85 protein-coding genes, 1 tRNA gene, 3 pseudogenes and 1 riboswitch are annotated in these 83,585 nt (G+C 70.7%); of the genes and pseudogenes, 55 read left to right on the forward strand and 34 right to left on the reverse strand.

Features of this window, described 5'->3' with window-relative positions; translation table 11 throughout:
* The first annotated feature begins 214 nt into the window (after positions 1-214).
* Positions 215-303 (forward strand) — tRNA-Thr (locus AB0J42_RS26335).
* A 317-nt stretch (positions 304-620) separates the two neighbouring features.
* Here the strand turns inward: AB0J42_RS26335 and AB0J42_RS26340 are convergent.
* From AB0J42_RS26340 to AB0J42_RS26350, 3 genes are all read right to left on the reverse strand, one after another.
* Positions 621-878 (reverse strand): hypothetical protein, encoded by a 258-nt coding sequence (locus AB0J42_RS26340; RefSeq protein WP_364298872.1) that lies wholly within the window; start codon positions 876-878, stop codon positions 621-623.
* Positions 875-1,174, reverse strand: coding sequence for a DUF6247 family protein (locus tag AB0J42_RS26345; RefSeq protein WP_364298874.1), 300 nt, complete (start codon positions 1,172-1,174; stop codon positions 875-877). The genes AB0J42_RS26340 and AB0J42_RS26345 overlap by 4 nt, the downstream gene beginning before the upstream one ends.
* A 337-nt stretch (positions 1,175-1,511) precedes the next feature.
* On the reverse strand, positions 1,512-2,339 hold the full coding sequence (locus AB0J42_RS26350; RefSeq protein WP_364298876.1) for a hypothetical protein: 828 nt from the start codon (positions 2,337-2,339) through the stop codon (positions 1,512-1,514).
* A gap of 319 nt (positions 2,340-2,658) precedes the next feature.
* On the opposite strand from AB0J42_RS26350, the gene AB0J42_RS26355 reads away from it, so the two are divergent.
* The gene (locus AB0J42_RS26355) at positions 2,659-3,183 is read left to right on the forward strand and encodes an AAA family ATPase (RefSeq protein ID WP_364298878.1); all 525 of its coding nucleotides are present in this window, start codon (positions 2,659-2,661) and stop codon (positions 3,181-3,183) included.
* Between the two features lie 188 nt (positions 3,184-3,371).
* On the opposite strand, the gene AB0J42_RS26360 is transcribed toward AB0J42_RS26355, so the two are convergent.
* The 5 genes from AB0J42_RS26360 to AB0J42_RS26380 all read right to left on the reverse strand — a co-directional run bounded on the left by AB0J42_RS26360 (position 3,372) and on the right by AB0J42_RS26380 (position 7,623).
* The gene (locus tag AB0J42_RS26360; RefSeq protein WP_364298880.1) at positions 3,372-3,962 is read right to left on the reverse strand and encodes a TetR/AcrR family transcriptional regulator; all 591 of its coding nucleotides are present in this window, start codon (positions 3,960-3,962) and stop codon (positions 3,372-3,374) included.
* A 24-nt stretch (positions 3,963-3,986) separates the two neighbouring features.
* Positions 3,987-4,712: an ABC transporter ATP-binding protein gene (locus AB0J42_RS26365; RefSeq protein WP_364298882.1), complete on the reverse strand. Its 726-nt coding sequence runs from the start codon at positions 4,710-4,712 to the stop codon at positions 3,987-3,989.
* Entirely contained in the window at positions 4,709-5,851 is a 1,143-nt protein-coding gene (locus AB0J42_RS26370) for an ABC transporter permease (protein ID WP_364298884.1), read from the reverse strand. The genes AB0J42_RS26365 and AB0J42_RS26370 overlap by 4 nt, the downstream gene beginning before the upstream one ends.
* A 450-nt stretch (positions 5,852-6,301) precedes the next feature.
* Positions 6,302-6,757: a hypothetical protein gene (locus AB0J42_RS26375; protein WP_364298886.1), complete on the reverse strand. Its 456-nt coding sequence runs from the start codon at positions 6,755-6,757 to the stop codon at positions 6,302-6,304.
* Complete coding sequence (locus AB0J42_RS26380) at positions 6,754-7,623, reverse strand: GNAT family N-acetyltransferase (RefSeq protein WP_364298888.1); 870 nt, start codon at positions 7,621-7,623, stop codon at positions 6,754-6,756. Before AB0J42_RS26380 ends, AB0J42_RS26375 begins: the two co-directional genes overlap by 4 nt.
* Before the next feature lie 214 nt (positions 7,624-7,837).
* Here AB0J42_RS26380 and AB0J42_RS26385 point away from each other — a divergent pair.
* The 3 genes and pseudogenes from AB0J42_RS26385 to AB0J42_RS26395 all read left to right on the forward strand — a co-directional run.
* A pseudogene (locus tag AB0J42_RS26385) lies at positions 7,838-8,395 on the forward strand (epoxide hydrolase); the annotation flags it as partial.
* Positions 8,396-8,600: 205 nt separating this feature from the next.
* A complete protein-coding gene (locus tag AB0J42_RS26390) occupies positions 8,601-8,975 on the forward strand; it encodes a hypothetical protein (protein WP_364299037.1) in 375 nt (124 codons plus the stop codon).
* A 22-nt stretch (positions 8,976-8,997) separates the two neighbouring features.
* Positions 8,998-9,318: a hypothetical protein gene (locus AB0J42_RS26395; RefSeq protein WP_364299039.1), complete on the forward strand. Its 321-nt coding sequence runs from the start codon at positions 8,998-9,000 to the stop codon at positions 9,316-9,318.
* Positions 9,319-9,359: 41 nt separating this feature from the next.
* Here the strand turns inward: AB0J42_RS26395 and katG are convergent, their stop codons facing one another.
* The 4 genes and pseudogenes from katG to AB0J42_RS26415 form a co-directional block, all read right to left on the reverse strand.
* A complete protein-coding gene (katG, locus tag AB0J42_RS26400) occupies positions 9,360-11,588 on the reverse strand; it encodes a catalase/peroxidase HPI (RefSeq protein WP_364298890.1) in 2,229 nt (742 codons plus the stop codon).
* Positions 11,589-11,602: 14 nt separating this feature from the next.
* The gene (locus AB0J42_RS26405) at positions 11,603-12,025 is read right to left on the reverse strand and encodes a Fur family transcriptional regulator (protein WP_364298892.1); all 423 of its coding nucleotides are present in this window, start codon (positions 12,023-12,025) and stop codon (positions 11,603-11,605) included.
* A gap of 62 nt (positions 12,026-12,087) precedes the next feature.
* A complete protein-coding gene (locus tag AB0J42_RS26410; RefSeq protein WP_364299033.1) occupies positions 12,088-12,291 on the reverse strand; it encodes a hypothetical protein in 204 nt (67 codons plus the stop codon).
* A gap of 70 nt (positions 12,292-12,361) precedes the next feature.
* Positions 12,362-12,796, reverse strand: a pseudogene (locus AB0J42_RS26415) (NAD(P)-binding domain-containing protein); the annotation flags it as partial.
* 29 nt (positions 12,797-12,825) lie between these two features.
* Here AB0J42_RS26415 and AB0J42_RS26420 point away from each other — a divergent pair.
* A complete protein-coding gene (locus AB0J42_RS26420; RefSeq protein WP_364298894.1) occupies positions 12,826-13,188 on the forward strand; it encodes a MerR family transcriptional regulator in 363 nt (120 codons plus the stop codon).
* Here AB0J42_RS26420 and AB0J42_RS26425 read toward each other — a convergent pair.
* Positions 13,174-13,902 (reverse strand): hypothetical protein, encoded by a 729-nt coding sequence (locus tag AB0J42_RS26425; RefSeq protein WP_364298896.1) that lies wholly within the window; start codon positions 13,900-13,902, stop codon positions 13,174-13,176. The genes AB0J42_RS26420 and AB0J42_RS26425 overlap by 15 nt on opposite strands.
* Positions 13,903-14,042: 140 nt before the next feature.
* Here AB0J42_RS26425 and AB0J42_RS26430 point away from each other — a divergent pair, with 140 nt between their 5' ends.
* Together AB0J42_RS26430 and AB0J42_RS26435 are read left to right on the forward strand one after the other, a co-directional pair.
* Positions 14,043-14,528, forward strand: a complete 486-nt coding sequence (locus tag AB0J42_RS26430; protein WP_364298898.1) for a hypothetical protein — start codon at positions 14,043-14,045, stop codon at positions 14,526-14,528.
* Complete coding sequence (locus AB0J42_RS26435; RefSeq protein ID WP_364298900.1) at positions 14,519-15,166, forward strand: hypothetical protein; 648 nt, start codon at positions 14,519-14,521, stop codon at positions 15,164-15,166. Before AB0J42_RS26430 ends, AB0J42_RS26435 begins: the two co-directional genes overlap by 10 nt.
* Here the strand turns inward: AB0J42_RS26435 and AB0J42_RS26440 are convergent.
* On the reverse strand, positions 15,049-15,789 hold the full coding sequence (locus AB0J42_RS26440) for a class I SAM-dependent methyltransferase (protein WP_364298902.1): 741 nt from the start codon (positions 15,787-15,789) through the stop codon (positions 15,049-15,051). The two genes, AB0J42_RS26435 and AB0J42_RS26440, sit on opposite strands and share 118 nt — an antisense overlap.
* A 38-nt stretch (positions 15,790-15,827) precedes the next feature.
* Positions 15,828-16,520: an SRPBCC domain-containing protein gene (locus tag AB0J42_RS26445; RefSeq protein ID WP_364298904.1), complete on the reverse strand. Its 693-nt coding sequence runs from the start codon at positions 16,518-16,520 to the stop codon at positions 15,828-15,830.
* A 137-nt stretch (positions 16,521-16,657) separates the two neighbouring features.
* Between AB0J42_RS26445 and AB0J42_RS26450 the strand changes: the two genes are divergently transcribed.
* Entirely contained in the window at positions 16,658-16,801 is a 144-nt protein-coding gene (locus tag AB0J42_RS26450) for a hypothetical protein (protein WP_364298906.1), read from the forward strand.
* Between the two features lie 19 nt (positions 16,802-16,820).
* Positions 16,821-18,062 carry a DUF1266 domain-containing protein gene (locus tag AB0J42_RS26455; protein ID WP_364298908.1) on the forward strand — a complete coding sequence of 414 codons (1,242 nt, stop codon included), beginning with the start codon at positions 16,821-16,823 and terminating at the stop codon, positions 18,060-18,062.
* Here the strand turns inward: AB0J42_RS26455 and AB0J42_RS26460 are convergent.
* Complete coding sequence (locus tag AB0J42_RS26460; protein ID WP_364298910.1) at positions 18,059-18,541, reverse strand: hypothetical protein; 483 nt, start codon at positions 18,539-18,541, stop codon at positions 18,059-18,061. The genes AB0J42_RS26455 and AB0J42_RS26460 overlap by 4 nt on opposite strands.
* A gap of 193 nt (positions 18,542-18,734) precedes the next feature.
* Here AB0J42_RS26460 and AB0J42_RS26465 point away from each other — a divergent pair, with 193 nt between their 5' ends.
* Together AB0J42_RS26465 and AB0J42_RS26470 are read left to right on the forward strand one after the other, a co-directional pair.
* Complete coding sequence (locus tag AB0J42_RS26465) at positions 18,735-19,841, forward strand: helix-turn-helix transcriptional regulator (protein WP_364298912.1); 1,107 nt, start codon at positions 18,735-18,737, stop codon at positions 19,839-19,841.
* A gap of 71 nt (positions 19,842-19,912) precedes the next feature.
* A complete protein-coding gene (locus AB0J42_RS26470) occupies positions 19,913-20,470 on the forward strand; it encodes a DUF305 domain-containing protein (protein ID WP_364298914.1) in 558 nt (185 codons plus the stop codon).
* A gap of 190 nt (positions 20,471-20,660) precedes the next feature.
* Here AB0J42_RS26470 and AB0J42_RS26475 read toward each other — a convergent pair whose 3' ends face one another.
* A complete protein-coding gene (locus AB0J42_RS26475; protein ID WP_364298916.1) occupies positions 20,661-21,533 on the reverse strand; it encodes a hypothetical protein in 873 nt (290 codons plus the stop codon).
* Entirely contained in the window at positions 21,530-21,931 is a 402-nt protein-coding gene (locus tag AB0J42_RS26480) for a peptidase inhibitor family I36 protein (RefSeq protein WP_364298918.1), read from the reverse strand. Before AB0J42_RS26480 ends, AB0J42_RS26475 begins: the two co-directional genes overlap by 4 nt.
* Before the next feature lie 160 nt (positions 21,932-22,091).
* Here AB0J42_RS26480 and AB0J42_RS26485 point away from each other — a divergent pair, with 160 nt between their 5' ends.
* The 11 genes from AB0J42_RS26485 to AB0J42_RS26535 all read left to right on the forward strand — a co-directional run bounded on the left by AB0J42_RS26485 (position 22,092) and on the right by AB0J42_RS26535 (position 34,125).
* Positions 22,092-23,054 (forward strand): DJ-1/PfpI family protein, encoded by a 963-nt coding sequence (locus tag AB0J42_RS26485; protein WP_364298920.1) that lies wholly within the window; start codon positions 22,092-22,094, stop codon positions 23,052-23,054.
* Entirely contained in the window at positions 23,054-23,677 is a 624-nt protein-coding gene (locus AB0J42_RS26490; protein ID WP_364298922.1) for a DJ-1/PfpI family protein, read from the forward strand. Before AB0J42_RS26485 ends, AB0J42_RS26490 begins: the two co-directional genes overlap by 1 nt.
* A gap of 80 nt (positions 23,678-23,757) precedes the next feature.
* The gene (locus AB0J42_RS26495; protein ID WP_364298924.1) at positions 23,758-25,311 is read left to right on the forward strand and encodes an ABC transporter substrate-binding protein; all 1,554 of its coding nucleotides are present in this window, start codon (positions 23,758-23,760) and stop codon (positions 25,309-25,311) included.
* Positions 25,308-26,285 (forward strand): ABC transporter permease, encoded by a 978-nt coding sequence (locus tag AB0J42_RS26500; protein WP_364298926.1) that lies wholly within the window; start codon positions 25,308-25,310, stop codon positions 26,283-26,285. The genes AB0J42_RS26495 and AB0J42_RS26500 overlap by 4 nt, the downstream gene beginning before the upstream one ends.
* The gene (locus tag AB0J42_RS26505) at positions 26,285-27,136 is read left to right on the forward strand and encodes an ABC transporter permease (RefSeq protein ID WP_364298928.1); all 852 of its coding nucleotides are present in this window, start codon (positions 26,285-26,287) and stop codon (positions 27,134-27,136) included. The genes AB0J42_RS26500 and AB0J42_RS26505 overlap by 1 nt, the downstream gene beginning before the upstream one ends.
* Entirely contained in the window at positions 27,133-28,056 is a 924-nt protein-coding gene (locus AB0J42_RS26510) for an ABC transporter ATP-binding protein (protein WP_364298930.1), read from the forward strand. Before AB0J42_RS26505 ends, AB0J42_RS26510 begins: the two co-directional genes overlap by 4 nt.
* Complete coding sequence (locus AB0J42_RS26515) at positions 28,049-28,750, forward strand: ATP-binding cassette domain-containing protein (RefSeq protein WP_364298931.1); 702 nt, start codon at positions 28,049-28,051, stop codon at positions 28,748-28,750. The genes AB0J42_RS26510 and AB0J42_RS26515 overlap by 8 nt, the downstream gene beginning before the upstream one ends.
* Positions 28,751-28,830: 80 nt before the next feature.
* Positions 28,831-30,441, forward strand: a complete 1,611-nt coding sequence (locus tag AB0J42_RS26520; RefSeq protein ID WP_364298933.1) for an ATP-binding cassette domain-containing protein — start codon at positions 28,831-28,833, stop codon at positions 30,439-30,441.
* 85 nt (positions 30,442-30,526) lie between these two features.
* Complete coding sequence (locus AB0J42_RS26525; RefSeq protein ID WP_364298935.1) at positions 30,527-31,327, forward strand: hypothetical protein; 801 nt, start codon at positions 30,527-30,529, stop codon at positions 31,325-31,327.
* Positions 31,328-31,444: 117 nt separating this feature from the next.
* Positions 31,445-32,908: a hypothetical protein gene (locus AB0J42_RS26530; protein ID WP_364298937.1), complete on the forward strand. Its 1,464-nt coding sequence runs from the start codon at positions 31,445-31,447 to the stop codon at positions 32,906-32,908.
* Positions 32,909-33,024: 116 nt separating this feature from the next.
* Positions 33,025-34,125 (forward strand): C40 family peptidase, encoded by a 1,101-nt coding sequence (locus tag AB0J42_RS26535; RefSeq protein ID WP_364298939.1) that lies wholly within the window; start codon positions 33,025-33,027, stop codon positions 34,123-34,125.
* 1 nt (position 34,126) lies between these two features.
* Here AB0J42_RS26535 and AB0J42_RS26540 read toward each other — a convergent pair whose 3' ends face one another.
* A complete protein-coding gene (locus AB0J42_RS26540) occupies positions 34,127-34,606 on the reverse strand; it encodes an inorganic diphosphatase (protein ID WP_364298941.1) in 480 nt (159 codons plus the stop codon).
* 69 nt (positions 34,607-34,675) lie between these two features.
* On the opposite strand from AB0J42_RS26540, the gene dacB reads away from it, so the two are divergent.
* From dacB to AB0J42_RS26595, 11 genes are all read left to right on the forward strand, one after another.
* Complete coding sequence (dacB, locus tag AB0J42_RS26545; RefSeq protein ID WP_364298943.1) at positions 34,676-36,100, forward strand: D-alanyl-D-alanine carboxypeptidase/D-alanyl-D-alanine-endopeptidase; 1,425 nt, start codon at positions 34,676-34,678, stop codon at positions 36,098-36,100.
* Positions 36,101-36,294: 194 nt separating this feature from the next.
* A complete protein-coding gene (locus tag AB0J42_RS26550) occupies positions 36,295-37,371 on the forward strand; it encodes a zinc-dependent metalloprotease (RefSeq protein ID WP_364298945.1) in 1,077 nt (358 codons plus the stop codon).
* A gap of 161 nt (positions 37,372-37,532) precedes the next feature.
* Entirely contained in the window at positions 37,533-38,525 is a 993-nt protein-coding gene (gene tilS, locus AB0J42_RS26555) for a tRNA lysidine(34) synthetase TilS (RefSeq protein WP_364298947.1), read from the forward strand.
* Between the two features lie 10 nt (positions 38,526-38,535).
* Entirely contained in the window at positions 38,536-39,087 is a 552-nt protein-coding gene (hpt, locus tag AB0J42_RS26560; RefSeq protein ID WP_364298949.1) for a hypoxanthine phosphoribosyltransferase, read from the forward strand.
* Between the two features lie 252 nt (positions 39,088-39,339).
* Complete coding sequence (gene ftsH, locus AB0J42_RS26565; RefSeq protein WP_364298951.1) at positions 39,340-41,334, forward strand: ATP-dependent zinc metalloprotease FtsH; 1,995 nt, start codon at positions 39,340-39,342, stop codon at positions 41,332-41,334.
* A complete protein-coding gene (folE, locus tag AB0J42_RS26570) occupies positions 41,331-41,909 on the forward strand; it encodes a GTP cyclohydrolase I FolE (RefSeq protein ID WP_364298953.1) in 579 nt (192 codons plus the stop codon). Before ftsH ends, folE begins: the two co-directional genes overlap by 4 nt.
* 113 nt (positions 41,910-42,022) lie before the next feature.
* On the forward strand, positions 42,023-42,874 hold the full coding sequence (gene folP / locus AB0J42_RS26575; RefSeq protein ID WP_364298955.1) for a dihydropteroate synthase: 852 nt from the start codon (positions 42,023-42,025) through the stop codon (positions 42,872-42,874).
* Positions 42,871-43,317 carry a nuclear transport factor 2 family protein gene (locus tag AB0J42_RS26580; RefSeq protein WP_364298957.1) on the forward strand — a complete coding sequence of 149 codons (447 nt, stop codon included), beginning with the start codon at positions 42,871-42,873 and terminating at the stop codon, positions 43,315-43,317. The genes folP and AB0J42_RS26580 overlap by 4 nt, the downstream gene beginning before the upstream one ends.
* Positions 43,307-43,672 carry a dihydroneopterin aldolase gene (folB, locus tag AB0J42_RS26585; RefSeq protein WP_364298959.1) on the forward strand — a complete coding sequence of 122 codons (366 nt, stop codon included), beginning with the start codon at positions 43,307-43,309 and terminating at the stop codon, positions 43,670-43,672. Before AB0J42_RS26580 ends, folB begins: the two co-directional genes overlap by 11 nt.
* Entirely contained in the window at positions 43,669-44,172 is a 504-nt protein-coding gene (gene folK, locus AB0J42_RS26590) for a 2-amino-4-hydroxy-6-hydroxymethyldihydropteridine diphosphokinase (RefSeq protein WP_364298961.1), read from the forward strand. Before folB ends, folK begins: the two co-directional genes overlap by 4 nt.
* Positions 44,169-44,624, forward strand: a complete 456-nt coding sequence (locus tag AB0J42_RS26595) for a DUF3180 domain-containing protein (protein ID WP_364298963.1) — start codon at positions 44,169-44,171, stop codon at positions 44,622-44,624. The genes folK and AB0J42_RS26595 overlap by 4 nt, the downstream gene beginning before the upstream one ends.
* A 91-nt stretch (positions 44,625-44,715) precedes the next feature.
* On the opposite strand, the gene AB0J42_RS26600 is transcribed toward AB0J42_RS26595, so the two are convergent.
* The gene (locus AB0J42_RS26600; RefSeq protein ID WP_364298965.1) at positions 44,716-45,867 is read right to left on the reverse strand and encodes a transposase; all 1,152 of its coding nucleotides are present in this window, start codon (positions 45,865-45,867) and stop codon (positions 44,716-44,718) included.
* 37 nt (positions 45,868-45,904) lie between these two features.
* Here AB0J42_RS26600 and AB0J42_RS26605 point away from each other — a divergent pair, with 37 nt between their 5' ends.
* Entirely contained in the window at positions 45,905-46,051 is a 147-nt protein-coding gene (locus AB0J42_RS26605; protein WP_364298967.1) for an Arc family DNA-binding protein, read from the forward strand.
* Positions 46,052-46,139: 88 nt separating this feature from the next.
* Here the strand turns inward: AB0J42_RS26605 and AB0J42_RS26610 are convergent, their stop codons facing one another.
* Complete coding sequence (locus AB0J42_RS26610) at positions 46,140-47,285, reverse strand: NADH-quinone oxidoreductase subunit D (protein WP_364298969.1); 1,146 nt, start codon at positions 47,283-47,285, stop codon at positions 46,140-46,142.
* Between the two features lie 135 nt (positions 47,286-47,420).
* On the opposite strand from AB0J42_RS26610, the gene AB0J42_RS26615 reads away from it, so the two are divergent.
* Positions 47,421-47,993: a DoxX family protein gene (locus tag AB0J42_RS26615; RefSeq protein WP_364298971.1), complete on the forward strand. Its 573-nt coding sequence runs from the start codon at positions 47,421-47,423 to the stop codon at positions 47,991-47,993.
* Positions 47,994-47,997: 4 nt separating this feature from the next.
* Here AB0J42_RS26615 and AB0J42_RS26620 read toward each other — a convergent pair whose 3' ends face one another.
* Positions 47,998-49,227 (reverse strand): aminotransferase class V-fold PLP-dependent enzyme, encoded by a 1,230-nt coding sequence (locus AB0J42_RS26620; protein ID WP_364299035.1) that lies wholly within the window; start codon positions 49,225-49,227, stop codon positions 47,998-48,000.
* Between the two features lie 116 nt (positions 49,228-49,343).
* Positions 49,344-49,459: riboswitch (SAM riboswitch) on the reverse strand.
* A 94-nt stretch (positions 49,460-49,553) separates the two neighbouring features.
* On the opposite strand from AB0J42_RS26620, the gene AB0J42_RS26625 reads away from it, so the two are divergent.
* Positions 49,554-50,744: a cytochrome P450 gene (locus tag AB0J42_RS26625; RefSeq protein WP_364298973.1), complete on the forward strand. Its 1,191-nt coding sequence runs from the start codon at positions 49,554-49,556 to the stop codon at positions 50,742-50,744.
* A gap of 6 nt (positions 50,745-50,750) precedes the next feature.
* Here the strand turns inward: AB0J42_RS26625 and AB0J42_RS26630 are convergent, their stop codons facing one another.
* Entirely contained in the window at positions 50,751-51,713 is a 963-nt protein-coding gene (locus AB0J42_RS26630) for an SAM-dependent methyltransferase (RefSeq protein ID WP_364298975.1), read from the reverse strand.
* 329 nt (positions 51,714-52,042) lie between these two features.
* On the opposite strand from AB0J42_RS26630, the gene AB0J42_RS26635 reads away from it, so the two are divergent.
* The 5 genes from AB0J42_RS26635 to lysX all read left to right on the forward strand — a co-directional run bounded on the left by AB0J42_RS26635 (position 52,043) and on the right by lysX (position 58,816).
* Positions 52,043-52,933, forward strand: coding sequence for a Rossmann-like and DUF2520 domain-containing protein (locus tag AB0J42_RS26635; protein ID WP_364298977.1), 891 nt, complete (start codon positions 52,043-52,045; stop codon positions 52,931-52,933).
* 43 nt (positions 52,934-52,976) lie between these two features.
* Positions 52,977-53,810: a pantoate--beta-alanine ligase gene (panC, locus tag AB0J42_RS26640; RefSeq protein WP_364298979.1), complete on the forward strand. Its 834-nt coding sequence runs from the start codon at positions 52,977-52,979 to the stop codon at positions 53,808-53,810.
* 75 nt (positions 53,811-53,885) lie between these two features.
* A complete protein-coding gene (locus AB0J42_RS26645) occupies positions 53,886-56,411 on the forward strand; it encodes an L-aspartate oxidase (protein ID WP_364298981.1) in 2,526 nt (841 codons plus the stop codon).
* A gap of 3 nt (positions 56,412-56,414) precedes the next feature.
* The gene (locus tag AB0J42_RS26650; protein ID WP_364298983.1) at positions 56,415-57,197 is read left to right on the forward strand and encodes a type III pantothenate kinase; all 783 of its coding nucleotides are present in this window, start codon (positions 56,415-56,417) and stop codon (positions 57,195-57,197) included.
* A gap of 137 nt (positions 57,198-57,334) precedes the next feature.
* Positions 57,335-58,816 carry a bifunctional lysylphosphatidylglycerol synthetase/lysine--tRNA ligase LysX gene (gene lysX, locus AB0J42_RS26655; protein ID WP_364298985.1) on the forward strand — a complete coding sequence of 494 codons (1,482 nt, stop codon included), beginning with the start codon at positions 57,335-57,337 and terminating at the stop codon, positions 58,814-58,816.
* A 32-nt stretch (positions 58,817-58,848) separates the two neighbouring features.
* Here the strand turns inward: lysX and AB0J42_RS26660 are convergent, their stop codons facing one another.
* A complete protein-coding gene (locus AB0J42_RS26660) occupies positions 58,849-60,033 on the reverse strand; it encodes a cytochrome P450 (RefSeq protein ID WP_364298987.1) in 1,185 nt (394 codons plus the stop codon).
* Positions 60,034-60,224: 191 nt separating this feature from the next.
* Between AB0J42_RS26660 and AB0J42_RS26665 the strand changes: the two genes are divergently transcribed.
* On the forward strand, positions 60,225-60,437 hold the full coding sequence (locus tag AB0J42_RS26665) for a LuxR C-terminal-related transcriptional regulator (RefSeq protein WP_364298989.1): 213 nt from the start codon (positions 60,225-60,227) through the stop codon (positions 60,435-60,437).
* A 32-nt stretch (positions 60,438-60,469) separates the two neighbouring features.
* Here the strand turns inward: AB0J42_RS26665 and AB0J42_RS26670 are convergent, their stop codons facing one another.
* Positions 60,470-61,459, reverse strand: coding sequence for a C40 family peptidase (locus tag AB0J42_RS26670; protein WP_364298991.1), 990 nt, complete (start codon positions 61,457-61,459; stop codon positions 60,470-60,472).
* Positions 61,460-61,769: 310 nt separating this feature from the next.
* On the opposite strand from AB0J42_RS26670, the gene AB0J42_RS26675 reads away from it, so the two are divergent.
* From AB0J42_RS26675 to AB0J42_RS26700, 6 genes are all read left to right on the forward strand, one after another.
* The gene (locus tag AB0J42_RS26675; RefSeq protein ID WP_364298993.1) at positions 61,770-62,330 is read left to right on the forward strand and encodes an amino-acid N-acetyltransferase; all 561 of its coding nucleotides are present in this window, start codon (positions 61,770-61,772) and stop codon (positions 62,328-62,330) included.
* Between the two features lie 202 nt (positions 62,331-62,532).
* Positions 62,533-63,699, forward strand: a complete 1,167-nt coding sequence (locus tag AB0J42_RS26680; protein ID WP_364298995.1) for an RDD family protein — start codon at positions 62,533-62,535, stop codon at positions 63,697-63,699.
* 112 nt (positions 63,700-63,811) lie between these two features.
* The gene (locus tag AB0J42_RS26685) at positions 63,812-64,300 is read left to right on the forward strand and encodes an RDD family protein (protein ID WP_364298997.1); all 489 of its coding nucleotides are present in this window, start codon (positions 63,812-63,814) and stop codon (positions 64,298-64,300) included.
* Positions 64,301-64,813: 513 nt separating this feature from the next.
* Positions 64,814-65,146, forward strand: a complete 333-nt coding sequence (locus tag AB0J42_RS26690) for an Lsr2 family protein (protein WP_364298999.1) — start codon at positions 64,814-64,816, stop codon at positions 65,144-65,146.
* A gap of 814 nt (positions 65,147-65,960) precedes the next feature.
* Positions 65,961-68,462: an ATP-dependent Clp protease ATP-binding subunit gene (locus tag AB0J42_RS26695; RefSeq protein ID WP_364299001.1), complete on the forward strand. Its 2,502-nt coding sequence runs from the start codon at positions 65,961-65,963 to the stop codon at positions 68,460-68,462.
* Between the two features lie 280 nt (positions 68,463-68,742).
* Entirely contained in the window at positions 68,743-69,681 is a 939-nt protein-coding gene (locus tag AB0J42_RS26700; RefSeq protein WP_364299003.1) for a TIM barrel protein, read from the forward strand.
* A gap of 145 nt (positions 69,682-69,826) precedes the next feature.
* On the opposite strand, the gene AB0J42_RS26705 is transcribed toward AB0J42_RS26700, so the two are convergent.
* Complete coding sequence (locus AB0J42_RS26705; RefSeq protein WP_364299005.1) at positions 69,827-70,297, reverse strand: MarR family winged helix-turn-helix transcriptional regulator; 471 nt, start codon at positions 70,295-70,297, stop codon at positions 69,827-69,829.
* Positions 70,298-70,356: 59 nt separating this feature from the next.
* Between AB0J42_RS26705 and AB0J42_RS26710 the strand changes: the two genes are divergently transcribed.
* Positions 70,357-70,773 (forward strand): cupin, encoded by a 417-nt coding sequence (locus tag AB0J42_RS26710; protein ID WP_364299007.1) that lies wholly within the window; start codon positions 70,357-70,359, stop codon positions 70,771-70,773.
* Positions 70,774-70,775: 2 nt separating this feature from the next.
* Here AB0J42_RS26710 and AB0J42_RS26715 read toward each other — a convergent pair whose 3' ends face one another.
* A complete protein-coding gene (locus AB0J42_RS26715) occupies positions 70,776-71,381 on the reverse strand; it encodes a DsbA family oxidoreductase (RefSeq protein WP_364299009.1) in 606 nt (201 codons plus the stop codon).
* Between the two features lie 213 nt (positions 71,382-71,594).
* Complete coding sequence (locus AB0J42_RS26720; protein ID WP_364299011.1) at positions 71,595-72,467, reverse strand: A/G-specific adenine glycosylase; 873 nt, start codon at positions 72,465-72,467, stop codon at positions 71,595-71,597.
* A gap of 79 nt (positions 72,468-72,546) precedes the next feature.
* Here AB0J42_RS26720 and AB0J42_RS26725 point away from each other — a divergent pair, with 79 nt between their 5' ends.
* Complete coding sequence (locus AB0J42_RS26725; protein ID WP_364299013.1) at positions 72,547-73,215, forward strand: hypothetical protein; 669 nt, start codon at positions 72,547-72,549, stop codon at positions 73,213-73,215.
* A gap of 121 nt (positions 73,216-73,336) precedes the next feature.
* Here the strand turns inward: AB0J42_RS26725 and disA are convergent, their stop codons facing one another.
* Both disA and AB0J42_RS26735 read right to left on the reverse strand, forming a co-directional pair.
* On the reverse strand, positions 73,337-74,419 hold the full coding sequence (gene disA / locus AB0J42_RS26730; protein ID WP_364299015.1) for a DNA integrity scanning diadenylate cyclase DisA: 1,083 nt from the start codon (positions 74,417-74,419) through the stop codon (positions 73,337-73,339).
* Positions 74,420-74,525: 106 nt separating this feature from the next.
* A complete protein-coding gene (locus AB0J42_RS26735) occupies positions 74,526-74,915 on the reverse strand; it encodes a helix-turn-helix domain-containing protein (protein ID WP_364299017.1) in 390 nt (129 codons plus the stop codon).
* Positions 74,916-74,996: 81 nt separating this feature from the next.
* Between AB0J42_RS26735 and AB0J42_RS26740 the strand changes: the two genes are divergently transcribed.
* On the forward strand, positions 74,997-75,965 hold the full coding sequence (locus AB0J42_RS26740; RefSeq protein WP_364299019.1) for an NAD(P)H-binding protein: 969 nt from the start codon (positions 74,997-74,999) through the stop codon (positions 75,963-75,965).
* A gap of 380 nt (positions 75,966-76,345) precedes the next feature.
* On the opposite strand, the gene radA is transcribed toward AB0J42_RS26740, so the two are convergent.
* The 4 genes and pseudogenes from radA to AB0J42_RS26760 form a co-directional block, all read right to left on the reverse strand.
* Positions 76,346-77,752: a DNA repair protein RadA gene (gene radA, locus AB0J42_RS26745; RefSeq protein WP_364299021.1), complete on the reverse strand. Its 1,407-nt coding sequence runs from the start codon at positions 77,750-77,752 to the stop codon at positions 76,346-76,348.
* 114 nt (positions 77,753-77,866) lie between these two features.
* Positions 77,867-80,104 (reverse strand): M20/M25/M40 family metallo-hydrolase, encoded by a 2,238-nt coding sequence (locus tag AB0J42_RS26750; RefSeq protein ID WP_364299023.1) that lies wholly within the window; start codon positions 80,102-80,104, stop codon positions 77,867-77,869.
* A gap of 202 nt (positions 80,105-80,306) precedes the next feature.
* Positions 80,307-80,384 (reverse strand): annotated as a pseudogene (locus tag AB0J42_RS26755) (MerR family DNA-binding transcriptional regulator); the annotation flags it as partial.
* Between the two features lie 42 nt (positions 80,385-80,426).
* Positions 80,427-81,125, reverse strand: a complete 699-nt coding sequence (locus AB0J42_RS26760; protein ID WP_364299025.1) for a class I SAM-dependent methyltransferase — start codon at positions 81,123-81,125, stop codon at positions 80,427-80,429.
* Positions 81,126-81,181: 56 nt separating this feature from the next.
* On the opposite strand from AB0J42_RS26760, the gene AB0J42_RS26765 reads away from it, so the two are divergent.
* The 3 genes from AB0J42_RS26765 to AB0J42_RS26775 are packed head-to-tail and all read left to right on the forward strand — an operon-like array spanning position 81,182 to position 83,353.
* The gene (locus AB0J42_RS26765; protein ID WP_364299027.1) at positions 81,182-81,991 is read left to right on the forward strand and encodes a sugar phosphate isomerase/epimerase; all 810 of its coding nucleotides are present in this window, start codon (positions 81,182-81,184) and stop codon (positions 81,989-81,991) included.
* Positions 81,988-82,764 carry a methyltransferase domain-containing protein gene (locus AB0J42_RS26770; protein ID WP_364299029.1) on the forward strand — a complete coding sequence of 259 codons (777 nt, stop codon included), beginning with the start codon at positions 81,988-81,990 and terminating at the stop codon, positions 82,762-82,764. Before AB0J42_RS26765 ends, AB0J42_RS26770 begins: the two co-directional genes overlap by 4 nt.
* A 4-nt stretch (positions 82,765-82,768) precedes the next feature.
* The gene (locus AB0J42_RS26775; RefSeq protein ID WP_364299031.1) at positions 82,769-83,353 is read left to right on the forward strand and encodes a TetR family transcriptional regulator; all 585 of its coding nucleotides are present in this window, start codon (positions 82,769-82,771) and stop codon (positions 83,351-83,353) included.
* The last annotated feature ends 232 nt before the right edge of the window (positions 83,354-83,585 follow it).

Here is an 83,585-nt window from a genome sequence, read left to right on the forward strand (position 1 = left end):
TCGATCTCGGCGCGGATGGCCTGAACGGGCGGTAGTGTGCGTGCCACGAGCGTAGGTCCTTGCGTAGTGCGAACTTTGGTCGGTTCAGCACGGCACCCTACGCTCGTTCACTTTTACACCGCATCTCGGACGCGACCTGGTGTGGGCTGCTGTACAGCAGCGCCGTACAGCAACACCGCCTTACGCGATCACACGACACCGACCCCCATTTACCGCCAGTGCAGGGCAGAGCCTCATCGACATGAGGCCTGCCCTTCTCTCGTAATGAAGGGGTCTGGGGTTCGAATCCCCAAGGCGGCTCCAGCTCAAAAGGCCCTTCCGGATGATCCGGGAGGGCCTTTTGCTAACACCCTTGCTAACAGAGTTCACATCCGCTTCGGTCGCTGTGAGGCTGTGGGCGTCTTCCTCTTGCGACTCCCCCCGCACTGCTAGGGAACCGTAGGCGCGCTTGGCTTGTACATGGCGACCCCGTGAGGACGATCACTGTGGTGTCGTCGATGGTCGGGGCGGCCATATGGCAGCAGGCGTGGAGTGAGTGTGTATGGGACGGGACGGTGAACGTGCGTCGATGGCTGCGGATCTGATCGTGCCGGGGCCATCGAGGTCTGCTCGTCGACTAGTCAGCCGGCCCAGAGGATGTCGATGATTCGCAAGGTCTGCGTCTCCTCATTGAGGATGAACGTCAGCATCCCTTGGCTGTTGTCTCCGAAGAAGGCATGCCTCACTACGGACTGTCCGGGACGCTCTACGACTGCGTCCCACGGGTTGTGAAGAAGTTCGATGAGTTGCTCCAGCAACGGGCCGTCGCGAACCTCTTCGGGAAGACCGTTCAGCTCGTACAGGGCGCGCCCGTGGAAACCATCGAACTTGTAGCTCACAGCCGGCCTTCCCACTCCGGCGGGGTGTAGCGGGTGAACATCTCGGTACGCCCCTGAAGAGCGTCGTCGACGGCCTCCTCGTAACCAGGGCGGGCGTAGGCGATCGCACGCAGGCGCCACCGGCGCAGCAGCGTCTGTATCTGCTTGAAGCGGGCCAGATCGTGTGCGGCTTCCAAGGCCTCGTCGTACTCTGCTCGGAACTGGGCCCTATGCGATGGCGGAAGGGCCTCATAGATCGCGGCCGGGTCCTCCCCAGGGTCACGGGGCGCGGCAGGTTCCAGAGGCTGAGCAGTCATACGGCCAATCTATCCTCTGCAGCTGGGCGTCGCCGTGGATGGAAGTAAGCCTGCCGGTCCTGGTTGATCGGTCCAGCAGCAAGGGCACGATATCTGCGTCACCTCGCCCGGGGACTCGCCAGCGGTTGCGGCAGATCCATCTCCGGCGGCAGCGGACGTGACGCAGGTCCTTCCCGCGGACTGTCCAGTTCATCGCGATATCCAGCAGAGTCCTCAGCATGCGCTCCCCCTTCAGCGCGGTCCACCTTCGCTCTGGAACCTGCGTCGGCGAGCGAGTCGGCCAGGTGTCGGCAGCCCGCTACCGAAGTCCAGGAACCGTGAAGGAAATCGCATCCGATCACGAGTCGCAGGTGCGGGCAGTGGATCGGCGCTTCTTGGGGGTGTCGGTCTTGGAGGCTTTGGTCTGCCGGCCCTTGCGTAGAAGCAGCGCGGAGGCGGCTTCGGCCAGTGGATAGGTTTTCGGACTTCGGCCGGGGATCTCTTTACCCTTGAGGATATTGCGAATTTGTTGATCCTTAAGAGGACCCTTGGCCAGGTAGGCGGCAAGCTCGGCAGCCGTTGCTACGGCTCCATCGGACGGTGTGCTGCTGCCGGGCAATGCAGGCTGCTGCGCGCTGTCGTCGACGGGGCGGGCAAGCGCAGGGTCGACGGACTGCGGTGCCGCCTCCAGTAATTCCCGCCGGACGGCCAGCAGCCATTGCTCGATGCGCCTGTCGATCAACGTGTAGATCTCGTTGGCGACCCGTGCTTTGACCTCGCTGTCGAGTCGATCCTGCAACTGGGCCACGAAATTCTGAACAAATCGCTCCCGGAAATCGTCCCCATCAGCCCATGTGTTGGCCCACACCGTGAAGAGATTGTCGAACCAGTGCGCGACCCAAGCGTCGAACTCTCTTTTTAGCTCGGAGTCTTTCCAGGCTGTGATCCGAGAATCGAACCCAGCGGTGAACAAGGGCTGGAACCTCTCCGGGAGTTGACTGTCGGCCCAGGCGTGCATGTGTTGGTCGAAGCCTTCGGCGAACAGAGTCTCGAACCTGTCCGGCAAGTGGTCATCAGTCCAGGCTTTCAGCCGTTTGTCGAACTCCCCGCCAAGTCGCGCATCGATCCACCGGTCGAATCGGGCTTCGAACCATGCCTCGAACCGTTTCTCGATCCAGCGCTCCATGAACACTTCTATGCAGCTCCCCTCGCCAGGAGCAGATATGGATCAGTTGACTGGAAGATACGAAGCGCCGCAGATGTGGGATAGGTGATGACGAGGCAGGGTTGGGTCTCTCTGGGGAGACCTAACTCAGCTGTTGACGTCGGCCCTGCTCGTCGCTCCTAGGGGGACTTTCGATCCCAAGCGGCTGACACTGGATAGATGGCGCGCTGTCAGCTCGGTACCTCGCCAGCTTTTAGTGCTGTGCTCAGAAACGCGGGTGGCCATGCTATCTGTGGCACCCTGTCCGCTCGCGGCCCACGCAGTACTAGCATCGATCGTCATGATCATATGGCTCAACGGTACCCACGGCGTGGGCAAGACGACGACCAGTGCCCTCGTACAGGAGCTGATCCCGGATTCGCGGGTTTTCGACGCCGAGAAGGTCGGGGAGACGCTTATGGACATCACGCCTGGGTTACCCGCGACAGATAACTTTCAGCACTGGCCACCGTGGCGGCCGCTCGTCGTAGAGACTGCCCGCCGCGTGCTCGACTACGCCGGCGGGATTTTGGTGATGCCCATGACTGTGCTGGTCGAGGAGTACTGGCGCGAGATCAGCTCGGGTCTTGCCCGCCATGACATTCCGGTACGGCACTTCGTCCTTCACGCTGACCAAGACACCATCCGCCGCCGTATCGAGGGGGACACTCTTCTTGGTCCCTCCCCCTTCCGTCTCAAGTACCTTGAGCCGTACGCCGAGGCGGCCCGCTTGTGGCTCCACGCTGAGGCGGAGGTGGTCGACACCACGCATCTCACTCCTGCTGAGGCCGCCGCGCAGATCGCAGAGGCCGTCAAGAGTCGCTAAGCAGAGGCCCAGTGGTCGCGGCCCTGGTTCTATTCGGCCTTCGGATCGAAGTCTCCCGGGCAATGACTTCAGAAGGCGCGCGAGATGATCACGATTCTGGCTCGTGAAGGGCGCAGTGGCGCGGACGATCTCGGCGGTGCGCGCCTGACACCCTGGTGAACGGCCGATGGGGACTACCAGGGGCCTGCTCAGGACGTCGTCTCGCCTGAGGTGCGCACGAACGGCTCCAGCAGGGTCCGCGCGGACTCCCAGGTGGTCTGCAGGTCGGTGCCGGACTCGATCAGCCGGGACCCGGCGAACACGATCGCGTTGATCATCTCCGCTGTCTCGGGCACTGCCCGGACGCCGAGGTGGTGCAGTGCCTCCACGAGCGGCTCCAGGAGCTGCTGGTGCATGGCACGGCTCTGCTCGGCGACGGTGTCGCCCGGCGCGACCTCCGCGAGGAGGCTGGCCAGCGCGTGCTCGCCCTCGGTGATGAGTTCGAAGTTGGTCAGCACGTAGGCGAGTACGCGGTCGGCGGGGGTCGCGGCAGCGTCCATCGCTGCGGCGACCCGGGCCGACCAGCGGGGGAAGACGTCCTCCACCACCGCGTTGAGCAGGTCTCCTGGTGACCGGAAGTACTGGTAGAGGCTGGGCCGGGCCAGCCCGGCGCGCGCGGCGACCTGGGTCAGCGTGGGTGGCCGGCCGGTCTCCGAGAGGATCTGTCTCGCCGCGTCGAGCAGTGCCCGGTGCTGGGCGGCCCGATGTTCGGCGACGGTCGGCGCCTGGATGCGTGGCACCTGCCCTCCTCCACCGTGGTCGGTCTACTCCGACAGTTTCCCATCCACCATCGACAGGACTCGGTCGCAGTGGCCGAGTACGTCGTGGTCGTGGGTGACCATGATCGTGGCGACGCCGAATTCGTGCGTCTCGTGCGCGAGCAACGTCACGATGTCGTCGCTGCGGGCGCGGTCGAGCGCCGCGGTCGGCTCGTCCACCAGCAGCACGGCTGGGCGGGTGACGAGCGCGCGGGCGATGCCCACCCGCTGCCGCTCGCCGCCGGACAACTGGTGGGGGCGGTGCCCGGCGCGGTGCCCCATCCCGACCCGGTCGAGGAGTTCTCGCGGGTCGTGACCGGCGCTCGCGCGTTTGCCCGCCACCTCGAGTGCGAAGCGGAGCTGGTCGAGCGCGGTGAGGGCCGGGATGAGGTTGCCGGATTGGAAGACGAACCCGATGCGTTCGCGGCGGTGGCGTGCCTTCTCGCGGGCACTCGCCTTGGAGATGTCGACGCTGTCCAGCAGGACCCGGCCGGTGTCGGGTGTGGTGAGCGCGCCGGCGACGGCGAGCAGGCTCGACTTGCCGGAGCCGGACGGCCCGACGATGGCGACGAACTCGCCGGGCGCCACGTCGAGGTGGACGTCGTCGAGCGCGGTGACCATGGCGTCGCCGTCGCCGAGTGACAGGGTGACGCCCTCGATCAGCAGGCCGCCGCGTTGCCGGGAGCCGGCGCGGCGGGAGTCCGGGCGCTGGGACGTGGAACTGCTGGTCATCTCTGCCCTCCCAGGGCTTCGAGCGGGTCGACGCGGACGATGCGGCCCACGGCCGCCGCGGCTCCGGCGAGACCGAGGCCGATGAGGAGCAGGGCGGCGAAGACGAGCGGTGCCGTCTCCAGCGCGAACGGCATGGGCGTTGTGGTGAGCAGCGCGCCGCCGCCCACTCCCATGAGGAAGCCCAGGGCGGTGGACACGGTCAGGATGACGGCCGCCTGGGTCATCGTGTCCCGCATGAGGTAGCCGGTCGAGGCTCCCATGGCCCGTACGACGGCGAGTTCGTGCTTGCGCTGGATCGTCCACACGGTGAAGAACGTGCCGACGACGAGCGCGGAGATCGCGTAGAGGAAGACCTGGATGAGCGTGAGCGTGGCGGTCTCGGCGGTGTAGCCGGGGGAGGCGCCGAAGGACTCTTCGAGCGTCATGCTGGTGGTGCCCACCACGGCGTCGCCGCCGGACAGGTCGATCCGGTTTCCGTCCCGGGCGCGCAGGGCGATGGCCGTGGCTTCCTCGTACGCTCCCTCACGTACCTCGTCGTCCGGCCCGGCGCCGGCGTGCACTTGCTGCCAGGAACGCAACGGCAGGTATGCCACGTCGACGTGCCCGAAGGTGCGCTGGTCGCCGGTGGTGCCGACGATCTTGAGGCGGGTTTCCAGGCGGTCGATGACGACGGTGTCGCCGATCGCCAGGCCCTCGTCCAGGATGGTCTGGCTGACGACGATGCCGTCGGGGTCTCCGAGCCCGGTGCCGTCGGAGACGGCGGGTGCGAGGAACGAGCCGGGGTCCACGCCGAACAGGGCCAGGTCGATCGGCATCTCGGCGCCCGCGGCGGTCGTGGCCTTGGCGTGGACCAGCACGTTGCCGAACGGCGTGGCGTCGGCGACGTCGTCGCGGCCCTTCCATGCCTCGGCCTGGTTCACGTTGACGATGCTGCGGGAGAAGGCGGAGTCGGTTCTGGTGCCCTCGGCGAAGGCGAACGCGTTGACGGGCAACCGCTGGAGCCCGGACACCCCGTCGTTGACGAGCCCGGAGGAGAGACCGGACAGCAGCACGACGAGGATTGCGATGAGGGCGACGACTCCGCCCATCAGGCCGAAACGTGCGCGGGCGAAGATCAGCTCGCGCCAGGCCAGGAACATGGCACTCCTTCACGGGGACGGATCACAGGGGTAGGCGGAGCGCCTCAACTTGCCGACGCACCGTTGGAAAGATACCAACACCCCGTCGGGAAGAGGGGAGCCACCCAGTGCGATCGGGCAGGCGCCATCGACGCGACTCACCCGAGGTGATTAGGGTTGCGCCGTGCTCGACAAGCCTCCCGGATGGCCCTTGCTGACGGCGTTTGCGCTCGCGGCGCTGGTCGCTCTGTGGTGGGCCAGTGCTCCCTATGTGTACGTCGAGTTCGTCATCTGGGTGGTCCTCGTCGGTGGTGGGCTTGGTCTCCTGTGGACGGTGCGGGCTGTCGTTCGTGGCTCGGAGCGGTGCCTTCTCGCGCGAGTGCCGGCAGGTGGGGCTTTATCCCGTCTGCTGGTCGGAGGCGACGCTCGGTGGTGGGGCGGTACGCGTACTCCGGCTGGGACAAGTGGTGATCAGCGTTGGGATTTGCGTTCGCGCCGGGTGCGGAGCGCCCAGTGTCCCAGTCCAAGGAGACCGGACATGGTCGGTTGCACGATCAGGGCGATCAGGAGCCATTCAGACCAGGATGTGACGGGACCATCGCTCTCTCTGGCCAGGGCGAATGCCGTACATGCGAGGCCGAATACCAACAGCCCCAGGCTCAGACGGAGGTGCTGGCCGCGAGGGAGCGCGCCGCCTCCGCGCCAGACAAGCACCGGGAGACCGAAGAGGACGAAGAACTGGACTCCTTGCCCCGCGAAGCTCCCCACGATCTGGCCGATGGAGGCGTCGAAGAACCCCCCGTGATCGGTCCAGTCGCTTAACTCGTACACCCATGACCCGGTCGTCCAGGCCAGCACGAGGAGGGCGAAGAGGGTCAAGAACTCGGCGGCTGTCGAGGGGAACGCAGGGTCCTGTTTCTCGGTCATGGGGGGCCTTGGGCGCGGGAGTGGTCTCGGATCTGGGTGAGGCGGTGGAAGCCGGCTGATTCGTAGGTGGCGATGGCGCCGGTGTTCGAGGTCGGGGTGCAGACGAGGGCGCTGGACGAGCCTAGCTCCTGGAGTGCGGCCGCGGCGGCGAGGGTGATCGCCGTGCCGTGGCCGTGGCCGCGGTGGTCCCGGTGGACGCCCATCGGTTCGAGCAGGCCGGGTCTGCCGGGGCGCGCCGACCATACTGTCGCCGCCGCGACCGCGTTCCCCTGGTCGTCGTACGAGACGAGGCAGCGGGCGGCGGTGTAGAGGGGTCCGGAGGCCATGGCGTGCCAGCGGGAGTCCGTGAACGTGGATCCGTCGAACGACGCCCGCTGGACGGCGGTGCGTACGTGGGCTCGCTCCGGGCCGATGACCTCGGTCCGTACGTCCGGGGTTTCAACCGGCTCGGTGAGGTCGCGGCGGAGCGGGGTCCACGGCTCGTCGGCGGTCCAGCCGCGTTCGGACAGCAGGTCTTGTACGAGGGGGCTCATCGAGGCGTCGGCCTGTGCCTTTCCTTCGGGCAGTACGGCACGACCGGTCATGTCGTCGGCCAGGCGCCGCGCCAGTTCCTCGTCCTGCCGGGCGTCGGGTGCGATCGCCAGTCGCACCAGACCGGGGCCGTCCAGCAGACCGACGGCGAGGATGCGCCCGGCCCGGCTCCACGTCCGGACCGCCGCGGCCGTCGCCTCCGCGCCGAACCGCCAGAACCAGCCGAGGTCCCCCGGGTGCAGCTGCACCGGCGCTCCCTCGTACTGCCACTCCCGCAGCACGCCCGCGACCCCGCCCAGCCCGTCGACGCCCGGGGCGCCCAGCACGATCGTCATGCACCCGATCAGACACCACCGCACCGCCGGACCGCACACTGTTTTCGACGGTCTCTCGCCGGGCGATCATGTAGGGGTGGAAATGCGCTGCTCACGCGCGAGCGTCCTTCGAGATCGTGGACTTCCACGTCGTCGGGACAGGCAAGCAACGCTTCCAGTCGCTGACGTTGCGACGAGGAAGCTGACGTTCCGCGATGGCTCCTAGCTTGGCCGCATGACCCACGTGACTGACGTCCAGCCGTATCGCATCCACATTCCGCAGGCCGATCTGGACGAGCTGCGTGACCGGCTGGCCCGTACCCGCTGGCCGAGCCGGCTGCCGGGCGCCGAGTGGAGCCGGGGTGTGCCGGTCTCGTATCTGAAAGAGCTGGTGAAGTACTGGGCGGACGGGTTCGACTGGCGGGCCCAGGAGGCGAAGCTCAACGCGTTCCCGCAGTTCACCACCGTGATCGACGGGCAGAGCGTGCATTTCTTCCATGTGCGGTCGGCCGATCCCGGGGCGCTGCCGCTGATCATCACGCACAGCTGGCCGGGCTCGGTCGTGGAGTTCACCGAGCTGCTCGGGCCGCTGTCCGAGAGCTTCCATGTGGTCGCGCCGTCGCTGCCGGGGTTCGGGTTCTCGCCGTTCCCCGAACCGGCGGACGAGCGGCCGTGGAGCATCGAGCGGGTGGCCCGTACGTGGGCGGAGCTGATGAGCAGGCTGGGCTATGAGCGCTACGGCGCGCACGGCAACGACGCGGGTGCGCTGGTGTCGCCGCAGCTCGCCGTGGTGGCGCCGGAGAAGGTGGTGGGGGTGCACATCACCGGCGGCATCGGACTGCCGGGCGGCCCGGACGACCTGGAGGGGCTGTCGGAGGAGGAGCACGCGGAGGTGGCGTGGGTGGCCGAGATGCTGGGCGGGGCGGGGGGGAAGCGGGTACGCGCCGTATCTGGCCGCCCGGCCGCAGACGCTCGCCTATGGCTGGGCGGATTCGCCGGTGGCGCAGCTCGCCTACCTGGTGGAGCGGTTCAAGGAGTTCGACGGCTGGCCCGAGGGGGAGGCGCCGCGGGAACCTGTCGACCGCGACCTGATCCTCGCCAACGCGAGCCTCTACTGGCTGACGGGCACCGGCGGGTCGTCGTCGTGGACCTACTACGAGGGTGCGGCGGGCCTGCCGATCGACCAGGAGGCGGTGCCGACGGGCGTCTCCCACGGCGGCCCGGAGGCCTTCCGGAAGATCGCCGAGCGGAAGAACACGATCGTCCACTGGGAGAACCACGAGCACCCCAGTCACCTGGTGGCCATGGCAGCCCCCGGCCCGCTCGCCGCCGATATCCGGATTTTCTTCGAAAAATCCGTCGATCTCGGCTGATGATCGGGCCTACGCTGCCCGTATGTCCCGCACCTCCTTCGTCTGCCTGCCGTGCCGCGCCTCGTACAAGCAGGTCTACGGCGAGCGCGAGCGGCCCTGCCCGCGCTGCGCGCGGCCGCTGATCCACGTGGGCTCCGCGTTCGCGGCCCCGCCCCGGCGGGACAAGGCGGCCTGGCGGGTGCTCACCCTGCTGCTGCACGCGGGCGTCCGCTTCCCCAAGGGCTGCTGCGGCGGGCCCGGCTACCGGCCGCGCACGCTCGCGGAGGTGCGGGCCAGGATGGCTTACGCGCGCAGGACCGGGGAGCCGTTCTCCAGGGCCCTCGTACGGAGCGAACTGCCATGAAAAAGGGCCGGCCCCCAGAGGGAGGCCGGCCCGGAAGGTGATCAGGAAAGGTCGAACCGGTCGAGGTTCATGACCTTGTCCCACGCCGAGACGAAGTCCTTCACGAACTTCTCCTTGGCGTCGTCACACGCGTACACCTCGGCGAGCGCCCGCAGCTCGGAGTTCGAGCCGAAGACGAGGTCCGCGCGGGTGGCGGTCCACTTGACCTCGCCGGTGTCGTAGTCGCGGCCCTCGAAGGTGCTCGAGTCGTCGGACGTCGGCGCCCACGTGGTGCCCATGTCGAGCAGGTTGACGAAGAAGTCGTTCGTCAGCTTGCCCGGGGTGTCGGTGAACACGCCGTACTGGGACTGGCCGCTGTTGGCGCCCAGGACGCGCAGGCCGCCGACGAGGACGGTCATCTCGGGGGCGCTCAGGTTGAGCAGGTTGGCCTTGTCGAGCAGCAGGTACTCGGCCGGCAGGCGGTTGCCCTTGCCGTAGTAGTTGCGGAACCCGTCGGCCTTCGGCTCCAGCACCGAGAACGACTCGACGTCGGTCAGCTCCTGGGTGGTGTCCACCCGGCCCGGCGTGAAGGGCACCTGGACGTCGAAGCCGGCGTCCTTGGCGGCCTTCTCGACGGCGGCGCAGCCGGCGAGCACGATCACGTCGGCGAGCGAGACCTGCTTGCCGCCGGTCTGGGAGCCGTTGAACTCCTTCTGGATGCCCTCCAGCGCGCCCAGCACCTTGGCGAGGCGGTCGGGGTCGTTGGCCTCCCAGCCGATCTGCGGCTGCAGGCGGATCCGGGCGCCGTTGGCGCCGCCGCGCTTGTCGCTGCCGCGGAAGGAGGAGGCGGACGCCCAGGCGGTGAACACCAGGTCGGAGACCGTCAGGCCCGAGGCGAGGATCTTCTCCTTGAGCACGGCGACGTCGCCGTCGTCGATCTGCTCGTAGGTGGCCTCAGGCAGCGGGTCCTGCCAGAGCAGCACCTCGTCCGGCACCTCGGGGCCGAGGTAGCGCGAGACCGGACCCAGGTCGCGGTGGGTCAGCTTGAACCAGGCGCGGGCGAACGCGTCGGCGAACTCGTCCGGGTTCTCGAAGAAGCGCCGGGCGATCGGGCCGTAGATCGGGTCCTCGCGGAGCGCGATGTCGGTCGTCAGCATGCTCGGCGCGTGACGCTTGTCCGGGTCGTGGGCGTCCGGGATGGAGCCCTCGCCCGCGCCGTGCTTCGGCCGCCACTGGTGCGCGCCGGCCGGGCTCTTGGTCAGCTCCCACTCGTAGCCGAACAGGTTCCACAGGAAGTTCGACGTCCACCGGGTCGGCGTCGAGGTCCAGGTGACCTCCAGGCCGCTGCCGATCGTGTCGCCGCCCTTGCCGGTGCCGTAGGTGTTCTTCCAGCCGAGGCCCATCTGCTCCATGGGGGCGGCCTCGGGGTCGGGGCCGACGTGGTGGGCCGGGCCGGCGCCGTGGGTCTTGCCGAAGGAGTGGCCGCCGGCGATCAGGGCGACGGTCTCCTCGTCGTTCATCGCCATCCGGCGGAACGTCTCGCGGATGTCGCGGGCCGCGGCGAGCGGGTCCGGGTTGCCGTTGGGGCCCTCCGGGTTGACGTAGATGAGGCCCATCTGGACCGCGGCGAGCGGGTCCTCCAGCTCACGGTCGCCGGTGTGGCGCTCGTCGTCGAGCCAGTTCTGCTCGGGACCCCAGTAGACGTCGTCGTCCGGCTCCCAGACGTCCTCACGGCCGCCGGCGAAGCCGAAGGTCTTGAAGCCCATCGACTCCAGGGCGACGTTGCCCGCGAGGATCATCAGGTCGGCCCAGGAGATCTTCCGGCCGTACTTCTTCTTGACCGGCCAGAGCAGGCGGCGCGCCTTGTCGAGGTTGACGTTGTCGGGCCAGCTGTTGAGCGGCGCGAAGCGCTGCTGGCCGGCGCCGGCGCCGCCGCGGCCGTCGTGGATGCGGTAGGTGCCGGCGGCGTGCCACGCCATGCGGACCATCAACGGGCCGTAGTGGCCGAAGTCGGCCGGCCACCAGTCCTGGGAGGTGGTCAGCAGCTCGGCGATGTCACGCTTGACGGCGGCGAGGTCGAGGCTCTTGAACTCCTCGGCGTAGTCGAAGTCCTTGCCCATGGGGTTGGCCACGTCGGGGTTCTTGGCAAGGATCTTCAGGTTGAGCCGGTCCGGCCACCACTGCCGGTTGTCGCCGCCCTGGGTGGGGTGGGGGGCCCGCCCGGTTACCGGGCAGCCGCCTCCGCCCTCCGTTTTGGAGTCGGTGACGATCGCATCATGGTTCTCGGTCATGTGAGTCCTTCTGATCAGGCGTTGGAACAGGTGGGGCAGAGACCCCAGAAGATGACCTCGGCCTCGTCTATCGCGAAGCCGTGGTCGTCGGACGCATTCAGGCAGGGCGCGTGCCCGGTCGTGCAGTCGACGTCGGCGACGGCTCCGCACGATCGGCAGACGATGTGGTGGTGGTTGTCCCCCACGCGCCCTTCGAACCGGGCCGCGCTTCCGGCCGGTTCGATGCGCCGTACGAGACCCGCCGCCGTGAGCGCGTGGAGGGCCTCGTACACGGCCTGGAGGGAGATATGGCCGACACGATCGCGCACCCCGGCGGCGATGCTCTCGACATCGAGATGATCGCCGTCGCGGACGGTTTCGAGGAGAGCCACACGGGCGGCCGTGACCCGCAGTCCGACTCCGCGCAGCTCCTCGGCGGTGGTCTTGGGCGCGCTCATGCGGGTAAACCTATCGCGCTAAACACGAATTAATCAAGTTAGCGAAGGACCCAAGCTATCTGTTAACCCCTGCGGAACTGCTCGATCATCGCCGCGTAACCGCTGCCGCCGTGCCCGTCGGCGACCGCGCGGTCCATCAGGTCCTTGACGAACCTCGGCAGTTCGGCGGCGACCCCGAGCGCCTCGCTCTCCTCGATGAGGGGCCGCGTCGCGGCCAGGTGGGTGTCGATGGTGGCGTCGGTGGCCGGGTACGCGCCGTCGTCGATCTGCTGCGCGTAGGCTCTTCAGGACCGGCTCGTACCGGTCGAAAGCCTCACGTGAGCCGCTGTAGAGGACGGCCGCGTCCGGCGTGCCGATGGCCTGGGGAACGGCCATGATCGCGCCGTCGAGGTAGGCGCCGCCCCGGCGCGTCACCCGCGCGGCGGTCTCGCGGGCCGCCGCCGGGGTGCCCGAGGTGAGGTTGACCAGGACCCGGCCGCCGAGGTCGTCGCCCAGCCGGTCGAGGAGCCCGAGCACCGCGTCGTGGTCCGAGACGCAGATCACCGTGAGCGGAGCGGCCGCGACCGCCTCGCCGGGCGACGCGGCGAGCCGCGCGCCCTGGCCGACGAGGTCGCCGGCCTTCTCCGCCGTACGGTTCCAGACGGTCGTCGGGTGCCCGTCGCGGAGGAACGCCCCGGCCAGTGCCCGGCCCATGAGGCCGAGACCGAGGACTGTTACGTCGTGGTTCATCATGCTCTCCCAGGGTTGGATGGGAGAATCGTCAAGGTTCATACCGGTATGAAGGTCAAGCTGGAGGGGCGTTGCTGATCGGGGAACTGGCGCGGCGGACCGGGGTCCGCGCGCATCAGCTGCGCTATTACGAGGCCCAAGGGCTGCTGCGGGCGGAGCGGGGCGCCAACGGGTATCGCGAGTACGGTGAGGACGCCGTCCTGACCGTGACCCAGATCCGGCGGCTGCTCGAAGCGGGGCTGACGACGCAGGAGATCGCCTACCTGCTGCCCTGCGCCACCGGCACGGCCCCCGAGCTCGAACCCTGCCCGGAGCTGCTGGAGACGCTGCGGGCCCGGCTGAACGGGCTGGACGAGCGGATCGACACGCTCACCCGGACCCGCCGGGTGCTCCGCGACTACATAGAGGTCACCGAGCGCTCAGTGCCGGCGTAGGTCACCGGTCATCGGGTCGAGGGTGTAGACGACGTCCCAGCCGTCGCGGACCCGGAGACGTCCCTGCTCGGTCCAGCCGAGGACGGCCTCGACGATCGTGTCGCCGCGGATGGCGGCCCTGGACACGCGCCTGCCGGGGCCCACGTCGAAGGTCTCGACCTGGGTCGCGTTCCGGAGGATCACCAGGCGGCGGCCGTCGGGGGAGAGGACGTACGTGTCGGGGATGACGTTCTCCGCGTACGTGCGGACGGGGAGGCTCAGGCGCTCGCGGCCCCGGTGGTCGAGGACGAGCACCTTCGACGGGGTAGTGGCGACGATGCCGCTCTCGTTGAGGTCGTGGACCTGCCGGGCCTCGGGGATCGACAGCGTCTTCCAGGTCTTGGTATCGAAGATCTGGGCGCCGTTCTTGGCCAGGGCGACATAGCGGTTCTGCCGGGCGAAGGTGACCTCCGGTACGGCGGAGCCGGCGAGGGGGTCGGTGAGGGGGTGGGTCTCGTCCTGCCTCTGGTACGTCATGCGGTGGTCATATCTGCTCAGGTAGACGACGGTTTTACGGTCGGGGCCGAGCTCGAAGGGCGCTACGCGGGGTGGTGCGCCGCCGACGATGACGTACGGGGCGGCCTGGGGGAACGGCTCGCCGTTGACCAGCCATGACTGACAGGGATCGGGCCGCACGACGTTGAAGGCGCAGGCGGGCCGGTCGTATTCAGTCACTTTCTCGAATTCCGCACTGCCCCCGTGGAAGGGCTGCGGCGGCGTGTATCCGGGGAGTTCCCGTTCCGACGCCTGGCCCGGGGTGAGCACCGCGGCCGATAGGACGTCAATTTGGTATCGCCACGCGGCGTGCTTACGTCGTGCGATTACGCGCCGCAATGGTGGCGGCGCTGTCACTCGCCGCGCTCGCCGCGGTTTTCTGGAGTTCGGGCGCGATAACGCCGCACATCCACTGGGGAGCGACCGGCCTCTTCACGTATGTGGACGAGAACGGGGAGCTGACCACCCACCTGACTATCGACGTTGAGAACGAGGGAATAACCCCCTTCGTTCTGACCGGCATATCAACGGATATCCCCGGCATGCGCTTCGCCGACACGGAGACGAAAGAGGTCACCGTGTCCCCGGGCGGGTTCGAGATGGTGAAAGCGACGGTGGTCATCACCGACTGCACGGCCGTACCGCACGAACCCCAGCCGCTCCGTTACACCTATCGCACGTGGTTGCACTCCGGCACGGCCGAGACGGTGTGGGACTCGCCGCGCATCGGCGGCGTCCCCATCGCCTGGCAGCAATGGCTCTCCACCGGGGCCTGCAGCGAGGCGGTGCGCGACGTATGGCCCTGACCCAGCCCTACCAGGGGAACCCCGTCGGAGTCCGCCCCCTCGCCAAGATCGCCGGCGGCCTGGCCGTGGTGTACTGCGGCTTCCGCATCAACAACTTCGACCTGCTGCTGAACCCCGTCGGATGGGCCCTGTGCGCCTCGGCGCTGGACCGCCTCCGAGGCCCCGTCGGAGAGCCCTTCGACCGCGCCCGAGCCGTCGCCCTCGTCATGGTCTGCGTCTCGGCGATCGACCAGCTCGCCGTCTTGAACGCGGGAGACCTCGAACCCACCGCCGCCGTGCAAGTGATCGGCTACACCGACAACCTGGGCGGCATCACGGCGGTCTGGCTGATCGCCGACGCCGTCGTCCGGCGGCTCCGCGCGGACGGGCACGGCTCCAGGGCGGCGGTCGTCGACGTGCTGCGCTGGACCGTGACCGGCCTCTCGGTGCTCGGCACGATGGCCGGGCTCGGCTACGCCGCCCTGGGACCCGCCCTCGCCGTCGTCTGGTTCATCAGCCTCGCCGCCCTGGTCGTGATCCTCTACGGCTCGGCCGACCTCATCACCGCCCCAGCCCGCACTGAAGACGTGCCGGCCCGTTCGGAGGACGCGCCGGAACCGCCTGCTCCGCCCTCCGACGGGCGGGCGACCAGCACGTAGCGCTCGTCGTCCACCCGGCGGCCCCACAGCGCCGGGTCGTCCAGCCGCTCATGGCGGACCACCCGCGCCATCGGGGCTAGCGCGCTGACCAGCCGGTCGGCGGGCACCCCGCCCATCCAGGGCAGCCGCGGAGATCCCGCCGCATAGGGGGTCCCGGCGGAAGCGCTCCACCGGCCCTCGACCAGCACCAGCCGCCCGCCCGGCCGGAGCAGGCCCAGCCAGCGGCGGAGCGCATCCTCGGGCGCGGGCAGCGTCCACAGCAGATGGCGTACGAGCACCGCGTCGAACCCCGGCTCGACGGGCGGATCGGCGGCGTCCCCCACCAGCAGGGGCACCTCGAAGCCCGCCTCCCCCAGCTTCCGCCCCGCCTGCTCGATCATGCGCGGGGAGAGGTCGACCCCGGTGGGCCGGTGACCCTGCTGAGCGAGGAGGAGAGTCAGCGAGCCCGTGCCGCAGCCCAGGTCGAGAACGTCGGAGGCGGCGGTGGGCAGCCACTCGGTGAGCCGCAGCCACCAGGCGGCGCGGACGTGCGGGCTGCGGAGACCGTGGTCGGGCTCCTGGTCGAAGGAGTCGGCGGAAGAGTCCCAGAAGGTGGCGATGGGAGCGAGATCGGATGTCGGCACCCGCGCAGTGTGGCAGCGGCCCCCGACAGTTTCGCGGCTCAGGAGGCCGGGACCGCCGCGGACCACCAGGTGTTCCAGCGCTCCTCCAGGCCCGCGAACTCCTCGTCCGTCAGACCGTACGTGGTCAAAATCATCATGGCCATGCCCTCGGGATGGACGGCGGAGGGCGGCAGGTGTGAGGCGATCAGCAGACCGTCCCCCCAGCCGTCCACGGTGAGGCCGAGTTGGTGCTCGGAGCGGAACCAGACGGTCCCGGAAAGGCGCTCCCCGGCGGCGGCGTGCTCGTAGGGCGCGCCGGGTTCGAGGGCGGCGAGCGGGTCCAGCCCAGCCGGCGTGGTGCCCTGACCCGAGAGGAAGACGGTGCGCCGATCGGCCCCCGGGTGGCGCTCCAGGGCGAACCTGAGCTGCTGGATGAAGGTGAGCCACCCCTCGTTGACGTCCTCGTAGTAGGCGTCCCACTCGGGGTCGCCGCTGAGCGGGGCGCGGGTCATGCGCAGCCGGGTCCGGCCCTCACCGGCGTCGGCCAGCTCGAACCTGTCGCCGCCCTGGACCTCCATCCAGCGCTCTTCGGGCGACTCGGTGACGTGCTGGGCGTAGATGAGGTCGATCTCCTGGTCGAGCCCGTCGGCCTGCCAGCCGTGCCAGTGCCGGATCTGCTCGGGGTCGCGCAGCGCCCGCCACACGTCCGCGACCGGCGCGGAGATGGTGACCTCCACGGTGAACTCCGTCATGAGCCTGGCTCCTCGCATGTCGAGTGTGCACTTTTCAGGACTACGCCCTGATACATCGGTGATGAACGACCCGCTGCCGCACCGTAAGCGACGGCGCTCGACCGAGCGTCGCAGAAATCTCTTACGGGGAGAACAGCATGAACAGCATCCTGCTCGGCGACCTGGCCGCCGGGCTGCGGGCCGCTACGGCCTTCGCCGACCAGGCCGACACCCCGCGAGGCTGCGAGACGATCAACCGCTACGTGAACTCCAGTACCGGGCTTCGTCACATGATCCATTGAGTCGCTATATTTCGTGCCCATGCTGTCCGAGGACGAGACGCACGACGAAGTTCTCCCGAACGTGGACGACCCGCCGGACGGGGAACGGTGGCTCGCCCCCGCGCTCCGGGAACAGCGCCTCTACGAGCTCTGCCGCGACGGCAGCGACGAGGCGCACCTGGACTACCTGCGGATCGTCGCCGCCGAAGGGCTCTACCGGCCGGTGGCGCTCGCGGACGCCGAGGGCAGCGACGGGGCGGCGCCGCTGCACGTGACGACGCTGCCGGACGGGCACCGGCTGGTGCAGGTCTACACGGCGGGCGTGCTGCCGAGACCGCATCCGGACGTGGTGTACGAGTTCATCACCCTGCGCGGCCTGGTCGCGCTCTGGCCGGAGGGCGTGCGCATCCTCATGGTGAACGGCGCGACACCGTGCGCCAGGGCCTTCCTCGCCGCCGAGGACGAATGGGACACCTGGCTCCGGCTGCACGACGAGCTGTTCGAACCGGACGGCACCTGCGACCGCGTGGAGACCCGCCGCACCGGCGTCCCCCAGGACGTGGACCTGCTGCGCGGCCTCGCCTGCGGAGCCCACCTCTGCTACGGCAACGGCGACGCCTGGAACACCCTCGACTGGCACGGCGCCGGCTACAGCAGCGAGGTCGAGCGGCTGGCCGGAAGCTGGGGGATCGAGGACCACGACACCTGGCTGGAGACCGTCGAACGGCTGCTCGCCGCCGAGCTCAGCCCCTGGGTGTGGGAGTACGTGCTCGGCGCCCGCCTCTGGCTGGCCCGCGAGACCGGCGAGCGGCGCGTCGACCCGGTGATGTGGCGCGACTGCGTGGAGCAGAGCATCCGCGAGCAGCTCAAGGGCGAGGTCTCCGGCGAGGAGCTGGACGACCTGTCGGTGAGCCTGCGCGGCCTGGTCGGCAAGATCATGCGGTACGAGTCACGTTTCCGGGCCGACGGCCTCCTCCCGCCCGACGGATACGTGCGCACCGTCGTCGCGTGGGACCTGGGCCGCGCCACGATGGTGGCCCGCTGGGGCCTGGGCGCCCGATACGCCACCGAGCAGGAGCTGCGCGGGGCGGTCGAGCGGGCGGGCAAGGCGGTGCAGGCCTCGTACCTCTCGTGGCCGGACTTCTCGGCCGGCTACGTGCTCGGCCGCTGCCTGCACTTCGACGCGGAGGCGTTCGGCGACTGGTACACCTCCGTGCTGGAAGCCCACCGCGCCCTCCTGGCCGCCCCCGACAGCCCCTGGAACACCGTCCCCCTGCACTAGCCGCGCACGCAGAGATTGGACTTCGTGGAGAACAGGCCGTAGTGCTTCCCCCAGTGGACGCGGCCCGTCGCCATGAGGCAGCCGCGGGAGACGGTCAGCCGGGCGGTGTCGGTACGGCCGGAGTACCAGCCGCGCTTGGCCGTCGACTGCAGCTGCCCGTCACACCGGCCGTAGCTGCCGCTGGGGCGGGCGCACTGCTTCAGCATGATCGTCATGTGCTTCCTGGTGCCCCAGGTGGCGTTCGTGGAGTTGAGGAACGCGCAGGCGGTCGCCGTGCGCGAGTCGTAGAAGACGTGGATGTACGCGGCCTTCAGCATCTGCCGGGTGTAGACCGCCTCCCGCATGACCCGCTTCCCTGAGCACTGCGGCAACTGGGCGGACTGGGCGGACTGGGCGGACTGTGCGGACTGGGCGGACGCAGTGGCAGGCAGACCGGCCAGGGTAATGGCGGCGACGAGCCCGACGATCAGCGATCGCACGAGGCCTCCTCTTCGGTTCCGGCTCGCACCGGTGTGCGAGCATGGGCGGCGTTTGCTGGAAGCAGGTTGGCCCGGTGCCGCCGGCGGATGCCAGGGGGTGCGACGTGTGCACACTTGCGCCCTCTTGCGCACCTGGCTTCACCTGCGGTTTCACGCTCTGATGTGCAATTGCGGGGAAGGGGCCGCACACAGGATGGGGACGTTCGAGGAGCTCGTCGACCGGCTCGCCGCGGCGCTGGACGAGGCGGCGGAGGGCATCCGGGAGGCGCTGCGCTCTCGGGGACGCCCGCAGAAATTCCTCGCGAACCGGGTCGCGGACGCCAGCCCCTCACTCATCTCCCGATGGCTGTCGGGAGCCCGCCAGCTGAGCGAGCGCAACCGCCTGCCCGGCGCGGAGGCGATGCGGCAGATCGCCGCCGTGCTCGAACTGCCCCCGCAGCGAGCCCGCGAGCTGGCCGCGCTCGGCGAGCGCATCGACGAGCTGCGCACCAGACTGGAGAGCGAGGAGCGCGGCTGGCGCGCCAAGGCCGCCGAGTACCGCGACCGCGCGGACACGCCCCCGTCGGGGTCGGATACGCCCCCGTCGGGGTCGGACGCGCTCCCGCCCCCGCCGCCGGACGCCCTCCCGCCCCCGCCGCGGCCGGGCGCGCTCCCTCCTCAGCCGCAGCAGGACGCGCTTCTTCCTCAGCCACGGCCAGACGCGCTCTCTGCTCAGCCGCGGCCGGATGCCCTCCCGCCCACGTCTGGGTCGGACGTCCCACCACCCCCGTCGCGGTCGGGCGCGCTCCCTCCTCAGTCGCGGCCGGTCGAGCGCAGGACGGTGCCGCTCATGACCGCGGCGATCGCCGCGGCGACCGCCGCGGTGATCTCCTTCCTGGGCGGGATGCTGGCGGGCCGGAGCTGGGCCGGGGAGCCGCCGCCCGCGACGACCGTCGCGGCGGCCGGGCAGGGTGCCGGAGAGCGGTGCAGTCCGTGGACCGACGCCGGGGACGGGGTCCAGCTGGAGGCGTGCGTCCGGGTCCGTGACGGCCGCATGCTGATCAGGAACCGGTTGCGCGGCCCGGCGGGCACCCGGGCGGACATGGTGGTGCAGGGGTACGACACGTTCCTGGAGAAGCCGGTCACCAAGGAGCTGAAGTGCCACCAGATGCACCTCACGGCCGAGGGGCAGGTCCAGACCTGCGGCTGGCACGAGATCAGACCGCCGTACGGGTCGGAGTACGCGACGCGGGCCGGGTGGCGGAAGGCCGGTGAGGGCCCGTTCGGCGGGCATGTGCTGAGCCCGGGCCTGCACTGGTGACCGCTTGACGGATCGGGCGGGTATGCCCAAACCTGGGAAGGTTTCTTACCGCATGCCCCAGGGGAGCGCCGGTGGGCCAGAACACTGCCGGGGTGGTGCCGCGCTGGCTGGCCGCCCTGGCGCTGCTGCTCGTGGCCGCCTGCGGCACGGGCGGATCCGGCGAGCCGCCGGTGAACGCCGACGACGTGATGTTCACCCAGATGATGGTGCAGCACCACCGGCAGGGCATCGAGATCGCCAAGGTCGGCGCGGAACGGGCCACCACGGAGGAGCTGAAGACCCTCGCCGCGGCGATCGCGAGCACGCAGCAGAGCGAGGTGGAGATGATGCTGCGCTGGCTGCACGCCTGGGGGCAGCCGCTCACGCCGCCCGACGGGGCGCACGATCATCATGGCGGGCTGCTGGAGACCGACCGGAAGAAGATCGCCGCCCTCAAGACGGCCGACCCGTTCGAGCCGGAGCTCCTCGCCATGCTCATGGCCCACCAGGAAGGCGCGGTCCAGATGGCCGCGACGGAGATCCGCGAGGGCGTGAACCCGGAGGCGACCCGCTGGGCGGGCAAGGTGCAGGAGTCACGCAAGTCCCAGATCGAGCAGCTACGGCAACTCCTCACCAAAATCACCAGCTAGCCACCCCAAGCGTCACCGCTCGGACACTCGTCGCCCGCCACACCCACCTCGTCTGTGACCCCGCTACGTCCCTCATCTGCGACCCCGGCCACGTCCCTCATCCGCGACCCCGGCCACCTCCACGCGACGAGGGCGGGCTGTTCTGTTCTGGCGCGGGCCCCGCCTATCCCGGGTGTTCTGGCGGGCCCGCCTATCCCTGGTGTTCTGGGCTCCGCTGGGGTTCGGTGGTGTCGGGGTGTGCGGCGTCTTTCTGTTTGGCGGAGCGGTGGCGTTCGAGGATGGCGGTGGCGCGCTGGACGCGTTCGTTCAGGTCGGTGCGGAGCAGGGCGAAGCGGCCCGCGTGCTTGTGGACCAGTTTGCGCTGCAGCGCGGCGTCGGCCGCGTGCCAGCGGGACACCAGCCCCGACGACCACTTGCAGGTGGCGTCGGCGACGGCGGTCCGCTTCTCGTCGTCGCTGATCGCGGGTTTCTCCAGGTCCCAGCGGGAGTCGCCGATCGCGGCCTCCGGTGACGGGTACGGGTGGCCCGCGGCTTTCATGCACTCCGCCCAGCGCGCCACGGCGTCGCGGACGCCGGGGCGTTCGGCGGAGCGTTCGAGGGTGCGGGCGTCGCGCCGGACCAGCCAGCGCCACGGCGCCCGGTCCGACGCTCCCAGCCGGGCCGCCGCCTGTTCCTCGCATCCGTCGGGCCCGTACAGCGCCCGTTCGATCTGCCCTTTCACCCGGCGGGCCTTCTTCGCACGTGAGGGCGTCTCGGTGGGGAGGTGGTAGCCGTAGAGGCGGGCCTGTTCGGGGTCGGCGACGCCGTAGCGGCGGGAGTTGCCGGGGTCGACGGGCGCGGCCGGGAGCGGTGTGCGGGGTTTGACGCCGCGGCGTTTCAGGCAGCGGGCGACCAGGGCGCGGTGGGCGGTGTTGAGCAGCGCCCGCTGGCCCGGCGCCGGTTTGTAGGCGTCGAACGGCAGCTTCAAATCGTCGACCGCGGCGACGTCGGGCTCTTCCGGCGGCGCGGTCGTACAGCCGGCCGCGACCGACACCACCAGCCCGAGGACGAGGAGCCTGATCATCGGCACCAGATGTCGATCGAGCTGACGCGGTTGTTGCCGATGGTGTTGTTGGCGAGGTAGCGGTCGCCGGAGCCGTGGCCGAAGGTGCTGTGGGCGCCGGTGAAGTGGGGCTTCTGCCAGAGTGTCACCGGGCAGCCGATCCGGTTCTTGATCGAGCTGGTCTCGTTGTTCATGCTCTGGAGTGAGTCGGTGTAGTCCCATCGCAGCCAGTTGTCGTCTGCCAGGTTGGCGTCGTCGCGGACGAAGTCGCGCCAGAGGTCGACCTGGCCGCGGTTGTACTGGAATCCCGCGTACAGGCAGACCCGGCCGTGGAAGCAGGCCGAGCGGGGGCTCGCCTCCGCCACCCCGGGGACGAGCAGGACGAGCAGGACGCCGGCCACGAAGGCGGACAGCCTCAACAGGAGCCTCCTTGTCGGTGCGCTGGGGGGATATCGCTAACCTAGCGTGTGCGTACGCATACTCCAGGTCATGGCGCGCGCCTCCGGGTAAAGCCGATGGCGTAATCCGCAATTCCCGTGTCATTGACGTCACCAGATGCCCCTGACCAGCATGGAAGTCATGAGAAGGCGGATCGTCCTGGTGGTCTACGACGGCTTCCAGCTGCTCGACCTCGCCGGTCCCGCCGACGTGTTCGCGGCGGCGGACCTGGTGGCGGAGGGCGGTTACGAGGTGGAGGTCACCGCGCCTCGGGTGGGTCAGGTGCCCGCGCAGCACGGTGTCGAGGTCGCTGTACGGACGCCGCTGCGCGAGGTCGGCGGCCCGATCGACACGCTGGTGGTCGTCGGCGGCCTGACCACGATGACGCACGCCCGTGACGCGGAGACGGTGTCGGAGATCGTCAGGCTGTCGCGGCTGGCGCGCCGGACCGCGTCCGTGTGCAGCGGCGCGTTCCTGCTGGCCGCGGCGGGGTTGCTGGACGGGCGGCGGGCCACCACGCACTGGCTGGTCGCCGAGAAGCTCGGCACGTGGTACCCGGGGGTCACGGTCGAGCCGGACGCGATCTACATCCGCGACGGCCACCTGTGGACCTCCGCCGGGGTCACCGCGGGCATCGACCTGGCGCTCGCGCTGGTGGCCGAGGACCACGGGCACGAGCTGGCCCGGCGGGTGGCCTGCGGGCTGGTCGTCTACCTGCACCGGCCGGGCGGGCAGAGCCAGTTCAGCACGGCGATGAGCGTCCCCGCCCCGCGCGGTGAGCCGCTGCGCGAGCTGCAGGCGTTCATCGACGCGAACCCGGCCGCCGACCTGAGCGTGCCCGCGCTGGCCAGGCGCGCCGGCATGAGCGAGCGGCACTTCTCCCGCGTCTTCACCGAGCAGACCGGGACGTCTCCGGGCAGGTACGTGGAGCGCAGCCGCGCCGACGCGGCCCGGCGGCTGCTGGAGATCACCGACCATCCGCTGGACCGCGTGGCCCGGGAGTCCGGGCTGGGCCGGCCCGAGACGCTCTACCGCGTCTTCCGCCGCCACCTGCGCGTCTCACCCGGCGACTACCGCCGCCGGTTCCACACCAAGGAGAGCTGATGCACGTCGCCATCCCCCTCTACGACCGGTTCACCGCGCTGGACGCGGTCGGCCCGTACACCGTGCTGGCGTTCGCGCCCGGCTGGACTGTGACGTTCGTCGCATCCGAGCCGGGGCCGGTGGTCGACGACCGGGGCAGCCTGAGCATCGCCGCCACCGCGAGCTACGAGGAGGTGCCCAGGCCGGACGTGATCGTGGTGCCCGGCGGCGTCGGCACCTTCGACGCGCTCGGCGACGAGGCCCTGGTCGGCTGGATCCGCGAGGCCGACGCGCACACCCGCTGGACGACCTCGGTGTGCAGCGGCTCGCTCCTGCTGGGCGCGGCGGGGCTGCTGCGCGGGCGCCGGGCGACCAGCCACTGGGCGGTGACCGGTTTCCTGGCCGGGGCCGGGGCGGAGGCGGTGACCGAGCGGGTGGTGGCCGACGGCAAGATCGTCACCGCGGCCGGGGTGTCGGCCGGCATCGACATGGCGCTCGACCTGCTCGGGCGGGCCTCCGGCGCCGACACCGCCGAGGCGGTGCAGCTGGTCATCGAGTACGACCCGGCTCCGCCGTACGACGCCGGTGCGATCGCGAAGGCCTCCGAGGGGCTGCGTGAACGGGCAGCAGCCCTGCTCGGGTAGTTTTCTACCGACCTGTCCGATACGGAGTCGTAATTGCGAAGGATTTGCAATTAGGAACTTCGGGCTTTAGCGTCACCTGCATGGGTCGTGGATTCGTACTGCTGGTGGCGATGCTCCTCGCGATCGCCGGATGCGCGGCGCCGACGGAGCCGGACGCCGCGGGTGTGAGCGAGGAGACCGTCGTCTTCGGGCTCAGCTCCGAGCCCGACACCCTCAACCCGGTGCTCGGATACTCGCCCGACGGCGGCTCGCTGATCTTCGACGGCCTCCTGCGCCGCACCCCTGACCTGAAGCTGCACCCCGCGCTCGCCGAGAGCGTCCCCGACGCCGTCGGCACCGAGATCACCTTCACCCTCCGCCAGGGCGTCACCTTCCACGACGGCAGGCCGCTGACCGCCGAGGACGTCGCGTACACCTACAACCAGGTGCTCGCGCCCGAGAACAACTCGCCCATCCGCGGCGACTACGCGGCCATCGAGAAGGTCGAGGCGAGCGACGAGCGGACCGTCGTCTTCCACCTCAAGCACCCGTACGCGCCCGTGCTCCAGCGCGCCACCCTCGGCGTCATCCCGGCGGGCTCCGACCTGGCCGCCCTGGGCAACGCCCCCGTCGGGACCGGCCCGTACACCTTCACCTCCTGGACCAAGGGCGACAAGATCGCGCTGACCGCCAACGAGAAGTACTGGAACGGCGCGCCCGCGATCCGCTCGCTGGTCCTCGCCTACACCTCGGACGACAACGCGCGCGCCACCCGGATGGCGGCCGGCGAGTTCACCGCCACCGAGCTGCCGCCCAAGGCCGCCGCCAGGTTCAAGGACCAGGAGGGCGTCACCGTCCACGAGACGCCCAGCGCCGACTACCGGGGCATCATGTTCCCGATGAAGCACCCGGTGACCGGCGACCGGGCCATCCGCAAGGCGCTCGACCTGGCCGTCGACCGGGAGGCGATGGTGTCGGCGATCCTCGCCGGCGCGGGCAGCCCCGCCTTCGGGCCCGTCGTGCCCGGCACCGACTGGCACAACCCGGCCGTGACCGGCTCCGCCCGCCCCGACACCGAGGCCGCCGGGAAGCTCCTCGACGAGGCCGGATGGAAGGCAGGGCCGGACGGCATCCGGGTCAAGGACGGCACCGCCGCGCGGTTCACGCTCATGTACCCGGCGGGCGACTCGCTGCGCAAGGAACTCGCCCTGGCCTTCGCCTCCGACGCCAAGCGGATCGGCATCGACATCCAACTCGCCGGGCTCGAATGGGAGGCCATCGACCCGCGCATGGACACCGACGCGCTGATCATGGGCTTCGGCACCCCGTACGACCCGGACCACACCAACTACGAGCTGTTCCACTCCGCGTACGCGGGCCAGGGCTACTTCAACCCCGGCCACTACGACAACCCCGAGGTGGACCGGCTCCTCGAAACCGGGCGCGAGACCGCCGACCAGGCCGCCCGGGAGAAGGCGTACCACGAGTTCCAGCAGGTCATCAGCGACGACGCGCCCTGGGTGTACCTGGTGTACCTCAAGCACGTCTACGTCGTGCGCGGAAGCTGGACCGGCCTGGAGACCGGCATCGAGGCACACGAGCACGCCACCGCCGGCCTGCTCGGCACGGTCACCGACTGGAAGCCCGCGCCGTGACCTGGCTGCGGATCATCGGCTGGCGGCTCGTCTTCTCCGTGCCGCTGCTGCTCGCGGTGACGTTCGGGATGTTCGTGCTGGCCAAGGCGTCCCCGTTCGACCCCGTACGGCAGTATCTGGGCGACCGGGCGATGGTGACCAGCCCGGAGATCATGGCCGAGATCCGCGCCAACTGGGGGGTGGACCGGCCGCTGCTGGAGCAGTACACCACCTGGCTCGGCAACCTGCTCCAGGGCGAGCTGGGCGAGTCCAGGTCTCTGCGGCTGCCCGTCACCCAGGTGATCGGCGAACGGCTCGGCTGGACGCTCCTCGTCGTCGGCTGCGCGCTGGTCGTCATGCTGGCCATCGGCCTGGTCCTCGGCACGCTGGCCGCCTGGCGGCGCGACTCCTGGCTGGACCGGGCGCTCACCGGCGGCGCCTTCGCCACCGAGGCGGCCCCGGTGTTCTGGGTCGGGCTGCTGGCCATCTGGGTGTTCGCGGTGTCGCTCGGCTGGCTGCCCGCCGGCGGCCTGACCGACGCCGCCGCCACCGAGGTCACCTTCACCGGCCTGCTGCGCCACCTCACGCTGCCGGTGCTCGTGCTCGCGGTCTCGCAGTCCTCGTGGCTGCTCCTGTACGTGCGAGAGTCCGTCATCGGCGTGCTCCGGGAGGACTTCGTGCTCGGCGCCCGGGCGAGAGGGCTGCGGGAGCGGACCGTGCTGGTACGGCACGCGCTCCGGTCGGCGCTGCTGCCGTTCATCACGATCATGGGAGCCCGGGTGCCCGAACTGGTGACCGGGGTGATCCTGGTCGAGGCGGTGTTCGCGCTGCCCGGCGTGGCGGGGACCACGATCAAGGCCGCGCTGGCGGTGGACTTCCCGCTGCTGGCGGCGCTCACCCTGCTGGCCACGATCGCCGTCGTGCTCGGCAACCTGCTGGCCGACCTCGCCTACACCCTGGCCGACCCGCGGGTCCGCGTGCTGGGGGTGAGCTGATGGCCGCCGTCGAAGCCACCGCCGGCCGGCGCCCGGGGCGGCGGCCCGTGCTGGCCGTCGCCACGCTGGCCGTGCTGGTGCTCGCCGCGCTCGTGGTGCCGCTGGTCGCCCAGCTCGACCAGCAGCTCGTGGACCTGCGCTCGGCCGGTCTGCCGCCGTCGCTCGCGCACCCGTTCGGCACCGACGAGGTCGGCCGTGACGTGCTGCTGCGCTCGATCTACGGGCTGCGCGTCTCGATGCTCGTCGGCCTGGTCGCTGCCGTGGTCAGCGTCGTGATCGGCGGCCTGGTCGGGCTCGTCGCCGGGACGCTCGGCGGGCTCGTGGACCGGCTGCTCATGCGGGTCGTGGACGGCTTCAACTCGCTGCCGCACCTGCTGTTCGGCGTCTTCATCGTGGCCATGTTCGCGCCCAGCCCGACCGCGGTGGTGGTGGCCGTGGCCGTCACCCACTGGACCACCGCCGCCCGCATCGTCCGCTCCGAGGTGCTGTCGCTGCGCGGCCGGCCGTTCGTGGACGCCGCCATCTCCGGCGGCTCCACCCGGGCCCGCGTCATCCGGCGGCACTTCCTGCCCAACCTGGCCCCGCACCTGCTGCTCGCCACCGTCCTGATGATCCCGCACGCCATCTGGCACGAGACCGCGCTCAGCTTCCTCGGCCTCGGCCTGCCGCCCCACATGGCCTCGCTCGGCAACATGATCAACGACGGGCAGCGGTCGCTGCTGGCCGGCGACTGGTGGTCCAGCCTCTTCCCCGGCCTGCTCATCCTGCTGCCGACGCTGGCCCTGTCGGCGCTCGCCCAGCACGTGCGCGATCGCGCCAACCCGCGCTGGAGATCGGAGCTGGTCCTGTGAAGCTGCGCGTGGACGGCCTGACCGTCAGATTCCGCATCCCGGGCGCGACCGTGCACGCGGTCACCGACGCCTCCTTCGAGCTGTCGGAGGGCCGCTGCCTGGCGCTCGTGGGCGAGTCCGGATGCGGCAAGTCCGTCATGGCCCACGCCCTGCTCGGCCTGCTCCCGGCCAACGCCACCGTGACCGGCCACGCCTGGCTCGACCCCACCGCCACCCGCACGGACTCTTCCGGGGAAGCCCTCGACCTGATCACGGCGCCGGAGAAGACGCTGGCCCGGCAGGTCAGAGGCCGCCGGATCGGCCTCATCCCGCAGAGCCCCGCCGCCCACCTCACCCCCGTCCGCACCGCCCGCGCCCACCTGGCCGAGACACTGCGCGAGCTCGGCCGTACCGAGACCCCGGACGCGCTCGCCGCCCGCGCCGGCCTGCGCCCCGAAGACCTCGACCGCTACCCGCACCAGCTCTCCGGCGGCATGGCGCAGCGCGTCGCCAACGCCCTCGCGCTCGCCGGAGACCCGCCGCTGATCATCGCCGACGAGCCCACCACCGGCCTGGACCGGCCGCTCGTCGACGCCACCATGACCGAGCTGCGGCGGCTGCGCGACGAGGGCCGTGCCGTCCTGCTCATCACCCACGACCTGCGCGCCGCCGAACAGGTCGCCGACGAGGTGGCCGTCATGTACGCGGGCCGCATCGTCGAGCTGGCCGAGGCGGAGAGCTTCTTCACCCGCCCCCGCCACCCGTACGCGCGAGGACTGCTCGACGCCCTCCCGACGCGCGCCTTCAAGCCCGTCCCCGGCCGTCCGCCGGAGCTCACCCGGCTCCCGGCGGGCTGCGCTTTCCAGCCCCGCTGCCCGCTCGCCACCCCGCTCTGCGACGAGCAGCCCAAGCTGAACGGAGTCGCCTGCCACCATGTCTGAGCCGACCAGCACCCTGACCGTCCCCGACACCCGTACCCAGCAGGCCCCGGGCCTGGAGGCCGAGGAGATCACCGTCTCCTTCGGCCGCCACCGCGTCCTCGACCGGGTCTCCATCGCGCTCCGCCCCGGCGAGACCCTGGGCCTGGCCGGGCCCAGCGGCTGCGGCAAATCCACCCTCGCCCGCGTGCTGGCTCTCCTGCTGCGACCCTCCCGCGGCACCGTACGGATGGACGGCCACCCGATCAGCCGCTGGCGCCACCGCGCCCCGCAGCGCACCCGCGTCGCCCTGATCTTCCAGCAGCCCCGGATGGCCGTGGACCCCCGCTTCACCCTGGAGGACGTCTTCACCGAACCCCTCCGCGCCACCCGCCGCCCCCTCGACCGCGCCTACGAGCTCGCCGAGGACCTGGGCCTCACCCGGGAGCTGTTCACCCGCCGCCCCCACGAGGTCTCCGACGGCCAGCTCCAGCGCGCCTGCGTGGCCCGCGCCCTCGCCCTGGAGCCCGCGTACCTGATCTGCGACGAGATGACCACCATGCTCGACGCCTCCACCCAGGCCCACCTGGTCTCCCGCATCGAGGCCTACCGCGAGCGGACCGGCGCCGCCGTCCTCGCCATCAGCCACGACACCGAACTCCTCGACCGCTGGACGGACGGCAACGTCCACTCGTGGCACGGAGCCGTGCCCGCTTAGCCGGGTCGGCGGCGGAAAAATCGGATGCTCGCTGCGTAACCGGCAGGTACCCTCCACGGAGATCGAGGAGGGGAAGTGTCGTGGGACACGTCGAGGTCGCTCATCTGACGTATGTGCTGCCCGACGGGCGGCCACTGCTCAACGACGTGTCGTTCCGCATCGGCGAAGGCGTCAAGGCCGCGCTGGTGGGGCCGAACGGGGCCGGGAAGACGACGCTGATGCGGCTGATCGCGGGTGACCTGCAGCCGGTCGAGGGGAACGCGGTGTCCTCCGGCGGGCTGGGCGTGATGCGGCAGTTCATCGGCAACGTGCGCGACGGCAGCAACGTCCACGACCTGCTGCTGAGCGTGGCGCCGCCCGCCGTGCGGCAGGCGGCCGGGCGGCTGGAGCAGGCCGAGCTGGCCATGATGGAGCGCGACGACGAGAAGACGCAGCTCCGCTACGCGCAGGCGATCAGCGACTACACCGACGCCGGCGGGTACGAGATCGAGGTGCTGTGGGACACGTGCACGGTCGCCGCGCTGGGTGTTCCGTACGATCGCGTGAAATATCGGGACGTGGCCACGCTCTCCGGCGGTGAGCAGAAACGGCTGGTGCTGGAGGCGCTGCTGCGCGGCCCCGACCAGACGCTGCTGCTCGACGAGCCCGACAACTACCTCGACGTGCCGGGCAAGGAGTGGCTGGAAGGGCAGCTCCGCGAGACCCCGAAGACCGTGCTGCTGGTCAGCCACGACCGCCAGCTCCTGGCCAACGCCGCCGACCGGATCGTCACCGTGGAGTCCGGCGGCGTCTGGATCCACGGCGGCGGCTTCGCCACGTACGCGGAGGCGCGCAAGGCCAGGAACGAACGCCTCGACGAGCTGCGGCGGCGCTGGGACGAGGAGCACGCCAAGCTCAAGGCCCTGGTCAACATGCTGAAGAACAAGGCCCGCTACAACGACGGCCTGGCCGCCGCCTACCACGCGGCCCAGACGCGGCTGCGCAAGTTCGAGGAGGCGGGGCCGCCGGAGACGCCGCCGGCCGACCAGAACATCAGCATGCGCCTGCGGGGCGGCCGCACCGGCAAGCGCGCGGTCATCTGCGAGCGGCTGGAGCTGACCGGCCTGATGAAGCCGTTCGACCTGGAGGTCTGGTACGGCGAGCGGGTCGCGGTGCTCGGCTCGAACGGCTCCGGCAAGTCGCACTTCCTGCGGCTGCTGGCGGGCGAGGAGGTCCGCCACACCGGCACGGCCCGGCTCGGCGCCCGTGTGGTGCCCGGCCACTTCGCCCAGACGCACGCCCGGCCCGACCTGCTCGGCCGCACCCCGGCCGAGATCGTGATGATCGAGCACGCCAAGCTCAAGAACGAGGCGATGAAGGCGCTGGCCCGCTACGAGCTGGCGGGCCTGGTCGCCGAGCAGCGGTTCGAGACGCTGTCGGGCGGCCAGCAGGCCAGGCTGCAGATCCTGCTGCTGGAGCTGTCCGGGGCCACGTTGCTGCTGCTCGACGAGCCGACGGACAACCTCGACCTGGCCAGCGCCGAGGCGCTGCAGGAAGGGCTGGAGGCGTTCGACGGCACGGTGCTCGCGGTCACCCACGACCGGTGGTTCGCGGCTGATTTCGATCGCTATTTGATATTCGGCGCGGATGGCGAGGTTTATGAAGCGGCGGAGCCGGTCTGGGATGAAAAGCGGGTCGTCCGCGCCCGATAAAAGAGCCTGATGGTAAATCAAAGAGTTGGTACGCCCGGCGCGTGTCAGGGGCCGGACGTGCCCATGCCCGGGTTATCACGGCAAAGTGATCCCGCGTAGCCGAATCGTCAGCCTCCTCGCACTCGGGGCGATCTGCCTCGCCGGCTGCTCGTCCGAGGAGCCGGCCCAGCAGCAGCTCAAACCGCTCACCCTTATGGAACAGGCGTCGAACGTCGTGAAGTCGGGCGACGCGTACGCCGTCACCTGGTCAGGCGTCCTGGCCAACGGAAACCCGTGGCACTTCGGCGAGCACGTCGTGGCCACCGTCGTGGGCAAGGACGCCGGAGGCCGCGAGGTCTTCCGGATGGACCAGCCGCTCGACGCCGTGCCGCCGGGCGGGTCGCTCGCCTTCACCGGCGAGACCACCGCGACCGCCAAACCCGCCAAGGTCAACGTCGAGTACCGGCCCGCGCAGTGGCGGCAGGCGTCCCGGGTGCCGTCGGCCTTCCGCCCGTTCCCGGTGTCGCGGGTGCAGACCATCCGTCAGAAGGACGGCTCGTACCTCGTCACCGGATACGTCGCGAACCCGTACCGGCTGCCCGCGAGCAGCCTGGTGGTGAGCGCGCTGCTGCGCGACGCAGGCGGCAAGCTGCTCGGCGGCGGCAGCACGTTCGTGGACGACGTGCAGGCGGGCCGGCCGCCGCGCTTCATCCTCACCGTCACCGGGCTGCCGGCCGGGTCGAAGGTGGGCAGGACCGAGGTGACGGCCCGCACCTGGGGGTCGACCGCGCGCCCGTACGAGGAACTGGCGATGGGCGGCGCGATGCCGATGCACACGGTCAAGCCGACGACCGAGCCGTTCCAGACGGACCGGGGGAGTGAACTCCTCTCAGGCTCGTCGGGGTAAACAAACCGGTAAATACCGGCGAAATGCCAAACGATTTTCTGGCTTGCTCGTGACAAGGGATGTGAATCGCGCGGAATCGGTAGAACTACAAGTTACGACTCCATTACCTTCGGTCACATGACTGACCGCGCTCTGGTCGACGCCCTGCGTGCCGGCGACTCCGGTGCCCTAGCCGCGCTCTACGACGCGTACGCCGAGAGCCTCTACCGCTACTGCTGGTCCCTGCTCCGCGAAGCCGACAGCGCCCAGGTGGCGCTGCGCGACGCGCTGATCGCGGCGGAGGCTCACGCCGGCTCGCTGGCGGACCCCGGCATGCTCCGCCCCTGGCTGTACGCGCTGGCCAGGAGCGAGTGCCGGCGCCGCCGGGCGGCCGGGCCGCAGGACGCGGGCGAGGCCCTGGCGGGCGCGCCCGAGCCCGACGACCCGGACGACGCCGACCTGCGCGTCATGGCCTGGCACGCGGTCCACAGCCTGCCCGCCGCCGACCGCGAGGTGCTGGAGCTCGACACCCGGCACGGGCTGACCACCGCCGGGCTCGCCGCCGTCCTCGGCGTCCCGGCGCGCCGCCTCGACGCCGTCCGCGAACAGGCGCGCGACCGGCTGCGCGACGCGATCACCGCCGAGATCCTCGCCATGAAAGGCCCGTACGACTGCCCGCAACGCGCCGCCATCCTCACCGGCTACACCGGGGAGCTGACGCCCGGGATGCGCGAGCAGCTCGTCCGCCACCTCGCCCGGTGCGAGACCTGCTCGCCGCACCGCAACCGGCAGGTGTCGGCGGCGAAGGTGTTCGAGCTGCTGCCCCAGGTCACGCTCCCGGAGGCGCTCCGGGTCCGGGTGCTGAGCTGCTTCGTCGACCCGGAGCTGTTCCTCTACCGCCGGTACGTCGCCCGGCGGTCGCAGACGCTGGACAGCGCCGGATTTCCCCTCGTCACCGAGCGGAAGGCGCGTACCTGGCCCCGGGCGGTGGCGTGCGCGGTGGCGGTCGTCGCGACCGTGGTGGCGGTAGCGGGCATCTTCGACTACTTCGGCAAGGAGGTCTCCGAGCCGCCGGGACTCGCCACCGCGGCGCTCCCCCCGGACGGGGAGCCTCCCAGCCTCCCCTGGCACCGCAGCGACGCCACCGCCGAGCCGCGCGTCGACAGCACCGGCATCCGGCCGCTCGACGTGGCCACCGCGGGTGAGACCACCCCGCCGGACGGGGTGGTCTCACCCGCCGCCGAGACGACCCGGGCCCTCGTCCCCACCACCCGGGGGTCGACCCCGGCCACCCGCGCCCCCCAGCCCGCGCCCACCACCCCCCAGAGCGGCGGCAGCCCTTCCTCCCTGGAACCCGGCGAGCCGACCGGCCCCCCTATCACCCGGACCCCCAAAACCCCCTGCCCCACGTCAACCCCCACCCGCCCGACCCACCGCCCCACCGATCGGCCCACTCGCCCGACCCACCGCCCCACCATCCGCCCGACCCGGCCGACGCCGACCCCGACCCCCACACAGGACCCGGTGCCGACGCCCTCGCCCCAGCCGACCCCGACCGCGTCTCCCGCACCCCCAACCCCGCCGCCGACTGCCGCGGGATAGGTGATCTCCTCTGAGACTCGGATCAGTGGAAACCCCGCTGGTGTGACTGGTGGGATAGGAGTGTGTATCGGTAACAGTAGGGAACTGTGTGCATAGAGTGACCGCGGGGGGATTCTATGCACGTCCGAGCCGGAATCCTGCTCGCCTGTCTGGCCGTCACGCTCAGCCCGCCGGTGCACGCCGAGCCGGCTCCCCCCTCCCGTGACATCGCCAAGGCGCGGCAGGACGTACGGGAAAGAGCGCAGGAGCTGGGCCGGGCCAGCGCCGCGCTGGCCGAGGCGCAGGCGCGCCTGGAGGAGCTGGCCGCCGAGGCCGAGCGGCGGGTGGAGGCGTACAACGGCGAGCTGGTCATGCTGCGGCGGGCGGAGGAGTCGCACGAGCGGGCGCTGGCCCGGCTGACGTCGGCGGAAGAGGAGGTCGAACGCGCCCGGGAGCCGGTGGCGGTGATGGCCGCGCAGGCGTACGGCGGGATGTGGCTGCCCGCCGTGATCCCCGGCTCCGACGCCGGCCACGACGACGGCTACCTGCACCGCGCCGGCACGCTGCGACAGCTCGGCAGGGAACGGGCCCAGGTGCTCTCCCGGATGCGCGACGCCCAGCAGGTGGCCGCGATCCTGCGCGCCCAGGCGGCCGAGGCGTACGACGCCCAGCAGGCGGCCGCCACCGCCGCCGCCGACGCCAAGGCCGCCGCGGAGAAGGCGCTGGCCAGGCAGAAACGCGAGACGAAGACGCTGACAGCGGAGCGCGACGCCCTGCGACGGCGGGTGGACGCGGCGCGCGACCGCGCGGACCGGCTGGCCAGGAGACAGGTCGCCGGGCGGTTCCGGGTGCCGCTCAGCCGCGGGTCGAGCAACGGCGACCGGGCCGCGAACTGGGCGCTCACCCAGCTCGGCAAGCCCTACCTGTGGGCCGCCGCCGGGCCGCGGAGCTACGACTGCTCAGGTCTGACGATGCGGGCGTGGGAACGGGCCGGGGTGCGGCTCGACCACTGGACCGGCACGCAGTGGACGTCCGGCCCGAACGTCCCGCTGAACCGGCTGCGCCGCGGCGACCTGCTCTTCTTCGGACACAACAAGCACGACCCGCGCACCATCCACCACGTGGGCATCTACGTCGGGCGCGGCCTGATGGTGCACGCCCCGCAGACCGGCGACGTGGTGCGCGTCGCCTCCATGTGGCGACGGGACCTGGTGGGCGCCACCAGGCCCCGTCCGTGAGTCAGTGTTTGGCCCGCTCGAAGGACCGCTGGATCTCGGCCTCGGCCTCGATGCGGCCCACCCAGTTGGCGCCCTCGACCGACTTGCCCGGCTCCAGGTCCTTGTAGACCTCGAAGAAGTGCTGTATCTCCAGGCGGTCGAACTCCGCCACGTGGTGGATGTCCTGGATGTGAGCCATCCGCGGGTCGGTGGCGGGGACGCACAGGACCTTGTCGTCGCCGCCCTTCTCGTCGGTCATGCGGAACATGCCGACCGCCCGGCAGGTGATGTAGCAGCCGGGGAAGGTCGGTTCCTGCAGCAGCACCAGCGCGTCGAGGGGGTCGCCGTCCTCACCGAGCGTGTTCTCGATGAATCCGTAGTCGGCGGGATACTGCGTGGAGGTGAACAACAGCCGGTCAAGCCTGATCTTGCCGGATTCGTGGTCCACTTCGTACTTGTTCCGTTGCCCCTTGGGAATCTCAACGACAACGTCGAACTCCACCGCGGTTCCTCCGCTCGCGCCCCCCGGAAACACCGGCCGGGCGTTAATGTCTCGTAGGCGAACTCCAGGATGAGAGGTCAGGACGACGTGGTACGGCACGAGCGGTGGGTGATGCTGGCCACGCTCGCCCTGCTGCAGGTCGTGACCATCGTCACCGGCTTCTATGCGGTTGACAACGATCTCACCCTGAGCGCGCTGACGAAGCAGCCGCCACCGGCCGAGACCGCGCCTCCCGAAGTCCCCGTGGTCACCGCGGGACCAGTGCTGGCCGGCCTGGCGGCGAGGCCAGGAGACGGACCTCTCCCGTCCAAGGGTACTTTGACCCGCAGGCTCACGGATGCGCTGGGTGACCAAGCGCTGGGCAGCAGGGTCGGCGCGGTCGTCATCGACACCTCCACCGGTGAGCGCGTCTTCGCCCACGACCCCGACACCGGCATCACCCCCGCCTCCACCACCAAGGTCGTCACCAGCGTCGCCGCGCTGGCCTCGCTCGGCCCCGACACCCGGCTGGCCACCCGCGTCGTGCAGGGCGCGACACCGGGCGCGATCGTCCTGGTCGGCGGCGGCGACCCCCTCCTCGCCGGGCCGAAGGCCAAGCCGACCCGCTATCCCGCCCAGGCGTCCATCGCCACGCTCGCCGCCCGTACCGCCGCCGCGCTCAAACGGCAGGGCACGACCCGGGTCACGCTCTCGTACGACACCTCGCTCTACACCGGACCCGACACCGGGCCCGGCTGGAAGCCGGGCTACATCCCCGACGGGCACGTCGCGCCCGTGCACGCGCTCGCGATCGACGAGGGGCGGGCCAACCCCGACCAGAACCAGCCGCGCGTCGCCGACCCCTCGCGCCACGCCGCGGACGCCTTCGCGGCCCTGCTGAAGAAGAGAGGGATCAAGGTCGCCGGGCCGGTCAAGCCGGGGCAGGCGCAGGCGGGCGCCGCCGAGCTGGCCAAGGTCGAGTCCGCGCCGGTCTACGCCCTGGTCGAGCACGCGCTCACGTACAGCGACAACGACCTGTCCGAGGCGCTGGCCCGGCACGTGGCGATCAAGGAGGGCCAGCCGGCGTCGTTCGCGGGCGTCGCCCGCGCCATCCCGCAGGTGCTGCGCCGCCTCGGCGCCGGCGACGGCATCCAGGTGTACGACGGAAGCGGCCTGTCGACCCGCAACCGGATCAGCGCCGCCGCGATGGCGGGCCTCATCGCCCTCTCCACCTCACCCGACCAGCCCGCGCTCAACACGGTCGCCTCCGGCATGCCGGTCGCCGGGTTCTCCGGCACCCTCGGCAACGGCCGCCGCTTCGTCGGCCCCGACAGCAAGGACCAGGTCGGCCTCGTCCGCGCCAAGACAGGCACCCTCAACAACGTCAACACCCTCGCCGGGCTCACCACCAGCAAGGACGGCCGCGTCCTCGCCTTCGCCTTCATGGCCGACCGCGTCCCGGTCTACGCCGAACCGGTCCTGGACCGCCTCGCCGCCATCGTCGCCCGAGCCTGATGATCACGCGCTGGTCGGTCCGGCACCGGCGCTCCTCGCTGCGTTCCCACCTTTCTCAGTCCGGACAACGGTGCTCCCCGCGGGCTCAGCCCAGGCCCGGCGCTCCTCGCCGCGTTCCCACCTTCCCCAATCCGGACAACGGCGCTCTTCGGGGGTCTTCGCGGGGCAGGCGAGAAGCACGTACGGTGATGGGTATGCAGGTGATCGACTGGGATCTGGCCGTCTCGACCGGCACGCGCCTGGTGCGCCCCGGTCCTCAAGTGACCCGCGAGGAGGCCAGGCAGGCCGTCGCCGAGCTCCGTACGCTCTCGCGTGAGGCCGAAGGGCACGTGCGCGAGTTCACCAAGATCGATACCGAGACCGCGCCGCAGGCGGCGACCGTCGTCGACCGCCCCGGCTGGATCAGGGCCAACGTCGAGGGCTTCCGCGTCGTGCTGGAGCCGCTCACCCAGCGCATGGCCGGCAGCGCCAACCAGCCTCCCGCCATCGTCACCGCCGTCGGCTCCCGCATCACCGGCGTCGAGGTGGGCGCCGTGCTCGCCTTCCTGGCCTCGCGGGTGCTGGGCCAGTACGAGCTGTTCCTGCCGCCCGACCCGACGGGCCGTGAGCCCACCGGCAGGCTGACGCTGGTCGCGCCCAACATCGTGCACGCCGAGCGCGAGATGAACGTCAACCCGCACGACTTCCGGCTCTGGGTGTGCCTGCACGAGGAGACGCACCGGGTGCAGTTCACTGGGGTGTCCTGGCTGCGCGAGTACGTGCGCTCGCAGATGACCGAGTTCCTGCTGGCCTCCGACCTCGACCTGCCGACCCTCGTCGACCGCCTGCGCAACGCGGCCGACACCATCACGGACGTGGTGCGGGGCGGCGAGGGCAACCTCATCGACGTCATCCAGTCGCCGCAGCAGAAGGAGATCCTCGACCGGCTCACCGCCGTGATGACCCTGGTGGAGGGCCACGGCGACTACGTGATGGACGCGGTGGGCCCGTCGGTCGTGCCGTCGGTCGCGGAGATCCGGTCCAAGTTCGCCCGCCGCCGTGAGGGCGGCACCAAGCTCGACAAGACGATCCGCCGCCTGCTGGGCATAGACCTGAAGATGAAGCAGTACGCGGAGGGTTCGGCGTTCGTCCGCCGGGTGGTGGAGAAGGCGGGCATGGACGGCTTCAACCGGGTGTGGACCTCGCCGAACACGCTGCCGACCCCCGCGGAGATCTCCGACCCGGACGCCTGGATCCGCCGCGTCATCGGCACCCCGGCCCTCCCGAGCTAGCCGCCCGGAGACCTTCCGAACAAGGGGCCGTGGTCCGGCCGGGAAGCCTTCCGAGCCGGACGGTCCGGGGCCGTGCTTCGGAAGGAGACCTCCGGGCTGGACGGTCCTGGGCAACGGGCTCGGCGGATCGGGGCAAGGGATTCGGCCGGGAGAATGGGGGCGTGGGACCGCATCCTGCCGTAGCCGACGTCCGCCGGGCCGTGCGTGAGTCGCTGGCCGATCTGGAGCGCGGGCGGCTGGTGCTGGCCGCCTGCAGCGGCGGCGCTGACTCGCTCGCGCTGGCCGCCGCACTGGGGTTCGTCGCGCCGCGCGCCGGGCTGCGCGCCGCCCTAGTCACGGTGGATCACCAACTGCAGGAAGGCTCGGACGTACGAGCGAGAAGGGTCGCGGAGCTGGCCGGGAAGCTGGGGCTGGAGTCCGGCGAGGTGCTGACCGTGACGGTGGGCACGGCCGGAGGGCCGGAGGCGGCGGCGCGTGAGGCCAGATACCGGGCGCTGGACGAGGCGGCGGGCCGGGCGGAGGCCGCGGCCGTGCTGCTCGGTCATACCCGGGACGATCAGGCCGAGACGGTGCTGCTGGGGCTGGCGAGGGGGAGCGGGCTGCGGTCGCTGGCCGGGATGGCGCCGGTGAGCGGGCTGTACCGGCGGCCGCTGCTGGGGATTCCGCGCCGGACGACCGTCGCCGCCTGTGCGGCGCTGGGCCTGGATCCGTGGGACGACCCGCACAACGAGGATCCCCGCTACACCCGGGTCAGGGTGCGGTCGCGGGTGCTTCCCGTACTGGAGAAGGAGCTCGGCCCGGGGGTGGCGGAGGCGCTGGCGCGGACGGCGGCGCTCGCCCGGGAGGACGCCGATGCGCTCGACGAGTGGGCGGACCGGGCCTACAAAAATTGCGCTCTAAGCGATATTCCGGGAAGAGTCACCCTGTCGGTGGAGGCTCTGGAACCGCTTCCAGGAGCCGTACGGCGACGGGTCCTCCGCCGCGCGGCCATCGCCGCCGGGGCGCCGTCCGGGGCGCTGTCGGCCACCCACGTGCACGCCGTGGAGAGGCTCGTCGTAGCCTGGCGCGGACAGAAGGCGGTTGACCTGCCAGGGGGTCTGTCCGCCGTCCGGCGATATGGCACCCTGATACTCGCCATCAGACCCATCGCGTAAGGAACCACAGGTGGACGCTGCCGACATGGGCGACGATCTGGAGAAGGTCCTCATCCCCGAGGACGAGCTCCAGAGCAAGATCAAGGAGCTGGCCGCCCGGATCGACGCCGACTACGCCGGCCGTGAGCTGCTGCTCGTGGGCGTGCTCAAGGGCGCCGTCATGGTGATGGCCGACCTGGCCAGGGCCCTGCACGTGCCGGTGCAGATGGACTGGATGGCCGTGTCGTCCTACGGCGCCGGCACCCGGTCGTCCGGTGTGGTGCGGGTGCTCAAGGACCTCGACACCGACATCATGAACCGCCACGTGCTGATCGTCGAGGACATCATCGACTCCGGCCTGACCCTCCACTGGCTGCTGGAGAACCTCAAGTCGCGCAACCCGGCCTCGCTGGAGGTCTGCGCCCTGCTGCGCAAGCCCGAGGCGGTCAAGGTGCCCATAGACGTCAAGTACATCGGGTTCGACATCCCCAACGAGTTCGTCATCGGCTTCGGCCTCGACTACGCCGAGCGTTACCGCAACCTCCCCTTCATCGGGACTCTCGCTCCGCACGTCTATACCTGAGACGATCCACAGATGGCCGGGAACGACCGGGAACACGGCGTGCCGTGACGTACGTTGGTAGGGCAAGGCCGGTTGTAGCGGGCGGTGTCTCCGCACGCTTGTCCGGTGTACCTTCTGACGACGGGAGGGTGACCCAGCGTCCCCTTCGGGTAGTCAGATTTCGCGGCGTCGGGATGCCGCGGCCCCGGGTCCTGCCCGGGGTTCCAGGCCATGGTCAGGGAAGGGACGGGCCCGCCAGGGGTTCCGCATCGGATGGATCTCAAGCGATTTACACGTGGGCCACTGCTGTGGATCCTGGGCATCGTCGTGCTGCTCCTGCTTGTCACCCAGTTGTGGAGCGGCGGGGGCAACTTCAAGCAGGCCGACACGTCCACGGTGCTCCAGCAGATTCGCACCGGCAACGTCAGCAACGCGAAGATCATTGACAAGGATCAGCGGATCGAGCTGACGCTCAAGAACGCTATCGAGGTCAGACCCGGCGACCAGCCCACCAAGATGATCCAGTCCGACTGGGTCTCCGGCTACGGCGCCAAGCTGACCGACGACCTGCAAGCCCAGGTCGACGCCAACCGGACCGACAGCTTCACCACCGAGGTGCCGCAGGAGAACATCCTGCTCAGCATCCTGGTGAGCTTCCTGCCGATCGTCATCATCGTGCTGCTCTTCCTGTTCATCATGAACCAGATGCAGGGCGGCGGCAGCCGGGTGATGAACTTCGGCAAGTCCAAGGCCAAGCTGATCACCAAGGACACCCCCAAGACCACCTTCGCCGACGTCGCGGGCGCCGACGAGGCCATCGAGGAGCTCCACGAGATCAAGGAGTTCCTCCAGGCCCCGGGCAAGTTCCAGGCGATCGGCGCGAAGATCCCCAAGGGCGTTCTGCTGTACGGCCCGCCCGGCACCGGCAAGACCCTGCTCGCCCGCGCGGTCGCGGGTGAGGCCGGCGTGCCGTTCTACTCGATCTCCGGCTCCGACTTCGTCGAGATGTTCGTCGGCGTCGGCGCCTCCCGCGTGCGCGACCTGTTCGAGCAGGCGAAGGCGAACGCCCCGGCGATCATCTTCATCGACGAGATCGACGCCGTCGGCCGCCACCGCGGCGCCGGCCTGGGCGGCGGTCACGACGAGCGCGAGCAGACGCTCAACCAGCTGCTGGTCGAGATGGACGGCTTCGACGTCAAGGGCGGCGTGATCCTCATCGCCGCGACCAACCGGCCCGACATCCTCGACCCGGCGCTGCTGCGCCCCGGGCGCTTCGACCGCCAGGTCACCGTCGACCGCCCCGACCTGGAGGGCCGCAAGGGCATCCTCAAGGTCCACGGCCGCGGCAAGCCGTTCGCGCCCGACGTCGACCTCGACGTCATCGCCCGCCGGACGCCCGGGTTCACCGGCGCCGACCTGGCGAACGTGATCAACGAGGCGGCGCTGCTCACCGCGCGCGCCGACGAGAAGCTGATCACGATGGACATGCTGGAGGAGTCGATCGACCGGGTCATGGCCGGGCCCGAGCGCAAGACCCGCGTCATGTCCGACAAGGAAAAGAAGATCATCGCGTACCACGAGGGCGGTCACGCGCTGGTGGCGCACGCGCTGCCGAACTCCGACCCGGTTCACAAGATCACGATCCTGTCCCGGGGCCGGGCGCTCGGTTACACGATGACGCTGCCGACCGAGGACAAGTTCCTGGCCACCCGGTCGGAGATGATGGACCAGCTCGCGATGCTGCTGGGCGGCCGCGCGGCGGAGGAGCTCGTCTTCCACGAGCCCACCACCGGCGCCTCCAACGACATCGAGAAGGCCACGGCCGTCGCCCGCCGGATGGTGACCGAGTACGGCATGAGCGAGGCGCTGGGCGCCCGCAAGTTCGGCAGCGGCCAGGCCGAGGTCTTCCTGGGCCGCGAGATGGGCCACGAGCGCGACTACTCCGAGAAGATCGCCTCCACGATCGACGAAGAGGTCCGCCGGCTCATCGAGACGGCGCACGACCAGGCGTGGGACATCCTGGTCGAGTACCGCGACGTGCTCGACAACCTGGTGCTGGAGCTCATGGAGAAGGAGACCCTCTCCCGCGAGCAGGTGCTGCAGATCTTCTCGCCGGTGGTCGTCAAGGAGCACCGCCCGTCCTACGCGGGCTACGGCAAGCGGCTCCCGTCCGACCGGCCGCCGATCCTGACGCCCAAGGAGCAGTACGGCAACGGCTCGATCGACCAGGGCCGCCAGGGTGCGCTGCCTTCCGGGGACTCCGCGTGAAAAGTCACGAGGTGGATTACGGCCGGATCGAGAAGGCCGTGCGCGAGATCCTCTACGCCATCGGCGAGGATCCCGACCGCGACGGTCTTCTCGAGACGCCGGCCCGGGTCGCCCGCGCCTACGCGGAGCAGTTCTCCGGCCTCGGGCTCACCCCCGAGGACGTGCTCAACAAGGTGTTCGACGTCGACCACGACGAGATGATCCTGGTCAAGGACATCGAGGTCTACTCGACCTGCGAACACCACCTCGTCCCGTTCTACGGCCTGGCCCACGTCGGCTACATCCCGAACGAGCAGGGCCAGGTCACGGGCCTGTCCAAGCTGGCCAGGCTGGTCGACGTCTACGCCCGCCGGCCGCAGGTGCAGGAGCGGATGACCTCGCAGATCGCCGACGGCATCATGCGGGTGCTGGAGCCGCGCGGCGTGATCGTGGTGGTCGAGGCCGAACACCTGTGCATGACGATGCGCGGCGTGCGCAAGCCCGGCGCGAAGACGGTGACCTCCGCCGTCCGGGGCGACTTCCGTACGAGCGACAAGACACGCGCCGAGGCGATGGCGCTGATCCTGGGGCGCTGACGGCTGGCGGCGCCACGGGAAGTCCGCCCGCGCTTGAAGCGCGAAGGGATCGTTATCCACATCTGGGCACCCGCGATATCGCCACGTATGAGCGAGCGCCTAGGCTTGGCCTCATGACGAGAGTGCCAGGTCTGCCGGACGTCGACCGGTGTCTCGTCATGGGCGTGGTCAACGTCACCCCCGACTCGTTCTCCGACGGCGGGCGCTGGTTCGACGAGGCGGCGGCCATCCGCCACGGGTTCGAGCTGGTCGCCGAGGGCGCCGACATCATCGACGTGGGAGGCGAGTCCACCCGGCCCGGTGCCGCCCGGGTGCCGCTCGACGAGGAGCTGGCCCGCGTGGTGCCGGTGATCAGGGCGCTGGCGGCCGAGGGAGTGCCGGTCAGCGTCGACACGATGCGTGCCGAGGTGGCCAGGGCCGCCGTCGAGGCGGGCGCGTGCCTGGTCAACGACGTGAGCGGCGGCCTGGCCGACCCGGAGATGCCGCGCGTGGTGGCCGCCTCGGGTGTGCCCTACGTGGTCATGCACTGGCGCGGCCACAGCGACCAGATGCAGAACCGCGCCGTCTACCAGGACGTGGTGGCCGAGGTCGGCGAGGAGCTGCTCAAGCGGGTGGAGCTGGTGCTGGCCGAGGGGGTCTCCCGCGAGCAGATCGTGCTCGACCCCGGGCTCGGCTTCGCCAAGAACGCCACCCACAACTGGGCGCTGCTCGCGGCCATCCCCCGTCTGACGGAGCTGGGCTACCCGCTGCTGATAGGGGCCTCGCGCAAGAGGTTCCTGGGGCGGCTGCTCGCCGACCCCGACGGCACGCCCCGCCCGTTCGACCGCAACGACGACGCCACACTGGCGGTGACGGCACTGGCGGCGCGTGACGGCGCCTGGTGCGTACGGGTCCACTCCGTGGGTCCCAATGCCGATGCCGTACGCGTGGCAGCAGCATGGAAGAGAGCCGGAGCTGACACATGAGCGTCGACACCGCCGCGATCGAGACCGTCAACCAGGAGTTCTATACCGCGATCGAGGACGCCGACCTGGATCGGATGACCGAGATCTGGGCGGAGGACACCCCCGACGGTCAGGTCAGCTGCGTGCATCCCGGCTGGTCCCTGCTGGCGGGGCGGGCGGAGGTGCTGCGGTCGTGGGCGCTGATCATGGCGAACACGACCTACATCCAGTTCGTGCTCACCGACGTCAACACCACCGTGCTCGGCGACCTGGCGGTGCTCACCTGCGTGGAGAACATCCTCACGGCGGGTGAGGAGGGCGAGTCCAGCTTCGCCGCGGGCAAGGTGGTGGCCAGCAACGTCTACGTCCGCACTCCGCAGGGCTGGCGGCTGTGGATGCACCACGGCTCGCCGGTGCTGCAGAGCGACGAGGACGAGGAGGAGGAAGACGAGCTTGAGCGCTGACCGGATCGCGCTGAAGGGGCTGCGGGCCCGGGGCAGACACGGCGTGCTGCCGGCCGAGCGTGAGCTGGGCCAGGAGTTCGTGGTGGACGTGACGCTCTTCCTCGACACCGCGCCCGCCGCCGCGGGCGACGACCTGGCGAAGACCGTCGACTACGGCGAGCTGGCGCAGGCGCTGGTGAAGGTCGTCGAGGGCGAGCCGGTGGCGCTGATCGAGACGCTCGCCCAGCGGCTGGCGGACGTCTGCCTGGAGAGGGAGCCGGTCCAGTCCGTGGAGGTGAGCGTGCACAAGCCCGCCGCGCCGATCCCGTTGCCGTTCGACGACGTGGTGGTGACGATCGAACGGAGGCGCCGATGAAGACCGTGCTGGCGCTCGGGAGCAACCTGGGCAGACGCTTTCAGACGCTGCAGGGCGCGGTCGACGCGCTGTTCGACGCGCCGGGGCTGACGTTCGTGGCGGTCTCGCCGGTCTACGAGACCGACCCGGTGGGCGGCCCCGAGGGGCAGCGCACCTACCTGAACGCGGTGGTGCTGGCGGAGACGACGCTGTCCCCGGCCACCCTGCTGGAGCGGGCGCAGAGCGCCGAGGCCGCGTTCGGCCGGGTCCGCGAGGAGCGGTGGGGGCCCCGTACGCTCGACATCGACCTGATCATGGTGGGCGACACCGTCAGCGACGACCCCGAGCTGACGCTGCCCCATCCGCTGGCCCACGAGCGGGCCTTCGTGCTGCTGCCGTGGTCCCGGATCGACCCCGAGGGCGAGCTGCCGGGCAAGGGCCGCATCGCCGACCTGCTGGCGGGGCTCGACCAGCGGGGTGTCCGGCTCCGCCCTGACCTGAAGCTGCAGAGGCCCGATTGAGACCCACCCGCCCCGTCGTCCTGGTCGGGGTCTTCGTCGTCGTCGCGCTGCTGAGCTGGCTGTTCGTCAGGCAGACGTACTCCGGCATGTGGCTGGTGCCGTGGACGGCGATCCCGACGGTGCTGCTGCTGGCCGTCGGCGAGGCCTACACCGGGTGGATGACGCGGGCCAGGCTCGCCCGCAAGCCCGGCACCAAGCCGGTGGAGCCGCTGGCGGTGGCCCGCCTGGTCGCGCTGGCCAAGGCGTCGGCGTACGCCGGTGCGCTGTTCGCGGGCCTGTTCGGCGGCTTCGTCCTGCACACGGCGTCTCTGCTCGACAAGCAGACGCCGCGGGCCGAGTTCTTCGTGACGGGCGGCTCGCTGCTGGCCTGCGTGGCCCTCGTGGTCGCCGCCCTCTTCCTCGAACACTGCTGCCGCGTCCCCGGCGACTCCGAGGACCCGCGCCCCGATTGACGCGCTCCCCGGCCTGAAGGGCCGGAGATTCAGTCCGTGCCGCGCGTGCGGCACCTCTGTGGCTTCCTGTTTCAACGGGTCCTGCCCTCCGCTAGGCGGCGGGTCTTACGGTCCCTCCGCAGGCGTTTAGCCTCTCCGCCCGTCCGGCGGCGAGGATGTTCTTGGCGGCGTTGACGTCCCGGTCGTGGACCGCCCCGCACGGGCAGGCCCAGGCCCGGACGTTCAGCGGCATCGACTCGGCGAGTGCCCCGCAGGCCGAGCACAGCTTGCTGCTGGGGAACCAGCGGTCGATCTTCACCAGGGTCCGGCCGTGGCGGGCGGCCTTGTACTCCAGCATGCTCACGAACGCCGACCATCCGGCGTCGTGCACGGACTTGGCCAGCCGGGTGCGGGCCAGGCCCTTCACGCACAAGTCCTCCACCATCACCGCTTGGTTCTCGCGGATGATCGTCGTGGAGAGCTTGTGTGCGAAGTCCCGGCGCGCATCAGCCACCCTCGCGTGAGCACGGGCGACCTTGACGACAGCCTTCTTCCTGGTGTTCGACCCCTTCGCCTTGCGCGACAGGGCCTGCTGTGCCTTGCGCAGCCGCCGTTCGGCGCGGCGCAGAAACCGGGGGTTGCCGACTTTCCGGCCGTCCGACAGCACCGCGAAATGTGTCAGCCCCAGGTCGATCCCCACCTCGGCGGCCGTCTGCGGCAGCGGCTCGGCGGCGGCCTCGACCACGAACGAGGCGAAGTACCGCCCGGCCGCGTCCTTGACCACGGTGACGCTGGAGGGCTCGGACGGGAGACGGCGCGACCACTTCACCGGAACGTCGCCGATCTTCGGCAGGCGCAGTCTCCCACCCGTCGTGACTTGGAATCGGGCGTTGCGGGTGAAGCGGATCGCCTGCCGGTGGTCCTTGCGGGACCGGAACCGGGGCGGGGCGACCTTCGGCCCCTTCCGCTTCCCTGCCAGCGAGGCGAAGAAGTTGCGGTAGGCGGTGTTCAGGTCGGCCAGCGCCTGCTGGAGCACCACCGCCGACACCTCGCCTAGCCAGGACCGTTCCGGGGTCTTCTTCGCCTCGGTGATGATGCGCTTGGACAACTCGCCGTCCGAGACGTACGGCAGATGGGCCGCGTGGGCTTGCTGCCGGGCGCGCAGCCCGTCGTTGAACACCACCCGGGCGCACCCGAACGCCCGCGCCAGCGCGGCGCACTGGCCCGGGGTCGGGTAGAGGCGGAAGTTGTATCGGAGCTGCACGGCTCGACCTTATCCGACGCGACACTAGAGTGGTGTCATGATTCGGATTACGCTCAGGCTTCCTGATGACGTTCACGCCCGGGTGGTCGCCCGCGCCGAGACCGAGCGGAGATCCCTGAACTCTCAGATCGTGCACCTGCTTGAGATCGCGCTCGCCGACGACGCGCACGACGAATCACCTTGACGGCGATTCGTCTTTGCCTGCCGCGGGAGAGTCCGCTTCACCCCCGGCCTGAAGGCCGGGGCACTACGGACGACCAGGTAGCGGGCCGTCACTTGTCGATGTCGCCGACCACGAAGAAGAGCGAGCCCAGGATGGCCACCATGTCGGAGACCAGGTTGCCGGGCAGCAGCTCGCGCAGCACCTGGATGTTGTTGTAGGAGGCGGAGCGGAGCTTGAGCCGCCACGGCGTCTTGTCGCCCTTGGAGACCAGGTAGTAGCCGTTGATGCCGAGCGGGTTCTCCGTCCAGGCGTACGTGTGGCCCTCCGGCACCTTCAGCACCTTGGGCAGGCGCTGGTTGATGGGCCCGCGCGGCAGCGAGCGGAGCCGGTCGACGCAGGCGTCGGCCAGGTCGAGCGAGACCTTGACCTGCTCCAGCAGCACCTCGAAGCGGGCGTGGCAGTCGCCGGCGGAGCGGGTGACGACCTTGACGGGCAGCTCGGGGTAGGCGAGGTAGGGCTGGTCGCGGCGCAGGTCGAAGTCGACGCCGGAGGCCCGCGCGACCGGGCCGCTGACCCCGTACTGCATGATCTGCTCGCCGGTGAGCACGCCGACGCCGCGGGTGCGGGCGACGAAGATCTCGTTGTGCAGGATGAGGTCCTCGATGTCGGGGATCTTCCTGCGGACCTCGGCGACGGTCTCGGACACCCGGTCCAGCCAGCCGTACGGGAGATCCTCCTTCAGGCCGCCGACCCGGTTGAACATGTAGTGCATGCGCCCGCCGGAGATCTCCTCCATGACGGCCTGGATGCGTTCGCGCTCGTCGAAGGCGTAGAAGATGGGCGTCATGGCGCCCATCTCCAGCGGGTAGGAGCCGAGGAACATCAGGTGGTTGAGCACCCGGTTGAGCTCGGCCAGCAGGGTGCGCGCCCACACGGCGCGGACGGGCGGCTCCATGCCGAGCATGCGTTCGGCGGCGAGCACCACGCCCAGCTCGTTGGCGAACGCCGACAGCCAGTCGTGGCGGTTGGCGAGCACGATGATCTGCCGGTAGTCGCGTACCTCGAACAGCTTCTCCGCGCCCCGGTGCATGTAGCCGACGATCGGCTCGGCGGTGGCGATGCGCTCGCCGTCGAGGGTCAGTCTCAGCCGGAGCACGCCGTGCGTCGAGGGGTGCTGGGGGCCGATGTTGAGGATCATGTCCTCGGTGGCCAGCTCCTTGGCCCCGGCGCCGATGCCCACCACGCGTTCCGTCATACCGCCCATGCTCTCACCGGAGGCCCGGTCGAGGAACGGGTGTGCCGGGGTCCGATGCGCGAGGTCAAGGAACGTTAAAGAGGTGCATCGCTCTGCCTTCGCGGGGGAGGACAGTCTGGAACGGGGGAACAGACGATGAAAAGGGTCATCTTTGATGTGGCTGCCCTGATCGCCCGCGTGGTGGTCGGCGTCATCTTCGTGGCGCACGGGCTGCAGAAATGGACGCAGGGCCTGGGCGCGACCAGCGCCGGGTTCACGGAGATGGGCGTACCCCTGCCTGGAGTCGCGGCCGCGTTCGCGACGATCCTCGAGGTGGTCGGCGGGGTGCTGCTGATCCTGGGGCTGGCGGTCCGGGTCGTGGCGCTGCTGCTGCTGATCGACATGATCGGCGCGATCGTGTTCGTGCACGGGGCCAACGGGGTGTTCGTCCAGGACAGCGGCTGGGAGCTGGCGGCCGCGCTGGGCGTGGCCTGCCTGCTGCTGGCGGCGCTGGGCGGAGGCCGGATCGGCCTCGACGCGATCGTCCACTCGGTCTTCCGCCACAGGAAGGCCGGAGACCAGGACACCGCCGTCGCGCGGCCGGCCGAGCGGCCGCGTGACGTGCCCAGGCAGGGCCGGGGGCCGGGCGGGCTGGACGACCGGGACAGGCGCGAGGTGGACAGCCTGCTCTCCGACGATCCGACCCAGCCCAACCCGCACAAACGGTGAGTCCTCAGCGGGCCTGAGCGGGCCGGCGGGCGAGGTCGCGCAGCGCGGCGATCAGCCGGTCCACGTGCTCGTCGGTGGTGCCGATGCCGATGGAGGCGCGGACGGCGGAGTCGGTGCCGTCCGCGCAGCCGCCCTCGCGCGCGCCGAGCAGGTGGCGGACGAACGGGTGCGCGCAGAACTTGCCGTCCCGCACCCCGATCCCGTACTCGGCGGAGAGCGTCTCGGCGACCTCGCGGGCCGGGTGGCCGTCGACGGTGAAGGACACGATGCCGACGCGCGGGTGGTCCGGCCCCCACAGCGAGAGCTCCCGTACGCCATCGATGCCGGCGAGCCCGGCCCGCAGCCGCGCGATCAGCCGCTGCTCCTCGCGGACGAGCGGGGTCCAGCCGGTGGCGGTGAGCGCGTCGCAGGCGGCGGCCAGCGCGATGGCGCCCAGCACGTTGGGGGTGCCGGCCTCGTGGCGCGGCTCGGGGTCGTCGTGCCAGTCGACCTCGTCCTCGCCGACCTGGCGCACCGCGCCGCCGCCCTTCAGGTACGGGTCGCCGGCGGACAGCCAGTCACGGCGGCCGACCAGCGCTCCCGCCCCGAACGGCGCGTACAGCTTGTGCCCGGAGAAGGCCACGTAGTCCAGGCCGAGCGCGGTGAGGTTGAGCGGCCGGTGGGGGGCGAGCTGGGCGGCGTCCACCAGGATGCGCGCGCCGTGCCGGTGGGCGATGTGGGCCAGGGCGGCGACGGGCCAGAGCTCGCCGGTGACGTTCGAGGCGGCGGTGACGGCCAGGAGCTTGGGCCCGTCGATCCGGGCCAGCGCGTCGTCGGCGGCGCGCACGGCCTCGCCGGGGAAGGCGGGCGGCGCCAGCCGGACCTTGCGCGGCCAGGGCAGGAGCGAGGCGTGGTGCTCGGTGTCGAAGACGACCACGGTGGCGTCCTCGGGCAGGCAGCGGGCCAGCAGGTTGGTGGCGTCGGTGGTGTTGCGGGTGAAGACCACGGCGTCGTCGGGGCGGGCGCCGACGAAGGCCGCGACGACGCGGCGGGCCCGCTCGTAGCGGGCGGTGGTGAGCTGCGAGGCGTACCCGGCGCCGCGGTGGACGCTGGAGTAGGCGGGCAGCGCGGCGGCGACGGCGGCGCTGACCGGCTCCAGGCAGGGGGCGCTGGCGGCGTAGTCGAGGTTGGCGTACCCGGTGAGCGTGCCGCCCTTGACCGGGACCCGCAGGTCGGCGCCGAGCACGGCGGGGATCGGGCGCGCAGGGGCTTGCGGGCGCTGCACAGAAGCGGCGCGGGGGCGGTCGAAGATCGTCAGCGTGGACACGGCATGCCTCCTCAGGGGTCGTCGGACCCCTGGAGCAGCCACGGAGCCCGCGCTTGCCCGCCACACTTCGTGGCGGACCAGGTCTTCACCCGGGGCACCCCGCCGCGGACGCGAGGGTTGCCGGCCAGCGAGCCGGGGCTTGACGCTGGCGCTCATGACCTACGTCCCGGACTATAACCGATGATTCACGTGAATCGCGAGCCTCCCTTGACCAGGGGTAACAACCCGCTTGATGTACCTCCTACTATGAATTCGTGCGCTTTGATCCTTGGAATCCGGATTTTGTGGCCCATCCGTACGACGTCTACACGAAGCTGCGGACCGAGTCCCCCGTCAGCTACTTCGAGCCCACCGACCAGTGGCTGATCGCCCGCCACGCCGACGTGGACGAGCTGCTGCGCGACCGCAGGCTGGGCCGCTCCTACCTGCACGTCGCCACCCACGAGGAGTTCGGCAAGCCGCCGGAGCCGGAGTTCCAGGAGCCGTTCTGGCGGGTGATCCGGGCCGGCATGCTCGACGTCGAGCCGCCGGTGCACACCCGCCTGCGCCGCCTGGTGTCCAAGGCGTTCACCCCGCGCATGGTCGAGGCGCTCCGCCCGCGCGTGCGGGCCATCGCCGAGGGGCTCGTGGACACGTACGTGGAGAAGGGCGGCGGGGACCTGATCGCCGAGGTGGCCGAGCCGCTGCCGGTCACCGTGATCGCGGAGATGCTGGGCATCCCCGAGCAGGACCGTCACCTGCTGCGGCCCTGGTCGTCGGACATCTGCCTGATGTACGAGCTCAACCCGACCGAGGAGATGCAGCACACCGCCGTCAGGGCGGCTGAGGAGTTCGCCGAGTACCTCAGGGCGCTGGGCCGCGAGCGGGCCGCCAAGCCGGGCGACGACCTGATCAGCGCGCTGGCGGGGATCCCCGAGCTGACCGAGGACGAGCTGATCGGCACCTGCGTGCTGCTGCTCAACGCCGGTCACGAGGCCACCGTGAACGCCACCGGCAACGGCTGGTGGGCGCTGTTCAGGAACCCCGGCGAGCTGGAGAGGCTGCGCGCCGACCGGTCGCTGCTGCCCACCGCGATCGAGGAGGTGCTGCGCTGGGACACGCCGGCGCAGATGTTCGAGCGCTGGGTGCTGGAGGACATCGAGGTCGGCGGGGTGCGGATCCCGCGCGGGTCGGAGGTGGCGCTGCTGTTCGGCTCGGCCAACCGCGACCCCGAGGTGTTCGAGGACCCGGACCGGTTCGACGTGGGCCGTGCGGACAACCCGCACATCTCGTTCGGCCTCGGCATCCACTACTGCCTGGGCGCGCCGCTGGCCCGGATCGAGATGGTCGAGTCGTTCGGCGTGCTGCTCGACCGTGCGCCGAAGCTGGAGCTCGTCCGAGAGCCGGAGTGGAAGCCGGGATACGTCATCCGGGGCCTGCGCGCGCTGGAACTGCGCACGGGCTGACGCCGGTCACCGCCGCTGGCAGAGCCAGCCGAACCCGCCCAGCCCCGCCGGATCGATCAGCTCGCCCTCCTCGGAGGCGCGGGCCAGAGCCCTGAGATACCCCCGTGGATCGGTACGGGCCAGGTCGAGGGCGGGGCGGGCGCCGGTGACGCCCAATTCGCGCAGCGCGGCCCGCTGTGTGGACAAGCCTGTGGATATCGCGCCAGCCCGCCAGCCGGCCTCCGCGCACGCGTCGAGCGCGACATGTGCGGTGATGTCGCAGGTCCCGTCGGGTATGGGGGAAACGACCGCGCCGTCACGATATCCGGTGAGCGTCCCAAGACGCGGCCGGTTATCCACAGGGTGTGCATAATCGACGGCGATGGCCCACCCCTGGTCGAGCCGGGAAATCACGGCCGCCCAGGCCGCGTCGCGGGTGTGGCCGATCTCGGCCCGGCTGCCCACGCACGACAGCGGCCACCACCGTTTCAGCCACTCGCGGTCGGCCTCCGACGGCTCGCCGCCCAGCCGCTCCTCGCCCGTCTCGGTGTGGACCAGGACCAGCCGCGGCCCGTCGGCGGTCTGCTCGGCCACGTCCAGCGGCACGTTGTCGAGCCACTCGTTGGCGATGACCAGGCCGCGGATGCCGGACGGGATCCGGGCGGACCACACGACCTCCTCGGGCAGGTCGTCCGGCCGCGGGGACAGGTCGACCGCCGTGATCCGCAGCCTGGCCCGCAGCTCGGGCGCGGCCATGCCGAGCAGGTGGGTGACCAGCACGCCCTCGCCGGCGCCGACGTCCACCAGATCCAGCCGGGCGGGCGCGCCCAGCTCGGCGTCGACCTCGCACAGCAGGGCCAGCACGGCCTCGGCGAACACCGGGGAGGCGCAGACGGACGTGCGGAAGTGGCCGGAAGGGCGTTCGCGCAGGTAGAAACCGCCCTCGCCGTACAGCGCGCGCTGGGTGGCGGCACGCCAGGTGAGCCACATGCCTTGACTATCTCATGAGCGACCCGTCAAAGGGCCCGGGCCGGACTGCCCGGCCCGGGCCCCGCCGTGACCGCCTGTCGGCGTCGGCGGCCACGCGCACCGCCCGAGAGGTATGACAGAGTGCGGGCGTCGGGTCCGCTGGGACTCGGCGCCCGCTCCTGGCGGTGAACCCCTCTCCTCATCTCTTCCGACAGGGGGTGCACCCGCTCCCCTGCCCCTGTCCGTTTTGTCGGTAACGCAACATGCGGCAAAAGACCGGTCACTTCCTCTTGGCGACGCGCCGGTTACCCTGGTCGGCGATGCCAACAGGTCGACCGGGGGTGTGACGTATGGAGGCAGCCGATCGCCCGGCGCGCCTGACCGTCGGCGTGCTGGGCGCTGGGAAAGTCGGCTCCGCGCTCGGCGCCGCCCTGGCCCAGGCAGGTCACCGCGTCGTCGCCGCCAGCGGCGTCTCCGACGCCTCCCGGCGCTGGGCCGCGGCCCGGCTCGGGGTCGAGCCGGTACGGCCCGAGGAGGTCATGGCGGCGGCGCAGCTCATCCTGCTCACCGTGCCCGACGACGCGCTGCCCGACCTGGTGGGCGGCCTGGCCGCGACCGGCGCCGACCTGCGCGGCAAGATCCTCGTCCACTGCAGCGGCGCGTACGGCCTGTCCGTGCTCGACCCGGCCGCGGCCGCGGGCGCGCTGCCGCTGGCGCTCCACCCGGTGATGACCTTCACCGGCCGCGACGACGACCTCAACCGGATCACCGGCTGCTCGTTCGGCGTCACCGCCCCCGAGCCGCTGCGGCCGATCGCCGAGGCCCTGGTCATCGAGATGGGCGGGGAGCCGGTGTGGATCGCCGACGCCGATCGCCCGCTCTACCACGCCGCCCTGGCCAGTGCGGCCAACCACATGGTGACGCTCATCGCCGAGTCGGAGGAGCTGCTCGCCCGCATCGGCGTCGAGCACCCGGGGCGGATGCTCGGGCCGCTGCTCGGCGCGGCCCTCGACAACGTGCTCAGGCTCGGCCTGTCGGCGCTCACCGGGCCGGTCGTGCGCGGCGACGCGGGCACCGTGCGCAAGCACGTGGACGCGCTGATCGTGGCCGCTCCGGAGGCGGCGGACGCCTACATAGCGCTGGCCCGGCTCACGGCCGACCGGGCGCTGGCGGCGGGGCTGCTCAAACCGGAGGAGGCCGAGCGATTGCTCGACGCGCTGGGTGGCAACATATGGACGTGACCGTGACCCGCGATGGGCATGGATCCGTTCTCGGAGGCTGCGCATGGACCCGATCGTCGCCAGGAACCGCACCGACCTGATCGAAGCCCGCCGTGACGGGACTCTGGCTCTCGTCCCCACCATGGGCGCCCTGCACGAAGGGCACCGCTCACTCATCAGGCTCGCCCGCGAGCGGGCCGACCAGGTCGTCGTCAGCATCTTCGTCAACCCGCTGCAGTTCGGCCCGGGCGAAGACTTCGCCCGCTACCCGCGCACGTTCGACGCCGACCTGGAGGCGTGCCGGGAGGAGGGGGTGGACGTGGTGTTCGCCCCGTCGGCCGACGACATGTACCCGCCCGGCCGCCAGGTGAGCGTGTCCGCGGGCGAGATGGGGCGGATCGTCGAGGGCGCCTCCCGGCCCGGCCACTTCGACGGCATGCTCACCGTGGTGCTCAAGCTGTTCAACCTGGTGCGCCCGGACCTGGCCGTGTTCGGGCAGAAGGACGCCCAGCAGCTGGCCCTGATCCGCCGCATGGCGGCCGACCTGGACGTGCCCGTGGAGATCGTCGGCGCCCCCACCGTCCGGGAGCCCGACGGCCTGGCCCTGTCCAGCCGGAACCGCTACCTGTCGGCCGGCGAGCGCCGGGTGGCGCTTACGCTGTCGCGCGCCCTGCTGGCCGCGGCCGACGAGCCGGGCGCGGCCCAGGTCCGCGCCACGGCCGCGAAGGTGCTGGCCGAGGCCCCGCCCGAGCTGGAGGTCGACTATCTGGTGCTGGTCGACCCGGCCACGTTCACGGAGGTTCCCGACTCGTACGAGGGAGAAGCCGTTCTGGCGGTGGCCGCCCGCGTGGGCGCGACGCGGCTCATCGACAATGTGGTGGTGCGGCTGGGCCGGTAGCGGGCCCGGGGCGCGCGCATCCCCAGCGACGCATTATCGTCATATTGACGAGATAGCCCCGTTCGAGGAGGGCCCATGAGTGCACCGGCGATTCCCCTGCGGCTGACGGCCCCCGATCCCGGCTGGACCGCCGAGGCCGACGTCGTCGTCGTCGGATCCGGGATCGCCGGACTGACCGTGGCGCTGCGCTACGCCGAGCTGGCCCCGGACGAGCGCGTCCTGGTCGTGACCAAGGACGTGCTCTCCTCCGGCTCCACCCGGTGGGCGCAGGGCGGCATAGCGGCCGTGCTGGACCCCGGCGACAGCCCCGACGAGCACCTCAACGACACGCTGCTGGCCGGGGTCGGGCTCTGCGACACCCAGGCGGTGCGGACGCTGGTGACCGAGGGCCCGGGCGCGCTGCGGCGGCTGATGGACCGCGGCGCCCGCTTCGACCGCACGCCCGACGGGAGGCTCCAGCTCACCCGCGAGGGCGGCCACCGGCGCGACCGCATCGTGCACGCCGGCGGCGACGCCACCGGCGCCGAGGTGCAGCGGGCGCTGGTGGAGGCGGTACGCGCGAGCGGCATCGAGGTGATCGAGCACGCCCTCGTCCTCGACCTGCTCAAGGACGCGCGGGGCCGGGCCACCGGCGTGACCCTGCACGTCATGGGCGAGGGCGCGCGCGACGGCGTGGGCGCGGTGCGGGCCCGCGCGGTCGTGCTCGCCACCGGCGGCATGGGCCAGGTGTACGCGGCCACCACCAACCCGGTCGTGTCCACCGGCGACGGCGTCGCGCTGGCGCTGCGGGCCGGCGCGGTCGTGCGCGACCTGGAGTTCGTCCAGTTCCACCCGACCGTGCTGTGGCTGGGCGAGGACTCCACCGGCCAGCAGCCGCTGATCTCCGAGGCGGTACGGGGCGAGGGCGCGTTCCTGGTCGACCACGACGGCGAGCGGTTCATGACCGGCGTGCACGAGCTGGCCGACCTGGCGCCGCGCGACGTGGTGGCCAAGGCGATCATGCGGAGGATGCGCGAGACCGGGCGCGACCACGTCTTCCTCGACGGCCGCCACTTCGGGGCCGAGACGTGGCAGACCAGGTTCCCCACCATCCAGGCCGTCTGCCGCGCTAACGGCATCGACCCGGTCACCGACCTCATCCCGGTCTCCCCGGCCGCCCACTACGCCAGCGGCGGCGTCCGTACCGACCTGCACGGCCGCACCTCGATCGAGGGCCTGTACGCGTGCGGCGAGGTCGCCTGCACCGGCGTGCACGGCGCCAACCGGCTGGCCTCCAACTCGCTGCTCGAAGGGCTGGTGTTCGCCGAGCGCATCGCCGAGGACGTGCACCGCTCCCGGCCGCGCCCCGGCCCCCCGGAGCGGACCGAGGCCCCGGCCGGGCTGGTCGACCCGCGGGTGCGCCCCCGGATCCAGCGTCACATGAGCACCGGCGCCGGCGTGCTGCGCAGCCGCGACTCCCTGGTGACCACGGCCAGGGCGCTGCGCGACGCCCGGTGGACGCCCGTCCACGTGGCGCCGTGCACCGAGTCCTGGGAGGCCACGAACCTGCTCACCGTCGCCACCGTCCTCGCAGGCACGGCGGCGGCGCGGCTGGAGACCCGCGGCTCCCACTGGCGGGAGGACCACCCCGAGCGCGACGACCACGAGTGGCTCGGGCACCTGGACGTGACCCTGACCGAGGAGGGCCTGCACATGACCTTCACCCCGCACGGCGACGCGATGCCGGGCAGACTGGCCCAGGAGCTCACCGCCGCCGGGCTGGACCCGGCCGGCGTGGACGCGGTGATCGACCGGGCGCTGGCCGAGGACCTGTCGGCGGCAGGCGACGTCACCAGCATCGCCACCATCCCGGCCGGGCAGCTCTCCTCGGGCGACCTGGTGGCCCGCGCCGACGGCGTGGTGGCCGGCCTGGCCGTGGCCGAGGCGGTGTTCCTGCGGCTGGGCGCGACCCGTACCGAGAGGAAGGCCAAGGACGGCGAGCGGGTCCGCCGGGGCGAGGTGCTGATGTCGGTGGAGGGCCCGACCCGGGCTCTGCTGACGGCCGAGCGGACGGCGCTGAACCTGGTCACCCACCTGTCCGGGATCGCCACGCTGACCGGGCGGTGGGTCGAGGCGATCAGCGGCACCGGGGCGCGGGTCCGCGACAGCCGCAAGACGCTGCCGGGGCTGCGCGCGCTGGAGAAGTACGCGGTGCGCTGCGGCGGCGGCCTCAACCACCGGATGTCGCTGTCGGACGCGGCGCTGATCAAGGACAACCACGTGGTGGCCGCCGGAGGGGTGGCGCAGGCGTTCCGCGCGGTGCGCGAGCGGTACCCGGACCTGCCGATCGAGGTCGAGGTCGACAGCCTCGCGGAGCTGGAGGAGGCGCTGGACGAAGGGGCGGATCTGATCTTGCTCGACAACTTCACGGTTGAGCAAACCGCCCAAGCCGTACAAATCGTGAGAAATCGTGGCAGTAAGGCGGTTGCGCTCGAAGCCAGCGGGGGATTGACCTTGGAATCGGCCCGTGATGTGGCGGAGACTGGCGTCGACTACCTTGCGGTAGGCGCCTTGACCCACTCGGCGCCGGCCCTTGACGTCGCACTGGATCTACGGGGGTAACACATGCTGCTCACGATCGACGTCGGCAACACCCACACCGTGCTCGGGCTCTTCGAGGGCGAGGACGTCATCGAGCACTGGCGGCTGGCCACCGACGCCCGCCGCACCGCCGACGAGATCGCGGTCCTCCTCCAGGGCCTGCTCGCCCAGTCGCCCCTGCTGAAGAGCGCCGACGTCGGCGGCATCGCGATCTGCTCGACCGTGCCCAGCGTGCTCAACGAGATGCGCGACATGTGCCGGCGCTACTACGGCGACGTCACCGCCGTCGTGGTGGAGCCCGGCGTCCGCACCGGCGTCCCCGTACGGATGGACAACCCCAAGGAGGTCGGCAGCGACCGCATCGTGAACGCGCTGGCCGCCATCGACCAGTACGGCGGCCCGTGCATCATCGTCGACTTCGGCACCGCCACCTCCTTCGACGCCGTCTCGGCCAAGGGCGAGTACATCGGCGCCGTCACCGCCCCCGGCATCGAGATCTCCGTCGACGCCCTGGCCGCCGCCGGAGCCCAGCTCCACAAGGTGGAGCTGATCAGGCCCCGCTCCGTCATCGCCAAGAACACCGTCGAAGCCCTCCAGGCGGGCATCATCTACGGCTTCGCGGGCCAGGTCGACGGCATCGTCGAGCGGATGGCCGCCGAGCTGGCCGACGACCCCGACGAGGTCACCGTGGTCGCCACCGGCAGCCACGCCGGCCTGGTCGTCGGGGAGTCGCGCTCCATCGACGTCCACGAGCCGTGGCTGACGCTCATCGGCCTGCGTCTCATCTACCAGCGCAACACCGTCTGACGCCGCGCGGGCGGACCCTGCTGCTCGGGAAAGGGGGACCGCCCGCGTAACTCATGGGTAACAGAGGGTGGTTGCACGCCCCCTGCAGGGGACCGACGAGACCTTGCAGGTGGCCGTATCCCCTACCCTGTGGTGGTGTGAGCGACGAACTTCCCGAGCAGATGCGCATCCGGAGGGAGAAGCTCGACCGCCTTCGCGCCGAAGGCGTCGACCCTTACCCGGTGAACTTCCCCCGCACGACCACCCACGCGGAGGTCAGGGAGAAATACCAGGGCCTGGAGCCCGACACCGCGACCGGCGACCGCGTCGGCGTGGCCGGGCGCGTCATGCTCAACCGCGTGGGCGGCAAACTCTGCTTCGCCACGCTGCGCGACGGCAGCGGCGACCTCCAGATCATGATCTCCCTGGACAAGGTGGGGGAGGAGTCGCTCGCGTCCTGGAAACACGACGTCGACCTGGGCGACCACGTGGGCGTCGAGGGCGAGGTGATCACCTCCAGACGCGGCGAGCTGTCCATCCTCGCCGACCGCTGGGAGATCACGTCCAAGTGCCTGCGCCCGCTGCCGGAGAAGCACATCGGCCTGACCGACCCGGAGGCGCGGGTCCGCCAGCGCTACGTCGACCTCATCGTCAACGACGAGTCGCGCAGGATGGCCCGTATCCGCAGCGCCACCGTGCGCGCCGTGCGCGACTTCTGGCACGAGGAGGGCTACCTCGAGGTCGAGACGCCGATGCTGCAGCCGATCCACGGCGGCGCGTCGGCCCGGCCCTTCGTGACCCACATCAACGCCTACGACATGGAGCTCTACCTCCGCATCGCGATCGAGCTCTACCTCAAGCGGCTGGTCGTCGGCGGCATCGAGAAGGTCTTCGAGGTCAACCGCAACTTCCGCAACGAAGGCGCCGACTCCACCCACAACCCCGAGTTCACCATGGTCGAGGCCTACGGCACCTACCTCGACTACCACGACATGGCCGAGCTGACCCAGCGGATGTACCAGAAGGCCGTGGTGGCGGCGCTCGACACCACCGTGGTCCGGCACGGCGACGTCGAGATCGACCTCGGGCTGGCCGAGTGGCCCCGGGTCAAGCTCTACGACCTGGTGTCCGGCGCGGTGGGAGAGGAGGTCACCACCGAGACCCCGCTCGACCGGGTCCGCGCCCTCGCCGACAAGCACGGCGTCGAGTGGGACCCGAAGTGGGGCCAGGGCAAGCTCGTCCAGGAGCTCTTCGAGGAGCTGGTGGAGCACACCCTGATCCAGCCGACGTTCGTCATGGACTACCCGCTGGAGACCTCCCCGCTGGCCCGCGTCCACCGCGACAACCCGCTCCTCACCGAGAAGTGGGACCTCATCGGCTTCGGCACCGAGCTCGGCACCGCCTACTCCGAGCTCAACGACCCGCTCGACCAGCGCCGCCGCCTGGAGGAGCAGTCCCTGCTGGCCGCGGGCGGCGACCCCGAGGCGATGCAGCTCGACGAGGACTTCCTCCAGGCCCTGGAGTACGGCATGCCCCCGACGGGCGGCATGGGGGCCGGCATCGACCGCATGGTCATGGCCTTCACCGGCCGCAACATCCGCGAGACCATCCTCTTCCCGCTGGTCAAGCCCACCCGCTGACGCCCGCGCCGTAGCGCGGCCCGCCCGCCGCGCTACGGCCGGTTCAGCCGCACGGGCAGCTCCGCCAGCCCGCGCAGCACGAGGTTCTCCCTGTACGGGGGATCCGGGTCCGCCAGCTCCAGCCCCGGCGCCGCCGACGCGAGCGCGGCCAGCGCCACCTCGCCCTCCAGCCGGGCCAGCGGCGCCCCCAGGCAGAAGTGGATGCCCAGGCCGAACGCCAGGTGCCTGCCCGGCGCCCGCCCCACGTCGAACCGGTCCGGATCGGGGAACACCTCCGGGTCCCGGTTGGCCGCGCCGACCAGCGCCAGCGTCATCGTGCCTGCCGGCACCTCGACACCGCCCAGCTCGGTGTCCTCCCGCGCGCTGCGGGCCGTGAGCTGGACCGGCGGATCGTACCGGAGCACCTCCTCGACGACCTGCCGCGGCCGCTCCGCCGCCAGCCCCAGCACGCCGTGCCTGACCAGGTTGAGCACGCCGTTGGCGATGAGGTTGACGGTCGTCTCGTGCCCGGCCACCAGCAGCAGCACGCACGTGGCCAGCAGCTCCCGCTCCGTCAGCTCCTCCACCTGGACGAGCGCGCTGAGCAGGTCGTCGGCGGGCCGGGCGCGCCGCCGCGCGATCAGGTCCCGGAAGTAGTCGTGGAACTCGCGCCGGTGGCGCGGGCCGCGCTCGGCCAGCTCGTCGCCGACGATCGGGTCGAGGCTGCGCGCCAGCGTCTCGCTCCAGGTTCGGAACCGCTCGTGGTCCTCGGGCGGCACCCCCAGCATCTCGCTGATCACCATGACGGGCAGCGGGTAGGCGAAGTCGCGGACCAGGTCGGCCTCGCCGGGCAGCGCGGCGATCAGCTCGGCGGTGATCGCCTCGATGCGCGGTCGGAGCCGCCGTACCATCCCGGGGGTGAAGGCCTTGCTGACGAGGCCGCGCAGCCGGGTGTGGTCCGGCGGGTCCATCATGAGGAACGAACGGGCCGGTTCGTCCGGGCCGGGCTCCTGCTGGTGGCCGTGCCCGAAACGGGGGTCGCGCATGATGGCCGAGCAGAGCTCGTGGGAGGTGGCGACGATCAGCCCGGCGCGTGTGCGGTAGAGGGGCCGGGGCAGCTTCCGGTAGCGAGAATACGGATCGCGCAGGAAACCATATTCGTACGGGTCGAAACCCAGGATGTCATCGGGCGTCGGCGCAGGTGGCGAGGCGTTGTCAGAGGCGCTGTGATCGATCATTCCGCTCCGAAATGTGTCGATATATGCCGAGTACGTCACATAGCCGAGAGCAAGTCAATGGCCGGGGTCAAGTCGGGCAGATCTTGTGCTTGACGGTCTTTCCCGGATGCGTTTACGTAGTCCGGGACGAGCCAGGCCATGAGGCTCGTGCCAGTACGTCACAGAGGTGTCTGTTGGGGGGAGGGCTCCCAGTGGGTGTGCTCAGTGAAAATGTCGAACTGAGCCCTGCGGATCTGGCGTTGCTGGCTGAACTTGCCAAGGGCGTCACTGTCGACCGTGTCGGGCGGCGCCTGGATTGCAGCGGCCGCACCGTACGGCGACGATTGCGCGGCATCTGCGACCGGATCGGGGTGGCCACGGCCATCGAGGCCGTGGCCTGGGCGGCGCGCCGCCAGCTGATCTAGGCGGATTATCTAGGCAGGGCCGCTCACTCGGCTCAGTCGGCGATGCGCACCGCGCCGGCGTAGGGCCGGCGGTCGATCGAGGCGATCCGTACGACGTCGCCGGTCCGCGGCGCGTGCACCATCATGCCGCCGCCGAGGTAGATGCCCACGTGGTGCAGGTCGCTGTAGAAGAAGACCAGGTCGCCGGGGCGCAGCTCGTCGCGGGAGATGTGCCGGCCCGCGGTCCACTGGTCGCCGGTGTAGTGCGGCAGCGAGATGCCGACCCGCCGGTAGGCGGCCATGACCAGCCCCGAGCAGTCGTAGCCGCTCGGCCCCGCCGCGCCCCACACGTACGGCTTGAGCTGCTGCGTGAGGGCCCAGCGGGCGGCCTGGACCGCCTTGCCGTCGCCCGCGAGGGGGAGGTTCACCTTGACCGCGCGGGTGCCGGGGCGGCCCGCCTCGCCGAGCGCGCGCCTGAACAGCCGGCTCTCGACCTTGGCGACGAGCTTGGTGATGCGGTCGCGCTTGGCGCCGAGGTCCTTGACGATCGCGTCGACCTCGTCGATGCGCTTCTGGGCGCCCTTCCTGGCCCGCTCGGCCGCCTGCGTCGCCTTGGTGAGATTCAGCACCTCCACGCTCTGCTGCTGCCGCAGGGCGTAGGTGGTGGCCGCGCGGTCGAGATAGGTCTCGGGGTTGCCGCCCGCGGTGAACTCGAGGACCCGGCTGAAGCCGCCCGTCATGTACTCGGCCTCGACCAGCATCGTCGCCTTGGCCTTCTTGGCGGTCAGGTCGGCCTCGGCGGTGGCGAGCCGCTTCTTGGCGTTGGCGACGGCCTTCTTGGCGGCCTTGAGCTTCTCGCGCTGGCCGTTGTACTGCTCGGTCAGCGTCTCGATCTCCAGATGCATCTCCTCGACCTGCTCGGAGAGCTCCTTGAGCGAGGGCCTGGGGTCGGCGGCGACGGGACTCGCGGGGACGGCGATGAGCAGGGCGGCCAGGGCGGCGCCCACGATGCCCCTCCCCTTGCGGTCACGCGTGCGCTTCACCAATCAAGGCTCCTTCCGCCCAGGTTCTGGCTGCCTGCGGCTGTCGGGGATCGGGCTGGGACACTAATGCACGCCCGGTTCCTGCTCAACCGGAACTGCTGATTCGGTAGAGGTTTCGCAACCGAACGGTCACAGCACGATCTCACGATCCCGCATGTGGCAAAGACTTTATGTCCCTTTTGTCCCTACTTCGTACGGAGATGGGACGGCAAGCGCGCGGGAACGGTCGTCCACCTATCAGGCGTTGCACGAAGGGCGGACGTCCCGGGTTAGGGGTGAGCCGTAAACGCACTCTGTACGCTGGAGAGCCATGGAGCAGGTCGCCGAACGCGCACTTCCTGACACGGAAGTCCTGGTCCGGCGTGCCCGGACACCGGACGTCAAAGCCATCAAAAGCCTGGTCGACACCTACGCGGGAGCCGGTCCCCGGCTGCTGGAGAAGGCCACCGTCACCCTGTACGAGGACGTGCAGGAGTTCTGGGTGGCCGAGCGCGGAGGCCAGGTCGTGGGCTGCGGCGCGCTGCACGTGCTCTGGGAGGACCTGGCGGAGATCAGGACCGTGGCCGTGCACCCGGAGGCGCGCGGGCTGGCCATCGGCCACCGCATCGTGCAGGCCCTCATCGACACGGCCAGAGAACTGGGTCTGCAGCGGGTGTTCTGTCTCACTTTCGAGGTCGACTTCTTCGCCCGCCACGGCTTCCGCGAGATCAAAGGGACCCCCGTCTCCCCCGAGGTCTACGCCGAGCTTCTGGCCTCGTATGACGAGGGTGTGGCCGAGTTTCTCGACCTGGAACACGTCAAGCCCAACACGCTCGGGAACACGCGAATGTTGCTCCACCTGACCTCGGACGATGCGGATCTTGACCGGTAGAAAAGGTGATTGTTGCCAGTCATGTCGATACGTTGTCCAGGACAGGCATATGCCCTGACATGCGCCACACGCGCACGCGAAGCGAGGTGACACGGTGAGCACCGGACAGCCGCCGTATCCGCAGGATGATCCGCAAGGGCATCATCCCGGATACGGGCACAACCCGGGACGCCCCCCAGGCGACGATCCCGATGCCACGGTCGTGGGTTTCAGGGCCGACGACCCCTACGGCCAGCAGCCGCCCTACGGGCAGCAGCAGCCCCAGTACGGTCAGCCGGGTCAGCAGGGCTATGGCCAGCAGGGTTACGGCCAGCAGCAGTACGGCCACCCCGACCCTGGGCAGCAGGGATACGGTCAGCAGGGCCCCTCGCAGCCTGATTACGGTCAGCAGCCCCCGTACGGGCAGCCCGACTACGGGCAGCAGTACGGGCAGCAGCCGCCGTCCCAGCCTGGATACGGACAGCCGCAGTACGGGCAGCAGCCGCCCTCTCAGCCCGGCTACGGGCAGGGGTACGGGCAGCAGCCTCCCTCCGGGCAGCCCGGCTATGGGCAGCCGCAGTACGGTCAGCAGCCTCCTTCCCAGCCCGGTTACGGCCAGCAGGCCGAGTCCCAGCCGGGGTTCGGGCAGGGTTACGGGCAGCAGCAGTACGGTCAGCAGCCCGAGTCCCAGCCCGGCTACGGGCAGGGGTTCGGCCAGCAGCCGCCGTCCCAGCCTGGTTACGGGCAGCCTCAGTACGGTCAGCAGGCTCCGTACGGTCAGCAGCAGTACGGCCAGCCCGGTTACGGCCAGCAGCAGCAGTACGGCCAGCCGGCCTACGGGCAGCCCGGATACGGCCAGCCGGTCGGCGTGCAGCCGCCGGGCGCCCCGGCGCCGCTGGCCGAGTGGTGGCAGCGGCTGGTGGCGAGGCTCATCGACGGTGCCATCTTCGGTGTCGTCTTCTTCCTGATCTCCCTGCTGCTGGGCATTCTCTTCGTGGCCAGCTACAACTCCGCTACGGGCGTCACCACCGGCTGGCTGAGCTCGTGGGTGGTCAACCTCATCACGTGGGTTCTGCTGGGTGGCATCTACGTCGCCTACGACTTCTTCATGACCAGGATGAACGGTCAGACGGTCGGCAAGATCGTGATGGGGATCAAGGTCGTCCCGGTCGGCGCTGCCATGCCGCCCGGTGGCCTGCCGAACGACATGGCGCTGAAGCGGGCCGGTGTCACCTGGGGTGGTTACCTGCTCTGGTTCATTCCTCTCCTTGGTGCGCTCGTCGGCGGAATCCTGGTCATGCTCAACGCCGCCTCGCAGCTGTGGGACAAGCCGTTGCAGCAGACGTTCGCCGACAAGTTCGCCGGCACTGTGGTGGTCAAGATCAAGTAGCTCGGCAGTCCCCGGAAAACAGGGATCGGTGATCCACCGGTCCCTGTTTTCGTGTGTGTGCCCCGTATCAAAATGGGAACGGTCGGGTCACCGAAGGGGCGAGGTGAAGGTTATGGCCGGGACGCCGCCGCAGGCCGATCCGGTGCCCGCGGAATGGTGGGAACGGCTGGTCGCCCGGGTCATTGAAGCGCTCGTGTTCGGGGTGTTCTATTACATTCTGTTCATTGCGCTGTGGGGTATCTTCCGGACTGTAGGGGTGCTGGGGCTCTTCGAGGGTCGTTTGCCCGGAGTGTGCGCCTGGGTGCTCGCGGGGCTGGGTTATACGGTCTACGACTGGGTCATGCTTTCGCGGGGCGGGCGCACGTTCGGGAAGGCGATCATGCGGATTCGGGTGGAGCCGGGCGGGCTCGGCGCGCGTGACCGGACGAAGCGGGTTCTGGGCTATCCTGCTCCCGCCATCGTGATGGGCATTCCGGTGCTCAATCTGCTGGCCGGAATGTTCGTGTTCGCGGTGGGCCTGCTCATCCTCATGGACAAGCCGCTGCAGCGTGGGCCCCATGACAAGCTGGCGGGGACGCTCGTGGTTAAAGATCATTCTTGAGCCGAGAAGCCCGTGTGTCCCTTTTCAGCAAACTTGAGGGAGATCCGGTAAGGCATCTGGAGAGACTGGCATTAGGCTATGGGGCGTCCGGGTTGCCGGATGTTGATGCCCCTGCCAGGCTATGGGCATCTATGTGCCGCTATGGTCAGCGGTGCGAAGGTTGTCACCCAGAGCGACACCAGGGGCGGTCAAGCCGTACCCGTCGCACCGTGCGTACATAAAACGCCAGGAAACCCCCCGTCCGCTGTGGAGGCGAGGACGAATGGAACTTGTGACAGAGGTATTGTCGGCGCTCATCCCGCCGGCCGTCGTGGGGGGCGCCTTCATCTTTGGCGTGGTGAAGTTGGTCCGCGCCGAGGGCCCCGGCAGGCGGCCAAACCGGCAGGATCAGGCCGAGAAGAGCAACTGATCAGCGGCTCAGCAAAATCGTTGCTGACCTGAATTGTCTTAACGCCTTACCGGGTATATGTTTGGGCGAGCGAATGAAACAATGCTCCGGAAAGGATTGCGTAGATGGCCAAGCAGATCCAGGAGATTCTCATCGATGACCTCGATGGGGGCGAGGCCAATGAGACGGTCAGCTTCGCTATTGACGGCGCTTCCTATGAGATTGACCTCAGCGACGTTAACGCCAAGAAGCTGAGGGACGCGCTCTCGCCATTCGTGCAGCACGCTCGCCGGGCCGGGGCGGTCGCCACGCGCCGTCGCGGCCGGGGCGGGCAGCGGGCGATGAGCCGCGAGAAGAGCGCCGAGATCAGGCAGTGGGCCAAGGCCCACGGCCTCCAGGTCAGCGAGCGGGGCCGAATCGCCTCCACGATCGTCGAGAAGTACGAGGCGGCTCACTAAGAGGAGTCGCCGGGTAGACCATGCGCTTATGCCGTTCGCCTAAGGACCCCGGCGACCGCCATAAGCGCATGATCGTGCAGGGCGAATCTCAGATCGTGGACGCTTTCTGCTCTTCGATCTTCTGATTCGCCTGAAACGTGGGCATTTGGGTCTTCGCATCGAACCGCCGTCTGCGTGTTTTGGCGGTTTTGTCGGGGATGGCGGGGCTCCAGCGCATTCGCGTGAGCTGGGGCCCCATCGCTGTTGTACGGGCGTAGAAGAAGCCGCTCAGCGGGGCGGCCGCGCATTGCGCGCACTTCCCGCATCCGGTACGCCACCTAGCGTTCCCGCCCGCCTGGCCGGGGCGATCAAGCCGGACCGGTAACGCCGCTGACCAGACGGCCGGATTTCGCTCTGAGTGATGCCTCCCCTATCCGCTTGGCCGTGTTTGCTTCGCCACATACCATGGCAGGAGTAAGAGTTACGGACGCGGTGTCTCAGGGCGCACGGGCAGGATGACGGGTGTCGACCCGCCCCAAGGGCCGGCCCGCCAGGCGTCCCCCATCGTGGTTCCGTGCGATCTGTCAGCGCCGCCGGCGGCGATTAGAGCCGTGATCACCCGAGCGTCCTAAACGTCGTTCGCTTGCGGCGTATCGGGAACACGTCACCCCCGAACCATAGTTGGATGGAGGGTGAACGCCCTGCTCTCGGGGAACGCTCTCTGCTATAGAGCGCGTCAGCGGCAGAGAGCACGGTTCGCCGAGCCAGGGCTAGCATGCGGGATGACGGGACCGGATTAACCGGCCTGACTGACCGCTCTGTGAGGAGCGACGAGATGTTCGAGAGGTTCACCGACCGAGCGAGGCGTGTTGTCGTCCTGGCCCAAGAAGAGGCCAGGATGCTCAACCACAACTACATCGGCACTGAGCACATTCTTCTTGGTTTGATCCACGAAGGTGAGGGCGTGGCCGCCAAGGCTCTGGAGAGCCTCGGCATCAGCCTTGAGGGCGTGCGTCAGCAGGTCGAGGAGATCATCGGCCAGGGCCAGTCGGCTCCGTCGGGGCACATTCCCTTCACCCCGCGGGCCAAGAAGGTCCTCGAGCTGTCGCTCCGTGAGGCTCTGCAGCTGGGTCACAACTACATCGGCACCGAGCACATCCTGCTCGGGCTCATCCGTGAGGGTGAGGGTGTGGCCGCCCAGGTGCTGGTCAAGCTTGGAGCTGATCTCAACCGGGTCCGGCAGCAGGTGATCCAGCTGCTCCACGGTTACCAGGGCAAGGAGCCGGCCGCCGCGGGCGGTCCGCAGGAGTCGGCCCCGTCGACCTCCCTGGTGCTCGACCAGTTCGGCCGAAACCTGACCCAGGCGGCCCGCGAGGGCAAGCTGGATCCGGTCATCGGCCGCGAGAAGGAGATCGAGCGGGTCATGCAGGTCCTCTCCCGGAGGACCAAGAACAACCCCGTTCTGATCGGCGAGCCCGGCGTCGGCAAGACCGCCGTCGTCGAAGGCCTGTCACAGAAGATCGTCAGGGGCGAGGTGCCCGAGACGCTGAAGGACAAGCAGCTCTACACGCTTGACCTCGGCGCCCTGGTCGCCGGCTCCCGTTACCGCGGTGACTTCGAAGAGCGCCTGAAGAAGGTGCTCAAGGAGATCCGCACGCGCGGCGACATCATCCTGTTCATCGACGAGCTGCACACGCTCGTGGGTGCGGGCGCCGCCGAGGGCGCGATCGACGCCGCCAGCATCCTCAAGCCGATGCTGGCCCGCGGCGAGCTGCAGACCATCGGCGCGACGACCCTCGACGAGTACCGCAAGTACCTCGAGAAGGACGCCGCGCTGGAGCGCCGGTTCCAGCCGATCCAGGTGGCCGAGCCCTCGCTCAGCCACACGATCGAGATCCTCAAGGGTCTGCGCGACCGCTACGAGGCTCACCACCGCGTGTCCATCACCGACGGCGCGCTGGTGGCCGCCGCGCAGCTGGCCGACCGCTACATCAGCGACCGCTACCTGCCCGACAAGGCGATCGACCTCATCGACGAGGCCGGCTCGCGCATGCGCATCCGCCGCATGACCGCGCCGCCGGACCTGCGCGAGTACGACGAGAAGATCGCCAACGTCCGCCGCGACAAGGAGTCCGCGATCGACGCGCAGGACTTCGAGAAGGCGGCTGCCCTCCGCGACCAGGAGAAGCAGCTCCAGCTCAAGCGCGAGCGGCGGGAGAAGGAGTGGAAGGCCGGCGACATGGACGTCGTGGCCGAGGTCACCGAGGAGCTCATCGCCGAGGTCCTGGCCACCGCCACCGGCATCCCGGTCTTCAAGCTGACCGAGGAGGAGTCGCAGCGCCTGCTCCGCATGGAGGACGAGCTCCACAAGCGGATCATCGGCCAGGACGACGCCATCAAGGGCCTGTCGCGGTCCATCCGGCGCACCCGCGCCGGCCTGAAGGACCCGCGGCGTCCCGGCGGCTCGTTCATCTTCGCGGGTCCCTCCGGTGTCGGTAAGACCGAGCTGTCCAAGGCTCTGGCGGAGTTCCTCTTCGGCGACGAAGACGCTCTGATCAGCCTGGACATGTCGGAGTTCATGGAGAAGCACACCGTCTCCCGGCTGTTCGGCTCGCCTCCGGGCTACGTCGGCTACGAGGAGGGCGGTCAGCTCACCGAGAAGGTGCGGCGCAAGCCGTTCTCCGTGGTCCTGTTCGACGAGATCGAGAAGGCCCACCCCGACATCTTCAACTCGCTGCTGCAGATCCTGGAAGACGGTCGCCTGACCGACGCCCAGGGCCGCGTGGTCGACTTCAAGAACACGGTCATCATCATGACCACCAACCTCGGCACCCGCGACATCTCGAAGGGGATCGGGGTCGGGTTCGCGAAGTCCAACGACACCGAGTCCAACTACGAGCGGATGAAGGCCAAGGTCCAGGAGGAGCTCAAGCAGCACTTCCGGCCCGAGTTCCTCAACCGTGTCGACGACATAGTGGTCTTCCACCAGCTCACGCCGAAGGAGATCATCAAGATCGTCGACCTGATGCTGGCTCAGGTGGCCGAGCGGCTGAAGGACCGCGACATGGGGCTGGAGGTCTCGTCCGACGCCAAGCAGCTGCTCGCCGACCGCGGCTACGACCCGGTCATGGGCGCGCGGCCGCTGCGCCGTACGATCCAGCGCGAGCTGGAGGACACGCTGTCGGAGAAGATCCTCTACGGCGATCTCCGTCCGGGTCAGGTCGTGAAGGTGACGATCCAGGGCGAGGGCGACGACGCCAAGTTCGTCTTCGTCGGCGAGAACGTCGACCAGGTGCCCGACTCCGCGGCCGCCATCGCCGGTTCCATCCAGAACTGACGGTTCTCCGCGAAACCCCCGTGCGCTCCGGCGCGCGGGGGTTTTCGCATGTGATCGTACGATCGATTGGCCCGCCACGACGAGTAGTACTACACTGCGTAGAGCTTCGCCAAGTCCTGTCCAAGTGAGGCGCGAGAGCGTGTCCCTGCGGCCGGGGCTGCTCCCTGGGGAGTAGCAAGAAGACAACCAGGGGCGGACGCGCACGTCACGTCCGGGCCGCCAGGCTCGGAGTGCGCCAGTTGGCGAGAGGGAAAACCAGTGCAAGTCGTGGAGGAAGTCGATGCGCCTGCGTCACGCTGACGGAACGCTCGTTCACCTCGCCTACAACGCAGGCGTGCACCCCGCCGAGGACCTGGAGAACCTCATCGCCCACCTCACTCGCTACGCCGTGCCGGTCCGCAAGCGGCTCGGCGTGGAGCGGATGGGCATCGGCCTCTGGCTCTCACCCGCCGTCGCCGACCACCTCATCGCCGACCGCATAGAGCTCGTACGCCTGCGCCGCTCCCTCGACGAGCGCGGGCTCGAGGTCGTCAGCCTCAACGGCACCGGCGGCCGCAACCAGGAGGCGCCCGGCCCCGACTGGGCCAAGCCCGAGCGCTACCGCTACACGATGGCGCTGGCCAGGATCCTCGCGTTCCTGCTGCCGGACGACATCCAGTCGGGCAGCATCTCCACCATCCCGATCGGCTGGCGCCGCGACTGGCCCACCGACCTGCAGGACATCGCCACCCGCCGGCTGGAGCGGCTCGCCCGCGAGCTGCGCGGCCTCCACAGCATCACCGGCAAGACGGTCCGGGTCGGGTTCGAGCCGTGGCCCGGCTGCGTGCTGGAGACCACGGAGCAGGCGATGGAGCGGGTCCGCGACATCGACTCCGACCACCTGGGCGTCTGCCTCGACGCCTGCAACCTCGCCCACGACGCCGAGGAGACCGACGAGGCGCTGCGCAACCTGGCCAAGACCGGTGCCCCGGTGGTCAAGCTCGGCCACGTGCACCACCACTCCGGCGGGTCGCCCAACACCGGCGGCGTGCTGCACGACACCCTCACGGCCATGCTCTCGGGCGCGGTGACCGGCAGCGCCCACATCGAGGTCGAGACCCACAACCTGGCGGTTCCCGGCCGCTCCAAGGGCCCCGGCGCCCTGGTCTCGCTCCTGGCGCAGGAGCTCGACTGGGCCCGCTCCAGCCTCACCAGCCTGGGTCTCCAGCTCGCCGCCTGAAAGCGGCCTGGGTCCCCAGTTCGCCTCGTAACGACGGCCGGGTGAATATCGTCCGGCCGTCGGGGTGAGCGGCCTGGGTCTCCAGCTCGCCTCGTAGCCGTCATAGGTGAGCGGCCCGGGTCTTCGCTGCTTAATCCGTACGGGGTCACTGGCCGCCGAACCAGCCGGGGACGTCCAGGCGCCACACGTCGGCAGGTGTCACCTTGCGCAGATCCGACTCCAGCGCCCGCAGGCGGTCCTCGCCCAGCTCGGCGGCCCAGCGGGCGCGCAGGTCGTCGAAGATCCTGGCCGAGCGGGCCAGGGCGTCCTCGCCGTACGTGGTCAGGCGGACGATTTTGCGGCGGGTGTCCGCGGGGTCGCGGGTGCGCTCGACGTAGCCGATGCGTTCGAGGGTTTCGACGGTTTTGCCGGCCGCCTGCTTGGTGATGCCGAGCGCGCGGCCCAGGTCCGCCGCCGTCGTGCCCTCGGGCCCGATGGCCTGCATGACGAACCCGTGCATGGGCCGGATCGCCGAGTGCCCCTGACGGCTCAGCTCGGCGTGGAGCTCGTCGATGAGCACCCGGAAGGCCAGGAAGAGGCGGAGCGGCAGCTCGAACCCCGGGGGCGTGCTTGACACGATAGACAACCTGGTTCACTATCTAGACAATGATGTTGTCTATTGTACGGGAGCACGCCATGACGGTCATCCGCCACGCCCAGACTCGCAAGATCGAGACCCCCAACGGGACCATGACCACCCTCGCCTCACCCGCCCAGGGCCAGTCGACCCAGGCGGTGTGGCGCGTGGACGCCAAGCCCGGCACCGCCGGCCCGGTCCACGCCTTCGACGCGGAGTCGGTGTGGACGTGGCTGTCCGGGTCGTGCACCGTGCAGCTCGGCCGCGAGCGCTTCGAGGTCGCGGCCGGGGACACCGTGGTCCTGCCCGCGGACGTCCTGCGGCGGCTGACGGCGGACGAGCGGCACGGGTTCGCCGCGATCGTGGCCGCCCCCGCGGGCGTCCAGGTCTACAACCCGGACGGGCTCGACACCCCCGACGCCTGTGACCTCGTCCCGGAAGGCGCCGAGCGCATGCCCCTGCCCTGGGCCCGGTAGTCTCAGCCGCCCAGCAACCGCCGCAGCTCCTCGACCGGCTGCACCCCCGGAACCGGCGCCGCCCCGTCGATCACCAACGTGGGCACCCTGCTGACGCCCAGCTCGACGGCCCGCCGCCGATCGTCCCGCACCTCGTCCGCGAACTCGGCCCCGACCAGCACACCGTCCACCCGGTCGCCGTCCAGCCCGGTCTCCACCCCCAGCCGCCGCAGCACCTCCGGGTCGGCCACGTTCAGCCCCTCGGTGTGATACGCGCGCAGCAGTCGTTCCACCATCACCCCGCCCCGCCCGTCCGCGGCCGCCAGCCGGGCGACCCGGTGAGCGTCGAAGGTGTTGACCGGCCTGGCCAGGTGCAGATTCAGCTCCAGCCCCTCCGTCGCCCCGAGCGACCTGATCTGAGCGACACGAGCTTCGGCCCGGTCGCCCCACCACTCCGCCATCGCCTCAGCAGCGGTCTCCCCGGGAACCCTGCTACCCCCGGGATCCAGCTCGAACGCCCGCCAGACGACCTCCACCTCCAGCCCCATCAGCGCCGATTCAAGCCGCCTCTTGCCGATGTAGCACCAAGGACAGAGCACATCCCCAAACACCTCGACCAGCACGAACATCCCTCCAGGGCGTGGTTCCCAACGCCACCGACCCTGCCTCCTCAACCGCACTTGAGGTCAAACGGGTGGCGCCACGGCCAACGCCGTGCCGTCAACCCAGGGGTTTGCGAGGAGCGCCGGTGTCTGGACTGAGGAGGGAAGGAGCGCGGCGACTGAGCGACGAGGGAAGACACCGGGTTTGAGCGACGAGCCTGCGAGCCGGAGGATCGCCCATCAGCACGGGAGTTGGTACATGTCGTCGTCCAACACTTCGGCTAGGCCGTCGGCGATGAGGCCGTCGAGGGCGCGTTCGCGCTGGACCGCGTCGTCCCAGACCGCGTCCAGGGCCGCCTTGGGGACCGGGCCGTGGGCGGCGCGCAGGACGGCGAGGAGGCGGCCCCGGCACTGGCGGTCCGTGCCCGCGTACGTCTGTCCTCGGCGGGCGGGGCCCGTGTGCGGCGGCTTGCCGGCGAGGCGCCAGGCGCACACCCCCGAGATCGGGCAGCCGTCGCAGCGGGGAGCGCGGGCGGTGCACACCAGCGCCCCCAGCTCCATCACCGCCACCCCCCAGCGGGCCGCGTCCAGTTCGGGCAGGAGGGCTTCGGCCAGGCGGCGTTCGGCGGCCGAGGTGGCCGTCGGGGGGTACTCCTCGGCTCGTACCGCCCGTGCCAGCACCCGCCGTACGTTCGTGTCCAGGATGGCGTGCCGTCCCCCGTACGCGAAGCTGGCGACGGCGGCGGCCGTGTACTCGCCGATGCCCGGCAGGGAGAGGAGCGTCGCGTGGTCGGACGGGACCTCGCCGCCGTGCCGCTCGGTGATGACGGTGGCGCAGGCGTGCAGGCGCAGCGCCCGGCGCGGGTAGCCGAGCCGCCCCCACGCGCGCACCGCCTCGCCGGAGGGCTCCGCGGCCAGCGCCTTCGGGGTGGGCCAGCGGGCCATCCACTCGTGCCAGACGGGCAGCACCCGCGACACCGGCGTCTGCTGCAGCATGATCTCGCTGACCAGCACTCCCCACGGCGTCCGGTCGGGGGTGCGCCACGGGAGATCCCGGGCGTTGTTTTCGTACCACTCCAGAATGGGAAGGTGTAGGAGTTTCGGCTCGACCACGCGGCCCAGCGTATGACGACTTGGCAAGGTCCGGCGTGTCGTGACCGTACGTCATCGAGCCGTTACCCATCCTGGCCGCATGGATCCGGAAACCATGCGCGGAGACCCGGGAATCGGAGGCGACGTCTACTGGCGGCGGCGCATGAGCCTGCTCATCGCCGTGCTGGTGGTGGTGGCCGTGGTCGCCTGGGCCTGTTCCAGCTCCGGCGGCCCCGAGAAGTCCTCCAACGCCGAGTCCTCGCCCAGTGCCGCCCCGGTCACCGACCCGCTGCTCGCGGGACTCCGTACGCTGGCCATGGGCACGGCGACCCCATCGCCGACGCCCACCCCGAGCAAGACCAAACGCGCCAAGCGCGCGGGCGAGCCGTGCGACGAGGACGACCTGGTGCTCCACCTGGAGGGCAAGCAGGAGATCTACCCCCGCGGCACGCGCCCGCACTTCATCGTCACCGTCGTCAACACCGGGCCGGTCATGTGCAAGACCGACGTCGGCCCGCGGGCGCTGGAGATCCGCATCACGTCCGGCGACGACCGCATCTGGTCGACCGCCGACTGCGTCAGCGGCGCGGGGACCGACATGCGGCAGTTGGAGCGCGGCGTGCCCTACGTCCGCACCCTCGACTGGAACCGCCGCCGCTCCAGCGAGAACTGCCGCGCCGACCCGCCCGCCGCCCTGCCCGGCACGTACGTGGCGATGGCCCGGATGGGCAAGCACAAGAGCCCCAAGGGCGTCTTCCACCTGCGCTAGAGCCCATGACCCAGGTGGGGTGACCGGGGGCGCCGGTCACCCCGTGCTGTTCAGGCGGCCTTCAGCCCGATCGGCAACCGCGCCCGGACGCTCCCGCCTGCGAGCAGAACCCGTCGGCGGGTCAGACGTAGCGCTCCAGGATGGAGGACTCCGCGAGGCGGGAGAGCCCCTCGCGGACGCTCCGGGCGCGGGCGGCGCCGACGCCCTCGACCGCCTGGAGGTCGTTGACGCTGGCCGCCAGGAGCTTCTGCAGGCTGCCGAAGTGGTCGACGAGGCGGTCGACGACGGTGGAGGGCAGGCGGGGCACCTTGGCCAGCAGGCGGAAGCCGCGCGGGCTGACCGGGCTGTCGAGTTTGTCGTTGCCGGGGTGGCCGAGCACCTGGGCGACCACCGACAGGTCGAGCAGTTCGGTGCCGGAGAGCCGGTCGAGATCCTCCAGGGCTTCGGGGAGGGTGCGCTGGCGGCGGCCCGACGGGGACGGCAGATAGTCGCGCACCACCATCTCCCGCTCGGAGTCGACGCCGGAGACCAGCTCGTCGAGCTGCAGGGACAGGAGCCGGCCGTCGGTGCCGAGCTCGACCACGTACCCCTTGATCTCGTCGGAGATGCGCCGGACCATCTCCAGCCGCTGCGCCACCGCCGCCACGTCGCGCACGGTCACCAGGTCCTCGATCTCCAGGGCGGACAGGGTGCCGGAGACCTCGTCGAGGCGGTGCTTGTAGCGTTCGAGGGTGGCCAGGGCCTGGTTGGCCTTGGACATGATGGCGGCCGACTCTTCCAGCACGTAGCGGATGCCGTCGAGGTAGAGGGCGATGATCCGCATGGACTTGCTGATCGCGATGATCGGCAGGCCCGTCTCCTTGGCGACGCGCTGGGCGGTGCGGTGGCGGGTGCCGGACTCGTCGGTCGGGATGGTGGGGTCGGGGACGAGGTGGACGGCAGCCCGGACGATCTTGTGGTCGTCGCTGACCACGATCGCGCCGTCCATCTTGGCCAGCTCCCGCAGGCGGGTGGCGGAGAAGTCGACGTCGAGCTGGAAGCCGCCGCTGCAGAGGCGCTCGACGGTCTTGTTGTAGCCGAGCACGATCAAGCCGCCGGTCTGCCCGCGCAGGATCCGTTCCAGGCCGTCGCGTAGTGGTGTGCCCGGGGCGACCTTGGCGAGGGCTTCGCGACGGCGGTCGTCAAGAGTCCTGTCGTTCGGCACCTGACCCCCGTGTCCACATAAACAAGCCCAGCTTAGCCGCGGCGTCCTGTTTCCTCCTCCGCCTACGGGCGGACATTCCACCGTATCGAGTCACCCGGGGCGGGTTTCAACGGCTGTTGTCCCACCGCTCCCGGGCCGCCGCGATGGTGTCCTTGTGTTCCCGCGACCAGTCGGCCAGGCGCTCGACCGTCTCGGCCAGGCTCTGGCCGACCGGCGTCAACCGGTACTCGACCTGCGGCGGGATCGTGGGGTAGGCCGTCCGCTCGACCAGCCCGTCCCGGCACAGCCGCCGCGTCGTCACCGTCAGCATCCGCTGCGAGATGCCCGGGATCGCCCGCTGCAGCTCCCTGAACCGCCGCACACCTTTGGTCAGTTCCACTATTACCAGCACCGTCCACTTGTCGCCGAGCCGGTCGAGCACATCGCGGATGCCGCAGTCGTCATCCCCGCACGGGCCGAGGACCTGGGGGGTTACTTCCGTGTTCGCGACTGACATGAAAGTGCCTCCTTACCTTGGGCGCCCGGGGGAGCCCATGCTGGGCGTTGTTCTTGGTTCAGCAACAACAGGAGTGGTCTCATGATTCTCGTCACCGGCGTGTCGGGTCAGCTCGGCAGCGCGATCCTCGCCGGGCTGCGGGCCGTGGACGGGCTCGCGGTGGCCGGGGCCAGCAGTTCCGTGGACAGGCTTGGGGTGGCAGGGGCTGGCAGCTCCGGGGATGGGCGTGGGGTGGCCGGGGCTGGCAGCTCTGTGGACGGGCTTGCGGTGGCCGGGGCCGGTAGTTCCGGGGACGGCGACCGGCTCGCCGACTTCGATCGGCCGGAGACGCTGGAGCGGGCCTTCGCGGGTGTGGACGTGCTGGTGTTCGTCTCTGCCGGGTACGCGGAGGACGACATCGTTCTGGCCCGTCACGGCGCGGTGGTGCGGGCGGCCGCGGCGGCCGGTGTGCGGCACGTGATCTACACGAGCCTCGCGGGGTCGGGGGAGCGGCTCACGATCGCACTCGCGCACCGCTGGACAGAGGCACGGCTGGCCGAGGCGCCCTTCGACGTCACCATCCTGCGCAATGGCCTGTACGCCGAGATCCCTGCCGGGCTCGCCGTGGCCGGGGCTGCTGCCGCGGCGGAGAGCGGGGTGTTCACCGCGCCGCTCGGCGACGGGCGGGTGTCGGTCGTCGCCCGCGCCGACCTCGCCGCCGTGGCCGTGCGGGTGGCGTCCGAGGTGCAGGCGGACCTGGCGTCGGGGGCGCGGCGGCATGCGGGCCGTACGTACGAGCTGGAGGGCGTGGAGTCGGTCGGCGGGCGGGACCTGGCTGAGCTGCTGGCCGAGACGCTCGGCAGGCCTGTGGAGTACCGGCCGGTCTCTCTGGGTGAGGCGCGGGCGGCCCTGACCGGGCTGGAGCCGTACCAGGCCGGGCACACGATGTCGATCTTCTCCAACATCGGTGTGGGGCTCCTGGAGGGCCGCGGCGGCGACCTGACGACGTTCCTGGAAGCGCCGCAGCCGGTGCGTGATGTGGTCAGGGCGGTGATCAAGTCGGCCCTGTGAGGCTGACGTCCTACGAACGATCCCCGTACAAGAGAAAACCAGACCCACACGGGGTGGGGGACCGTAGGCAGGCGTCACCTCTTCACTGAGCGGGGATAGCCAGGCCCGGGTGAGGCGAGGACCGTAGGTGGTCTGGAAGGCCGCACACGCCAGATCCCCGCGTTGAGTAGGGATGCAGGGGAGGGCGCGTGGAGGGGAACCTCTTCCCCGGGTCAGGGAAGGGCCGTGCCTGTCCGGTCCCCGCTAGGTGGGGCAGCTTCCAGGTCGTACGGGGATCGTCGCGAGAGGCCGGGGCCCGGGTCAGGGAAGGGTCTTGCCTGCCTGGGCCCCGTGAGGTGGGTGGCTGCGAGGTTGTACGAGGGGCGCCGCGAGAGGCCGGGTCAGGTGACGTGGGTGAGGGCGTCCCAGACGTTTTCGGCCTCTACGACCTCGAAGCCGGGGGCGAAGGCGACCGGGCCGACCGGGACGAGGGAGCGCTGGCCGGCGCGTTTGCGGTTGCCTTCGTCGAGGGAGCCGAGAGGGACGAGGCCGCGTTTGAAGCCGAGGCGGGCCGCTTCGGTGAGGCGGCGGCGGACGTCCTTGACCGGGCGGAGCTCGCCTGCGAGGCCGACTTCGCCGAGGGCGACGAGGCCGGGCGGGAGGGGTTTGTCGCCGGCGGCGCTGGCGACGGCGAGCATGACCGCCAGGTCGACGGCGGGGTCGCTGAGTTTGATGCCGCCGACGGTGGCGGTGAAGACGTCGCAGCCGCCCAGCCGGGCGTTGAGGCGCCGCTCCAGCACGGCCAGGATCATCTGGACGCGGTAGGTGTCGAGGCCGGAGGAGGTGCGCCGGGGCTGCTGCGCGTCGGTGCGGGCGACGAGGGCCTGGACTTCGGCGGGCAGCGGGCGGGTGCCTTCGACGGTGACGGTGACGCAGGTGCCGGGGACCGGGTCGGCGCGGCGGGAGACGAACAGGCCGCTGGGGTCGGTGATGCCTTCGATGCCGCGTTCGTGCAGGTCGAAGCAGCCGACCTCGTCGGTGGGGCCGAACCTGTTCTTGATCGCTCGTACCATGCGGAGCCGCGAGTGGCGGTCGCCCTCGAAGTTGAGCACCACGTCGACGAGGTGTTCGAGGGTGCGCGGGCCGGCGATGGAGCCTTCCTTGGTGACGTGGCCGACGAGGACGGTGGCCATGTTGCGTTCCTTGGCCAGCCGGACGAGGTTGGCGGCGACCTCGCGGACCTGGGTGACGCCGCCGGGGACGCCGGTGGCCTGGGCGGAGCCGACGGTCTGCACCGAGTCGACCACGAGCATGCTGGGCTGGATTTTCTCCACGTGGGCGACCAGGGCGGACAGCTCGGTCTCGGCGGCGAGGTAGAGGTGGTCGCGGATGGCGTCGATGCGGTCGGCGCGGAGCCGGACCTGGGCGGCCGACTCCTCGCCGGTGACGTAGAGAACGGTCTCGCGCTCGGCGATGCGGGCGGCGGCCTCCAGCAGCAGCGTGGACTTGCCGATGCCGGGCTCGCCGGCCAGCAGCACGACCGCGCCTGGCACCAGGCCGCCGCCGAGGACCCGGTCGAGCTCGCCGACGCCGGTGCTGCGGGCGGCGGCGATCTCCGCCTTGACCTGGCCGATCGGCATCGCCGGAGCGGTGGTGGCACCGGCTTGGACGACGCGGACGCCGGCGCGGCCGCCCTCTTCGTCGACGGTGCCCCACGCCTGGCACTCGCCGCAGCGGCCCACCCACTTGGGGGTGCGCCAGCCGCACTCGGCACAGCGGTATCCGGGCTTCTGGGCAGTCTTGGCCATGCGGAGCAGGCTAGCGGTCGCGACCGACAACCGCCGTCGGTGACCACAGGGTGTGGAGGCGGAGGGTGGTTGCCGATGGGTTCACGGTGTCCGGGGGGTGTTCGTAACCGAGGGTCACAGGGTGTGGAGGCGGAAGGCGGTTGCCGACGGGGACAGGTTCACCGTGTCCGGGGGAAGTTCGTAGCCCGGCAGCGAGGACACGTCGTAGGTCCGCTCGAACACCCGGATGCGGGCCGGGCCGGGGCGGAGGAGGAGTGTGACCTCCAGGGGGCCCGGTGGGGCGTGGTAGGTGAATCCGTCGCCTGGCGGGAGCTCGCGGCCGGCCACGGTGATCGGCCCGGCCGGTGGGACGGGAGGGCCCGCGGCGGGCCCGGGCGGTTCGAGGCGGAGGCCGACGACGGGGGTGGTGCCGGACGGGGTCAGGCGGAGGGTCAGGGTGCGGCGGTCGCCGGTCGTCTCGTCCTTGACCACCTCCAGCTCGGGGGCGCTCAGCGAGGTCGCCTGCGCGGGCGTGACGGCCCAGCCTCCGCCGCCGAAGAAGTGTCGGGCCTCCTCGCCGCCGGACTCGCCGGTCGTGCCCCAGACCGCCTGCCCGGTGGTCGTGTCCAGTGCGTACGCCACGCGTGCCTGCCTGGGGTGGGCCGCGTCGAAGCGGTCGACGGCCAGCCCGGCGGCCACCAGGGCGGCGGAGACGGCGACCGCGCCGGCGGGCAGCAGGATGGCGCGGGGGCGGCTCAGCGCCGGGAGGGCCCGTTCGGCCAGCGGTAGCAGGAGCAGCAGCATCAGGGCGAAGTGCGGGGCGGCGATCATGCCGCCGATCCCGAGCCCCAGGTCCAGCGAGACCACGGCGGCGCCCCCCAGCAGCACGGCGGCGGGCGCCATCCCGGCGGTGAGGGCGATCACCGGCCAGAGGGATGCCCGGCGGTCGGCCGCCTGTTTCCCGAGCCGCAGGCAGACCAGCCAGCCGAGGGCGGCGAAGAGGGCGGGCAGGGTCAGGGAGTGGGCGCCACCGGGCAGCGTGGCGGCCGAACCCAGGCCCAGGACGGCCGTCAGGAGCACGGGGCCCGCGGCCAGAGCGGCCGGGCCCAGGCGGCGCAGGGCGATCCGCCAGGTCAGGACCACGGCCAGGGTGGCGACCAGGAGCGCCGCCTGGTAGAGCCCCGGACGGTAGGGGTCGCCGGTGAACAAGTCGGCGTAGTCGGGCCGGAACACCGTCAGGAGGGGCATCGCGGCGTAACCCAGGGAGCCGGCCAGCAGGACGGGCACCAGCGCCAGGCCGGTGGCCGCCGCGACGCGGGGCAGCGTGACCTCGCCGCGCCGCCGCAGCACCAGGACCAGGACGCCGGCGAGAAGCACCGCGGCCACCGCCAGCGGCAGCTCCAGCGCGAGCGGATAGCGCACCAGCAGGCCGGGCACGTTGAAGTAGACCGCCTCCTCGCCCGACCGGAGCGCCGGCAGGTCGGTGTCGGCCAGCGTGCGGACGAGCGCCAGCGCGTTGTCGCCCATCTGCTGGAGGGTGCCCAGGTCGAGGTGGGCGGGGTCGTCGAGGGGCGTGTGGTAGTAGGCGCCGCCGCCGATGAACGCGGAGTCGAGGCCCAGCCAGCCGGCCTGGTCGAAGACGTGGAAGTCGGTGTTGTTGGGCATCAGGGTCAGCAGGGCCGCGAAGGAGGAGTCGGCCGACGGATGCGGGGCCGTGGCCCCGTACAGCGAGATCAGCGGCGCGGCGCCGGGCGCGGCGCGGAACGTCTGCACGCTGCCGCGCACTCCGCGCGCCTCGTTGTTGAGCACCACCACGGTGCCCTCGGCCAGGGGGTCCTCCCGGACGAACGCCTCCGCGCCGAGCAGGCCCTGCTCCTCGCCGTCGGTGATGAGGAAGACGACGTCGTTCCGGCTGTCTTGGGGCAGGGCGCGGGCGACCTCCAGGATCGTGGCCACGCCCGCGCCGTCGTCGGCGGCGCCGGGGGAGGCGGGCACCGAGTCGTAGTGGGCGGCCAGCACGACGCGGCCGGTGGGGTCGGTGCCGGGCCGGACGGCGACGATGTTGCGCATCGTGCCCATCGGGATCGAGACGGCGCGGTCGAGCGGGAACACGCCGACGCCCTCCTGGACGCGGACGTCGAGGCCGAGGGCGCGCAGCTCGGCCACCAGGTACTCGCGGACGCGCGTGTGCTCGGCCGAGCCGGTCGGGTGCGGCGCCCCGGCGACGGCCTCGACGTGCTCGTACGCGCGCTCGGCGCTGAACACGCCGGGCGGCGCGGACGCGCTCACGGGACTGGGGGGTGAGAGGTCGAAGAGGGTGAGCGCGAGCAGGCCCGCCAGCGCTATCAGACCGGCCAGGGCGGTACGGGGCATGGGGTTCACCGTAGGGCGTGAACCCCGCGAGCGGATCAACCCGTGGAATGAATCCGCCGTCAACCCGAGGAACTACGCCAGGCCCGGCTCGCGGACGAGCATGCGCTTGGGGCGGGCGCCGACGACCTGCCTGACCGGCCGCCCCTAAGCAGCCTTCGCACCAGCCGGCGAGCTGCGCGGCGACCTCCGCGCGGCGGGCGAGCAGCAGCCCGTGCTGCTCGTAGTAGCGGAGCGAGCGGGCGCTCACCCCGGTCCGCCGGGCCGGCTCTCCGATGCGCATGAAGCCACGGTGAACACTGACACCGGCGTCAAGGTCAAGCGGTCAGAAGTAGCGCCAGCGGAGCACGTTCGGGTAGTCGAGCTCCAGCCCCGGGGTCTCGGCGATGGCCTGCTCGGCCACCTCGGGGGCGAACTCGATGCGCAGCACCGCCTCCAGGTCGGCCCGCCGCTCGAAGACCATGCGCAGGTCGAGCTGCCGCCGCTGCCAGCCCTGCCGGACCCAGAACGCCTCCACGTCGCGCGGCGAGTAGGTCGGGACCGTCCGCTGGAACCACTGCCCGAACGTGCCCCTGGAGGCGTCGAGGTCGATGACGAAGGCCGCGCCGCCGCGCCGCATCACCCGCGACAGCTCGCGCAGGCCCGGCTCGCAGCCGGGCCCGAAGAAGTACGCCCAGCGCGCGATGGCGACGTCGACCGTGGCGTCCGGCAGCGGCAGGTCCTGGGCGACGCCGTCGTGCACTTCGACGGCCGGGAGCGCGGCGCACCGGCGGCGGGCCGCGGCGGCCAGGTCGCGGTGCGGCTCGACGCCGATCACCCGGGCCGCCTCGGCGGCGTATCCGGGCAGGTGGTAGCCGGCGCCGCAGCCGATGTCGAGCAGGGTCGCGCCACGCCACGGCCGCAGCTCGCGCATCGCCGCGCCGGCCGTGTCGTCGGGGTCGACGGCGCGGTTCTCCAGCTCGTACACGTGGGGCGTGCGCCAGATGTTGGGGCTCGGGATCGCCCCGCGGACCGTCCTGCGCATGCGACAACCGTACGGCGTGGCGCGCTCGCATCGGACATCCGGCTTAGGCTGGCAACGTGGCTGATGTCATCCGCGTGCCCAATGCGAAGGTCGCATTGTCCACCGCTTCGGTATATCCGGAACGCACGCCCGATGCGTTCGAACTGGCCGCGCGCCTGGGATACGACGGCGTCGAGATCATGGTCGGCGCCGACCCGGTGAGCCAGGACATCGACGTGATCGAGCGGCTTTCCGACCATTACGAGGTGCCCGTCCTCGCCATCCACGCGCCCTGCCTGCTCGTCACCCAGCGGGTGTGGGGCCGTGACCCGTGGGCCAAGCTGGTGCGCGCGCAGCGGGCCGCAGAGCGGCTGGGCGCCTCCACTGTCGTCGTGCACCCGCCGTTCCGATGGCAGCGCGAGTACGCCCGGGAGTTCGAGACCGGCCTGGCCCGGATGCGCGAGGAGACGGACGTCATCTTCGCGGTCGAGAACATGTTCCCGCTGCGGGCCCGGGGCAACGACGTGGTCCCCTACTCCCCTGACTGGAACCCCGTCGACTACGACTTCCCCCACGTCACGCTCGACCTGTCGCACACCGCCGTGTCCGGCTCCGACGCCATGGAGATGGCCACGAAGCTGGGCGACCGGCTGGCGCACCTCCACCTGGCCGACGGCATGGGCGTGACGAACAAGGACGAGCACCTGGTGCCCGGCCGGGGCAACCAGCCGTGCGCGCCCATGCTGCAGCGCCTGGCCCGCAACGGCTACGACGGCCTGGTCGTCCTGGAGATCAACACCCGCAAGGCGGCGAGCCGTTCGGAGCGCATCGACGACCTGGCCGAGGCGCTCGCCTTCGCCCGGCTCTATCTGCGGGACGGCACGTGACCCCCGAGCACCTGCGCGCGGGCCCGGACCGTGAGCTCGGCCGGGTGTTCGACCGGGTGGCCGACGCCTACGAGGCGGGCCGGCCCGGCTATCCGGACGAGCTCTACCGGGCGCTGGCCGAGGTGTCCGGCGTGCGGCTCGACGGCGCCACCGCGGTCGACGTGGGCGCCGGCACGGGGAAGCTCGCGCTCGCGCTGCGGGCCCGCGGTTCGCGGGTGGTCGCGGTCGATCCGGGCGCGGAGATGCTGGCCAGGCTGCGCGCCAAGGGCACGGCCGGGGTGGCCGCGGTGCGGGGCGACGGCAACGCGCTGCCGCTCGCCGGGCGCTCCGCCGATCTGGTGACGTACGGGCAGTCCTGGCACTGGCTCGACCCGGTGGCCTCGATCGCGGAGGCCAGGCGGGTGCTGCGGCCCGGCGGGGCGATCGCCGCCTGCTGGAACCTGGCCCACGCGGCCCAGGCCGACTGGCTGGCCGCCTACGAGGAGCGGCTGGCCGAGGCGTGCCCCACCTATTGGGGGCCGGCCCGCCGGGAGTGGCGGGTGCCGCCGATCGCGGCGGCGTTCGAGGTGGTCGAGGAGCGCTGGATCCCGTGGACGAGGCTGGCCGGGATCGAGGAGTTCCTACTCGACCTGCGTTCTCACTCGTACATGGCGGCGCTGTCGGCGGAGGAGGCGGACGCGCTGGTGGAGCGGCAGCGGGCGGAGCTGCGGCGGGAGTTCCCCGGCGATGTGATGTCGGTGCCGATGCGGGTCTACCTCGTGGTGGGCCGGTGAGGTCATGAGCACGATCAGGAGGCGTCCCGGGAGGCGTCCGGGCTCGGCCGACACGCGCGGGGAGATCCTGGCCGCGGCGCGCAAGGTGTTCGCCGAGAAGGGGTTCGACAAGGCCACGGTGCGCGGCATCGCCAGGGAGGCTCAGGTCGACCCGGCGCTGGTGCACCACTATTTCGCGACGAAGGAGGGCATGTTCGCGGCGGCCATGCAGTTGCCGATCACGCCCGAGGTGATCCTCCCGGTGCTGCTCGACGGTCCCCGCGAGGATCTGGGCAGGCGGCTGGTCACGCTGATGCTGACGGTGACCGGCGATCCGGCGACGCGCGAGCCGATGATCGCGCTGATCCGCTCGGCCATGACGCACGAGCAGGCCCGCGTGATGTTCCGCGAGTTCATCTCCAACGCCCTGCTGTACCGGGTGGCCGATCAGCTCGGTGTGCCCCATCTGCGGATCGAGGCGGCCTTCGCGCAGATGTTCGGCGTGATGGTGGCCCGCCACGTGCTGTGCCTGGAGCCGATGGCCAGTGCCGGGCAGGACGAGCTTGTGGAGTTGCTGGCGCCGACGATTCAGCGCTATTTCACAGCCTAGAGCATTGTTCTGGAGCCGACTCGCGTCCTAATGTGGTTCACGGTTGCCTCCGGAATGTTACTCGCGGGTAGGATCCCGGGGAGACCTGGTCAGCGCGGTGACCGTACGCTGTCAACCAACGTCGTTGTGGGAGGACCCGTGCTCTGGGTAGCCATCATCGGGCTCGTGATGACCGTCGCGGCGGTGGCCGTGGCGGGCCGCAGGGCCCTGTTCCTGTACAAGCTGGCCACGG

The sequence above is a fragment of the Nonomuraea sp. NPDC049649 genome, from assembly GCF_040675175.1.
In the GTDB taxonomy this organism is placed as follows: Bacteria; Actinomycetota; Actinomycetes; order Streptosporangiales; family Streptosporangiaceae; genus Nonomuraea.

Excerpts from the sequence above, each read along its gene's own strand:
- AB0J42_RS26345 (WP_364298874.1), bottom strand. The coding sequence starts at position 1,174 with ATGACTGCTCAGCCTCTGGAACCTGCCGCGCCCCGTGACCCTGGGGAG.
- AB0J42_RS26350 (WP_364298876.1), bottom strand. The coding sequence starts at position 2,339 with ATGGAGCGCTGGATCGAGAAACGGTTCGAGGCATGGTTCGAAGCCCGA.
- AB0J42_RS26355 (WP_364298878.1), top strand. The coding sequence starts at position 2,659 with ATGATCATATGGCTCAACGGTACCCACGGCGTGGGCAAGACGACGACC.
- AB0J42_RS26365 (WP_364298882.1), bottom strand. The coding sequence starts at position 4,712 with ATGACCAGCAGTTCCACGTCCCAGCGCCCGGACTCCCGCCGCGCCGGC.
- AB0J42_RS26370 (WP_364298884.1), bottom strand. The coding sequence starts at position 5,851 with ATGTTCCTGGCCTGGCGCGAGCTGATCTTCGCCCGCGCACGTTTCGGC.
- AB0J42_RS26375 (WP_364298886.1), bottom strand. The coding sequence starts at position 6,757 with ATGACCGAGAAACAGGACCCTGCGTTCCCCTCGACAGCCGCCGAGTTC.
- AB0J42_RS26380 (WP_364298888.1), bottom strand. The coding sequence starts at position 7,623 with ATGACGATCGTGCTGGGCGCCCCGGGCGTCGACGGGCTGGGCGGGGTC.
- AB0J42_RS26395 (WP_364299039.1), top strand. The coding sequence starts at position 8,998 with ATGTCCCGCACCTCCTTCGTCTGCCTGCCGTGCCGCGCCTCGTACAAG.
- katG (WP_364298890.1), bottom strand. The coding sequence starts at position 11,588 with ATGACCGAGAACCATGATGCGATCGTCACCGACTCCAAAACGGAGGGC.
- AB0J42_RS26405 (WP_364298892.1), bottom strand. The coding sequence starts at position 12,025 with ATGAGCGCGCCCAAGACCACCGCCGAGGAGCTGCGCGGAGTCGGACTG.
- AB0J42_RS26435 (WP_364298900.1), top strand. The coding sequence starts at position 14,519 with ATGGCCCTGACCCAGCCCTACCAGGGGAACCCCGTCGGAGTCCGCCCC.
- AB0J42_RS26445 (WP_364298904.1), bottom strand. The coding sequence starts at position 16,520 with ATGACGGAGTTCACCGTGGAGGTCACCATCTCCGCGCCGGTCGCGGAC.
- AB0J42_RS26450 (WP_364298906.1), top strand. The coding sequence starts at position 16,658 with ATGAACAGCATCCTGCTCGGCGACCTGGCCGCCGGGCTGCGGGCCGCT.
- AB0J42_RS26455 (WP_364298908.1), top strand. The coding sequence starts at position 16,821 with ATGCTGTCCGAGGACGAGACGCACGACGAAGTTCTCCCGAACGTGGAC.
- AB0J42_RS26465 (WP_364298912.1), top strand. The coding sequence starts at position 18,735 with ATGGGGACGTTCGAGGAGCTCGTCGACCGGCTCGCCGCGGCGCTGGAC.
- AB0J42_RS26475 (WP_364298916.1), bottom strand. The coding sequence starts at position 21,533 with ATGATCAGGCTCCTCGTCCTCGGGCTGGTGGTGTCGGTCGCGGCCGGC.
- AB0J42_RS26485 (WP_364298920.1), top strand. The coding sequence starts at position 22,092 with ATGAGAAGGCGGATCGTCCTGGTGGTCTACGACGGCTTCCAGCTGCTC.
- AB0J42_RS26490 (WP_364298922.1), top strand. The coding sequence starts at position 23,054 with ATGCACGTCGCCATCCCCCTCTACGACCGGTTCACCGCGCTGGACGCG.
- AB0J42_RS26495 (WP_364298924.1), top strand. The coding sequence starts at position 23,758 with ATGGGTCGTGGATTCGTACTGCTGGTGGCGATGCTCCTCGCGATCGCC.
- AB0J42_RS26505 (WP_364298928.1), top strand. The coding sequence starts at position 26,285 with ATGGCCGCCGTCGAAGCCACCGCCGGCCGGCGCCCGGGGCGGCGGCCC.
- AB0J42_RS26515 (WP_364298931.1), top strand. The coding sequence starts at position 28,049 with ATGTCTGAGCCGACCAGCACCCTGACCGTCCCCGACACCCGTACCCAG.
- AB0J42_RS26530 (WP_364298937.1), top strand. The coding sequence starts at position 31,445 with ATGACTGACCGCGCTCTGGTCGACGCCCTGCGTGCCGGCGACTCCGGT.
- AB0J42_RS26535 (WP_364298939.1), top strand. The coding sequence starts at position 33,025 with ATGCACGTCCGAGCCGGAATCCTGCTCGCCTGTCTGGCCGTCACGCTC.
- dacB (WP_364298943.1), top strand. The coding sequence starts at position 34,676 with ATGAGAGGTCAGGACGACGTGGTACGGCACGAGCGGTGGGTGATGCTG.
- AB0J42_RS26550 (WP_364298945.1), top strand. The coding sequence starts at position 36,295 with ATGCAGGTGATCGACTGGGATCTGGCCGTCTCGACCGGCACGCGCCTG.
- ftsH (WP_364298951.1), top strand. The coding sequence starts at position 39,340 with ATGGATCTCAAGCGATTTACACGTGGGCCACTGCTGTGGATCCTGGGC.
- folP (WP_364298955.1), top strand. The coding sequence starts at position 42,023 with ATGACGAGAGTGCCAGGTCTGCCGGACGTCGACCGGTGTCTCGTCATG.
- AB0J42_RS26580 (WP_364298957.1), top strand. The coding sequence starts at position 42,871 with ATGAGCGTCGACACCGCCGCGATCGAGACCGTCAACCAGGAGTTCTAT.
- folK (WP_364298961.1), top strand. The coding sequence starts at position 43,669 with ATGAAGACCGTGCTGGCGCTCGGGAGCAACCTGGGCAGACGCTTTCAG.
- AB0J42_RS26605 (WP_364298967.1), top strand. The coding sequence starts at position 45,905 with ATGATTCGGATTACGCTCAGGCTTCCTGATGACGTTCACGCCCGGGTG.
- AB0J42_RS26610 (WP_364298969.1), bottom strand. The coding sequence starts at position 47,285 with ATGACGGAACGCGTGGTGGGCATCGGCGCCGGGGCCAAGGAGCTGGCC.
- AB0J42_RS26615 (WP_364298971.1), top strand. The coding sequence starts at position 47,421 with ATGAAAAGGGTCATCTTTGATGTGGCTGCCCTGATCGCCCGCGTGGTG.
- AB0J42_RS26630 (WP_364298975.1), bottom strand. The coding sequence starts at position 51,713 with ATGTGGCTCACCTGGCGTGCCGCCACCCAGCGCGCGCTGTACGGCGAG.
- AB0J42_RS26635 (WP_364298977.1), top strand. The coding sequence starts at position 52,043 with ATGGAGGCAGCCGATCGCCCGGCGCGCCTGACCGTCGGCGTGCTGGGC.
- panC (WP_364298979.1), top strand. The coding sequence starts at position 52,977 with ATGGACCCGATCGTCGCCAGGAACCGCACCGACCTGATCGAAGCCCGC.
- AB0J42_RS26645 (WP_364298981.1), top strand. The coding sequence starts at position 53,886 with ATGAGTGCACCGGCGATTCCCCTGCGGCTGACGGCCCCCGATCCCGGC.
- AB0J42_RS26650 (WP_364298983.1), top strand. The coding sequence starts at position 56,415 with ATGCTGCTCACGATCGACGTCGGCAACACCCACACCGTGCTCGGGCTC.
- AB0J42_RS26660 (WP_364298987.1), bottom strand. The coding sequence starts at position 60,033 with ATGATCGATCACAGCGCCTCTGACAACGCCTCGCCACCTGCGCCGACG.
- AB0J42_RS26675 (WP_364298993.1), top strand. The coding sequence starts at position 61,770 with ATGGAGCAGGTCGCCGAACGCGCACTTCCTGACACGGAAGTCCTGGTC.
- AB0J42_RS26685 (WP_364298997.1), top strand. The coding sequence starts at position 63,812 with ATGGCCGGGACGCCGCCGCAGGCCGATCCGGTGCCCGCGGAATGGTGG.
- AB0J42_RS26690 (WP_364298999.1), top strand. The coding sequence starts at position 64,814 with ATGGCCAAGCAGATCCAGGAGATTCTCATCGATGACCTCGATGGGGGC.
- AB0J42_RS26695 (WP_364299001.1), top strand. The coding sequence starts at position 65,961 with ATGTTCGAGAGGTTCACCGACCGAGCGAGGCGTGTTGTCGTCCTGGCC.
- AB0J42_RS26700 (WP_364299003.1), top strand. The coding sequence starts at position 68,743 with ATGCGCCTGCGTCACGCTGACGGAACGCTCGTTCACCTCGCCTACAAC.
- AB0J42_RS26710 (WP_364299007.1), top strand. The coding sequence starts at position 70,357 with ATGACGGTCATCCGCCACGCCCAGACTCGCAAGATCGAGACCCCCAAC.
- AB0J42_RS26715 (WP_364299009.1), bottom strand. The coding sequence starts at position 71,381 with ATGTTCGTGCTGGTCGAGGTGTTTGGGGATGTGCTCTGTCCTTGGTGC.
- AB0J42_RS26725 (WP_364299013.1), top strand. The coding sequence starts at position 72,547 with ATGGATCCGGAAACCATGCGCGGAGACCCGGGAATCGGAGGCGACGTC.
- AB0J42_RS26735 (WP_364299017.1), bottom strand. The coding sequence starts at position 74,915 with ATGTCAGTCGCGAACACGGAAGTAACCCCCCAGGTCCTCGGCCCGTGC.
- AB0J42_RS26740 (WP_364299019.1), top strand. The coding sequence starts at position 74,997 with ATGATTCTCGTCACCGGCGTGTCGGGTCAGCTCGGCAGCGCGATCCTC.
- radA (WP_364299021.1), bottom strand. The coding sequence starts at position 77,752 with ATGGCCAAGACTGCCCAGAAGCCCGGATACCGCTGTGCCGAGTGCGGC.
- AB0J42_RS26750 (WP_364299023.1), bottom strand. The coding sequence starts at position 80,104 with ATGCCCCGTACCGCCCTGGCCGGTCTGATAGCGCTGGCGGGCCTGCTC.
- AB0J42_RS26760 (WP_364299025.1), bottom strand. The coding sequence starts at position 81,125 with ATGCGCAGGACGGTCCGCGGGGCGATCCCGAGCCCCAACATCTGGCGC.
- AB0J42_RS26775 (WP_364299031.1), top strand. The coding sequence starts at position 82,769 with ATGAGCACGATCAGGAGGCGTCCCGGGAGGCGTCCGGGCTCGGCCGAC.